Source organism: Ferriphaselus amnicola, from assembly GCF_000974685.2.
Taxonomy (GTDB): Bacteria; Pseudomonadota; Gammaproteobacteria; order Burkholderiales; family Gallionellaceae; genus Ferriphaselus; species Ferriphaselus amnicola.
This window is the reverse complement of record NZ_AP018738.1, coordinates 1,712,650-1,826,002: the sequence shown is the minus strand read 5'-3', so window position 1 is coordinate 1,826,002 and position 113,353 is coordinate 1,712,650. Positions and strand designations below refer to the sequence as shown.

Annotated in this window: 112 protein-coding genes, 3 tRNA genes and 1 other RNA gene (1 of these 116 cut by a window edge); 81 read left to right on the top strand and 35 right to left on the bottom strand. The window is 56.1% G+C overall.

Annotated features, from left to right (window positions below):
* From OYT1_RS09165 to OYT1_RS09125, 9 genes are all read right to left on the bottom strand, one after another.
* Window positions 1–671 carry the start of a bifunctional diguanylate cyclase/phosphodiesterase gene (locus OYT1_RS09165; RefSeq protein ID WP_062626068.1) on the bottom strand. It extends 3,460 nt beyond the left edge of the window, so 671 of the gene's 4,131 nt are visible here — the first part of the coding sequence; the start codon lies at window positions 669–671; its stop codon lies beyond the left edge, outside the window.
* A 5-nt stretch (window positions 672–676) separates the two neighbouring features.
* The gene (locus OYT1_RS09160) at window positions 677–2,281 is read right to left on the bottom strand and encodes a sensor domain-containing protein (RefSeq protein ID WP_062626067.1); all 1,605 of its coding nucleotides are present in this window, start codon (window positions 2,279–2,281) and stop codon (window positions 677–679) included.
* Window positions 2,271–2,678, bottom strand: a complete 408-nt coding sequence (locus OYT1_RS09155) for a PilZ domain-containing protein (RefSeq protein ID WP_062626066.1) — start codon at window positions 2,676–2,678, stop codon at window positions 2,271–2,273. Before OYT1_RS09155 ends, OYT1_RS09160 begins: the two co-directional genes overlap by 11 nt.
* A gap of 272 nt (window positions 2,679–2,950) precedes the next feature.
* Window positions 2,951–4,264, bottom strand: a complete 1,314-nt coding sequence (locus OYT1_RS09150; RefSeq protein ID WP_062626065.1) for an HD domain-containing phosphohydrolase — start codon at window positions 4,262–4,264, stop codon at window positions 2,951–2,953.
* On the bottom strand, window positions 4,261–6,036 hold the full coding sequence (locus OYT1_RS09145; RefSeq protein ID WP_084611933.1) for a PAS domain S-box protein: 1,776 nt from the start codon (window positions 6,034–6,036) through the stop codon (window positions 4,261–4,263). The genes OYT1_RS09150 and OYT1_RS09145 overlap by 4 nt, the downstream gene beginning before the upstream one ends.
* Window positions 6,033–7,457: an ATP-binding protein gene (locus tag OYT1_RS09140; RefSeq protein ID WP_062626064.1), complete on the bottom strand. Its 1,425-nt coding sequence runs from the start codon at window positions 7,455–7,457 to the stop codon at window positions 6,033–6,035. Before OYT1_RS09140 ends, OYT1_RS09145 begins: the two co-directional genes overlap by 4 nt.
* A gap of 13 nt (window positions 7,458–7,470) precedes the next feature.
* Window positions 7,471–8,310, bottom strand: coding sequence for an HDOD domain-containing protein (locus OYT1_RS09135; protein ID WP_062626063.1), 840 nt, complete (start codon window positions 8,308–8,310; stop codon window positions 7,471–7,473).
* Window positions 8,307–9,146, bottom strand: a complete 840-nt coding sequence (locus tag OYT1_RS09130; protein WP_062626391.1) for a response regulator — start codon at window positions 9,144–9,146, stop codon at window positions 8,307–8,309. The genes OYT1_RS09135 and OYT1_RS09130 overlap by 4 nt, the downstream gene beginning before the upstream one ends.
* Window positions 9,147–9,192: 46 nt before the next feature.
* Window positions 9,193–11,064 (bottom strand): diguanylate cyclase, encoded by a 1,872-nt coding sequence (locus OYT1_RS09125; protein WP_084611932.1) that lies wholly within the window; start codon window positions 11,062–11,064, stop codon window positions 9,193–9,195.
* A gap of 415 nt (window positions 11,065–11,479) precedes the next feature.
* Here OYT1_RS09125 and OYT1_RS09120 point away from each other — a divergent pair, with 415 nt between their 5' ends.
* The 12 genes from OYT1_RS09120 (at window position 11,480) to OYT1_RS09065 (ending at window position 25,557) form a co-directional block, all read left to right on the top strand.
* A complete protein-coding gene (locus OYT1_RS09120) occupies window positions 11,480–13,240 on the top strand; it encodes a PAS domain S-box protein (RefSeq protein WP_062626061.1) in 1,761 nt (586 codons plus the stop codon).
* Between the two features lie 14 nt (window positions 13,241–13,254).
* The gene (locus tag OYT1_RS09115) at window positions 13,255–13,860 is read left to right on the top strand and encodes an ANTAR domain-containing response regulator (RefSeq protein WP_062626060.1); all 606 of its coding nucleotides are present in this window, start codon (window positions 13,255–13,257) and stop codon (window positions 13,858–13,860) included.
* Between the two features lie 250 nt (window positions 13,861–14,110).
* Window positions 14,111–15,817, top strand: a complete 1,707-nt coding sequence (locus tag OYT1_RS13995; protein ID WP_062626059.1) for a methyl-accepting chemotaxis protein — start codon at window positions 14,111–14,113, stop codon at window positions 15,815–15,817.
* Window positions 15,818–15,963: 146 nt separating this feature from the next.
* Complete coding sequence (hemA, locus tag OYT1_RS09105; protein ID WP_062626058.1) at window positions 15,964–17,217, top strand: glutamyl-tRNA reductase; 1,254 nt, start codon at window positions 15,964–15,966, stop codon at window positions 17,215–17,217.
* On the top strand, window positions 17,214–18,296 hold the full coding sequence (prfA, locus tag OYT1_RS09100; RefSeq protein WP_062626057.1) for a peptide chain release factor 1: 1,083 nt from the start codon (window positions 17,214–17,216) through the stop codon (window positions 18,294–18,296). Before hemA ends, prfA begins: the two co-directional genes overlap by 4 nt.
* Window positions 18,297–19,154 carry a peptide chain release factor N(5)-glutamine methyltransferase gene (prmC, locus tag OYT1_RS09095; protein WP_062626056.1) on the top strand — a complete coding sequence of 286 codons (858 nt, stop codon included), beginning with the start codon at window positions 18,297–18,299 and terminating at the stop codon, window positions 19,152–19,154.
* Between the two features lie 60 nt (window positions 19,155–19,214).
* Window positions 19,215–19,523 carry a Grx4 family monothiol glutaredoxin gene (gene grxD, locus OYT1_RS09090; RefSeq protein WP_062626055.1) on the top strand — a complete coding sequence of 103 codons (309 nt, stop codon included), beginning with the start codon at window positions 19,215–19,217 and terminating at the stop codon, window positions 19,521–19,523.
* 103 nt (window positions 19,524–19,626) lie between these two features.
* Complete coding sequence (tpiA, locus tag OYT1_RS09085; protein ID WP_062626054.1) at window positions 19,627–20,379, top strand: triose-phosphate isomerase; 753 nt, start codon at window positions 19,627–19,629, stop codon at window positions 20,377–20,379.
* Window positions 20,380–20,396: 17 nt separating this feature from the next.
* Entirely contained in the window at window positions 20,397–20,762 is a 366-nt protein-coding gene (gene secG / locus OYT1_RS09080; RefSeq protein WP_062626053.1) for a preprotein translocase subunit SecG, read from the top strand.
* 9 nt (window positions 20,763–20,771) lie between these two features.
* Window positions 20,772–20,856 (top strand) — tRNA-Leu (locus tag OYT1_RS09075).
* A gap of 198 nt (window positions 20,857–21,054) precedes the next feature.
* Window positions 21,055–23,748 carry an alanine--tRNA ligase gene (alaS, locus tag OYT1_RS09070; protein WP_062626052.1) on the top strand — a complete coding sequence of 898 codons (2,694 nt, stop codon included), beginning with the start codon at window positions 21,055–21,057 and terminating at the stop codon, window positions 23,746–23,748.
* A 27-nt stretch (window positions 23,749–23,775) separates the two neighbouring features.
* The gene (locus OYT1_RS09065) at window positions 23,776–25,557 is read left to right on the top strand and encodes a diguanylate cyclase domain-containing protein (RefSeq protein WP_062626051.1); all 1,782 of its coding nucleotides are present in this window, start codon (window positions 23,776–23,778) and stop codon (window positions 25,555–25,557) included.
* Here the strand turns inward: OYT1_RS09065 and OYT1_RS09060 are convergent.
* A complete protein-coding gene (locus OYT1_RS09060; protein WP_062626050.1) occupies window positions 25,554–26,063 on the bottom strand; it encodes a Smr/MutS family protein in 510 nt (169 codons plus the stop codon). The genes OYT1_RS09065 and OYT1_RS09060 overlap by 4 nt on opposite strands.
* 52 nt (window positions 26,064–26,115) lie before the next feature.
* Window positions 26,116–27,072: a thioredoxin-disulfide reductase gene (gene trxB / locus OYT1_RS09055; RefSeq protein ID WP_062626049.1), complete on the bottom strand. Its 957-nt coding sequence runs from the start codon at window positions 27,070–27,072 to the stop codon at window positions 26,116–26,118.
* An 80-nt stretch (window positions 27,073–27,152) separates the two neighbouring features.
* On the opposite strand from trxB, the gene mltB reads away from it, so the two are divergent.
* Complete coding sequence (gene mltB, locus OYT1_RS09050) at window positions 27,153–28,112, top strand: lytic murein transglycosylase B (RefSeq protein ID WP_062626048.1); 960 nt, start codon at window positions 27,153–27,155, stop codon at window positions 28,110–28,112.
* 10 nt (window positions 28,113–28,122) lie between these two features.
* Here mltB and OYT1_RS09045 read toward each other — a convergent pair whose 3' ends face one another.
* From OYT1_RS09045 to smpB, 4 genes are all read right to left on the bottom strand, one after another.
* Complete coding sequence (locus OYT1_RS09045; protein ID WP_062626047.1) at window positions 28,123–29,091, bottom strand: nucleotidyl cyclase domain-containing protein; 969 nt, start codon at window positions 29,089–29,091, stop codon at window positions 28,123–28,125.
* Window positions 29,092–29,220: 129 nt separating this feature from the next.
* Window positions 29,221–29,730 (bottom strand): peptide-methionine (S)-S-oxide reductase MsrA, encoded by a 510-nt coding sequence (gene msrA / locus OYT1_RS09040; RefSeq protein ID WP_062626046.1) that lies wholly within the window; start codon window positions 29,728–29,730, stop codon window positions 29,221–29,223.
* Window positions 29,731–29,921: 191 nt separating this feature from the next.
* The gene (locus tag OYT1_RS13570) at window positions 29,922–30,410 is read right to left on the bottom strand and encodes a hypothetical protein (RefSeq protein WP_145983698.1); all 489 of its coding nucleotides are present in this window, start codon (window positions 30,408–30,410) and stop codon (window positions 29,922–29,924) included.
* A gap of 133 nt (window positions 30,411–30,543) precedes the next feature.
* A complete protein-coding gene (gene smpB, locus OYT1_RS09030) occupies window positions 30,544–30,993 on the bottom strand; it encodes an SsrA-binding protein SmpB (protein WP_062626044.1) in 450 nt (149 codons plus the stop codon).
* A gap of 75 nt (window positions 30,994–31,068) precedes the next feature.
* Between smpB and OYT1_RS09025 the strand changes: the two genes are divergently transcribed.
* The 10 genes from OYT1_RS09025 to OYT1_RS08980 are packed head-to-tail and all read left to right on the top strand — an operon-like array spanning window position 31,069 to window position 38,397.
* Complete coding sequence (locus tag OYT1_RS09025; protein WP_062626390.1) at window positions 31,069–31,506, top strand: type II toxin-antitoxin system RatA family toxin; 438 nt, start codon at window positions 31,069–31,071, stop codon at window positions 31,504–31,506.
* Complete coding sequence (locus tag OYT1_RS09020; RefSeq protein ID WP_062626043.1) at window positions 31,493–31,810, top strand: RnfH family protein; 318 nt, start codon at window positions 31,493–31,495, stop codon at window positions 31,808–31,810. The genes OYT1_RS09025 and OYT1_RS09020 overlap by 14 nt, the downstream gene beginning before the upstream one ends.
* Before the next feature lie 3 nt (window positions 31,811–31,813).
* On the top strand, window positions 31,814–32,686 hold the full coding sequence (locus tag OYT1_RS09015; protein ID WP_062626042.1) for a 3',5'-nucleoside bisphosphate phosphatase: 873 nt from the start codon (window positions 31,814–31,816) through the stop codon (window positions 32,684–32,686).
* Entirely contained in the window at window positions 32,686–33,315 is a 630-nt protein-coding gene (locus tag OYT1_RS09010; protein WP_062626041.1) for an L-threonylcarbamoyladenylate synthase, read from the top strand. The genes OYT1_RS09015 and OYT1_RS09010 overlap by 1 nt, the downstream gene beginning before the upstream one ends.
* Window positions 33,316–33,317: 2 nt before the next feature.
* A complete protein-coding gene (locus tag OYT1_RS09005) occupies window positions 33,318–33,959 on the top strand; it encodes a site-2 protease family protein (RefSeq protein WP_062626389.1) in 642 nt (213 codons plus the stop codon).
* Between the two features lie 9 nt (window positions 33,960–33,968).
* Window positions 33,969–35,171 (top strand): tryptophan--tRNA ligase, encoded by a 1,203-nt coding sequence (locus OYT1_RS09000; RefSeq protein ID WP_062626040.1) that lies wholly within the window; start codon window positions 33,969–33,971, stop codon window positions 35,169–35,171.
* A 2-nt stretch (window positions 35,172–35,173) separates the two neighbouring features.
* Window positions 35,174–35,977 carry a segregation and condensation protein A gene (locus tag OYT1_RS08995; protein WP_062626039.1) on the top strand — a complete coding sequence of 268 codons (804 nt, stop codon included), beginning with the start codon at window positions 35,174–35,176 and terminating at the stop codon, window positions 35,975–35,977.
* Complete coding sequence (scpB, locus tag OYT1_RS08990) at window positions 35,949–36,506, top strand: SMC-Scp complex subunit ScpB (protein ID WP_062626038.1); 558 nt, start codon at window positions 35,949–35,951, stop codon at window positions 36,504–36,506. Before OYT1_RS08995 ends, scpB begins: the two co-directional genes overlap by 29 nt.
* Window positions 36,503–37,276, top strand: coding sequence for a TrmH family RNA methyltransferase (locus OYT1_RS08985; RefSeq protein WP_062626037.1), 774 nt, complete (start codon window positions 36,503–36,505; stop codon window positions 37,274–37,276). Before scpB ends, OYT1_RS08985 begins: the two co-directional genes overlap by 4 nt.
* Window positions 37,277–37,320: 44 nt before the next feature.
* Window positions 37,321–38,397, top strand: a complete 1,077-nt coding sequence (locus OYT1_RS08980) for a calcium:proton antiporter (protein WP_062626036.1) — start codon at window positions 37,321–37,323, stop codon at window positions 38,395–38,397.
* A gap of 1,028 nt (window positions 38,398–39,425) precedes the next feature.
* On the opposite strand, the gene OYT1_RS08970 is transcribed toward OYT1_RS08980, so the two are convergent.
* The 6 genes from OYT1_RS08970 to ygfZ form a co-directional block, all read right to left on the bottom strand.
* Window positions 39,426–39,812, bottom strand: coding sequence for a rhodanese-like domain-containing protein (locus tag OYT1_RS08970; RefSeq protein WP_062626034.1), 387 nt, complete (start codon window positions 39,810–39,812; stop codon window positions 39,426–39,428).
* A gap of 13 nt (window positions 39,813–39,825) precedes the next feature.
* On the bottom strand, window positions 39,826–40,380 hold the full coding sequence (locus OYT1_RS08965; RefSeq protein WP_062626033.1) for a hypothetical protein: 555 nt from the start codon (window positions 40,378–40,380) through the stop codon (window positions 39,826–39,828).
* Window positions 40,381–40,465: 85 nt separating this feature from the next.
* Window positions 40,466–42,892 carry a DNA topoisomerase IV subunit A gene (gene parC / locus OYT1_RS08960; protein ID WP_084611931.1) on the bottom strand — a complete coding sequence of 809 codons (2,427 nt, stop codon included), beginning with the start codon at window positions 42,890–42,892 and terminating at the stop codon, window positions 40,466–40,468.
* The gene (locus OYT1_RS08955) at window positions 42,885–44,855 is read right to left on the bottom strand and encodes a DNA topoisomerase IV subunit B (protein WP_062626032.1); all 1,971 of its coding nucleotides are present in this window, start codon (window positions 44,853–44,855) and stop codon (window positions 42,885–42,887) included. Before OYT1_RS08955 ends, parC begins: the two co-directional genes overlap by 8 nt.
* Window positions 44,856–45,046: 191 nt before the next feature.
* Window positions 45,047–45,715 (bottom strand): energy-coupling factor ABC transporter permease, encoded by a 669-nt coding sequence (locus OYT1_RS08950; protein WP_062626031.1) that lies wholly within the window; start codon window positions 45,713–45,715, stop codon window positions 45,047–45,049.
* Window positions 45,712–46,737 (bottom strand): CAF17-like 4Fe-4S cluster assembly/insertion protein YgfZ, encoded by a 1,026-nt coding sequence (ygfZ, locus tag OYT1_RS08945; RefSeq protein WP_062626030.1) that lies wholly within the window; start codon window positions 46,735–46,737, stop codon window positions 45,712–45,714. Before ygfZ ends, OYT1_RS08950 begins: the two co-directional genes overlap by 4 nt.
* A gap of 112 nt (window positions 46,738–46,849) precedes the next feature.
* On the opposite strand from ygfZ, the gene OYT1_RS08940 reads away from it, so the two are divergent.
* The 4 genes from OYT1_RS08940 (at window position 46,850) to OYT1_RS08925 (ending at window position 53,516) form a co-directional block, all read left to right on the top strand.
* Window positions 46,850–48,991: an ABC transporter substrate-binding protein gene (locus tag OYT1_RS08940; protein WP_062626029.1), complete on the top strand. Its 2,142-nt coding sequence runs from the start codon at window positions 46,850–46,852 to the stop codon at window positions 48,989–48,991.
* A 27-nt stretch (window positions 48,992–49,018) separates the two neighbouring features.
* An RNA gene (gene rnpB / locus OYT1_RS08935) (RNase P RNA component class A) lies at window positions 49,019–49,375 on the top strand.
* Window positions 49,376–49,458: 83 nt separating this feature from the next.
* Window positions 49,459–53,091: a DNA polymerase III subunit alpha gene (dnaE, locus tag OYT1_RS08930; protein ID WP_062626028.1), complete on the top strand. Its 3,633-nt coding sequence runs from the start codon at window positions 49,459–49,461 to the stop codon at window positions 53,089–53,091.
* Between the two features lie 35 nt (window positions 53,092–53,126).
* The gene (locus tag OYT1_RS08925; RefSeq protein ID WP_172588530.1) at window positions 53,127–53,516 is read left to right on the top strand and encodes a carboxymuconolactone decarboxylase family protein; all 390 of its coding nucleotides are present in this window, start codon (window positions 53,127–53,129) and stop codon (window positions 53,514–53,516) included.
* A gap of 158 nt (window positions 53,517–53,674) precedes the next feature.
* On the opposite strand, the gene flgA is transcribed toward OYT1_RS08925, so the two are convergent.
* A complete protein-coding gene (gene flgA / locus OYT1_RS08920; protein WP_084611930.1) occupies window positions 53,675–54,349 on the bottom strand; it encodes a flagellar basal body P-ring formation chaperone FlgA in 675 nt (224 codons plus the stop codon).
* Between the two features lie 142 nt (window positions 54,350–54,491).
* Between flgA and flgB the strand changes: the two genes are divergently transcribed.
* The 13 genes from flgB (at window position 54,492) to OYT1_RS08855 (ending at window position 67,310) form a co-directional block, all read left to right on the top strand.
* Window positions 54,492–54,899, top strand: a complete 408-nt coding sequence (gene flgB / locus OYT1_RS08915) for a flagellar basal body rod protein FlgB (protein ID WP_062626387.1) — start codon at window positions 54,492–54,494, stop codon at window positions 54,897–54,899.
* 5 nt (window positions 54,900–54,904) lie between these two features.
* The gene (gene flgC / locus OYT1_RS08910; protein WP_062626386.1) at window positions 54,905–55,309 is read left to right on the top strand and encodes a flagellar basal body rod protein FlgC; all 405 of its coding nucleotides are present in this window, start codon (window positions 54,905–54,907) and stop codon (window positions 55,307–55,309) included.
* 21 nt (window positions 55,310–55,330) lie between these two features.
* The gene (locus OYT1_RS08905; protein ID WP_062626025.1) at window positions 55,331–56,023 is read left to right on the top strand and encodes a flagellar hook assembly protein FlgD; all 693 of its coding nucleotides are present in this window, start codon (window positions 55,331–55,333) and stop codon (window positions 56,021–56,023) included.
* 14 nt (window positions 56,024–56,037) lie between these two features.
* A complete protein-coding gene (flgE, locus tag OYT1_RS08900) occupies window positions 56,038–57,312 on the top strand; it encodes a flagellar hook protein FlgE (protein WP_062626024.1) in 1,275 nt (424 codons plus the stop codon).
* Window positions 57,313–57,331: 19 nt separating this feature from the next.
* The gene (gene flgF / locus OYT1_RS08895) at window positions 57,332–58,075 is read left to right on the top strand and encodes a flagellar basal-body rod protein FlgF (protein ID WP_062626023.1); all 744 of its coding nucleotides are present in this window, start codon (window positions 57,332–57,334) and stop codon (window positions 58,073–58,075) included.
* Between the two features lie 30 nt (window positions 58,076–58,105).
* Window positions 58,106–58,888 carry a flagellar basal-body rod protein FlgG gene (flgG, locus tag OYT1_RS08890; RefSeq protein ID WP_062626022.1) on the top strand — a complete coding sequence of 261 codons (783 nt, stop codon included), beginning with the start codon at window positions 58,106–58,108 and terminating at the stop codon, window positions 58,886–58,888.
* A gap of 10 nt (window positions 58,889–58,898) precedes the next feature.
* Window positions 58,899–59,582 (top strand): flagellar basal body L-ring protein FlgH, encoded by a 684-nt coding sequence (locus OYT1_RS08885; RefSeq protein ID WP_088178204.1) that lies wholly within the window; start codon window positions 58,899–58,901, stop codon window positions 59,580–59,582.
* Between the two features lie 13 nt (window positions 59,583–59,595).
* Entirely contained in the window at window positions 59,596–60,693 is a 1,098-nt protein-coding gene (locus tag OYT1_RS08880) for a flagellar basal body P-ring protein FlgI (protein ID WP_062626020.1), read from the top strand.
* Window positions 60,693–61,541, top strand: coding sequence for a flagellar assembly peptidoglycan hydrolase FlgJ (gene flgJ / locus OYT1_RS08875; RefSeq protein ID WP_062626019.1), 849 nt, complete (start codon window positions 60,693–60,695; stop codon window positions 61,539–61,541). Before OYT1_RS08880 ends, flgJ begins: the two co-directional genes overlap by 1 nt.
* 62 nt (window positions 61,542–61,603) lie before the next feature.
* The gene (gene flgK, locus OYT1_RS08870) at window positions 61,604–63,541 is read left to right on the top strand and encodes a flagellar hook-associated protein FlgK (protein WP_062626018.1); all 1,938 of its coding nucleotides are present in this window, start codon (window positions 61,604–61,606) and stop codon (window positions 63,539–63,541) included.
* Window positions 63,542–63,552: 11 nt separating this feature from the next.
* On the top strand, window positions 63,553–64,788 hold the full coding sequence (gene flgL / locus OYT1_RS08865) for a flagellar hook-associated protein FlgL (RefSeq protein ID WP_062626017.1): 1,236 nt from the start codon (window positions 63,553–63,555) through the stop codon (window positions 64,786–64,788).
* Window positions 64,789–64,920: 132 nt separating this feature from the next.
* Window positions 64,921–66,237 carry an enoyl ACP reductase FabMG family protein gene (locus tag OYT1_RS08860; RefSeq protein ID WP_062626016.1) on the top strand — a complete coding sequence of 439 codons (1,317 nt, stop codon included), beginning with the start codon at window positions 64,921–64,923 and terminating at the stop codon, window positions 66,235–66,237.
* An 80-nt stretch (window positions 66,238–66,317) separates the two neighbouring features.
* Window positions 66,318–67,310 (top strand): chorismate transformation enzyme, FkbO/Hyg5 family, encoded by a 993-nt coding sequence (locus OYT1_RS08855; RefSeq protein ID WP_062626015.1) that lies wholly within the window; start codon window positions 66,318–66,320, stop codon window positions 67,308–67,310.
* Window positions 67,311–67,348: 38 nt separating this feature from the next.
* Here the strand turns inward: OYT1_RS08855 and OYT1_RS08850 are convergent.
* Window positions 67,349–67,422: transfer RNA gene (locus OYT1_RS08850), tRNA-Cys, on the bottom strand.
* 57 nt (window positions 67,423–67,479) lie between these two features.
* Window positions 67,480–67,555, bottom strand: a tRNA-Gly gene (locus OYT1_RS08845).
* Between the two features lie 141 nt (window positions 67,556–67,696).
* Between OYT1_RS08845 and OYT1_RS08840 the strand changes: the two genes are divergently transcribed.
* The 6 genes from OYT1_RS08840 (at window position 67,697) to rlmD (ending at window position 72,807) form a co-directional block, all read left to right on the top strand.
* Complete coding sequence (locus tag OYT1_RS08840) at window positions 67,697–69,676, top strand: translocation/assembly module TamB domain-containing protein (protein ID WP_062626014.1); 1,980 nt, start codon at window positions 67,697–67,699, stop codon at window positions 69,674–69,676.
* A gap of 10 nt (window positions 69,677–69,686) precedes the next feature.
* Complete coding sequence (locus OYT1_RS13680; protein WP_172588529.1) at window positions 69,687–69,857, top strand: hypothetical protein; 171 nt, start codon at window positions 69,687–69,689, stop codon at window positions 69,855–69,857.
* Window positions 69,854–70,270, top strand: coding sequence for a YdbL family protein (locus OYT1_RS08835; RefSeq protein WP_062626013.1), 417 nt, complete (start codon window positions 69,854–69,856; stop codon window positions 70,268–70,270). Before OYT1_RS13680 ends, OYT1_RS08835 begins: the two co-directional genes overlap by 4 nt.
* 61 nt (window positions 70,271–70,331) lie before the next feature.
* A complete protein-coding gene (locus OYT1_RS08830; RefSeq protein WP_062626012.1) occupies window positions 70,332–71,108 on the top strand; it encodes a 3'-5' exonuclease in 777 nt (258 codons plus the stop codon).
* Window position 71,109: 1 nt separating this feature from the next.
* Window positions 71,110–71,487: a VanZ family protein gene (locus tag OYT1_RS08825; RefSeq protein WP_062626011.1), complete on the top strand. Its 378-nt coding sequence runs from the start codon at window positions 71,110–71,112 to the stop codon at window positions 71,485–71,487.
* Window positions 71,488–71,493: 6 nt separating this feature from the next.
* Window positions 71,494–72,807 (top strand): 23S rRNA (uracil(1939)-C(5))-methyltransferase RlmD, encoded by a 1,314-nt coding sequence (rlmD, locus tag OYT1_RS08820; RefSeq protein ID WP_062626010.1) that lies wholly within the window; start codon window positions 71,494–71,496, stop codon window positions 72,805–72,807.
* A gap of 43 nt (window positions 72,808–72,850) precedes the next feature.
* On the opposite strand, the gene dksA is transcribed toward rlmD, so the two are convergent.
* From dksA to OYT1_RS08795, 5 genes are all read right to left on the bottom strand, one after another.
* A complete protein-coding gene (dksA, locus tag OYT1_RS08815) occupies window positions 72,851–73,270 on the bottom strand; it encodes an RNA polymerase-binding protein DksA (RefSeq protein ID WP_062626009.1) in 420 nt (139 codons plus the stop codon).
* An 87-nt stretch (window positions 73,271–73,357) separates the two neighbouring features.
* Window positions 73,358–73,861, bottom strand: coding sequence for a dihydrofolate reductase (locus OYT1_RS08810; protein WP_062626008.1), 504 nt, complete (start codon window positions 73,859–73,861; stop codon window positions 73,358–73,360).
* Between the two features lie 19 nt (window positions 73,862–73,880).
* Window positions 73,881–75,137 (bottom strand): transcription termination factor Rho, encoded by a 1,257-nt coding sequence (rho, locus tag OYT1_RS08805; protein ID WP_062626007.1) that lies wholly within the window; start codon window positions 75,135–75,137, stop codon window positions 73,881–73,883.
* A gap of 133 nt (window positions 75,138–75,270) precedes the next feature.
* On the bottom strand, window positions 75,271–75,597 hold the full coding sequence (gene trxA, locus OYT1_RS08800; RefSeq protein WP_062626006.1) for a thioredoxin TrxA: 327 nt from the start codon (window positions 75,595–75,597) through the stop codon (window positions 75,271–75,273).
* Window positions 75,598–75,696: 99 nt separating this feature from the next.
* A complete protein-coding gene (locus OYT1_RS08795; protein ID WP_408608768.1) occupies window positions 75,697–76,281 on the bottom strand; it encodes a Maf family protein in 585 nt (194 codons plus the stop codon).
* 54 nt (window positions 76,282–76,335) lie between these two features.
* On the opposite strand from OYT1_RS08795, the gene OYT1_RS08790 reads away from it, so the two are divergent.
* The 14 genes from OYT1_RS08790 to tadA all read left to right on the top strand — a co-directional run bounded on the left by OYT1_RS08790 (window position 76,336) and on the right by tadA (window position 87,110).
* On the top strand, window positions 76,336–76,824 hold the full coding sequence (locus OYT1_RS08790; protein ID WP_062626004.1) for a YceD family protein: 489 nt from the start codon (window positions 76,336–76,338) through the stop codon (window positions 76,822–76,824).
* A 24-nt stretch (window positions 76,825–76,848) separates the two neighbouring features.
* On the top strand, window positions 76,849–77,028 hold the full coding sequence (gene rpmF, locus OYT1_RS08785; protein WP_062626003.1) for a 50S ribosomal protein L32: 180 nt from the start codon (window positions 76,849–76,851) through the stop codon (window positions 77,026–77,028).
* A gap of 80 nt (window positions 77,029–77,108) precedes the next feature.
* A complete protein-coding gene (gene plsX / locus OYT1_RS08780) occupies window positions 77,109–78,140 on the top strand; it encodes a phosphate acyltransferase PlsX (RefSeq protein WP_062626002.1) in 1,032 nt (343 codons plus the stop codon).
* Window positions 78,140–79,099: a beta-ketoacyl-ACP synthase III gene (locus OYT1_RS08775; protein WP_062626001.1), complete on the top strand. Its 960-nt coding sequence runs from the start codon at window positions 78,140–78,142 to the stop codon at window positions 79,097–79,099. The genes plsX and OYT1_RS08775 overlap by 1 nt, the downstream gene beginning before the upstream one ends.
* A 73-nt stretch (window positions 79,100–79,172) precedes the next feature.
* Window positions 79,173–80,105, top strand: coding sequence for an ACP S-malonyltransferase (fabD, locus tag OYT1_RS08770; protein WP_062626000.1), 933 nt, complete (start codon window positions 79,173–79,175; stop codon window positions 80,103–80,105).
* A gap of 10 nt (window positions 80,106–80,115) precedes the next feature.
* On the top strand, window positions 80,116–80,859 hold the full coding sequence (gene fabG / locus OYT1_RS08765) for a 3-oxoacyl-ACP reductase FabG (RefSeq protein WP_062625999.1): 744 nt from the start codon (window positions 80,116–80,118) through the stop codon (window positions 80,857–80,859).
* A gap of 79 nt (window positions 80,860–80,938) precedes the next feature.
* Window positions 80,939–81,175: an acyl carrier protein gene (gene acpP / locus OYT1_RS08760; protein ID WP_062625998.1), complete on the top strand. Its 237-nt coding sequence runs from the start codon at window positions 80,939–80,941 to the stop codon at window positions 81,173–81,175.
* A 35-nt stretch (window positions 81,176–81,210) separates the two neighbouring features.
* Window positions 81,211–82,443, top strand: a complete 1,233-nt coding sequence (fabF, locus tag OYT1_RS08755) for a beta-ketoacyl-ACP synthase II (protein ID WP_062625997.1) — start codon at window positions 81,211–81,213, stop codon at window positions 82,441–82,443.
* Window positions 82,444–82,451: 8 nt separating this feature from the next.
* Window positions 82,452–83,258, top strand: a complete 807-nt coding sequence (gene pabC / locus OYT1_RS08750; protein WP_062625996.1) for an aminodeoxychorismate lyase — start codon at window positions 82,452–82,454, stop codon at window positions 83,256–83,258.
* Window positions 83,255–84,220: an endolytic transglycosylase MltG gene (mltG, locus tag OYT1_RS08745; RefSeq protein WP_062625995.1), complete on the top strand. Its 966-nt coding sequence runs from the start codon at window positions 83,255–83,257 to the stop codon at window positions 84,218–84,220. The genes pabC and mltG overlap by 4 nt, the downstream gene beginning before the upstream one ends.
* A 13-nt stretch (window positions 84,221–84,233) precedes the next feature.
* Complete coding sequence (gene tmk, locus OYT1_RS08740) at window positions 84,234–84,845, top strand: dTMP kinase (RefSeq protein ID WP_062625994.1); 612 nt, start codon at window positions 84,234–84,236, stop codon at window positions 84,843–84,845.
* Complete coding sequence (holB, locus tag OYT1_RS08735) at window positions 84,842–85,861, top strand: DNA polymerase III subunit delta' (protein WP_062625993.1); 1,020 nt, start codon at window positions 84,842–84,844, stop codon at window positions 85,859–85,861. The genes tmk and holB overlap by 4 nt, the downstream gene beginning before the upstream one ends.
* Window positions 85,861–86,628 carry a TatD family hydrolase gene (locus OYT1_RS08730; protein WP_062625992.1) on the top strand — a complete coding sequence of 256 codons (768 nt, stop codon included), beginning with the start codon at window positions 85,861–85,863 and terminating at the stop codon, window positions 86,626–86,628. The genes holB and OYT1_RS08730 overlap by 1 nt, the downstream gene beginning before the upstream one ends.
* Window positions 86,625–87,110, top strand: coding sequence for a tRNA adenosine(34) deaminase TadA (tadA, locus tag OYT1_RS08725; protein WP_269460704.1), 486 nt, complete (start codon window positions 86,625–86,627; stop codon window positions 87,108–87,110). The genes OYT1_RS08730 and tadA overlap by 4 nt, the downstream gene beginning before the upstream one ends.
* A 16-nt stretch (window positions 87,111–87,126) precedes the next feature.
* Here tadA and OYT1_RS08720 read toward each other — a convergent pair whose 3' ends face one another.
* On the bottom strand, window positions 87,127–88,905 hold the full coding sequence (locus OYT1_RS08720; protein WP_145983696.1) for a diguanylate cyclase domain-containing protein: 1,779 nt from the start codon (window positions 88,903–88,905) through the stop codon (window positions 87,127–87,129).
* Between the two features lie 167 nt (window positions 88,906–89,072).
* Between OYT1_RS08720 and OYT1_RS08715 the strand changes: the two genes are divergently transcribed.
* A complete protein-coding gene (locus tag OYT1_RS08715; RefSeq protein ID WP_062625990.1) occupies window positions 89,073–89,552 on the top strand; it encodes a L,D-transpeptidase in 480 nt (159 codons plus the stop codon).
* An 11-nt stretch (window positions 89,553–89,563) separates the two neighbouring features.
* Window positions 89,564–89,992 (top strand): GNAT family N-acetyltransferase, encoded by a 429-nt coding sequence (locus tag OYT1_RS08710; RefSeq protein WP_062625989.1) that lies wholly within the window; start codon window positions 89,564–89,566, stop codon window positions 89,990–89,992.
* 71 nt (window positions 89,993–90,063) lie between these two features.
* On the opposite strand, the gene OYT1_RS08705 is transcribed toward OYT1_RS08710, so the two are convergent.
* Window positions 90,064–90,861 carry an inositol monophosphatase family protein gene (locus tag OYT1_RS08705; protein WP_062625988.1) on the bottom strand — a complete coding sequence of 266 codons (798 nt, stop codon included), beginning with the start codon at window positions 90,859–90,861 and terminating at the stop codon, window positions 90,064–90,066.
* Window positions 90,862–90,942: 81 nt separating this feature from the next.
* On the opposite strand from OYT1_RS08705, the gene OYT1_RS08700 reads away from it, so the two are divergent.
* From OYT1_RS08700 to OYT1_RS08650, 11 genes are all read left to right on the top strand, one after another.
* On the top strand, window positions 90,943–91,671 hold the full coding sequence (locus OYT1_RS08700) for an RNA methyltransferase (protein WP_331838564.1): 729 nt from the start codon (window positions 90,943–90,945) through the stop codon (window positions 91,669–91,671).
* Complete coding sequence (gene cysE / locus OYT1_RS08695; protein ID WP_062625986.1) at window positions 91,671–92,402, top strand: serine O-acetyltransferase; 732 nt, start codon at window positions 91,671–91,673, stop codon at window positions 92,400–92,402. Before OYT1_RS08700 ends, cysE begins: the two co-directional genes overlap by 1 nt.
* A gap of 81 nt (window positions 92,403–92,483) precedes the next feature.
* Window positions 92,484–92,951 (top strand): Fe-S cluster assembly transcription factor, encoded by a 468-nt coding sequence (locus tag OYT1_RS08690; protein ID WP_062625985.1) that lies wholly within the window; start codon window positions 92,484–92,486, stop codon window positions 92,949–92,951.
* Window positions 92,952–92,963: 12 nt separating this feature from the next.
* Window positions 92,964–94,178 (top strand): IscS subfamily cysteine desulfurase, encoded by a 1,215-nt coding sequence (locus tag OYT1_RS08685; protein ID WP_062625984.1) that lies wholly within the window; start codon window positions 92,964–92,966, stop codon window positions 94,176–94,178.
* Between the two features lie 111 nt (window positions 94,179–94,289).
* Window positions 94,290–94,706: a Fe-S cluster assembly scaffold IscU gene (gene iscU / locus OYT1_RS08680; RefSeq protein WP_062625983.1), complete on the top strand. Its 417-nt coding sequence runs from the start codon at window positions 94,290–94,292 to the stop codon at window positions 94,704–94,706.
* A 10-nt stretch (window positions 94,707–94,716) separates the two neighbouring features.
* Complete coding sequence (gene iscA, locus OYT1_RS08675) at window positions 94,717–95,040, top strand: iron-sulfur cluster assembly protein IscA (protein ID WP_062625982.1); 324 nt, start codon at window positions 94,717–94,719, stop codon at window positions 95,038–95,040.
* Entirely contained in the window at window positions 95,040–95,582 is a 543-nt protein-coding gene (hscB, locus tag OYT1_RS08670; protein ID WP_062625981.1) for a Fe-S protein assembly co-chaperone HscB, read from the top strand. Before iscA ends, hscB begins: the two co-directional genes overlap by 1 nt.
* 91 nt (window positions 95,583–95,673) lie before the next feature.
* Window positions 95,674–97,542 (top strand): Fe-S protein assembly chaperone HscA, encoded by a 1,869-nt coding sequence (gene hscA, locus OYT1_RS08665; protein WP_062625980.1) that lies wholly within the window; start codon window positions 95,674–95,676, stop codon window positions 97,540–97,542.
* Window positions 97,543–97,884, top strand: coding sequence for an ISC system 2Fe-2S type ferredoxin (gene fdx / locus OYT1_RS08660; protein ID WP_062625979.1), 342 nt, complete (start codon window positions 97,543–97,545; stop codon window positions 97,882–97,884). It begins immediately after the preceding gene.
* On the top strand, window positions 97,881–98,075 hold the full coding sequence (gene iscX, locus OYT1_RS08655) for a Fe-S cluster assembly protein IscX (protein ID WP_062625978.1): 195 nt from the start codon (window positions 97,881–97,883) through the stop codon (window positions 98,073–98,075). The genes fdx and iscX overlap by 4 nt, the downstream gene beginning before the upstream one ends.
* A complete protein-coding gene (locus tag OYT1_RS08650) occupies window positions 98,075–98,587 on the top strand; it encodes a disulfide bond formation protein B (RefSeq protein WP_062625977.1) in 513 nt (170 codons plus the stop codon). The genes iscX and OYT1_RS08650 overlap by 1 nt, the downstream gene beginning before the upstream one ends.
* 856 nt (window positions 98,588–99,443) lie before the next feature.
* Here the strand turns inward: OYT1_RS08650 and OYT1_RS08640 are convergent.
* Both OYT1_RS08640 and OYT1_RS08635 read right to left on the bottom strand, forming a co-directional pair.
* Complete coding sequence (locus OYT1_RS08640) at window positions 99,444–99,950, bottom strand: c-type cytochrome (protein WP_062625976.1); 507 nt, start codon at window positions 99,948–99,950, stop codon at window positions 99,444–99,446.
* Between the two features lie 231 nt (window positions 99,951–100,181).
* A complete protein-coding gene (locus OYT1_RS08635; RefSeq protein ID WP_088178198.1) occupies window positions 100,182–100,571 on the bottom strand; it encodes a winged helix-turn-helix transcriptional regulator in 390 nt (129 codons plus the stop codon).
* 93 nt (window positions 100,572–100,664) lie between these two features.
* Between OYT1_RS08635 and OYT1_RS08630 the strand changes: the two genes are divergently transcribed.
* From OYT1_RS08630 to greA, 4 genes are all read left to right on the top strand, one after another.
* Entirely contained in the window at window positions 100,665–101,513 is an 849-nt protein-coding gene (locus OYT1_RS08630; protein ID WP_062625974.1) for an SDR family oxidoreductase, read from the top strand.
* A gap of 169 nt (window positions 101,514–101,682) precedes the next feature.
* A complete protein-coding gene (gene carA / locus OYT1_RS08625) occupies window positions 101,683–102,807 on the top strand; it encodes a glutamine-hydrolyzing carbamoyl-phosphate synthase small subunit (protein WP_197714077.1) in 1,125 nt (374 codons plus the stop codon).
* Complete coding sequence (gene carB, locus OYT1_RS08620; RefSeq protein ID WP_062625972.1) at window positions 102,808–106,029, top strand: carbamoyl-phosphate synthase large subunit; 3,222 nt, start codon at window positions 102,808–102,810, stop codon at window positions 106,027–106,029.
* A 37-nt stretch (window positions 106,030–106,066) separates the two neighbouring features.
* Window positions 106,067–106,543, top strand: a complete 477-nt coding sequence (greA, locus tag OYT1_RS08615; protein ID WP_062625971.1) for a transcription elongation factor GreA — start codon at window positions 106,067–106,069, stop codon at window positions 106,541–106,543.
* Window positions 106,544–106,602: 59 nt separating this feature from the next.
* Here greA and OYT1_RS08610 read toward each other — a convergent pair whose 3' ends face one another.
* Window positions 106,603–106,950, bottom strand: coding sequence for a YhbY family RNA-binding protein (locus OYT1_RS08610; protein WP_062625970.1), 348 nt, complete (start codon window positions 106,948–106,950; stop codon window positions 106,603–106,605).
* Window positions 106,951–106,985: 35 nt separating this feature from the next.
* Here OYT1_RS08610 and rlmE point away from each other — a divergent pair, with 35 nt between their 5' ends.
* From rlmE to glmM, 4 genes are all read left to right on the top strand, one after another.
* On the top strand, window positions 106,986–107,606 hold the full coding sequence (rlmE, locus tag OYT1_RS08605; RefSeq protein WP_062625969.1) for a 23S rRNA (uridine(2552)-2'-O)-methyltransferase RlmE: 621 nt from the start codon (window positions 106,986–106,988) through the stop codon (window positions 107,604–107,606).
* 58 nt (window positions 107,607–107,664) lie between these two features.
* Entirely contained in the window at window positions 107,665–109,572 is a 1,908-nt protein-coding gene (gene ftsH / locus OYT1_RS08600; RefSeq protein WP_062625968.1) for an ATP-dependent zinc metalloprotease FtsH, read from the top strand.
* Window positions 109,573–109,654: 82 nt separating this feature from the next.
* Entirely contained in the window at window positions 109,655–110,473 is an 819-nt protein-coding gene (gene folP, locus OYT1_RS08595; protein WP_062625967.1) for a dihydropteroate synthase, read from the top strand.
* A 14-nt stretch (window positions 110,474–110,487) separates the two neighbouring features.
* Window positions 110,488–111,849, top strand: coding sequence for a phosphoglucosamine mutase (glmM, locus tag OYT1_RS08590; RefSeq protein ID WP_062625966.1), 1,362 nt, complete (start codon window positions 110,488–110,490; stop codon window positions 111,847–111,849).
* Window positions 111,850–111,918: 69 nt separating this feature from the next.
* Here glmM and OYT1_RS08585 read toward each other — a convergent pair whose 3' ends face one another.
* Window positions 111,919–113,274, bottom strand: coding sequence for a DEAD/DEAH box helicase (locus tag OYT1_RS08585; RefSeq protein WP_062625965.1), 1,356 nt, complete (start codon window positions 113,272–113,274; stop codon window positions 111,919–111,921).
* Window positions 113,275–113,353: the final 79 nt, after the last annotated feature.

Here is a 113,353-nt window from a genome sequence, read left to right as displayed (position 1 = left end):
ACGATGGGCAGGGTGAAGAAGGCCAGCGGTCTGACATCGCTGCCCGTGTTGTCGAAGAACACCGCCCAACCTACGAAGGCTGTCACAACGAGCCAAACCAAGAATTCGAGAGCGTGTCGCTGTATCTGTTGCAGACTCTCCCGGTTGATGGATAGCAGCAGCGTTCCTCCCAGCAGCACGCCGACCCAGTCGCCTGACCACCAGGCTAACACCGCCGCAAAGAATGACTCATTGCTGATCATTCCTGCCAAATTAAGCGTCAGCGAACCGCCCACAGCTGAGATGAGCATGCCCACGGCCGCTGCGATCGTCAGCAAGACAATATCCCTCCGGCGCTCAAGGGCTGGATGCAGGCCATAGTATTGCAACCACCATGTGGTCGCAGTGGGGGCAAGGGTATTCGTCACAGCAATGCCTAATGCGAGTGGCCAAGGCGTACCGATAGATAGGTTGACAGCAAAGGCAGAGACAAAGACAGCCGGCCATAGATTTGTGCCTAAGCGAAACAGTGCCGCGACGGCGATGCCTGTGGGTAGCCAGAACAGCGTGATGTTGGAGCCGACATAGGGAATCGACAAGCCTAGCTTGCCGCTAACAAAGTAAGCGAGCGCGACTAGCAACAATTTCCCGAGGTACGTGGGCTGCGAAAGCAGCGTGAGTGTGGGTAGCATGGATCTCAACATTCTAGTTCGTCGGAGTAAAAGCAAATTCGATTACGTCCATGGCGTTTGGAGGCGTACATGGCAATGTCAGCCTTGGTTGTTAGATCATCTGGGGTGGTGGCATCGGCAGGGTAGTGCGCAATGCCGACACTTCCTGAAATCTGGATATTGAGTCCGTTGAAATGGAAGGCTTCCTGTAATGCGTTGTTGATGTTTTTGGCTACGGTTTCGACTCCGGTCGCCTCGGTGATATTGGTGAGGATGATGGTGAATTCATCCCCGCCAAGTCGCGCCACCGTGTCGGTACCGCGCACACAGGCGTTGAGTCGGCGTGCCGACTCGATCAATAATTGATCGCCGATATTGTGGCCGTGGCGATCGTTGACCTCTTTGAATCGATCTAGATCGATGAATAGCAGCGCCAGTGATGTCGTGGCCCGGCGACACTTTTTTATTTCCTGTGTGAGGCGATCGAGAAACAACCTACGATTAGGGAGGTTAGTCACCGAGTCGTAGTTGGCCTGCCGCCACAATAGATCTTCCGCTTGCTTCTTTTCCGTGATGTCTGAAAAGATGGCCACATGACGGTGGACGCTGCCATCCTTGTTAGAAATGATGTTGATGGTTAGCTGCTCGGCGTAGATCTGGCCATCCTTGCGTCGATTCCACAACTCACCTTGCCAATAGTGGTAGCGCGCTAGGCTTTCCCACATATCGCGGTAGAACTCTTTGGACTGCTTGCCCGAGCTTAAAACATTTGGATTTTTACCAACCACCTCTTCGGGTTCATAGCCGCTTATTGTCGTGAAGGCGGGATTAACGCTGACGATTTTGTTGTCTCGGTCAGTAATCACGATCGAGGCGCTACTGGCATTAAACACGGAAGCGGCCAGCTTCAGTTCCTCCTCATGGCGTTTGCGTACGGAAATGTCGCGCACGAATGTGTAGAACATGCCGCCACGGATGCTGGCATAACTGACTCTGGCTTCGATCTCGATCAGATGGCCATCTTTATGCCGATGCTGGGTTTCAAAGAAGTCGCTTCCAGATTCGATGATTCTGCTGATATGCCTTGCGGTCTCTTCTGGCGATTCGGAAGCTTCCAGATCGAAAATGCGCATAGTCAGCAGCTCTTCCCGCGTATAGCCGACCATTTGACAATAGGCTTCATTGACATCAAGTATGCGAGCATCTGTTGCACTCGAGCTCCAAAAGCCGTCGGCAGTGGTCTGGATGATATTGCGGTATTCGATCTCTTTCAGGCTGCGCTCGGTCACATCCCGGCAGATAATCAGCGTAAGCCATCTATCCTCATGCTCGACCATCTTAATGTGCATATCGACAGGGATTCGAGTGCCATCCTTGCGTAAGTGCATCGCACTAGTAGTCCAACCATCCTTCTGGCGCTGAGTGAGCTGTTGTGGCGATGCGGTCTCATCAATGTGTTCCAAGCGCATCGTCAGCAATTCATTGCGGCTATAGCCAGTGTGGTCGCACGCCGCTTGATTGACGGCGATGAAATGTCCTGCGATATCGAGAACGAAGACGGGATCGGCAGCATGCTCAAAGAGCTGGCCGAAGAATCCCGGTGGTAAAGAAGCATACGTGCTATTCGTCATCAGATTTCGATGGTGATCGCTCCGTTGTCACAATATCTGTGAGAATCAAATGTGGGTTTGCCTCCAACAGGGTCGTTAGTCTGGCGATGCCATCACCACAGAATTCGGTGAATGCCACTCTCAGTCGAGAGGTGCTATCGGCAAACGAGCTGGCGTGCAAGACTCTGGCGCGCGTTTTGATGTGCTGGATCTGCGGGGTAGGGGCGAACAGGAAAATGACCACCTCCTCCATCGCTTCCCGCAGCTTTAGATTGCAGAGGATGCTGGCACCTCCCAAAGATAGGTTGCTTGTATCTCCGTGATAAATGTCGCGGATGCGGCCTTGCCCGAACATGATAGCGGTACGATTATTGATTTGGAATCTTGGGTGTTGGCGGCGTTCCAAACTGAGTGTCATAGATACCTCCGATGAATGAGGGCGAGCATTTGCAGCTTGCTTAAGCATGACAAAGTACACGCGCCCCTAACTAGGGCGCGTGGCGTGAACGTGGAATTCGATGGCGTGAAGCGAAGTGCGTACACAAAACCCCCTCTTGGGAAAATAGCAACGGGGGTTGGGTTGCGTACGGTGTGGAAGTTATCAAAGATACCGAGGTGGCGTCAATAGCTTTACTGGATAGGTAGGCGAAACAGTCGTCGAACGGGTCATGGGTAATAGGTTACTTCGTGTTAAGTCCGGTGGACGTTAACGGTGAGCAAGTGTCCGTCCATGTGCTCAAAACTCTTGATTTGCTCAATGAGTTGCTCAGTCAGAACATACTCTTTTGACAGGAGCATCTCGCCACTTCGAGTGATCAAATCGCGTGCAAGTATCATTCCTGGCTTGAGTTGTGCGGAGGATAAAGCCTGTTCGGGGATGGTGTTCGTCGTTGCACGAGCCTTGTCTAATTCAGCTTGGAAGGCACTGACTACGGCGGGATCATAGCGCTTATCTTTGTCGTCCTCGATCAGGAGTGCCGCTTCCGACGGTTTCATCGGTTTGGTGAATCCGACTCCCATCAGCGCTGTGTCGTAATCCTCGGCCATTGCCAGAATGCGTGCGCCGAGCGGAATGGACAGGCCAGACAAGCGATCTGGATACCCAGTGCCGTCGAAGCGTTCACGGTGACTTCGAATGAGTTTTGCCGCACCTTGCAGTTGTTCTAGCGCCATCAGCGCCATCTCGCCCTTGGCTGGGTACTTGGTGACACAGGCGCGCTCATCAGCGGTCAGACTATGGAAGGGGCGGTCGATTAGTCGATCCGGTAGCCCGATCTTGCCAATGTCGAGCAACAAACCGGCGATGAACGTGTCCTGTGCTTCCGCTGCGCTCATGCCCATGTTCTGTGCCAGCGTGCGCGCCAGTTCGGCGACCCGGCGCGAGTGTCCCGATTTGCTGGGGTTGCGCATCTCGATCAGGTTGGAGAACACGCGCACCGAGGTAATGAAGCTCTTCTTCAGTTTTTCATGGGCGGCATTGAGCGACTGCATGGTCTGGTTCAGCTCGTTGGTGCGTGCCACGACCTTAGCTTCCAGATTGGCGTTCAGATCTTTCAGCTCTTCATTCTGTTTGTTCGTTAGCTCTTCAAGTCGCTTCTTTTCACGCTCCAGAACTTTTTGCTGCAAGGCATGCCTGACGATCAACGTGATGTCGTTATCTTCCCAAGGTTTGGAGACGTAGCGGTAGATCTGGCCCTTGTTGATCGCATCGATGGTCGCACCGATCTCGGCGTAGCCGGTCAGCAGGATGCGCACCGTATCAGGCCAGCGTTCGCGGACCTTTTCAAGGAATTGTGCGCCGTTCATCTCCGGCATCCGCATGTCGGACACCACTAGATCGACCGTCTCGCGTTCCATGATCTCCAGACCTTGCGCGCCACCCTCTGCCGTGAAGATGCGATAGCCCAGCGGACGAAATAGCCGCCGCAGGGACGACAGGATGTTCGTCTCGTCATCCACAAACAATACGGTTGCTGGTATTTCTGGCATCTCACTTGCGCTCATCTAACCACCTCATGTGTCGTTCCATTTTCGCTTGTTGCATCTGGGGGCTGCCTGCTCGGCAGTGAGACCCGGAAGGTCGTACCCTTGCCGACTTCACTGCGCACCTCGATCCGTCCGTGATGCTTTTGCAGGATGCCGTAAGCCAGTGATAAGCCCAACCCCGTGCCCTTGCCGATCGGCTTGGTGGTGAAAAAGGGATCAAAAATCTTCTTCAGATGCTCTGGTTTGATACCCTTGCCCGTATCGGCGACTTCCACCCAAACTTCATTGCCTTGTTGGCCGGTGCGAACGGTGATGGTGCCATGCTCTTCGATGGCATGGGCCGCATTCACCAGTAGATTCATGAACACCTGATTCAATTGCGAGGCCAAACACTCCACCTCGGGGATGGTGCCGTATTCCTTGGCCACCTCGGCTTTGTATTTGATCTCGTTGTTGACGATGTTCAAGGTGCTGTCCAGCCCCTGATGCAGATTAGAAATGCCCCACTCGTCGGTGGCATCGACATGCGAGAAGTCTTTCAGGTTCTGTACGATCTTTTTGACGCGGGTGATGCCGTCCTTGGATTCCTCCATCAGCGCGTGCAGATCCTCTTTGAGAAAGGTGATGTCCAGCGCATCTTTGGCAAACTTGAGTTGGGCGCGTACCTCGCCGTCGCTGATAGCTGTTTCGGCTCGCTCATACAGGTCGAGCAGGGCAAAGGTGTCCAGCACATATTTTTCCAATGTGCCTAGGTTGGAATAGACGTAGCCGATGGGGTTGTTGATCTCGTGTGCTACGCCGGCGGCTAGCTGACCAATCGAAGCCATCTTTTCCGATTGCATCAGATGGCTCTGGGCCTCTTCCAGCTCGCGGTTCAGCACTTGCACTGCCGCATAACTCTCGCGTTGCTCCTGATAGGCGATTTTGCGCCACTCGATGTTACGTACAATGGATACCAATACGGCTTTACCGTTGTTTCCTGTCACCAGTTTCAATGCTAGCTCGACTGAAAATCGACTGCCATCCTTGCGCTGGTATTCCGTATCCAGCGTGATGTCCTCATTGCCGTTGGCACGTAAAGTGGTGACCATTTCGCTGTTCGCGAGGAAGGGCATCAGTTGCTCGCTTTGCGGTGCAGGCATCTGCATCAACTCGCTCTTGCTGAAACCGAACCAAGTCTCGGCGCTGTGGTTTAGATAGATCATTCGCAAGGTGTCCGCATCGAAGATGAATAGGGCATCTTGTGAGTGATCGAGCACACTCTTGAAGTAGAATAGTTTGCCCATGATCTGCTTGCGCGCCAGCACGTCAGCTTCCAGTGTGTGTTTGGTCTGCTCCAGCTCGGCGGTTCTTTGTTTGACGCGGATTTCCAGCTCCGCCTTGCTTTGGGCAAGCGCACTTTCAATTTGCTTGAGCTGCGTGATCTCGGTGCGTACCGAAACGTATTGGTAGGGCAGCCCGTTCTCGTCTAGGCTGGGCGTAATGGTGGTCTCGACCCAGTACAGCTCGCCGCTCTTGTTGCGATTGCAGATTTCCCCTTGCCAAGTCTGTCCACTGGCAATGGTCAGCCACATGTCGTCGAAGAACGACGCATTATGTACGCCGGATTTGAGCAGGCGGTGATTCTGCCCGAGTAGCTCCGCCCGCACGTATTGGCTGATCTGGCAGAACTTGTCGTTGACGTAAGTGATCCTTCCGCTTGCATCCGCGATGCTGACGATGGCGTGCTGATCCAGCGCTTGCTTGAACATGCGCAGATCCTGCATGGAGTCTTGCGGTTCATTCATCATTTTGTTGTTGCTAGCACAGCCTGTGGCTGTTTGATCGGGAGTGAGACGCGGAAGGTCGTGCCTTTGCCGATCTCACTGCGTACTTCGATCCGTCCGTGGTGTTTTTGCAGGATGCCGTAGGAGAGCGATAGCCCCAGCCCGGTGCCCTTGCCGATGGGTTTGGTGGTGAAGAACGGATCAAAGATCTTCTGTAAGAGTTCGGGTTTGATGCCCTTGCCAGTATCGGCCACTTCGACCCAAACTTTATCCTCCTGTTGGCCGGTGCGAACGGTGATGGTGCCATGGGCTTCAATGGCATGGGCGGCATTCACCAGCAGATTCATGAATACCTGATTCAGTTGCGAAGACAGGCATTCCACTTCGGGGATGATGCCGTATTCCTTGATTACTTCAGCCTTGTATTTGATCTCGTTGTTGACAATGTTCAGGGTGCTGTCCAGTCCTTGATGGAGGTTGGAGAAATGCCACTCATCGTTGGTATCGACGTGTGAGAAATCCTTCAGGTTCTGCACGATCTTCTTGACGCGGGTGATGCCATCTTTGGACTCAGCCATCAGTGATTGCAGATCTTCTTTGAGGAATTCGAGGTCAAGCTTATCTTTTGCTACGGTTAATTGCGTCCGTAGGGTCGGGTCAGAAATTGCGGTCTCTGCCTGTTCATACAGGTCGAGCAGAGCAAAGGTATCTTGCACGTACTTTTCCAGCGTGCCTAGATTGGAATAGACATAGCCGATGGGGTTGTTGATCTCGTGTGCTACACCCGCCGCCAACTGGCCGATCGAGGCCATCTTGTCCGATTGCATCAGGTGACTTTGAGCTTCTGCTAGTTGCAGGTTAAGCCGGTGCAGACTTTCCAGTCGTCGCTTTTGTTCGATATGTAGTTGAATGTTGGATAGCGCCAAGCTGACCATATCCAGCAGGGTCGAGCCTGCATCGAGGTCAGCTTCTGTGAATGGCGGTTTGTCTCCAGTTCGATTCATGCTGACTGTCGCGCTGATCGAACGATTTACGGAGATGCCACCTATGGAGCTGCCATCGATCTTCAGTGGCCAGCACATCGCTGAGGTGGCTGCAGCGGGACTTCGATTCTCGCGATTGCGCCGAAAGCGCGAATCACTGGATGCGTCACCATTGAGTAAGAGGGGGGTGTTCTCCTTGACGACCCAGCCCAGCACGCCTTCGCCCAAGGGGATTTGTCGTCCGATCACTCCGCTAGGAAGGTCGATTCCCGCAACGATGGTCAGGTGGTTGTTCTTGTGATTCAGCAAAGCGAGGGACCCGCTTTCAGCTTCAAATCCTCCGACGATATGTTGCAACAGCCGTTGATAAACGGAAGAGGTGTCTTCTGTGGCGACGGCATCCTGTCCCAAACGATGCAGGTCATAGATCCAAGTGAGTTGCTTCAATCGTTCCAGAGACATATCCCTCCCTTGCTTAGCTCGATTTTGCTAGGCTAGACGCGGCATCCAGTTGTTCCGGCGGAGGTAGGCAGGCCTCGATGCGCTCCCACGTGATCTGCATCCGGCCACACCATGTGGCGCCCAGTTTTGCCACCAGCTCATCGCCGTTCACTCCGTTTTCCAATAATGCGGCCACATGAACTACACAAACCAAGGGGACGAAGGTCGTCTGTAGCTCCGGCTGTTGCCAGTACCGAGTGACCTGTTCGATCTCCAGTGGGAAGTTCCAGCGCCGAATGATCTCCGCACCGATCTCGGCATGGCCGAAGCCGAGACCCGCCTGCTCTATCTCGATCAAGGGTAGATTCGAGGTCGCTTGCTGTTGTAACAGCGCGGCGAACTGTTCCGGGATGCATAGATCCAGCACCAGTAATCCGATGTCGTAGAACATGCCTGCCGTGAAGGCCATCTTTTGATCTACGCGTAGGCAGCTTGCCAGTGCTTTGGAGTAGGTCGCCACACGGAAGCATCGTTGCCAATAGGCAAGGCGATCGAATGTGCTGTTGGGCGCACCCGCAAAGGTCTTGGCTACACTGGCCGACAATACGAGGGAACGGACGCAGTCGAATCCTAATATCGTAATGGCTTCCTGTATCGAACCGACCTTACGCGGCAAGCCATAGAACGGTGAGTTTGCCACCCGCAACACCTTAGCGCTCAAACCCTGATCTTGAGCGATCTTCTTCGTCAGCGAGGTGGTATCCATATCGGCATCATTGAAGCTGGCGATTACCTCCTGCACGATCAGTGGTAAAGAGGGGAGTTGGTGGAGTTTGGAGAACAACTCCTGTTTGTCGATGGTCGGGGACATCATCTCTCTTTCGATGGGGGCTGGATGCCCGCATCAATGACCAGCAGCACGCCATTCGAGCGTGAGAATTCACCCATCGATCGACACCAGCAACGGGCATCATTTCCCGCGATGTCAAATGTTCTGGCCTCCTCGTCCCGCAGGTGCAACCTTGATGATGCCCAGCTTAATAACGATTCTGGAATGATCGTTGCGGCCATTTCACCGAGCAATGACGAGGTCTCTATGTTCTTAGCAAAGAGCAGGCGAGCCATCTGATTAGCGGCAACGATCATGCCTGTATTGTCGATGCCGAGAGCGGCTACGGGCATGACTTCAAGCATCTCTTGCGAAACTTGGAGTGCTGCGAGGTTATGCACGATCTCGCGTGCCTTGCGCTCTACACGTTGCTCAAGCTCCAGATTGATCTGTTTAAGTGCATTGTTGGCCTGTTGTAGCTCGCGTGCCAATCGCGCATTCTCGATCTTCATTTCGTGGCGCTGGAACGCTTCATCAACATTGGCGCGCAACAGTTCATCTTCCCACGGTTTGGTGAGGAACTTATAGACAGCACCACGATTGATGGCGTCTGTGACCGAATTCAATTCGGTATAGCCGCTCAGTACGACGCGTACGGTATCGGGATAGCGTTCGCGGACTTTGGTCAGAAACTCCGTCCCGGTCATTCCCGGCATGCGCTGGTCGGAAATGATCACACCTACCTTGTGTTGCGCTAATACGGCCAAACCCTCCTGACCGCTGTTGGCGCGCAGGATGCTGTAACCATCGCGGCGCAACAGCCTAACCAGCGAGGAGGTGATGTTTTCATCATCATCGACCAGCAATATCGTACGTTCCATTGCAACTTCCACACCATTCTCCATGACAATTATTGCCTTGAGGACTTCAATACTGATCCGTCCCAGTCCACATCTCTGCCGTGAACATGACGCTCTGATCACGGCCATGCTCTTTGGCATGATAGAGGGCGATATCGGAATACTTCACACACTCCCAGAAACCCTTACCATCCTGCGGGAAGACGGCGAAACCGATAGAAAGCGTTTTCTTGAGCGGCCCTTGCGGGGTCTGGAAGATGTTCTCCTTGAGCGCCAGTCGGATGCGTTCGGCTAGCAACATGCAGCCCTCGGCATCCGTGTCCGGCAGCAGGATCATGAATTCTTCGCCGCCGAAGCGGATGGCTAGATCAGAGGCGCGTATCGCTTTCTTGATGATCTCGGCCAGTCCTTTGATGATTTGATCGCCCACATCGTGTCCGTAGTTGTCATTCACCTGTTTGAAGAAATCCACGTCACACATCAATATCCCCAGATTGCTCTTCTGGCGCAGGATGCTGGCGGTCAGACTGTCGATGTAGTCTTCGATGAAACGACGGTTATACAGTCCGGTCATCGGGTCGCGCATTGCCGTGTTTTTCAGCGATTGCATCAAATGACGCGCTTCGATCACGGGGGCGACCTGATTGAGGTAGAGCTGTGCGGTCTGTTCGATGTCTGCATGTTGCCGACGTTCGTCTTCGGTCAGAACAATCTGTAAGACTCCGCCGACATGCCCGGAAAGCATGACGGGAATACAGATGTGCACCAATTCGCCCATCCCTTTGGCATTGCCGCAAAAACGGTTGCATATCTGCGGAGCGTCCACGCTGGAGACGCAGGCTGCGATGCGCTTGCTGCGGCAGACTTCTGCGTTGACTAGGATCTCGGGATCGCACCATAGCTCACTGGGTTGGGCTAGGCCTTCCACGAACACGGGTTTCAGATTCTTGCCGTTGTTCTCCACCTGATAGTAGGAGAAGTGCTTGAGTCCGAAATGCTGCTTCAGCACCAGATGCAGGCGCGCGTAGATCTCGTCGAGATCCAAGTCGTTCTCCACCGCCAGTTTGAAGCGTGTCGCGCCGACCATCTCATCGACGATGCGCACGGTATGTTCCAGCAGATTGTTGCGGTCACCCTCGCGGCGGGTGTGCTCTCCCAGCGACTGGATACGGCTGGAGATCTTGCCTATGCTTTGCTCCAGCGCAGCCATCAGGGTGTTGGTGTGGAGGGCGATGTCTCCGATCTCATCTTTGCTGGCGGCGCTGATCCGGCCACTGAAGTCGCCGGTCTCGGCATTCTCGACGACTGATTTGAGTTGCTCCACCGTGGCAACCATGGGCTGGAACAGTTTCTTGAGGAAATAGCCCAGACACAGACCGAAAACGATCAGCAGCAGGATGATCGGAGAGATCGCGAGCAGCTCGGTGTGCTGCATGTTGTCAAGCGAGAATCCCAGTGTCACCGCACCATTGATGCTGCCTTCCGGCACATTGTGGCATTGCAAGCAGTTCAGCGAGGTGGTGCTGCTGGCTATGTAGGGAATGGTGATGCGGTAGATGGTGTTGCCTTTTTCCTGGACGAACTGCTCCTCCCATTGCCCAGTGGCCAACACCCGCTTCTCCATATCCAGCCGTGGCTTCTCGCCATCGATGCCGGGGCCGAACTGCTGGATCACCGGCTCGCCGCGCATGACTCGGACATCGACCAAGCCGGGGATGGTGCGCAAGCGTTTGAACAGCGTCTCCCGTTCCGAGATCACACCGGTGCGCATCTGCTCGGTCAGCGAGATGCGCAGCATCTCAGCTGTCATTCGAGCCTGTTCACGTATGGTGTCCTGACTGAAGTAGCTGAATGACTGGATGGTGACAACGGAGAAAAGCACGATCAATACCAATGATGTGCTGACGGTGAACCAGTAGCGTTTTCTTCTGAGTGTCATGCCCTATCCCTGTCGAGTAATGTGCTGAGACGCACCTTCGGTATTGGTTGGGAATAGTTGAGCTGACCTGTTCCGCTGAGGCTCTGCCGCCACGATTAGAGATAAAGTGTGAAGTGGTGAGGCGAACGGATAGCAGTCAGCGCGCCAACTTTCAGTGCAGGTGCGGAATAGCGAATAGCTTGATTGATTATTTCTGCTCAGTGCGTACACAAAACCCCCTTTAGGAAAGAATCAGCAACAGGGGTTGGGTTGCGTACGGGGCGAAATTAGCAAGAAACGGTGATCCAAGTCAAGCCAAAGTTCTTTACTTGGATCAGAATCTGCAAATCAGCTCTTTCGTTGCGGCATAATCTTGGAGGGCAGGATCAATCTAATCACGGGAGCATCTGAGTTGAAGTCAATTACTAATCTAAGGATGTTTACCATAGATGGTGTTTCACAAGTCTTTGATTACTTAGGTGAGGGTCAGCCGAAGTTCGAGGGGGTTTTCCAGTATCTGATGGTGTGCGTACTGATGGGGGTGGCACTTTGGGTGCGCCTGGCAGTTGCGCCGCTCGATGCGGGGCTGCAATACCTGACACTCTTTCCGGCGGTCACGCTGTCCGCCGTTATCTTTGGATTTCGTGCCGGTCTGTTCGCCGTGTTCATTGGGATTTGCATTGCTACATTCATTTTTGTGCCGCCTTATTACACGATTTCGCTGCACTCCGTAGAAGTGGCCTTGTGGTCGAACACGGTATTTCTGGTGGATGGGTTGATCGTGAGTCTAGTTGTGGGGGCTATGCATCGCTATCAGGAGAAGCTGGAGACTGCGGTCAAGAAGTTCGAGCGGGCAGGAGAATATCTTCGGGATAGTCAGGCGGATCTGCATCGTGCTCAGAGTATGGGGAAAATTGGAAACTGGCGTCTGGATGTGCGCCATAATCAGTTGAACTGGTCGGATGAAAATTACAGGATATTTGGCATTCCGGTTGGCAACCCTTTGACTTATGATAATTTCTTGTCGATTGTTCACCCCGATGATCGGGATTATGTTGATCGGATGTGGCAAGCGGCATTGCATGGTGAGCCTTATGACATCGAACATCGTATCATCGTGAATGGCGCGGTTAGGTATGTTCGGGAGAATGCACTGTTGGAGTTCGGTGAGTCGGGGGAGTTGCTCGGTGGATTCGGAACGACTCAGGACATTACTCAGAGTAGGCTGCGGGAGATGGAGTATCAGGGCATCATTCAAACCATCTCAGAAGGCTTCTGGTTCTGTGATACGACGGGTCGAATACTGGAAGTTAACGATAGCTATTGTCGGATGGTTGGTTATACACGCGAAGAGATGCTGAAGATGCGCATCCAAGATATTGAGGCTAGTGAGTCTCCACAAGAGGTTGCCAAGCACATACAACGAATCGTCGAAGTGGGGCATGATCTTTTTGAAACGCGACATCGCCGAAAAAACGGCGAATTGATTGACTTTGAGATCAGTGTCAACCGTTCGGCATCTCGCAATGATGCCATCGTTGTCTTTGCGCGCGACATTACCGATCGAGTCAAACGGAATGAGTTGCGCTTGATTGAGATCAAGCAGCAAAGGGATGTGTTGATACGCGAAGTGCATCATCGGATCAAGAATAACCTGCAGGGTGTGGTGGGACTACTGCGCCAGCATGTATCTGAGCATCCTAATCTGGCTGAAGTCGTGGATGTCATCATCGGTCGCATCTACTCGATTGCCATCATTCACGGACTGCAAGCGCAAGAGATGTCGGAAGAGGTTGGGCTGAGTCCGCTAATGAACTTAATCATCGATGCCTCTGGTACAGCGGTGGAGTATCACGATGATTTGACACATTCGCTCATGTTGAGTCGAGATGAGGCGGTGCCGATAGCGCTGGTGTTGAATGAGTTGTTCACCAATGCGGGCAAACACCGTAGCAAGCAAAGTACTGTTGCGGTGAGATTGGAGGAGAGGGGCAGTCACGTCATCATCACCCTATCCAATTTGTTTGATGCGAGACTCACCGATGAGATCAAGGATGGGCAAGGATTGAGTCTGGTTCGGTCGTTACTGCCACGAAATTCTGCAACTTTGACTATGCGGGAAGCGGAGGGTGTTTTTACGGCAGAGCTTGATCTTGCTCCGCCTGTGGTCATCCATAAGCAATTTGATACCCAATAACAGGGGAACACAGAATGGAAACGACGATTCTAGTGGTTGAGGATGACAGGCTGGTGTTGCATCTGCTGGCTCGAGGCTTGAGTGATGCGGGTTATCAAATTCTGGCTGCCGATTCGGGTGAAATGGCGATGCAGCTTTGCTCTGCCCAGCAGCCGGATTTGGCCTTGCTGGACATTCATCTACCCGGCATTTCCGGCATCGAGTTTGCCCAGTGGCTTAAAAACACATTGGCGGTGCCGTTCCTGTTCCTTTCGGCTTACGATGATTCCGCTACTGTGGCGACAGCTGCCGAACTCGGTGCGCTCGGTTATCTGGTCAAGCCTCTTGATGTGCCGCAGGTGTTGCCCACCATCCGTACTGCACTGCAACGCGCCACAGAGATCAAACAGCTGCATCAGGCCGAACTGAATCTTAAAACGGCATTGCACACCAGTCGCAACATCAGTATGGCAATCGGTTTGTTGATGCAGCGCTTTGGCTCGACCAGTGACGAGACGTTCGATGCTTTGCGAGCCTATTGCCGGAGTAACCGCAAGCGGATGCTCGATGTGGCGGAGCAGGTAGTCGAGCAGCGGCAAGAGGTTGATCTTGCACCTCATCTTAGGAAATCGAAGCCGTAATGCCCATATTTGAATCATTGAATATGCTTGACAGAATTTCCTCATGCCTGCTACTTTGACGGTCATGCGCGACCCAAACCCCGTCGCACGGTTTCAGAAATCAAGTTACGGGGGCGCTGTAAATGTCAGGCATATCTTCATTCGCATCACGAGTCGGCTGTTCGGCTAGCTCGTCACTTCACTCTCGATTCCTCCGCTTTTCAGTGTCACGCGACATCGTCGCGGGCGAAGATTTGTTGGAGTGTGCTCAATGAAACTTTCGATGATCGAACGGTTTTCCCTTGCTGGCAAACTCCGTTTGCTGGAGGCGTCGTCGGTATTGCTATTCTTGGCGATGATGGTCGCGGGCGTGTTGGCGCTCTACAGCACATTGCAGGAGGATCGGATGTCGGTGGATCGACTCAAAAGAACGCTGGACGTGGCGCTGGAAATAGACGGCATGAACACTGCGTTTCTGCTTGAGGTCAAACTGGCCAAGGACGTTTGGCTGCGCGGTGCAGATGTTGCATCACTTGTAAAATATCGCAGCGAATTTATTGCGCAGCAACAAGCTTTCGAGCAGCACACGGCGAATACGCTGGAGGGCATGAATCAGCTGGCCGTTGGTCACCATGATGAGTGGGATGGTTTCGTCATGATGGTTAACAGCATGTTGGATGAGCATCGTTCGGTCAGCAAAAAATACCTTGAGCAGATTGATGCGCACAAGAACTATGCTGACTCAGACTCCCGAGTGCTAGGGATCGATAGGCAATTACTTGGTGAGCTGGTCGAACTGCGTGATGGCTTTGGTAACTTCAGTAAGATGAAATTCGAGCAGAAATATGAGGCGGAGAGCGACACCTTTTACTTGCGGCTGGCTTGGATCGCCGCATGGACGCTGTTGACTTTGTTCATTACGGCTATCTTGGCGAGAGCCATCAACGCATCGGTCAGAAGACAGATCGGTGGCGACCCTAAGGAGGTTGCCGAGATTGTCCGAGAAGTTGCTTCGGGGAACCTTGCGGCGGGTCTGGCTTGCGGTGCGGGTGCTACTGGATTGCTGGCGGATGCGCTGATGATGAGCGAGAACCTACGCAAGACCTTGGTTGACCTACATGCTTCGGCATCGAATCTGACCAACAGCTCGCTTTCTCTATCAAGTTCGACGACCAAAATGAAGGGGGCTGTCGGTGAGCAGAACGCTGCGGTGAATACCATGCAGCAAGCGACTGCCGATTTGAATCTCTGTATTCAGAATATTTCGGCCAATAGTAATGATGCTAGAGATATTGCAGCTAACACTGAAGTGGCCACCGAGCGCAGCGCTCAGATTATTGGGAGGAATGTATCTGAGATGGAGGGCATCGCGAGGTCGGTAGTGCAGGGGTCGAAAGATATTTCTGAACTCAGTAAAAAGATTCAGAGTATCAATGCGGTGGTGAGCGCAATCCGTGAGATTGCCGATCAGACCAACTTATTAGCACTGAATGCAGCCATTGAAGCGGCCAGAGCTGGGGAGCAAGGGCGTGGTTTTGCCGTGGTGGCTGACGAGGTCCGTAAATTGGCGGAGCGTACCGCCTCGGCGACACAGGTCATTCAGACGTTTTCAAATGAAATTCGAGGTGGTGTAGAGCAAGCTATCAAAAATATGAATCAAGTGGCTAACGATGCTACGAGTGGCTCTCTGAATGCGAAACATGCTAATAATGCAATACGTGAGGTGCAGCAGGCATTTCGTGCCGTTGCTCAGCAGGTCGGAAATATTTCTGCCGCACTGGTCGAGCAAAGTCGTATGTCGCAACACTTGGAAAGCAACATTAATCTGGTCGCCCAGATGTCTGCTGAATTTCACTTGGAAGTTACTCATATCGCGGATACGGCTTCTAGTTTTTCCGCGCTAGCGGGAGAGACGATTCATGTGGTCACGGGATTCAGATTGGGAGATGCCCAAGTCGAAGAGGTGACTCTGTTTTAGGCTGGACTGATTTTCTGTGCGGTCATCGGTTGGCTGCTACTGTCAAGGTAATGGTCGGGCTGGGACTTTTCCCGCGTTGTGGCGTTCCTAGCTTAATCCCTCTATAATCGCCGCCCATTAAAATCTTCACCGCGCTTACACGCCCCATGCAACTTTTCGCCTTTGGCATCAACCATCAGACAGCGCCGCTTTCCGTGCGGGAGCAGGTGTCGTTCAATGTGAACGCGGTGGAGGAAGCTTTGCGCAGTATGGTGGATCAAGGCGCGGCGAAGGAAGCGACGATCCTTTCCACTTGCAATCGCACCGAGATCTATTGCAATACCACGGAACCGGCGCGTGCCATCGACTGGATGGCTGAGTTCCATAAGCTGCCACAGCGCGAGATCGAACCTTACCTCTATACCCTGCCGCGGGAGTTGGCGGTGAAGCACGCGTTCCGTGTGGCATCTGGGCTGGATTCGATGGTGTTGGGCGAGCCGCAGATTTTGGGGCAGATGAAGCAAGCGGTGCGTCATGCCGAGCAGGCAGGCACCTTGGGCTTCGTGCTGCACAAGCTGTTCCATCGCACTTTTTCGGTAGCCAAAGATGTGCGTACGCAGACCGAGATCGGTGCGAATCTGATCTCGATGGCGGCGGCGGCGGTCAAGCTGGCCGAGCGCATTTTCCCGTCCATCGAAGGTCAGCGCGTGCTATTCATCGGCGCGGGCGAGATGATCGAGCTGAATGCAGTCCATTTCGCCGCACGCAATCCTGCCCATATCACCGTGGCCAATCGTACGTTGGAGCGCGCCCAAGTGTTGGCGCGGCGCATCAACGGTCACGCCATCACGCTGAACGAGCTGCCTGAACAACTGGCGCAGCATGACATCATCATCACCTGCACTGCCAGCCAGCTGCCGATCCTAGGTAAAGGCATGGTCGAACGCGCGCTCAAGCAGCGCAAGCATCGGCCACTCTTCATCGTCGATTTAGCCGTGCCGCGCGATGTCGAGCAAGAGGTGGCCGAGCTTCGTGATGTGTTCTTGTACACCGTGGATGACTTGGCCGAAGTGGTCAAGGACGGTCAGGATGCACGCCAGGGGGCGGTGAAGGAAGCTGAGGTCATCATCGATTCCGGCGTGGCTGATTTCGTCAACTGGATGGATTCGCGTGAAGTGGTCCCGACTATCCGCGCTTTGCGTGATCACACCGAGCGACATCGCCGCCACGAGTTTGACAAGGCACAGCGTGCGCTGGCCAAGGGCGAAGATCCCATCCGCGTGATCGAACAGATGAGTGCCGCGCTTACCAATAAGTTCCTGCATGCGCCTACGCATGCGCTCAACCACGCTTCTGCCGAACAGCGTGCAGCCTTGCTCGACGCCGTTCACCAGCTTCACCACCTGCACGACCCCGAATGAACGAGAGTATCGCAACCAAACTCCAGCAGCTTTGCGCGCGGCTGGATGAGGTGAATCAGCTATTGAGCAGCGAAGGGGCGACCCGCGACATGGACGGCTTTCGCAAGCTGAACCGAGAGCGTACCGAGCTTGAGCCGGTGGTGATCGCTTATCAGTCGTATCAGGGATGCGAGGCTGATATTGCGGCAGCGCAGGAAATGGCGAGCGATCTTGAGATGCGCGAGTTCGCGGCAGAAGAAGAGCGTGAAGCGCGCGCCCGAATGGATGCGCTGGATCTTGAGTTGCAGAAACTGCTGTTGCCCAAAGATCCAAATGATGAGCGCAACGTGTTCCTCGAAGTGCGCGCTGGTACTGGCGGTGACGAGGCGGCCTTGTTTGCGGGTGACCTGTTCCGCATGTACACCCGTTTTGCCGAACGTAATCGCTGGCAGGTCGAAGTGGTGTCGGAGAGCGAGGGCGAGAAGGGCGGCTTCAAGGAAGTCATCGCGCGTATCGTGGGTTTCGGCGCCTACTCCGTGCTGAAGTTCGAGTCCGGCGCTCATCGTGTGCAGCGTGTGCCTGCCACTGAATCGCAGGGGCGCGTCCACACGTCGGCCTGTACTGTGGCCGTGTTGCCCGAGGCGGACGAGGTGAGCGATGTGGTTCTGAATCCCGCTGATCTGCGTATCGACACCTTCCGCGCTTCCGGCGCGGGTGGTCAGCACATCAACAAAACCGACTCTGCGGTGCGCATCACCCACCTTCCCACCGGCACGGTGGTCGAGTGTCAGGATGGGCGTTCGCAGCATCAGAACAAGGCGCAGGCGCTGCGCGTGCTGGCGGCGCGCATCAAGGACAAGGAAGAGCGCGAGGCGCATAGTAAGTTAGCCGCTGAGCGCAAATCGCTGGTGGGCAGTGGCGACCGCTCCGAGCGCATCCGCACCTACAACTTCCCGCAGGGGCGGGTCACCGATCACCGCATCAACCTCACGCTGTACAAGATGGATGCCATCATGGACGGCGACATTGCTGAACTCACCGGCGCGCTGATGGCTGAACATCAGGCGGAGCAACTGGCGGCGCTGGCTGGCGGCCACTAAATGCGCGACCTTCGGCAGATCCTGTCCGAGGATGTGGCGTTGTTGGTCGGGCAGCTGAAACACGAGCGCTCTGAAGCCAGAATCGAAGTGCAGAGCTTGTTGCAAGCTGTGTTGCAAGTCCATCGAGCCTACCTCTTGGCTCATCCAGAACATTTCCCGAACGCAAATCAGCAGGCTGAATATACCGCCTTGCTTAAACGCCGCTTGGCGGGTGAGCCGATCGCATATCTTCTTGGGGAGCGCGAGTTCTTCGGTCTGACCTTCAAAGTCACGCCTGCGACACTGATCCCAAGACCAGATTCTGAATTGCTGGTGGAGCAGGCGCTGGCGCGGATTCCTGCTGGCGATGATCGCATTCGCGTACTTGATCTTGGTACGGGTACGGGCGCTATCGCGCTTTCAATCGCGCACGCACGACCAGGTGCCACGGTTACTGCCGTCGATGCTTCGGCTGCGGCATTGGAGGTGGCGAAAGAAAACGCACAACGGTTGGGTACGCATAATGTGCGCTTGCTCGATAGCGACTGGTTCTCCGCGCTACAAGGTGAGCGCTTCGACCTGATTGTTTCTAACCCTCCCTATATTGCCGCGGCTGACCTGCATCTTGCCCAAGGCGACTTACGTTTTGAGCCGACAACTGCGTTGGCTTCTGGTGCGGATGGGCTGGATGACATTCGGCGCATTGTAGCGGAAGCGCCGTTGCACTTGAGTCGCGGTGGTTGTTTGCTACTGGAACATGGGTATGATCAAGCCGAACGGGTGAGGGCATTGCTGGTGAACGCCGGTTTTTCCGAGGTGTATTCGGCGCATGATTTGGGGAAAATCGAACGTGTCAGTGGCGGTTGTTGGTCAGCTTGACCGATGCTGACTCCATTCGATACAATCCTGACAAAATAACTCAACATAAGAGGTGGTTTGATGGATATTCAAGAAACGATACGTCAGCAAGTAACAGCCAACTCTGTCGTGCTGTACATGAAAGGCACGCCGCAATTCCCTCAGTGTGGTTTCTCTGCTAACGCCGTGCGCATTTTGCATACCTTGGGCATTAAGGATTTTCTGAGCGTTGATGTATTGCGCGACCCAGAGATACGCGAAGGTATCAAGACGTTTACCAATTGGCCGACCATTCCGCAGCTCTACATCAAGGGTGAGTTCGTTGGCGGCTCAGACATCATGAGCGAGATGTATCAAAGCGGTGAGTTGCGTCAGTTGCTCAACCAATAATTTTCCTCCGCAAGCCCGCCGTCAAGCCGTCGGCGGCATTGACCGGAAACCATTTCGCAGGTAGGATTCGCGCCTTTCGTGCAGTAACTTGGAGAGGGTGCTCATGCGACGCAAATTCGTGGCCGGAAATTGGAAGATGCATGGTTCTATGGTTGAGAATGCAGCCTTACTCAACGCGGTCATTGCGGGGATGAGTCAACTCAACAATGTGGACTGTGCGGTGTGCGTTCCCTATCCGTATTTGGCACAAGCTCAGAATATGCTGACTGGCTCCAATATCATGTGGGGCGCACAGGATGTGCACCAGTTGGAAAAAGGCGCTTACACCGGCGAAGTCTCTGCTGAGATGCTGAAAGATTTCGGTTGCCGTTATGCCATCGTGGGGCACTCCGAACGTCGTGCTATTTACGGCGAGAGCAATCTGATCGTGGCGGGTAAATTTGCTGCTGCGCAGAATGCTAAGTTGGTTCCTATCCTGTGCGTGGGTGAAACGCTGGATGATCGTGAAGCAGGTCATACCGAAAGCGTCGTAGCTGCTCAGTTGGACATCGTGATCGAAATGTGCGGCGTACACGCTTTGCGCAATTGTGTTCTGGCTTACGAGCCGGTGTGGGCGATCGGTACTGGCAAGACAGCATCGCCAGAGCAGGCGCAGGCCGTGCATGCGTTCATCCGCAATCGCGTGGCTGGGCATGATGCCTCGGTCGCTGAGCGATTGATCATCCAGTATGGTGGTAGTGTGAAGCCGTCGAATGCAGTGGAGTTGTTCTCTATGCCAGATATCGACGGTGGACTGATCGGTGGCGCAGCCTTGGTGGCGGAAGACTTCCTCGCGATCTGTCGCGCAGGAAACTAATTGAACTTGGAGTTGATGTGGAATCTTTGATTTGGGTAGTGCATGTCCTGACTGCAGTCGTGCTAATCGGGTTGGTGTTGATGCAACATGGCAAAGGCGCAGACATGGGCGCTGCGTTCGGTTCGGGTTCGGCAGGTAGCTTGTTCGGCTCGACTGGGTCGGCCAACTTTCTGAGCCGCAGCACAGCGATTGCGGCGACCGTATTCTTCATCACTAGCTTGGCGCTGACCTATGTCTATTCGCATCAGACAGCGCAACAAGGTGTGATGGCCAAGCAAGTCGTCGCTCCGGTTGCTCCGAAAGATGCGGGTGCGCAGAGCTTGATCCCAGGCCAAGTGACCGAGGTTCCAGCTGCTCCAGTTCCGGCGCAGCCAGCGAAGTAACAAGTTTTAGCCGATGTGGTGAAATTGGTAGACACGCTATCTTGAGGGGGTAGTGGCGCAAGCCGTAGCAGTTCGAGTCTGCTCATCGGCACCAGTATGGTGCGAAAAGCCTGTGTTTACACAGGCTTTTTTGTTTAATAATCCAAGGGGTTAGCTTGCTATGCAGATGGCAAACTTCTTGTGGCTATGCCTGATTAGGTAATAAAATGCGCGCGCGTGCTTGCAGGAATCAGTCCAGAGCGATTGGGTGGCAGGTAGTCGAGCAAAAGAACGAGTATTCAGAAAGTTGATTATGAAAAGCAGCGAAATCCGCCAGAAATTCTTAGACTTCTTCGCCTCCAAAGGCCACACCATCGTCGCTTCCAGTTCGCTGGTGCCGCACGACGACCCGACCCTGCTGTTCACCAACGCGGGCATGAACCAGTTCAAAGACGTGTTCCTCGGCTTTGACAAGCGCCCCTACACCCGCGCCACCAGTTCGCAGAAATGCGTGCGTGCAGGCGGTAAACACAACGATCTGGAAAACGTCGGCTATACCGCGCGTCACCACACCTTCTTCGAGATGCTGGGCAACTTCAGCTTCGGCGACTACTTCAAGCGCGAAGCCATCCAGTACGCCTGGGAGCTGCTCACCGAGGTCTACAAGCTGCCCAAGGACAAGCTCTACGTCACCGTGTACGCCGAGGACGACGAAGCCTACGACATCTGGACGAAAGAGATGGGCCTCGAAGCTGCCCGCGTGATCCGCATCGGCGACAACAAGGGCGCGCGTTACGCCTCCGACAACTTCTGGATGATGGGCGACACTGGCCCTTGCGGTCCCTGCACCGAGATATTCTACGACCACGGCGCGCATATCCCCGGCGGCCTGCCCGGCACACCGGAAGAGGACGGCGACCGCTACATCGAGATCTGGAACAACGTGTTCATGCAGTTCAACCGCGACGAAGCCGGCGTGATGCACCCGCTGCCCAAGCCTTCGGTGGATACCGGCATGGGCTTGGAGCGTATCTCAGCGGTGTTGCAGCATGTGCATGCCAACTACGAGATCGACCTGTTCCAGGCGCTGATCAAAGCCGCCGCGCGTGAGACATTCTGCTCGCCGAACAACCGAGTAGGCACAAGAACTCTGGATGAGCTTGATAGGGATTGGGCTGTAGTGAGAGAAAACAACTCATTGAAGGTAATTGCCGACCATATCAGATCATGCTCATTTCTCATTGCGGATGGAGTGATTCCTAGCAATGAAGGTCGCGGCTATGTGTTGCGTCGTATTATCCGTCGAGCTATCCGCCATGGATACAAGTTGGGAATGCGTTCTGCTTTCCTCTACTCAATTGTTCCAGATTTGGTTCAGCAGATGGGGACAGCTTATCCAGAATTGGCTGCCTCGCAACAACGAGTAATGGATATTCTTCAGCAGGAAGAAGAGCGTTTCTTCGAAACTATTGGTCATGGAATGGAGATACTGATTGCTGAAATTTTTAGCAATCGGGGCAATGTCGGCGGAAGTCAAAAAATAGAGACATTAGACGGAGAGACCGCTTTTAAGCTGCACGACACCTATGGATTTCCTCTTGACCTGACTGAAAATGTTTGTAGGGAGTATGAGGTTGGAGTGGATGTCGCTGGCTTCAACGCCGCCATGGCGCGCCAAAAAGAACAGGCCCGTGCCGCTGGCAAGTTCAAGATGGCGGCCAACCTCGACTACGACGGCCCGGCCTCTACCTTCCACGGCTACGAGACGCTGGAGCACAAGGGCAACATCCTCGCGTTGTACAAGGACGGCGCGGCGGTGAACGAGTTGAACGAGGGCGACATGGGCGTGGTGGTGCTGGACGACACCCCGTTCTACGCCGAATCCGGCGGTCAGGTCGGCGACCGGGGAGAGTTGCGCAGTGTACACGGCATTTTCGCGGTGGAAGACACGCAGAAGATTCAGGCCACGGTGTTCGGCCATCACGGCGTGGTCAAGACCGGCAAGCTGACGGTCGGCAACGGCGTGAACGCCCGCGTGGACGTAGCGGCGCGCGCCGCGACCGAGCGCAACCACTCCGTGACGCACTTGATGCACAAGACTTTGCGCGAAGTGCTGGGTGGCCATGTGCAGCAGAAGGGTTCGCAGGTCGATCCAGACAAGACCCGCTTCGACTTCGTGCATACCCAGCCAGTGACGGATGCGGAGATTCGCCGCGTGGAAGCCATCGTCAACGCCGAGATATTGGCCAACGCCGCCACCGATGCCAGCGTGATGGGCATCGAAGCGGCGCAGAAGACCGGCGCGATGATGCTATTCGGTGAGAAATACGGCGACGAAGTGCGCGTGCTGTCCATCGGCAGCTCCAAGGAACTGTGCGGCGGTACCCACGTTAAGCGCACCGGCGACATCGGTCTGTTCAAAATTCTGGCCGAAAGCGGCGTGGCGGCAGGCGTGCGGCGTATCGAAGCCGTGACCGGCGCGGGCGCGCTGGCGCTGGTGCAGCAGCAGGAAGACCAGTTGTTCCAAGTTGCTGCTGCGGTGAAGGCGCAGCCTCAAGAAGTCGCCGCTCGCGTTGTCCAGATTCTCGACAACGTGAAGTCGCTGGAAAAGGAACTCGCCGCGCTGAAATCCAAGCTGGCTTCCGCCCAAGGTGACGAGCTGGTTTCACAAGCGCAGGACATCAACGGCGTGAAGGTGCTTGCCGCCAAGTTGGACGGTGTGGATGTCGCCACTTTGCGCGAGACCTTGGATAAGCTCAAGGACAAGTTACACACAGCGGTGATTCTGCTGGCTGCGGTGAACGACGGCAAGGTTAGCCTGATCGCCGGTGTCACCGCCGACGCGACTGCCAAGGTGAAGGCTGGCGAACTGGTCAACTTTGTCGCCCAGCAAGTCGGCGGCAAGGGCGGCGGTCGCCCAGACATGGCGCAGGCTGGGGGCACGCAGCCGGAGCATCTGGCGGCGGCGATCGCCTCAGTTCAGGCTTGGGTCAAAGCCAAACTCTGATGCCGAACCTCATCCCCAAGGTGTAGCGTGACTACCCGACTGTCCATCTTGCTTGTAGCCGTGTCTGATGACGTGGCGCTGCGGCTGGACGGGCGGTTTCGGGAGGAGGGCGTCGAGGTTGCTTTTCGGCGCGCCGATACCGCTGAGGCGCTGGCGGGTGCGCTGTCCGAGCCACTGAACCTGTTGATCGCAGGCATCTCGCCCTTACTCACCATTCGTCTCCTCGCTACCGAGTTGCAGGTGCGCTCCTTGGATGTGCCTATTCTTGTGGTTGCGGAAGCTGCTCGGAATCATGCCCAACTCATGCGCGACGGTGCGCAAGATGTCTTTCTCCCTAGGGATCTTTCGAGGCTGGTGCCGGTGATCCGACGTGAGTTGACGGCGGCGGTGCAGCGCTTGCAACTGAGTGAGCAGGTCGTCATCACCCATTTGCTGCAAGAAGTCGATGAGTTCATCCTCCAGCGTGACGATTTCTCGACGCTGGTCAACCGCATCGCTCAGCGCATCATCGAACTGTTCGACTTCAGGCTGGTGTGGATCGGTCTGAAGGAGGGCGATGGTTCCATCAACGCCATTGCAGTGGCGGGTGCTAAGGACTATCTCAAAGAGATTACGATGCGTTGGGACGACACGCCGCAAGGGCGGGCGACTCCGGGACAAGCGATACGGCGTGGCGCGCCCGTGTCTCTATCCTGGGATGCGCCTGAAGTTTCCCATCTGCGCGAGCGTGCCGAGCATTATGGGTTGCGTAGCAGCCTGTCGCTGCCCTTGGGGGTGAAGGGAGAGGTGATCGGCGTGCTGAATATCTATTCGCCGCACGAGCATGCTTTCGGCGAGGCCGTGATTGCTCGGCTTTCTGCCTTTGCTTCGCGCGTCACCGTAGCGATGTTGGCAGCGCAGGAGCAGCAGGAGTTGCGCTTGCTTGAGTTGGCGATGAGCAACGCCGCGAATGCGATGTTCATCACCCGCAGCGACGGCGTGATCGAGTGGATGAACGAGGCTCTACAGCAATTCAGTGGCTATTCGATGGAGGCTCTGCTGGGGCAAGATCCGCGCATCTTCAGTTCGGGGCAGCAGGACGCTGCTTTCTGGCACGAAATGTGGCAGGCCGTGCTGAGTGGCCAGGTGTGGCGCGGAGACATCGTCAACCAACATCGTGATGGGCACCTCTATACCGTCAACCAGAATGTCTCGCCGTTGTACGATCTCTCGGGAAGATTGACGCATTTTCTGGCGGTGCAGCAGGACATCTCTGAAAAGAAGCGGCTGGAGCAGGAGATTCGCTTCATGGCCTACCACGATGCGCTCACCGGCTTGCCCAATCGCATCCTATTCCAAGATCGAGTTCAGCACGCCATCGTACAGGTGAGGCGTACTCGCAAGATGTTGGCCCTGATGTTCATGGATTTGGACGGTTTCAAAGCGGTGAACGACACGTGCGGTCATGCCAAGGGTGACGCTTTGTTGCGGCAGGTGGCCGAGCGGATGAAGTCTTGTGTTCGTTCTGGTGACACCGTGGCACGTTTGGCGGGTGATGAATTCACGGTTCTGCTGCTGGATGTACAAGATGCAAGTAGTGTTGCCCAGATCGCACAAAAGCTGCTCACTAGCGTCTCGCAACCTTTCGATCTGGGCGATGGGCAAGTGGTCGAAGTGACGCTCAGTATCGGCATCAGCCTGTTTCCCAAAGATGCTAGCGAGGGTGACGCGCTACTCAGCAGTGCCGACCGCGCCATGTATCGCGCTAAGAATACGGGCAAGAATCGCTACGTCTTCTTGTCGCAACTCAACGACAACGAGCCGAATTAACTTTCCGCCCGTTTCAGTAAGACCAACGCCGCACCTCCACCTCCTTGCGCAGCAGCAGGCTCGCACCACGCCAACACGTGCGGGTGCTGGCTCAACCAATGGCGGGTGAGCCGCTTCAGTAGGCCATCACCGCCATCCGGTGCGCGCCCTTTGCCGTGAACGATATTGACGCAGCGGAATTGCGAGCGTCGGGCATCATCGAGGAATTGAGCCAGTAGCTTGCGCGCGCCTTCGCTGGTCAAACCGTGCAGATCAAGCTCATCTTGTAGCGGGAATTGCCCGCGCCTCAGCTTACGCAAAGTCATGCGCGATAGGCCGGAGCGCAGAAACTCATTTTCAGCGAAGTCCTCCGCGCCGTGATCGGACAGAGTGTCGTTGACTGAGAGTGGGGCGGATGTTTGCGGGCGATGCTTGGGGCGAGGCTGGACAGGCGCGATGCGGTCATCGGGCGTCAGTGGAGTGACACCCTGCATGGCTTGCTGGAAGATATCACTCTCTTGGGGCATGGGATGGCGCGTAGAACGTCATTCCAGCGGATGCCGGAATGACGGCGGAACCTTAGGCGTGCTGTGCCAGATATTTGTCCGCGTCCAGCGCGGCCATGCAGCCGGTGGCGGCGGAGGTGCAGGCTTGGCGGTAGATCTGGTCTTGCACATCGCCAGCAGCGAAAACACCGTCGATACTGGTGGCGGTGGCGTTGCCTTTATTGCCGCCCTGCGTGACAAGATAGCCGTTATCCATCGTCAGCTGTCCGGCGAAGATGTCGGTGTTGGGCTTGTGGCCGATGGCGATGAATACGCCGTCAACCGTGATGTCTTGCGTCGCACCGCTTTGCACTTGCTTGAGGCGCGCGCCGGTCACGCCGGAAGCATCGCCCAGCACTTCGTCCAGTGTCTGGTTCAGTTGCAGGGTGATCTTGCCTTCGTTCACCTTCTCCATCAGATGGTCGATCATGATGCGTTCGGCGCGGAACGTGTCGCGGCGGTGGATCAGAGTGACGTGGCTGGCGATGTTGGCCAGATACAGCGCTTCTTCCACGGCGGTGTTGCCGCCGCCGACCACGGCCACGGGCTTGTTGCGGTAGAAGAAACCGTCACAAGTTGCGCAGCCAGAAACGCCGCGCCCCATGAACGCCTCTTCCGACGGCAGACCAAGGTATTGCGCTGATGCGCCGGTGCAGATGATGAGCGCGTCGCAGGTATAAGTTCCGGCATCACCGATCAACTCGAACGGTTTCTGTTGCAGCTTGGCAGTGTGGATGTGGTCGAAAATGATCTGCGTGTTGAAGCGCTCAGCGTGTTGCTGGAAGCGTTGCATCAACTCCGGGCCTTGTACGCCATTCGCATCGGCGGGCCAGTTGTCCACCTCGGTGGTGGTCATCAGTTGGCCGCCTTGAGCCAAGCCGGTGATCAGCACGGGATTCAGATTGGCGCGCGCTGCATACACGGCAGCGGTATAGCCGGCGGGGCCGGAACCGAGGATGACGAGGCGATGGTGTTGGGCGGTTTTTTCCATGATGGATGTGTTCTGTGAGTGCGTTAAGAGGGGCGAAATTTAACAGCGGCGCACTCTTCTGTCGAGATAAAATCGCGGCCATGCGAAACCGATCCCTTGCCTTTCTGATGCTGCTGGCTTTATTGCCGGAAGCCCGCGCCGTGCAGTTGCCAGGGCTGGATGCCTTCATCGACGAGATGGTGCAACGCCACCAGTTTGATCGTGGCGCTTTGGAGTCGGCTTTTGCTCAGGCCAAGCATCGTCAGTCGATCATCAATGCCTTTTCCGGCCCGGCTACACGCAAACCTTGGCCAGAGTATCGTGCCAATTTCGTCGAGTCGCGGCGCATCCGTCGTGGCGTGGCATTTTGGTTGCAGCACCGGGAGGCGCTCGCGCGTGCCGAGCAGCGATACGGCGTACCTGCCGAGATCGTGGTCGCGCTGATCGGGATCGAAACGTATTACGGGCGCGATACGGGGAAGGTTCCCACGCTGGATGCACTGACCACGCTGGCGTTTGATTATCCGCGACGTGCTGATTTCTTTCGAGGTGAGTTGGAGCAATTCCTGTTGTTGTCGCGTGAGCAGGGCTTTGAGTTATCTGAGGTGAAAGGTTCGTATGCGGGCGCGATGGGAATCCCGCAGTTCATGCCCGGCAGCTACCGTCGCTATGCGGTGGATTTCGATCAGGACGGCAAAATGGACCTGCTGGCTGACACAGTGGATGCGATTGGCAGCGTGGCGAACTATCTTGAGCAATACGGCTGGAAACGGGGTGAATCGGTGGCCGTGCGTTCCAGCGAATTTTCGGGGGACGGGGATAAGTCGCCTCGCCTCGTGGCTGAGTGGTCGAACAGCGGGGTCAGTCCACTAGACTCCGTCGCGGTGGAGGCCGCTCAAAATGCAGCCCTGTTGGAGTTTGCTATGGATGATGGCAAGGAATCTTGGCTGACCTTCGCTAACTTTGGCGCCATTACCAAATACAACAACAGCACGTATTACGCCATGTCGGTTTTTCAACTGGCGACAGCGGTCAAGGCGGCGTTCCGCGAGGCGCAATAGTTACCGCAAGCTATGGCTCATCAGCCGGAACGATGGGCTGATCGGCTGGCTCAGTGTGCTTAGGTGTGGCGTGAGAAGGCTGTTTGGGCGGCTTTTGCTTCTTGCTTTCCTTGGCCGGTGGGTGGATGGTTTCCTCTGCGGCGATCAGCCCAGACCAGATGCTTTTGACTTGGTTGATCTGGCTGCTGAGCTCTTTCCGCACATGCTCCGGCTCTTTCAGAATCGGGATCAGCACAAACAATTCATAGATCACGATCAGCAAGATGGCGAACTTGATCAGCGCGAACAGGGTCTCGATCAGGCCAAATACCTTGCCCAGCATGCGGCTGAGCAAGGAGCGCTTAGGCGGCGACCACTCGGTATTCACTTTTGCCGCTTTAGGCCTTTCGGTGGCAGCGATCTCTTGGGGTTTTACCTGTTCCTGAGTGGCGTGTGGTGCGGCAGGGCTGGCCGACCCCCAGCCATAAACATCGTGGTAACGCGCTTGCGAGTCTGCGCGCTTGCCGAGGTGGAAGAACATCTTCGCGTATTTGTGCGACAACGGAAGAATTACATCGTAATAAGCTCTCGATACCGTGATTTGTCCGGGGGATGCGATGCTCATCACTCGTTGTGCGACATTAAGGGCATCACCCACCGCGCACGGATTGTCATGCACATCCGTGGATAATTGGATCGGCCCAAAATTGATCCCCATATGCAGCGGCATGGGAGCGTAAGGTTCAGACTCCACCAGCTCGCCTAGCCTCAGCGCCACGCGTAAGGAATCTTCCGGTTCGACCAGCGCTGTCATGGCAGCGCCGTCGCCCGTATCGACTACCAGCACATCACTGGCAGGCACTTCACTGATGGCTCGCTTCCAGAACGAGACGAATTGCTCTTTCAGCGCTATTTGTTCGAGATTGCTCTGCTGTGAATATCCGACGATGCTCACAAAAAGGACGCCACACATCTTGGTGTTGCCACGATGTGTGCTCATCAAACTTTTTCCTGCTGGAATCTCACTACAATTTCCACGAATTTTCTCTTGCTTGACCGCGCGCGCGAACCTGCCGATTATGTCATGGCAGAATAAGTACGCACAATGTCAACTGGCGATGACGGATGCTCATTCGCCGAGGCGGAAGTGGCGGATAGCGTGGCAGGTATAGCCGTCAGGATGCTTGACCAGATACTTCTGGTGATACTCCTCGGCGCGCCAGAATTCCTTGAACGGCGTGACGGCGGTCACCACTTTCGCACCCCATTCCCCTGACGCATCCACCGTGCGGATCACCTCAGCGGCGGTGGCTTGTTGCTCGGCGCTGGTGGTGAAGATGGCCGAGCGGTATTGCGTACCGAGGTCATTGCCCTGCCGGTTGGCCGTGGTCGGGTTGTGCATGCGGAAGAACTCAAACAGCAGATGGCGGTAAGTTAGCCGCTTGGGATCGAACACGATCTTCAGCGATTCCGCATGGCCGGTGCGGCCTGTCTTCACCTGCTCGTACCGCGCCTGCGGCGTATCGCCACCGGTGTAGCCCACCTCAGTCTCCATCACGCCCGGAATTTGGCGCACCAACTCCTCCATGCCCCAGAAACACCCCCCGGCGAGGTAAGCGGTTTGGTAAGTGCTGGGCATGGTGGTTCCTTTCGTAGCGGCGTAGCCGTTGAGGGTGAAGAGGGAGAGTAGGATTAGGAGGAGGTGGGGCATTGTTTAATCTTATCTTCTACCAGATTAGTATTAACGTGGAGATCAAGGCATTCTGTGTGGCTTCCCGCGCAGATCGCCTCGAAGGCAGGGGCGGGTCAATAGTTGGGCGCGCCCAAGATTTATCGATCGAAATCACGTACTTCATATAGTTTCCAACAGCCGTTGCGCTTGCGAAATTTCAGATCGAACACTATGTCGGCATCTTCGATCCCGAATGTCAGGACAACTTTCGATTTGGTGTCAGAGCTGACATAGACGCGCATGTTTGGATTTTCTTTCAAAAAATCCGAGATCGTTTTGCTCATGCCCCAATGCTCATTTCGTGACCGGATGTGGCTGACGGTTCGTGTTTTTGGCTCTCCAAACTGTTCGATGGTTACCCGTAGTGGCCAGTCGGTTCTTTCTTCGCTGAAGGCCTCTTCATTGGCGTAACGGACAAAAAACTCAAGGAAGTAATGTTCGGAGCACGCAGCTCCATGCGCCCATGCAGGCAGGGAAAAAAGAAGACAAGCAGTGGCTATGCGTGCGGAGACCATTGTCCTAGTGATTATTTGATGGAATGGTCGCCGTGAAGCATCTAACAGCTCTCCTAGTAAAATCTGAATCATACGATCCTAACCTTTTGACTCATCGAGCCATGCTGAGGTCTAACACGGTATCTACGAGTCGCAAAGCAAGTGCTTGGCAAGTGGAGTGCATGTGCCTCCGGTCGCCACACACTGCAAGCGCGACCAGTCTGAACTACTTTCGCTCTTTCTTCATAGCCTGTGCCACTTCGCGTTTCGCATCCCGTTCCCGCTCGGTGTCTCTTTTATCATGTTCCTTCTTGCCTTTGGCCAGCCCGATGTCCAGTTTTACCCGTCCACCCTTGTAGTGCATGTCCAGCGGCATCAGGGTGTAACCGGCGCGCTGTACTTTTCCGCTGAGTTTTTCGATCTCGTTCTTGTGCAGCAGCAGTTTACGGGTGCGGGTGGGGTCGGGGTGGATGTGGGTGGAGGCGGTGGGGAGCGGGCTGATGTGGCAGCCGAACAACCACAGCGCGCCGTCTTTGGCTAGAACATACGCTTCTTTGATCTGCACGCGACCGGCGCGGATGGATTTGACTTCCCAGCCCTCTAGCATGAGGCCCGCTTCGTGGCGGTCTTCGATGAAGAAGTCGTGAAAGGCTTTTTTGTTCTGGATGATGCTCATGGCGGATTGGTGTTCGGTTAGCGGCTGGAAACCCGTATAATTCTACGCAGTTTTGTGAAGGCGGTCGAAGTTACGATGGCGTTGGTCGAAAAATCGGTGTTGGTGCCGTACAGTTGTGCGCAAATGTTCGTGCTGGTGGATGGCGTAGAGCGCTATCCCGAGTTCCTGCCTTGGTGTGGTGGTTCGTCGGTGACTTCGCTGGAAGGTGACGTGGTGCACGCTTCGGTGCAGATCGATTACCACGGTCTCAAGCAGAGTTTCACCACTGAGAATGCACGCGAGGCGCCCTATTCCATTGGCATGACGCTGCAAGATGGGCCGTTCCGCCATCTGGATGGCGGCTGGCGCTTTGTGCCCTTGTCCGATTCTGCCTGCAAAGTCGAATTCCGTCTGCACTATGAGTTTTCTAGCCATATGCTGGAAAAGTTGGTCGGGCCGGTGTTCAGCCATGTTGCCAACAGTTTTGTCGATGCGTTCGTTAAACGCGCGGAGAAAGTCTATGCCGGACTCTAACAAGATCAATATCGAGGTGGTTTACGGATTGCCTCACGAACAGACTTTGCTCAAAGTGCAAGTGCCGTCTGGCACCTCGCTGGGCGAAGGCGTGAAGCTGTCCGGCATCATGGATAAGTATCCCGAGATTGATTTGGATAAGGGCAAGTTCGGCATCTTCGGCAAGCTCTCCAAGACCGACACCGAGCTGCGCGAACAAGACCGCATCGAAATCTATCGACCCTTGCTGGCCGACCCCAAGGAAGTGCGCAAGCGCCGCGCCGAAGAAGGCAAAGTGATGAAAAAGGGCGGCGGCGACGCCTGATCCATGCTCGATTACGACCTGCACTGCCATTCCAATATCTCTGACGGACTGCTGCCCCCTGCCGAAGTGGTGGCGCGCGCGGCGGGTCGCGGTGTGCGCGTGTTGGCTTTGACCGATCACGACGATACCGACGGGCTGGCCGAAGCGCGTATCGCCGCGCTGGAACACGGCATCACCCTCATCAACGGCTGCGAGGTTTCGGTGACTTGGCGCACCCACACCGTCCATGTCGTCGGCCTCAATGTGAATCCTGATCATCCGGCGCTGGCAGCTGGGCTGGCCACGGTGCGCGGTGGTCGCCGTGCGCGTGCCGAACTGATGGCCGAGTCGCTGGCGCGTGCCGGTGTCGGCGGCGTGTTGCAAGGCGCGCTGCGTTACGCGGCCAATCCCAACATGATCGGTCGCACCCATTTCGCCCGTTATCTGGTCGAAGCGGGGCAAGCCAAGGAAGTGAAGAACGTCTTCAAGCGCTTTCTGGTGAAGGGCAAGCCGGGTTACGTGCCGCACCAGTGGGCGACGCTGACCGATGCGGTCGGCTGGATACGCGGTAGTGGCGGGGTGGCGGTGCTGGCGCATCCCGGTCGTTACATGACGGGGCGGCACGGCATGGGCAAGCCGACCATGCGCTCGCTGCTGGGTGAATTCGCCGCGCTGGGTGGTGATGCGCTGGAGGTGGTGACCAGCAGCCACACGCCCGAGCAATATGCCGAGTTCACTCGCTATGCCAGCGAGTTCAATCTGTACGCTTCCTGTGGCTCAGACTTCCACGGCCCCGGTGAAAGCTATTTCGACATCGGGCGTTTGCCCGATCTGCCGCTGGACTGCCGTCCGGTATGGCAGCTGTGGGAGAACCAACCTTTGCAGAAAGTCGCCTGATGTCCCATCTTTTTACGATCCATCCCGACAATCCTAATCTGCGCCTGATCCGTCAGGCCGCCGAGATGCTGCGCGACGGCGCGGTGATCGTCTATCCCACCGATTCCGGTTACGCGCTCGGCTGCCACTTGGACGACAAGGACGCGGTCAATCGCATCCGTCGCATCCGGGGCAAAGATGATAAGCACCTGCTGACGCTGGTGTGCCGCGATCTGTCCGAGCTTTCGACGTATGCCAAGGTGAGCAACACACACTTTCGGCTGATGAAGAACAACACGCCGGGTAGCTTCACCTTTATTCTGGAAGCGACCAAGGAAGTGCCGCGTCGCTTGCAGCACCCCAAGCGCAGCACCGTTGGTGTGCGCATCCCCGATCATCCGGTGGCGCTGGCGCTGCTAGAAGAGTTGAACGAGCCGCTGCTGAGTTCCACGCTGATCCTGCCGGAAGAGCATCATCCGCTGACCGACATCATGGAGATCCGTGAGATTTTGGAATATCAGGTTGATCTGTTCATCGAGGGCGGCATCGTCGGCATCAACCCGACCACGGTGGTGGATATGACCGGAGCTACGCCTAAAGTGTTGCGCACCGGGGCGGGGGATGCCTCCGCCTTTGCGAGCGAGGATTGACCTTGGATCAACTCATCCAGACCATCGTCATCGCGGCCATCCCAGTACTGTTCGCCATCACTTTGCACGAAGCCGCGCACGGCTACGTGGCGCGCCATTTCGGCGACATGACGGCGCATGCGGCTGGACGTATCAGCCTAAATCCGATTCGTCACATCGACCCGGTCGGCACGATTTTGCTGCCGCTGTTGACGCTGGCTGTGGGCGGCATCCTGTTCGGCTGGGCCAAGCCCGTGCCGGTCAATTTCTCTGCTTTGCGCCATCCCAAGAAGGACATGCTGTGGGTCGCGCTGGCAGGGCCAGCTTCCAACTTGCTCATGGCCATAGGCTGGGCCATCGTCGCCAAAGTGTCGTGGGCGTTCCCTGACAGCTATTACGCCGAGCCCATGTTGGAGATGGCGCAGATCGGCATCAAGATCAATGCGGTGCTGATGGTGCTCAACCTGCTGCCCTTGCCGCCGCTGGATGGCGGACGCATCGCTGTGAGCATGTTGCCCTACCGGCAGGCGTTCCAGCTTTCCAAGGTCGAGCCTTACGGCATGATGATCTTGATCGTGCTTGCGGTGACGCCGGTGTTGAGCTGGATACTGTCGCCGCTGTATCGCGGATTTGTGTACGTTTTGAGTCTAATTTTCGGAATCTAAAGGAATATCATGTTTGCTGATCGCGTCTTGTCAGGCATGCGCCCCACCGGCAGCCTGCATCTCGGCCATTACCACGGCGTGTTGAAGAACTGGGTGAAGATGCAGCACGAGATGGAGTGCCTGTTCTTCGTCGCCGACTGGCACGCGCTGACCACGCATTACGACACGCCGCAGGTGATCGAGCAAAGCGTGTGGGACATGGTGATCGACTGGCTAGCGGCGGGCGTCGATCCCGCACATGCGACCTTATTCATCCAGAGCCGCGTGCCGGAGCACGCCGAACTGCATCTGCTGCTCTCCATGATCACCCCGCTGGGCTGGCTGGAACGGATGCCGACTTACAAGGATCAGCAGGAAAAGTTGTCCGGCAAGGACTTGTCCACTTATGGTTTTCTCGGTTATCCGCTGCTGCAAAGCGCGGACATTCTGATCTACCGCGCCACGCAAGTGCCGGTCGGCGAAGACCAAGTGCCGCACATCGAATTCACCCGCGAGATCGCGCGCCGCTTCAACCACATTTACGGACGCGAGATCGGTTTCGAGGAAAAGGCCGAGTCCGCCGTGAAGAAGATGGGAAGCAAGAAAGGCCGTCTGTACAGTGAGTTGCGCACCAAGTATCAGGAGCAGGGCGACGACGAGGCGCTGCTGGCCGCCAAGGCGCTGCTGGATGAACAGCAGAACCTCTCGCACGGCGACCGCGAACGCCTGTTCGGCTACCTCGAAGGCAGCGGCAAGATGATTCTGTCCGAGCCGCAATCCATGCTCACCGCCGCGTCAAGGATGCCGGGGCTGGACGGGCAGAAGATGTCCAAGTCCTACGGCAACACGATCACCATGCGCGAGGACGAAGACAGCGTCAGCAAGAAGATCCGCACCATGCCCACCGACCCGGCACGTATCCGTCGCACCGACCCCGGCACGCCGGAGAAATGTCCGGTCTGGCAATTGCATCAGGTTTACTCCAGCGACGACGTGAAGAACTGGGTGCAGCAAGGCTGCACCAGCGCCGGCATCGGTTGCATCGAATGCAAACAACCGGTGATACAAGGCGTGCTCGACGAGCAACGTCCGATGCGCGAACGCGCTCAGTACTACCTCGACGATCCGACGCTGGTGAAGAACATCATCGCCGACGGTTGCGAGAAGGCCCGAGAGCTGGCGCGTGACACCATGCGCGACGTGCGCGAAGCGATGGGGTTGAGCTACAGCTAGGTATGACGGGGCACGCCCAACTTCCGCTGGCGTCATTCGCCCGTATCCACGGCGAGCCGCTGCTGGAGTTGCCGCAGGATCTGTACATTCCGGCGGATGCTTTAGAGGTGGTGCTGGCGACGTTCCAGGGGCCGATCGACCTTTTGTTGTATCTGATCCGCAAACACAATCTCGACGTGCTCGACATCCCGATGGCTGAGCTGACGCGGCAGTACATGGGCTATGTCGAGTTGATGCAGCAACACAGTCTGGAGTTGGCGTCCGAATACCTGCTGATGGCGGCGCTGCTGATCGAGATCAAGTCGAGTATGTTGCTGCCGCGCCCCAAGCGGGTGAGCGAGGAGGGCGGCGAAGACCCTCGCGCCGAGCTGATGCGGCGGCTGTTGGAATACGAGCAGATCAAGCTGGCGGCGCAGGCGCTGAACGAACTTCCGCAAGCTGGACGCGATTTTGAGTTGGCGCAGGTGTTGATCGAACGTACCGTCGAGGCGCGCTTGCCCGAGGTGAACGTCGAAGACCTACGTCAGGCGTGGATGGGTTTGCTGGTGCGAGCCAAGCAGTTCGCTCATCACAAGGTGCGGCGCGAAGAGTTGTCGGTGCGTGAGCGCATGAGCTACTTGCTGCGGCGTTTGCAACACGGTGGATTCGAGGCTTTCGAGTCCCTGTTCGAAATCAAAGGCGGCATCCCGCAACTGGTGGTGACCTTCATCGCTTTGTTGGAACTGGCCAAAGAGAACTTGCTGGAAATCACTCAATCCGAGACGCTGGGAAAAATCTATGTCCGAGCCTACGTCACTGCCCAATAAGCTACTCTTGGTGCTGGAGGCAGCGCTACTGACGGCGCAGGAATCGCTTTCGATCAACGAGTTGAAGCGCCTATTCGATGCGGCTATCAGTAGCCGCGAACTGGAGCAGATGCTGGCTACACTGGCAGCGAGCTACGCTGGTCGAGGCGTGGAGCTGGTGCAAGTCGCCAGCGGTTGGCGCTTCCGCTCGCGTCCAGAATTGCAGGAATACCTCGACCGGCTCACCCCTGAAAAAGCCCCGCGCTACTCGCGCGCCGTGATGGAAACCCTAGCCATCATCGCCTATCGCCAGCCAGTGACGCGCGGCGACATCGAAGAGATACGCGGCGTGCAAGTTGCCAGCCAGATCATCAAGACACTGGAAGCGCGCGGCTGGATCGAAGTCATCGGCACCCGCGAAGTGCCGGGACGCCCCGAACTACTGGGCACGACGGCGCGACTACTGGACGACCTCAACCTGCGCTCTCTGAGCGAACTGCCGCCATTGGCAGACATGAGCGGCTTGCTCGAAACTGAGGAGGCAAATTGAAACACATCACATCACGCGATAACGCTTTCTACAAGGGTTTGCTCAAGCTGACTGGTAACGCGCGGCAGCGGCGTAAGGCGGGGCAGACTTTGCTTGACGGCGCGCATCTGGTCGCGGCTTACCACGCCTGCGGCGGCAAGCCTCTGCACTTGCTGCATACAGGCGCGGCGCTGCAAAACGAAGAAGTTGCCGAGCTGCTGAGATTGTTCCCTGACGTACCGCAGACCTTGCTGGACGACGCGCTGTTTGCGGAGTTGTCGGAGCTGAAGACGGTGAGCGGACTGTTGGCCTTGGTCGCGTTGCCCGAGGCGGATTTCGCGCCGGAACGCAGTGGCTTTTGCTTGCTGCTGGAAGACATTCAAGATCCCGGAAACTTAGGCTCCATGCTGCGTTCGGCAGCGGCAGCGGGGTGCGATGCAGTATTCTTGTCCAGCGGCTGCGCCGATGCCTGGTCGCCCAAGGTGTTGCGGGCGGCGATGGGAGGCCATTTCGTGCTCAACATCGTTGAGGATGCCGACTTGCTGATGGTCGCCGCACATTTCGGCGGAAGCGTGTTCGCCGCCTCTCTGGCTGGTAAAGTCACGCTGTTCGAGTGCGATCTGCGCGGTCGAGTCGGTTTCGCTATCGGTAACGAAGGGGCAGGGCTGACGGCAGAGTTACAGGCCGTTTGCCAGCCGTTCATCATTCCCATGCCGGGGCAGGTCGAGTCGCTGAACGCCGCATCCGCAGCAGCGATTTGCGTGTTCGAGGCAGTACGGCAGCGTAACTAACTCTTGCGGCTAACACAGCCATCCACTGACTTTTGGTGACATCTATGAAATATCTCAAATCAGAATTCCCCCTCGCCATTGCTTTCGTTGTTCTGGGGCTAGGCTTGATGGCCGAGCACAGTGCGGTCGAACATGGCGGACTAGCGTTGTGGGGGCTGTTGCTGGTGATACTCGCGGCGATCATCGGTGTGGCGTTTCGTATCGCGCATCATGCGGAGGTGCTGGCGCTACGCTTGGGCGAGCCTTATGGCACCTTGATCCTGACGCTGGCCGCCGTGTCGGTGGAGGTGGTGATCCTTGTGGTGTTGCTGCAAGGCGAGCCGAATCCGACCTTGGCGCGCGATACGGTGTTCGCGGCGGTCATGTTCGATATCAACGGCATCCTCGGCTTGGCGGCCATCGTCGGCGGGCTGAAGCATGGCAGCGCCAAATACAACGTGGACTCCGGTAACTCCTTCATCGCGATGCTGATGGTGGCGGTCGGCATCGGCATGTTCATCCCTGATTTCGTGCCGGATGTGCAATGGCAAGCCTATTCAGTATTTTCAATCGCGGTGATGGCGCTGATGTACGCCGGATTCCTGCGGCTGCAAACGGTCGAGCACCGCACCTTCTTCGAGTATTCCAGCGAGACGGAAGAAGAGTCACATGACGAGGCCAATAGCCCGAACCGGCTGCATGTGGCGGTGATGGTCGGCGCTATCGTGTTGGTGGGCTTGCTGTCCGAGGTATTGTCGGTGCTACTGGATGCCGGACTGACCGGCAGCGGTTTGCCCAAGTCGATTCCGGCGGTGCTGGTCGCGCTCATCTCCGCCAGTCCCGAGATACTCACCGCGCTCAAGGCCGCGCAGCAGAATCGGATGCAGACCACAGTCAATATCGCGCTCGGTGCTTCACTCGCCACGGTGCTGCTGACCTTGCCGGTGATCGAAGCCATCGCCTTGTTCAGCGGCGATCGCATCGTCATGGCGCTCACACCCGTTCAGGGCGGCCTGTTGCTGCTCACTTTCCTGACGGTGATGAACAACCTGCACGATGGTGAAACGAACGCCATCGAAGGCATCAGCCACTTTGCCTTATTCGCTGCGTTCATTGCGCTGGTGAGCATGGGGCTGGTCTGAGTCACTTAGCTGGGCAGAATGGAAACGCCCCGAGAATCTCGGGGCGTTAGAGTTTAAGCTACAGCTAGAGGCGGGGTTAAGAAACTGGGGTTCCCTATTTTTTGGGACATGTTCGGGTGCAAGACCAGACCCTGTTGCTTCCCGCCCGATGTGCAGTGCACTTATCGAGTGCACCCTACCTTGCTGGCTGCATTATCCACTGGTCAATCCTAGTAATGCCTCAATATAGGATCGATGGCTTCCAATACTTGAAGGTTCTTTTATAACCTGCCGTGCCACATTTCCAAGCCAATCCTCACGATCCGCATATAACCTTGCATAACTAAGGCCAACTTGTTGATCTATCCGATAAATGGCTTCTAGCGCATCCGCTCGAATATAGTCTGGCTCCTCCCCCTCAGTAATACTCCTAAGAGTAGGAAGCGCAGTGACGTAGCTTCCGTTTCCAAGGAACGCAATTCCGTAGCGACGGCGCGGCATATCTGGACGCATGACGTTACTGATTACCATTGGTACGATCTCCTCTCCCCGCAGAATAAGAGGGTCCATTAGCTCCTCCTCTGAGGCAGTAGCAGAGTAAAAATACTCGAGAATCTGCTCATTACTTTGCCAGGGTCTGGCAGTTACCATCCACAGAGTACCTAACATGATGAACAACAAGAGAGCTACGATAAAAAATACTCGGGATATAGGCGATATGGCCATAACTAATAATTAACCTTAACCTGGATAGGGTCGGAATGAAAAATAGAGACAGGTCTTGCATTCACACATACCTCCCCACTTACCACTTTATCCACTTTGTGCGGTTGCCCAGACTTTCCCAGCGTAACGCGTTGGCGACTTGGGCAGGGACCATTCGGCAATGAAATCCGGGCTCGACGAGGCATGACGATTACCATCTAGTAAGGAGTGATCGCAGTATATCAAGAACTGGAATCCGGTCTGTCTCCCGCAATACGGCTGAGCGGAATGAGAAACGCCCCGAGAGTCTCGGGGCGTTCGTATTTCAGTACAGCTAGGCGGGATTAGCGTACTACGGGCAGGCCAGCTTGTTCCCATGCCATGATTCCGCCATTCACGTTCTTCACTTGGGAGAAGCCCGCTTCGGCCAGTTGCTTGGTGGCTGAAGCTGAGCGACGACCCGAGCGGCACATGACGGCGACCGGCTTGTCCTTGTAGGCGGTGATCTCTTGCATGCGTGAGCCTAACTGGCCGAGCGGGATCAGCACGGCGTTCGGTGCGTGCCCCGAGGCGTATTCGCCAGGCTCACGGACATCCAGCAGCAATGCGCCGTTCTGATTCATTTTTTGGGCTTCCGTTACATCGATCCCGTCAGCCGCCTGAAGTTGCCGCATCAGGAAAAAGACGCCGAGAACGGCGATGATTCCAAGTACAAATCCGTTGCTAGTCATGCCATAGTCCCTCTTAGAAATTGATGCCGAGCTTAGCTTGGATCAACGTATTGTCCGCGCCACGCAGAGTGTTATTCACTAGCTTGTTCTGCGTGCCTTGCCAACGCGCACCCAGACCCAGATTCAGTGCGCCGATGCGATAGTCTAGATCCACACCTGCTTGCAATGCAGCCATGTTGGTGGTCTGCCCTGCCATGTCGGTCTTCACATAACCGATGCCGGGGCCGATGCCGAAGGTCAGGTTGTCGCTCAGATGAGTCGTCCAGCGTGGATTGACTTCGAACGTGGTGATCTTCATGCCGTTCTTGTCGAAGCTGCCCAGCGACACCTTGCTACGAATGATGCCGGTAGGTGGCTGAATTGCGATGCAGTTGAAAGCCAGTTCAGCGCCGACGTAGCTGCCACTGGCTACGTGGCTGGGATTCATATTGCCGCCGACGAGCGAAAGGGTCATCTCGGGTTTGTAGTCGGCATCGCGCACGGGGAAGGCTTTCCACTCGCCCGCCACTGCGGAGCCAGAGGCGACAAGGCCGAAGCCCAAGATGATCGAATAGAGAGAACGCTGCATGGGTGACTCCTGAGGATGAACGGGTGCGCACTGTACCGTCTGCGTCGGCAAGTCACAGTGACTAAAGTCACCCATCCAGCATCGTTCATTTAATAGGCGCAAGCAAACCGATGACTTTGTGTGTGCTTTTGAGCGGTAACGCCTTGCCCATGCGAGCACGCCGACTCAGATAACTCGGCAGCTCTTTTTCGCTGACACGCAGGGCTTTTTCAACGGAGCGACTGAGGGTGATGACGGTGATCTCTCGTGCCTCACAGACCAAAGCCGCGACCAGTTCACTGGCTTCTTCTTGCCCCATCAGAATCACGCCTTTTCCACCGCCAGCCAGCGTCTTCACTTCGGCTAGAGGGAAGACGAGTAGGCGGCCTGTATTCGAGACCGTGATGACTAAAGCACGCTCGCTAGGCTCGAACAGTACAGGCGGCAGTATCTTTTCACTTTCGACCGAGAGGAATTGTTTGCCAGCCTTGTTCCGCCCCAGCATGTCGCCCAAGGTGCAGGTGAAGCCGTAGCCAGCGGACGTGGCGAGTAGCAGGTGTTGCGAGGCCGAACCGCAGATGACTTGCGCGATGCGCGTGTTGGTGTCGATCTCGATGAAGGTGGCCAGCGGCGCACCGTCGCCACGCCCAGTCGGCAACTGGTGAACCGGAATGCTGCACACTCTGCCGTTGCTGGCGATGACGATGCAGTAGTCGGTGGTGCGGCACTCGAAACTGGCGAGCAGTCCATCGCCCTCTTTGAAACTCACCGCCGACAGATCGACCCCGTGCCCCTGACGGGTGCGCGCCCAGTGTTTCTTGGAAATGACGACCGTGACTGGTTCATCCACGACTTGGGCGGTGAGTGCCACGCGCTCGGCTTGTTCGATCAGCGTGCGTCGTGCGTCGCCATGCGTCTTGATGGCATCGTCGATCTCTTTGGCTACGCGCTTGCGCAGGGCGGCATCGGAACCTAACAGCCGCAGCAGTTCCGCGCCTTCGTCACGCAACTGAGCCAGTTCGCGTTCGATCTTGATGCCTTCCATGCGCGCTAACTGGCGCAGACGGATCTCTAGAATGTCTTCAGCTTGCCGCTCGGATAGCTCGAAGCGGGCGATCAGCGCCTGCTTGGGATCGTCCGACTCGCGGATCAGCGCGATCACTTCGTCCAGATTCAGATAGACCGTCATGCGGCCTTCGAGGATGTGGATGCGGTCGTTGACCTGCGCCAGCCTATGCTCGCAACGACGGCGTACCGTCACCAGACGGAACTGCGCCCATTCGCGGATGATCTCGGCCAGCGGCTTCTGCTTGGGGCGACCGTCGATGCCTATCATCACCATGTTGATCTGGAGCGAGCACTCAAGACTGGTGTGTGCCAGCAGCACGGTCATCAGCGCATCGACAGTCTGGCGGCTGGATTTCGGCTCGAACACCAGCCGCACCGCATTGTCCTTGTCAGACTCGTCCACCACGCGATCCAGCACCGAGAGCAGCAGTTGCTTGTTCTGCACCTGCTCTTGCGACAAGGCTTTCTTGTTGGCGCGGATCTTGGGATTGGTCAGCTCCTCGATCTCTTCCATGATCTTTTTGGCCGAGGTGCCATGCGGCAACTCGTACACCGCGACGCGCCAATGGCCGCGTGCCAGTTCCTCGACCTTCCAGCGGGCGCGCATCTTCAGTGAGCCGCGACCGCTGCGGTAGCATTCGCGGATGTCGCTGGCCGACGAAATGATCTGGCCGCCGCCGGGGAGATCGGGGCCCAGTACCGAACTTAGCAATTCCTCGTCAGAGCTATCGGGTTTGCGCACGCACAAGGCCGCTGCCGCGCCGACTTCGCGCAGATTGTGCGAGGGAATCTCGGTCGCCATGCCCACGGCAATGCCGGACGCGCCGTTGAGCAGCACCATTGGCAAACGTGCGGGCAACATGGACGGCTCCATGAAATGGCCGTCGTAGTTGGGCACCATATCCACTGTGCCCATGTCCAGCTCGGCCAGCAGCAGGTCGGCGATGGGCGTGAGGCGGGTCTCGGTGTAGCGCATCGCCGCCGCATTGTCGCCGTCGCGCGAGCCGAAATTGCCTTGTCCATCGACCAAGGGATAGCGCATGGAGAAGCTCTGCGCCAGTCTGACCATGGCATCGTAGGCCGAGGAATCACCGTGCGGGTGGAACTTACCCAGCACTTCGCCGACCACGCGAGCCGATTTGACGTGCTTGCTGTTGTGCGCCAAGCCCATCTCGCGCATCGCATACAGGATGCGGCGCTGCACCGGCTTTTGACCGTCGCAGACATCCGGCAGCGCGCGGCCTTTGACTACCGAAACGGCGTATTCAAGGTAGGCGCGCTCGGCATACATCGCCAACGGCACCGAGTCGCCTTCGGGCAGCGGGGGCAGGGCAGAAAACTGGCGCACGTTGCCCTTGCCTCCGGTGGTTTCCGGCTTGATCTCTTCAGGAATTAGTTCGGGGGTGGCCTCGATCGGTGCGATTTCATCAGACTCGAACAGTTGGCCTTGTGGAATATCAGACATCGCCCGTCACCTCGTTACCGTGGAATTCCAGCCACAAGCGGCGCGAACCGGACTCCTGTTTTGCCATCAACATGCTCATGATCTTCTGCGTCTCGTCGAACGACGCCTGAGTGAGTTCCACACACAATGCGCGCCGGGTGTCCGGGTTCATCGTGGTCTCCCAAAGCTGCTCGGGATTCATCTCGCCCAAACCTTTGAAGCGCGAGATCGACCACGCGCCTTCACGCACTTTTTCCTGTCGCAAGCGATCCTGGATCGAGATCAGTTCGTCTTCGTTCAGCGCATACAGCTTGCGCATCGGCTTCTTGCCTTGAGCGGGAACATCTACGCGGAACAGCGGCGGTTGCGCGAGGAAGATGTGACCGGCTTCGATCAGCTTGGGGAAGTGGCGGAAGAACAGCGTCAGCAGCAGGGTGGAGATGTGCGAGCCGTCCACGTCGGCATCGGCCATGATGTAGATGCCGCGATAGCGGCGACCTGACAAGTCCACGTTGTCGTTCAGATCATGCGGATCGACGCCGATGGCGACCGCGATGTCGTGCACTTCGGCGTTGGCGAACAAACGGTTGCGATCCACTTCCAGCGTGTTCAGCACCTTGCCTCGCAAGGGCAGGATCGCTTGGAATTCCTTGCTGCGTCCTTGCTTGGCCGAGCCGCCAGCGGAATCGCCTTCGACCAAGAACAGCTCATTGCGCTCGGGATTGAATTCGGCGGCATCGGTGAGTTTGCCCGGCAGCACGGCGACGGATGAGCCTTTTTTCTTTTCCACCTTTTGCGCCGATTTCATGCGGCTCTGCGCCTGCTTGATGGACAGCTCGGCGATGCGCTTGCCGTAGTCGATGTGCTCGTTCAGCCACAGCAGCAGCGGGTCGCTGACCATGCTGGACACCAGTTTCAATGCACCGCGCGAGACCAGTTTATCTTTGGTCTGGCCTTGGAAGGACGGATCGAGCACTTTGGCGGAAAGCACTAAGCTGACGCGCGCAAACACGTCATCCGAGGTGAGTTTTACGCCTTTGGGCAACATGCTGTGCAATTCGATGAAACTGCGCACGGCATTGAACACGCCATCGCGCAGGCCAGACTCATGCGTGCCGCCGGACCAGGTGGGAATCAGGTTGACGTAGGATTCGCGAGTGAGCGCGCCTTCCTCCGTCCACGCGAACGCCCAGGCTGCGCCTTCGCCTTCAGCAAAGGCATCGTCGTTGCGGCCGATGTAGCGCTCACCTGCAAAGATCGGTGCCGCGAGTGTTGAGTCCGTGTCCTGTGCGCTCAGCGCTTCGGTGAGGTAGCCGCGCAAACCGTCGGGATAGTTCCATGATTTGGATTCGCCCGACTTTTCAAGTACCAGCGTGACGGTCACGCCGGGTAGCAGCACGGCCTTGGAGCGCAATGCTCGCTCCAGTTGTGCTAGATTGACGGCAGGCGCGTCGAAATATTTGCTGTCAGGCCAAGCACGAACGACGGTGCCGGTCTTGCGCTTGGCGCAGTCAGCGATGCGGGCGAGGGGACGGGTAGCGAGCCCATTTTCAAAGCGCAGCTGATGTTCGCCACCTTCGCGATAGACCTTGACCTCAACGGCGGTGGAGAGGGCGTTGGTCACCGCCACGCCGACGCCATGCAGGCCGCCCGCGAATTTGTACGCGCCACCCGCTTCCTTGTCGAACTTGCCGCCGGAGTGCAAAACGGTGAACGCGACCTCGACTACGGACACACCTTCCTCGGGATGGAGGCCGACTGGGATGCCGCGTCCGTCATCGCTCACCGACACCGAACCATCGGCATGCGCCGTGACAATGATGTTCTTGGCATAGCCCGCGAGTGCCTCGTCACAGGCGTTGTCCACCACTTCGGCGATGATGTGGTTGGGGTTGTCCAGTGTCGTGTACATGCCGGGACGCTGACGGACAGGCTCCAGCCCGCGCAAGACTTTGAATGACGACTCGTCGTATGTTGTGTTCATGCCCTACCTTGCTCGCTTGTGCTGACGAGAAAAACCACCCTGGCGGCGAGTGCCTGACCAGATCAGTCATGGATTTTGAGGATGAATCTGAAACGGTTTGTAATGTTTAGAGTTCGTTTCGTCCTGCCGCGATTTTAACCCGAATAATCCATTAGGACGCGAGTTGATGGCGAGATGCTTTGCGCTACGCGCTACTTGCCGTGCAAATATTCCTTGTCGCTGAAATGCAGCACGCATTGAGGGGCGAAAACGGTGAATGCGGTGGTGAGGATGCCGCAGGTGAAGGCCTCGACCAAGATGATGATGGGCGAGAACACTAGGTAGTTATTCAGTACGTTATCCCAAGTGTAATGGGTGAAAGCCGCGAGTAGGAAGGAGCCGGTCAGTACGATCAGCAGCATGGAGACTCCGCCACAAACGAAGCCGTTGCCGAGTACGAACATGAACAGATTTTTGGGTAGATTGCGCTGGGTGAAGTGCAATACCTGTTCGCTGAAATAGACCGGCAGGGCGATCATCACCAGTCCGTTGAGGCCGAGCGAGAGATAGTCGAAGCCGTTGCGCCAGAAGGTGGCGATCATCACGAGGCTGAGCAGTACGATGGCGACGTGCCTACCGAACAGCAGCATGAGCAGGGTCGCGCCGATCAGGTGGAAATTGAAGCCGGGGCGCACGCCGGCACTCAGTTGCCAGAACAGGAACACCCAGATGGTTAAGCCGATCAGGGCGTGGACGCGCCATTGATTGTCTAGCAGGGCGCTGAAACGCGCGCGCCACAGCGCTTTTCCGAGTAGGGCGGCGAACAGGAAATTCGCCAGCCACAGTAAGTCACTCGGAAAGAGCTGGGCGGGCAGGTTCATTGAAGCGCGTAAGGCAGCGGGAGGAAATCCAGACGCTCGCCTGCGGCGCTGCCCAAGTGCACAGCGTTATGTTCGCGGCTGGCGATGGGCAACACGCCCAGCAGATCGAAGCCGCCGTCGGGGCTAGGCGCAGCGTTCACGACGAGGCCATGCGCGTTCTCGTCGGGACTGTTGCTGAACAGCGTGTCGCCGGGGCGTGGCAAAGTGTCGCCTCCAATGTGTGCCAGATACATGCGGCGCTTGGCTTTGCCCAGATATTGCATGCGCGCCACGATCTCTTGGCCGGGATAGCAGCCCTTCTTGAAATTGACGCCGCCGATGACCTCCATGTTCGCCATCTGCGGGACGAATTGTTCCTGCGTAGCCAAAGTGACGAGGGGGATGCCGGCATGGATGTCCTGCCAGTCCCAGCAAGCTGCGCCGACTGGATGCAGACTCCCGCTCTCGGCGCGCAGCCGCTGCCACCATGCACAGGCTTGATCGGCTGGGCAAATGAGCTGGAAGCGTCGGTCACCTATACGGATGAGCTGAGCAGCATCGCTGGAGGTGGTCGCCAGTGTACTTTCCGGCAATCCCAGTTTTGCCGTAAGCAGTGCATCAGAGATACCGAGAGCGACGAATTCATCGCTGACATCGCTGACCTTGACCTTGCTGCGCAGCACGTACATCGAGAGCTTTTTCTGAACCGGTGCGGTGAGCGCGCGGGAGAGTTGCAAGAAGTAGTCGCCGTCGCGCTGCCAGATCAAAAAGGTCGCCAACATCCGCCCTTTGGCGGTGTTGAAACTGCTGCGCTGCGCCTGCTGAGGACTGACGGTGCGGATGTCGTTGCTGAGCAGACTCTGCAAGAAGGTCTGCGCATCTTCGCCGCTCACTTTGAGCGTACCGAATTGATCCAGTGAGGCGAGGGTATCACCTTCGCGGGTCGCTACGATCTCAGCGCTTGGGTCGCCGAAGTCTTGTGCGGTATGGTCATCGAAACGAGCGCCTTGCTGTTCGAGGAAAAGTCGCCATGCTGAGTTCATGTGGGGTTCTGAATAGTTGACGGAATCAAGGTCAAATCTTAACCCGAAGCTCGTTGCGAGTTGCGGCAATTTGCGCGGCGAGGCATGGGCGTTTCGGATAAACTCTGCCGCCATGAAACGCTTGCTCTGCCTCATTCTTCCCTTGTTACTCATCGCCTGCGACGATGCTGTGTGGAACAACCCCTACCCGGCATCGGATGAGGGAAAGTCGATCTTGTACACGGCTTTTTCCGGCCGTCCCAAGCATTTCGACCCGGTGCAGGCCTATAGCCAGAACGAGTTTGCGGTGATCGAGCAGATCTATTACTCGCCGCTGCAATATCATTTCTTCAAACGCCCTTACGAGTTGGTGCCCCAGTCGGCGAAAGAGATGCCTTTGGTCATGTATCTCGATGCACAACTGCACCCCTTGCCGGAGGATGCTTCGGCCAGCCAAGTTGCCTACACCATCTACGAGATCCATCTGCGGGAGGGCTTGAAATACCAGCCGCATCCGGCTTTGGCTAGAGATGAAGCTGGGCAGCCACGCTATGTGGGGCTGGACGAGAGCGATCTAACGGGTATCCGCAAGCTGACCGATTTCGATGAGACGGGCACCCGCGCTGTAACGGCGGAGGACTACGCTTACCAGATCAAGCGGCTGGCCCATCCTGATTTGCATTCGCCCATTTTCGGTGTGATGGCGGAATACATCGTCGGCATGAAGGAGTACGCCGAGACTTTGAAGGCAGCGCGCAAGCGGCAGCCGGAAGGCTGGATCGACCTGAACGCCTATCCGCTGCGCGGCGTTGAAGTGGTCGATGCCAGCCGCTACCGCATCAAGGTGCGCGGCAAATATCCGCAGTTCGCCTACTGGCTGGCGATGCCGTTCTTCGCGCCCATGCCGTGGGAAGCCGAGCGCTTCTACGCCCAACCGGGGATGCGTGAGCGTAATCTGAGTCTGGACTGGTGGCCGATAGGCAGCGGCCCTTACTACCTGTCGGAAAACGATCCAAATCAGCGCATGGTGTTGACCAAAAATCCAAACTTCAGCGGCGAGTTCTATCCCTCGGAAGGGGAGGACGAAGATCAAGCTGCCGGTTTGCTGGCAGATGCGGGCAAGCCGTTGCCGTTGGTGGACAAGGTGGTGTTCACCCTGGAAAAGGAAACCATTCCGTATTGGAACAAGTTCTTGCAAGGCTGGTATGACTCCTCGGGCATCGGTTCGGATAGCTTCGATCAGGCAGTGCAAGTGAGCGTGGGCGGGGAGGCCAACGTCAGTGAGGAAATGCAGAGGCAGGGTATCACGCTTGCAACCTCGGTCGCCACGTCCACCAGTTACATGGGGTTCAACTGGCTTGATCCGGTCGTGGGCGGGGCGGGCGGCGAACGCTCGCGCAAGCTGCGGTTGGCCATCGCTATCGCGGTCGATTTCGAGGAGTTCATCTCCATCTTCGCCAACGGGCGCGGCATCGCAGCCCAGTCGCCCCTGCCGCCCGGCATCTTCGGTTATTTGGAAGATGAGGCGGGCATCAATCATTACGTCTATGACTGGGTGAACGGCGCGCCACGCCGCAAATCCATCGCTGAGGCCAAGCGCCTGTTGGCCGAAGCGGGCTATCCCGGTGGTGTGAATAAGAAGACGCGTCAACCCTTGGTGATCCATCTCGATTCCACATCCAATGGCGTGGGTGACAAGGCGCGACTGGACTGGCTACGCAAACAGTTTGCCGAGATCAATGTGCAACTGGTGATACGCAGCACGGACTACAACCGCTTCCAGGACAAGGTGCGGCGCGGTGATACGCAGATGTTCTATTACGGCTGGAACGCCGACTATCCGGACCCCGAGAACTTCTTGTTCCTGCTGCATGGCCCCCAGGGCAAGGTGAAGTTTGCGGGCGAGAACGCCGCCAATTACAAGAACCCGCACTACGATGCCTTGTTCGAGCAAATGAAGAACATGGATAACGACGACGAGCGGCAGCGCATCATCAATCAAATGCTGGAGATCCTGCGGCATGATTCGCCTTGGCTGTTTGGCTTTCATCCCAAGGAATACTCGCTACACCACGCCTGGCTGTTCAACAGCAAGCCCAACAACATGGCCAGCAACTATCTCAAATATCTGCGAGTCGATGCGGTTCAGCGCGATCAACAGCGTCGTCGCTGGAATCAACCGATACGTTGGCCATTGTGGTTGGCGGGATTGCTGACGCTGCTAGGCGGATTCTGGCTGTGGCGGATGTTGCGTAACCGGGCGCAGGGGAGTTGACCTTGCCTCTGTGTTAGACTCCGCGCCGAAGCTGGCTAGACAGTCGCTGCGAGCCTTGTGCTCGGAGAGGAAAGTCCGGGCTCCACAGAGCAGAATGCCGGTTAATGGCCGGACGCCGTGAGGCGATGGAAAGTGCAACAGAGAATAGACCGCCGATGAGCTGATTTCGGTCAGAGACAGGTAAGGGTGAAACGGTGGGGTAAGAGCCCACCGCGCTGCCGGTAACGGGAGTGGCACGGTAAACCCCATTCGGAGCAAGATCAAATAGGCTGACTATGACGTTGCTCGCGTCGTCAGCGGGTAGATTGCTTGAGCGTCAGGTAACGAAACGCCTAGAGGAATGACTGTCCACGACAGAACCCGGCTTATCGGCCAGCTTCACCTTACACAGTCTCGGTAGCAGAAACATCGGCGGAATCGATGCCGCCAAATGGTAGAATTCTGCTCAGTCAGAAATCAAGTTCACCATGTCTAAGCCTGCCTTCGTCCACCTCCGTCTCCATAGCGAATATTCGATCATCGATGGCATCGTGCGTCTAGATGTCGAGGAAAAGAAGAAGGACGCGGACGGGAATAGTTACAAGGTACATACCTGCCCACCAGTTGCAGCAGCTCGGGCGGATGGGATGCCTGCGCTGGCGTTGACCGATGTTTCCAATGTGTTCGGCATGGTCAAGTTTTACCAAGCGGCGCGGGGCGCGGGGGTGAAGCCTATCCTCGGCGCGGATGTGTTCATCACCAACGACGCCGATCGCAGCAAACCGCACCGTTTGTTGCTGCTGTGTCAGTCCAATGCGGGCTATTTGCGTTTGTGCCGTTTGCTTACGCGCGCTTTTCTGGAGAATCAGCATCTGGGGCGCGCCGAGTTGCGCCGCGAGTTCTTTCAGGAAGAAGGTACGGAGGGGCTGATCGCTCTGTCGGGTGCTCATCTGGGCGACGTCGGTACGGCATCGCTGAATGGCAACCGGCAGGCGGCGCGCCAGTATGCCGAGGCTTGGGCAGGCTTGTTTCCGCAGCGTTATTACTTGGAAGTGCAGCGCGCAGGTTTTTCGCGCGAAGAAGAGCATATTCGGGCTGCGACGCAGCTTGCGGGCGAGTTGGATCTGCCACTGGTGGCGACGCATCCAGTGCAGTTCATGGAGCAGGATGAATTCAAGGCGCACGAGGCACGTGTGTGCATCGCCGAGGGCTACGTGCTGAACGACAAGCGCCGCGCCAAGGCATTCACCGAGCAGCAGTATTTCAAAACGCAGGCTCAGATGGCCGAGCTGTTCCGCGATCTGCCGGAGGCCTTGGAGAACAGTGTCGAGATCGCCAAACGCTGCAACCTCACGTTGAAACTGGGCAAGCCGCAACTGCCCGCGTTCCCTACGCCGAATGGCGAAAGTCTGGATCAGTTCCTGTACGACGAATCCGAGCGTGGTTTGATGCAGCGCATGGCGCAGCTCTACCCGGATGAGGCCCAGCGCGCAGCGAAATTGCCCGAGTACATGGAGCGTCTGAAGTTCGAGGTGAACACCATCATCACGATGGGATTCCCTGGCTACTTCTTGATCGTGGCGGACTTTATTCGCTGGGCCAAAGCCTATCGCCATGAACGCTTTCCCAATGGCGTGCCAGTGGGGCCGGGGCGGGGTTCCGGTGCGGGCTCGTTGGTGGCGTACTCGCTCGGCATCACGGACCTCGATCCCTTACGTTACGACTTGCTGTTCGAGCGTTTCCTGAATCCCGAGCGGGTCTCCATGCCCGACTTCGACGTGGACTTTTGTCAGGACGGGCGCGAGCTGGTTATCAAATACGTCCGCGACAACTACGGCGCGCAGTGCGTGTCGCAGATCGCCACCTTCGGCACCATGGCGTCTAAGGGCGTGATCCGCGATGTCGGGCGCGTGATGGATTTTCCCTACGGCCTGTGCGACCGCCTGTCCAAGCTCATCCCGGTGGAGGGCGTGAAACCCGTCTCACTCGCTAAAGCACGTGAGCTTGAGCCTGAGATCAATGCCTTGGCCAACGATGAAGAAGGCGTGCCCGAACTGTTGGAACTGGCTGAACGGCTGGAAGATTTGACGCGGAACATCGGGATGCACGCCGGTGGCGTGTTGATCGCGCCCGGTCAGCTCACCGATTTTTGCCCGATCTACACGGCGGATGGCAGCAATCCGGTCAGCCAGCTCGATAAAGACGACGTGGAGGCCATCGGCCTAGTGAAGTTCGACTTCTTGGGCCTGCGTACGCTGACTATCATCGACTGGGCGGTGCGTTACATTAAAGGACTGAGTAGTGAGGTCACAGGACTGAGTAAAACCGAGGGCGGTGCAGATGCTCAGCACTCAGCACTTGGCACTCAGCACTTTTCTATCGAGACGATTCCGCTCGACGATAAACCGACCTACGACAAGATATTCAAGACCGCGAATACCACGGCGGTGTTCCAGTTCGAATCACGGGGCATGAAGGACACGCTGGTGAAGGCGAAGCCGGACTGTCTGGAAGACCTGATTGCACTGAATGCGCTGTACCGCCCCGGCCCGATGGACTTCATCCCGGACTTCATCAACCGTAAGCATGGCCGCGAGAAGGTGATTTATCCGCACCCTTGTTTGGAAAAGGTGTTGTCCACTACCTACGGCATCATGGTGTATCAGGAGCAGGTGATGCAGGCGGCGCAGGTGGCGGCGGGCTACAGTCTTGGCGGCGCGGATATGCTGCGCCGTGCGATGGGTAAGAAGAAAGTCGAGGAGATGGCGAAGGAGCGCGCCAAGTTCGTCGAAGGTGCTGCCAAGAACAATATCGAGGCAGGCCAAGCCAACGAGATCTTCGACGTGATGGAGAAGTTCGCGGGCTACGGCTTCAACAAGTCGCACGCCGCCGCCTATTCGCTGGTCGCCTACCAGACCGCCTACCTGAAGTGTCACCACCCCGCTGCGTTCATGGCTTCGACCATGACCTCGGAAATGGACAACACCGACAAGGTGAGTTTCTTCTATCAGGACTCGCTGCAACAAGGCTTGACCATTCTGCCGCCGGACGTGAACTCATCGAACTATCGCTTCGCGCCGGTCGATGAAAAGACCATCGCCTACGGCCTGGGCGCGATCAAGGGCACGGGGCAGGCGGCTATCGAGAGCATCTCCGCCGTGCGCAAGAACGGCCCATTCACTGATTTGTTCGACTTCTGCCGCCGTGTGGATAAACGCATCGTCAATCGTCGCACTATCGAAGCGCTGATCCGAGGCGGCGCGTTCGATGCGATGAACGACCACCGCCATCAGATGATGGCTTCGCTGGATGCGGCACTGGAAGCCGCCGACCAGCATGCCCGCCATGCCAACCAGAACAGCTTGTTCGGTGATGACGACGGCGCGGACTTGCCGGTGACGATGGCGAACGTCGAGCCGTGGAGTCTGCGAGAAAAGTTGCAGCAGGAAAAGACTGCGCTGGGCTTCTATCTCAGCGGTCATCCCTATCAGGAATACGCCGAAGAGCTGGCTAAATTTGTCAAATTCAAGCTAGCCGATGTCACCCCGCAGATGGCCGGTGCGGGGCGCAGTCACAATAACTACGGCGAAGGCGGTGGCGGCGGTGGGCGGCGCAATCCTGGGGTGCAAGTGGTACTGGCGGGTATCGTGTCCAGCATCCGGATTTTGCAAACCCGGCGTGGGCGCATGGCTGCGGTGACTTTGGATGATGGCAGTGCCCAGCTCGAACTGACGGTGTTCAATGATGTTTATGAAGGCAGTAAGCAGTGGATACGCGAGGACGAGTTGCTGGTGGTACGCGGCAAAGCGGGCTTCGATGAATACTCCGGCGGAATGCGGGTGAGCGGTGAAGAGCTGTTCAACTTCGCCTCAGCACGTTCGGTGTTCGCCAAATGTCTCGATGTCGCCGTAACCGACGCGGCAGGCGTGAGTTCAGCTCGGCTGCAACAACTGCTGATGCCGTACCGCGATGGCTGCTGCCCCGTGCTGTTACATTATCGAAACTCGCAAGCCAGTGTCCAGCTGAAATTGGGCGAGGATTGGAAGGTGACTTTGCATGATGATTTGCTGAATAGTTTGAACGGCGAACTCGGGCGGCAGAATATTCGCATCACCTATTGAGTATGCAGGCTATTGAATTTTCGAATGGAGGCGACATGACTACAACTAAACATACCAAGGGATCAGATAGCGAACGCAAAGTCTTGGAGCATGCCCATCGCGGCATCCAGATGCTGACGGAGTTTCGTCCTAAGCTGATGGGGAAAATACAAGCTTTTATGGCTGAAGCCATGCTCCCAGGGGTGCTTGATAAGAAAGAGAAGGAGCGCATAGCTTTAGGTATGGCGCTTACCCAACAGTGCCATTACTGCATCGGCCTTCACATCCGCGCTTGCAAGCATGCAGGTGTATCGTTGGAAGAGATCATGGAAGTCTGCTCTATCGGCATCATGATGGGAGGCGGTCCTGTCTTGACGCACATGGCGGAAGTCGAGCGTGCGCTAAACGAGTTCTACTTGGATGACGAAGGCGAAGAAGTTAAGTGATCCTGCGAGGGGGCTAAACACGCTTGATAATGGGCTTGAGTGTTCCAAGCCTCCATGTGATGGCAGCTGAAGTCAGCGAATGTGCTGTCGCTGATCTTTAAGTCCGACAGGCTGCCAACAGCGACTTATGGCACACGGGGAGCGAGGTGCAACCCACTTTACGGTTTTACTTCAACTGCGCCATCGGCTCCAGCGGTGCCTCCGATAACTTGACCTGATGCCGTTCTGACCTGAACTGGTTGTCCCTCGGCGGCATTGTTCAGTGCTTTGCCTTCCGAGGTGACGAAAAATCCCTCCATCCTTACCCTCAGCTTTACCATTTGCCCTTGGGTGACACTCCACGGGGCGCGCAGCATATCCTGTTTGAGAATCTGGCCTGATCCTAGGCTGTACTTGAGTATCTTGCCGAGGGCTTGAGCTGGGTCGGTGAGTATGCCCGGCTGGCTGACTTCGCCGCTCTGAGTCGAAATATCCGTCGCCGTTAAGGTTTGGCCCTGTTGCAGCGGGTGGCTGGCGATCAGCATGGTCAGGGTGATCTTGATCTGCACTGGCACGAACAGCGACCAACTATCTTTGCAGCGCACACCGACATTGGTTTTGCCGCTTAGCTGCGTGCCTTGAGGCAGAAATACTTCAAATCCCGGGCAGGCCGGCAACACGATGCGCGGATCGATTCCATCCACCTTGAGGCTGACCTTCCCCGGCATGGCTTGCGTCTGTTCTTGCACGAATTCGCTGACTTTGAGGCGGATCTCGGCGTGACTTTGCACGGGCATCCCGGCCCAGACGGGCAAAGAGAACATCAGGAAGCAGAGAGTGAGCGGAGTTTTCATGGCGCTATTGTGTCCTCAAGTGGTCGCTGGAAACGGGCGAAATGGGGCGGGAATCCATCGTTAATCGAATGATAGTCTGGACTTCGCTGTCGCTAGTATGCACGTCATGGAAAAGGTAGTTAGTTATGCAAGGAGTATGACCATGAGCAGCAGGATAGACCAAGTGATGCAGTTCCACCAGACAGCACTGAGTTTGCGTGCTGCGCGTCAGGAGTTGCTGGCTTCGAATATCGCCAATGCGGATACGCCTAACTACAAGGCTAGAGATATTGACTTCGCTAGTGCCCTGCAAGGCGCGATGGCGGGTCGGACGGGTGGTTTGAGTATGGCAACTACCTCGTCGCGTCATCTAGAAGGTAGCGGGCAAACATCGGCATTGATGGCGGGGCAGGTGAAGTATCGCAATGTGGTTCAGCCCTCTGCTGATGGCAATACCGTAGATATGGATGTGGAGCGGGCTCAATTCGCCGACAACGCGCTGCGCTATGAAGCCAGTGTCAAATTCGCCGGTGACAAGCTCAAGGATGTGTTGACAGCTTTGCAAGGGTGATCGTCATGTCTCTATTCAATATTTTTAACATCGCGGGTTCGGGTATGACTGCTCAGTCGCAGCGCCTGAACGTGGTTGCCAGCAATCTGGCCAATGCCGACAGCACGACCGGACCTGATGGCAAGCCATATCGCGCTAAGCAGGTGGTGTTCAATACTGTGCCTATGGGCAACGAGTCGGGCGCGGGGGTGAAGGTGTCGGCAGTGGTGGAGGATGCTTCGCCAATGAAGGTGGTTTACGACCCTAAACATCCGATGGCGGATGAGAACGGTTACGTCACCCTGCCGAATGTGAATGTGGTGGAGGAGATGGTCAACATGATCTCTGCTTCGCGCTCGTATCAAAACAATGTGGATATGTTGAATACCTCGAAATCCATGCTGCTTAAAACGCTGACCATTGGCGCTTAATCTTTCAGAAAGGATTAGAAAATGATCTCCTCTACCCAAAACAGCAATCCGGCATCGTCGGTTTATGCTTCTTTGAATGCAAAGAACAGTAGTGCCACCTCGGCGACGGGCGATGCAAACTCAGCGGCCAATGTGCAGGATCGTTTTCTGAAGCTGCTGGTGACTCAGATGAAGAATCAGGATCCGCTCAATCCTATGGATAACGCTCAAGTCACATCTCAGATGGCGCAACTGAGTACGGTCAGCGGCATCGACAAGTTGAACACGACCTTGCAAGCGTTGAGTACCAGCATGACATCCGCTCAATCCTTGAGCGCGACCACCATGATTGGTCGCAGTGTGTTGGTTCCGGGCAATCAGATGGAGGTGGCTAGCGGCCAAGGTTTCGGTGGCATCAATCTCACCCAAGCCGCAGACAGTGTGCAACTGACCATCAAGAACTCTGCCGGCGAGGTGGTGCGAACGATGGATCTGGGCGCGCAACAGGCGGGTGTACTTCCGCTCGCTTGGAACGGTCTGACCGATTCTGGCGCACAGGCTCCCGATGGTAAATATCAGATTTCCGCCAAAGCAGTGCTAGCCGGACAGAGTAGTAATCCTGCCATGCTGGCCTTCGGTACGGTGAATGCGGTGACTCAGGGTGCGCAAGGTGCGCAACTTGAAGTGGGGCAGCTAGGCGCGTTCTCGCTGGCTGACATCAAACAAATCATGTAACTAAGGAGACGGTCATGGGCTTTCAACAAGGATTGAGTGGACTGAACGTTTCAGCTAAGCAACTGGACGTGATCGGCAATAACATCGCCAATGCTAATACCGTCGGCTTCAAGATGGGGCAGGCACAATTTGCCGATGTCTATGCGGCATCGCTGAGTGGCGCTGGCGGTAATCAGGTGGGTTTGGGGGCGAGGTTGGCGGCAGTGGCGCAGCAGTTCACTCAGGGCAACATCACTGTTACCAACAGCACGATGGATATGGCGATCAATGGCCAAGGTTTCTATCGTATGGATAACAATGGCGCGATCTCATATTCGCGTAACGGACAATTTCAGATCGACCAGAATGGCTTCATGGTCAATTCCCAAGGAGCCAAGTTGACCGGATTCCAAGTTAATCCTGCCACAGGTGCCATTGTTGCGGCGACACCGTCACCTTTGCAGATCCCCACGGCTAACATGGCGGCCAAGCCATCGGCTAATGTGAATATGGTGGCGAACCTAGATGCTCGTTCGGCGGTGCCGATCACGGCTGCATTCAGTCCCACCGTACCGACTTCCTTCAATAACTCGACGGCGGTGACGACTTACGACAGCTTGGGCAATAGTCACGTTTCTACTCTGTATTTTCAGTTGCAGGCAGTCAACCCCGCCGCCGTTCCCCCAGTTGCGGCTAATACTTGGAATGTGTATGCCACGGTAGATGGCGTACAAGTGCCCGCAGTGGTTGCGCCTGCGGCAGCGACTCCAGTCGGTACGTTGGTATTCAATACCAATGGCACGCTGGCCACCCCAGTAGGTGGCACGATGACGACAGCTCCGTTTTCTTCGGTGGGGGCGACACCCAATCAGACGCTGACATTCAACTTTACCAACTCCACCCAGTTCGGCGCGAATTTCGGGGTCAACTCGCTGACCCAAGACGGCTACGGTTCAGGGCTGTTGAGCGGATTCAGCACCGCTGCTGATGGTACGGTGATGGGGCGCTACTCCAACGGACAAAGCAAAGTGTTGGGGCAAGTGGTATTGGCGAATTTTGCTAATCCGCAAGGCTTAGTGGCATTGGGCGGAAATGGTTGGGCGCAGTCGCCCACCTCGGGTTCGCCGTTGGTCGGCGCACCCGGAACGGCGCAGCTGGGCGCGATCCAGTCGGGGGCGGTGGAAGACTCGAATACCGATTTGACTGGAGAGTTGGTCAACATGATTACGGCTCAGCGGGTGTATCAGGCGAACGCGCAGACCATCAAGACGCAGGATCAGATCTTGCAGACCTTGGTGAACATGCGTTAAACGCTGACAGGAGACTGACATGGATCGCGTGATCTACACTGCAATGACCGGCGCATCGCACACCCTGCATCAGCAGGCTGCGGTGTCGGAGAATCTGGCCAACAGCAGTACGCCAGGGTTTCGTTCAGCATTGAACACGTTTCGTGCCGTACCTCTGCAAGGTCAGGGTTTGCCAACCCGCACGTTCGTGGTGGACTCCACCGCAGGGTCAGATTTCACTTCGGGTGTGTTGCAACCTACCGGACGTGAACTGGATGTGGCGGTCAATGGTAAGGGCTGGCTGGTCGTGCAAATGCCTGATGGTAGCGAAGCCTACACGCGAAATGGCAGTCTCCAATCGACACCGAATGGCATTTTGCAAACGCGTAGCGGCCTGAATGTCATGGGCGAAGGTGGTCCGATCACGCTCCCACCTAACACCGAAGTGAGCATCGCCAAGGATGGCACTCTTACCACGGTGCCTACGGGTAACACGCCGGTTCAAGTTCAGGTGGTCGGTCGTTTGAAACTGGTGAATCCACCTGAAAATCAGATGGTTCGTGGCGAAGATGGTTTGTTTCGCACTCAGGACAAGCAGCCAGCCACTGCTGATGCGGCGGTGACGGTGGTTCCTGGACATTTGGAAAGTAGTAACGTGAACGTGGTCGAAGCGATGGTTAATATGATCTCGCTGGGACGCTCGTTTGAAATGCAGATGAAGGTCTTGCAGAACGCCGATACCAATGCGCGACAGGCAAGTCAGATATTCAATATCAATGGTTGATTTCGATCAACCTGCTGAAAGGAAAGCAAAATGATACGCTCCCTGTGGATTTCCAAGACGGGTCTGGATGCGCAGCAAACTCAGATGGACGTCATCTCCAATAATTTGGCCAACGTCAGCACCAACGGGTTCAAGCGTTCCCGTGCAGTGTTCGAGGACTTGTTGTACCAGACCATCCGTCAGCCGGGTGCGCAATCCTCGCAGCAGACGCAGATTCCTTCCGGTTTACAGATCGGTACGGGTGTTCGCCCTGTGGCAGCAGAACGTATCCATACCCAAGGAAATCTGCAACAAACGGGCAATAGTTTGGATATCGCCATCAACGGACCAGGATTCTTCTCGGTGCTGTTGCCAGACGGCACGACGGGCTACACGCGGGACGGTTCGTTCCAAGCCGACAATCAGGGGCAGATGGTGACGGCTAACGGTTTTGTAGTGCAGCCACCCATTACTATTCCTGCAAATGCGATCACGGTGACGGTAGGGCGCGATGGTGTGGTTTCGGTGACGCAGCCGGGGGTGGCCGCGCCTGTACAAGTCGGGGCATTGCAGCTCACTTCATTCATTAATCCGGCTGGTTTGCAAAGTCAGGGGGAGAATCTGTATGTCGAGACCGCTTCCAGCGGCACTCCCTCGACCAGTGTCCCAGGTCTGAATGGTACGGGCGTACTGAATCAGGGGTATGTCGAAACTTCTAACGTAAATGTGGTCGAAGAGCTGGTGAACATGATTCAGACGCAGCGCGCTTACGAGATCAACTCTAAATCGATTCAGACCTCGGATCAGATGTTGCAACGCCTGACTCAACTGTAAAGGAATGATGATGCGTAATCTGTTCGGGGGATGTGCGGTGTTGGTGGCTTTGGGCTTGGTCGGCTGTGCCGACATCAAGCCCAGCACCAGTATCCATCAGCCGATGACGGCTAGGCCGATGGAGCGCAATCAAATTGCCTACAATGATGGGGCGATCTACCATGCCTCGAACTCTCGTCCCTTGCTTGAGGATCGGCGTGCCCGCATGGTCGGCGACATTCTGACGATCAATATCGTGGAATCGACGTCTGCCTCCGAAAAGTCCAGCGACAATGCGGCGCACAGTAGTACGCTCAACGCCACCACCCCGAGCATCACCCGCAATGCCACTCCTGCCAAGTTGATCTTCAATAGTTTGAGTCTTGGAGGCAATACATCCAACAAGCTGGCGAACTCGGGTGATACTGCGAGCAGCAATGTCTTTACTGGCACGATCACCGTGACAGTGATTGAGGTGCTGCCGAATAATAATCTGCTGGTAAGTGGCGAGAAGCAGGTGGTGGTGAATCAGAACAACGAATTCATTCGCTTCTCTGGGGTGGTCAACCCGAATACGATTACGGGTGCGAATGTGGTGCAATCAAGTCAGGTGGCGGATGCACACTTGGAGTACAAGGGCAGCAAGTACAGCATGGATGCGTCTTCGGCATCTTCATTGTTGGGGCGTTTCTTCCTGTCCATATTGCCATTCTGAGGGAGATGATGGCATGAAGATACTACAAAAAATCCTGTTGATGCTGGCACTGTTGCTGCCCTTGGGGGTCTCTGCTGAGCGGATCAAAGATCTCGCCAGTATTCAGGGTGTGCGGGATAACCAGTTGATTGGCTATGGCTTGGTCGTGGGTTTGGATGGTAGCGGCGATCAAACTACGCAGACACCATTCACCGTTCAGAGTGTGATCAGCATGTTGTCCAACATGGGGGTGAATCTGCCGCCCACGACTACGTTGCAATTGAAAAACGTCGCAGCCGTGACCGTGACTGCGACTCTGCCGCCGTTTGCTCGTCTCGGTCAGACCATTGATGTGACGGTTTCTTCTGTCGGTAATGCCAAGAGCTTGCGTGGTGGCACGCTGGTGATGGCTCCTCTCAAGGGGGCTGACGGTCAGGTCTATGCGATGGCTCAAGGTAGCCTGCTGGTTGGGGGCGCGGGCGCGTCATCGGGGGGCTCAAAGACACAAGTCAATCATCTGAGCGTGGGTATCATCTCCGGCGGTGCAACGGTGGAACGTGCTGTGCCGACCGCATTGGGGCAGGGTGATTCGATCATGCTCAATCTAAACAAGATGGATTTCACTACGGCTTCGCGGATCGCTGAGGCGATCAATCAGAAATTTGGTGCGGACAGTGCGGTCCCTCTGGACGGGCGGACGGTGCAAGTCAGCGCACCCTCAGGTAATGCTCGTGTGGCGTTCGTCTCGCAGATGGAAAATGTCGAGGTTGAGCCGGCAGCTGGGGCGGCTAAAGTCATCATCAATGCACGTACTGGCTCGGTGGTGATGAATCAGACGGTGACTCTGGATGATTGTGCTGTGTCGCACGGTAGCTTGACTGTGGTCATCAAGACCGAGAACACGGTGAGTCAGCCGGGGATGTTGTCAGGAGGAGAGACGGAAAAGGTCGCCAATTCGAACATTGATATCAAGGCAAGTGATGGCAAGATACTTACATTGAAACGCGGCGTGTCGTTGGGTGATGTGGTCAAATCCCTCAATGCCATCGGAGCAACCCCTCAGGATCTGCTGGTGATTCTGCAGGCGATGAAATCTGCCGGAGCGCTGCATGCTGATCTGGAGATCATTTGATGTACACGATGTCTAACATTGGGGGTTTGGCGACCGATGTGCAGAGTCTTGATGCACTGAAGTTACAGGCCAAACAGTCACCGGATGCCGCGCTTAAGAAAGCTGCGCAGCAGTTCGAGGCAGTGTTTATGAACATGATGTTGAAATCCATGCGTGAGGCAACCCCGCAAGAGGGGATGTTTGATAGCGATCAGACGCGTATGTTCACCTCAATGCTCGATCAGCAGCTGTCTCAGGATATGTCTTCACGAGGCGTTGGGTTGGCCGATGTGATGGTTAAACAGCTGAGTCGGAGCATGTCCGGTGCCGGAGTTCAATCTTCGCTGACGCCCTCGGCGATAGGCGCAACGACTAAATCTCAAGTGGCGGTGCCATCGGCGTATAGTCAGAGTGCTCAGCAGGACTTTGTTCAGCGCTTGTTGCCACATGCGGTGCAGGCTAGTCGCACTACGGGCATTCCGCCTCAGTTGATGCTGGGACAGGCTGCGCTGGAAAGTGGTTGGGGTAGGCGTGAGATCAAGATGGCGGATGGAAGTAACAGTTTCAATCTGTTCGGCATCAAGGCAGGGGCGGGCTGGAACGGCAAGGTGGCGGAGGTGATGACCACTGAATATGTGAATGGTGTGCCGGTGAAGCAAATGGAGAAATTTCGTGCATATGATTCGTATGCGGCCTCATTCCAAGATTATGCGCGTATGCTAGGTAGCAATCCTCGTTATAACGGTGTGTTGCAACAGTCTGATGCAGCAGGATTCTCGCAAGCTTTGCAACGATCTGGTTATGCCACTGACCCGCAATATGCGGACAAGCTGACTAAGGTGATCGGCAAGGTCAGCGCTTTGGGATAGTAAAGTTTGCTGGGCTTGGGTCGATATGTCTACCGGAGCTCAAGTTTTAGGGGCACGACATCATGGGAACCTCGATATTCGGAATTGGAGTGACGGCGCTCAATGCGGCGCAGATCGGTATCACCACGACCGAGCACAACATCGCGAATGCCAGCACCCCTGGCTTTAGTCGCCAACAGAGTGTGCAGAGTGCTAACCCGCCTCAATTTAGTGGAGCTGGTTTCATTGGTCGGGGTGTTAATGTCACCACCATCAAGCGCATGTACAGTGATTTCTTGGGTGCTCAGGTGCTACAAGAGCAATCGCAGTCGAATCAGCTCGATACTTACTACAACGAAATTCAGCAGATCAACAACCTGTTGGCGGATGCTTCTGCGGGCTTGGCTCCGGCGATACAGGGTTTTTTCAGCGGCGTTAATACAGTAGCGACGACGCCACAGTCTCAGGCTGGTCGGCAAACCATGCTGAGTAGCGCGCAGACGTTAGTCTCCCGCTTCCAAGCGTTAGGGCAGCGTGTGACGGATATCAATACCGGCCTGAATAGCCAGATCACTACTAGTGTGGCAGCCATCAACGGTTATGCGCAGCAAATCGCTGCGCTGAACGACAACATCGTTTTGGCGCAAGGTACTTCGGGTGGCATGACTGCAAACGATCTACTGGATCAACGTGATCAGCTTATCACTCAACTGAATGTTGAAGTGAAGGCCACTGTCCTTAAGCAGTCAGATGGTAGTTACAACGTTTTTATCGGTAATGGTCAGGCATTGGTGGTCGGGGCAAATCCCTACACACTGCAAACTGCTCAGAATCAACAGGATGCTTCAAGATTAGATGTTGCCTATAGCTCGAATGGGCAGGTGATACGTTTGCCACAAAGTTCGATTCAGGGCGGAAAGCTTGGCGGTTTGATGAGCTTTCGGTCGCAAACATTGGATGCAACGCAGAATTCGCTGGGGCGTTTGGCGATCGGTATGGCAACCAATTTCAATACTCAGCATCAGTTCGGTTTAGATGCCAATGGCGCATTGGGCGGTAATCTTTTTAATGTTCCGGCGCCAGCCGTTGCGCCTTCGACAGTTAACGCCGGTACGGGGGCAGTTGGGGCGACAATCAGTAGCGTTGCAGCGCTTACAACCAGTGATTATCAGTTGATTTTCAATGGGGGCACCAGCTATGGCGTGCTGCGTATGTCCGATAATACACTTACAAACTTTCCTGCAGGCTTGCCGCAAACCGTGGATGGTGTGACCTTTGCGTTGACGGGTGGCACGCCTGTTGCCGGTGATACCTTCTTGATACGCCCTACCGCCAATGGGGCGGGTAACATCAGTCTAGCGATCTCTGATACCAATCTGATTGCGGCAGCATCGCCGATACGCTCGAATGCTGCGCTTGCGAATACTGGCACGGGTGTGATGAGTGCTGCGACAGTTAATGCCACGCCCGTCGTGGCTAATCCAGCACATCCAGCGACTGATCTGAATCTTCAGCAGCCGGTGACGATCACGTTCAATAACCCACCGACCACGTTTAATGTTGCCGGAACAGGTGTCCCTGCGCCGGGCACTAATATCGCTTTTACGGCTGGCTCAGCAATCACCTATAACGGTTGGACGGTACAGATCACTGGTGTGCCGAATGCGGGCGATGTGTTCTCAGTAGGCGCAAACTCATTGTCGAGTGCTGATGGTAGTAATGCTCTGATTTTGGCTGGATTGCAGACGCGGGCGACACTATCCAATAGTACGGCCAGCTATGAAGGTGCATATGCCCAATTGGTTGGTGAGGTGGGTAATAAAACACGGGAACTGAAAGTAACTAGCCAAGCTCAGACCACGCTGGTGAACAATACGATACAACAGCAACAAGCTGTTTCTGGAGTCAATCTGGATGAGGAAGCCGCCAATCTGATGCGCTATCAACGCGCATATCAAGCAGCTGGGCAGGCGATCAAGGTCGCCAATACGATGTTCGATACCTTGTTGGCGTTGAGATAAGAGGTGATGCCATGAGAATCAGTACAAGTTCTATCTACGACAGTAATGTCGCATTGCTGAATCAACAGCAATCAAAGTTGTTTCAGACTCAACAGCAGATTGCCACAGGACGGCGCATGGTTACTCCTGCTGACGATCCGGCATCGGCTGCGCGTGCGCTCGAAGTCGGTCAGTCTGACTCGATGAATACTCAATATGCGACGAACCGAACATCAGCGATTAATACGCTTTCTCTGGTGGATGGTGCCTTGCAAAATGTCAGTTTTCTTTACCAAAGCATGCGCTCTGTAGCTACGGCGGCGGGGAATACCATCCTCTCTAATGCTGAACGCTTGGCGATGGCTAGCGATTTAGAGGGGCAATTGCAGGAGTTGGTCGGGCAAGCCAATAGTACCGATGGTGCGGGCACGTATTTGTTCTCGGGCTTTCAGGGCTCGACGATTCCCTTCGTCAATACTGCAGCTGGGGTCCAATATTTCGGTGATGACGGACAGCGATTGGTACAAGTGAGCTCATCTCGCCAGCTAGCCTCTACCGATCCGGGATCTGATGTCTTTATGCGCGTAAAGAATGGTAATGGTACAGTTTCGTTTACACCTAGCGTAGCGAATACCGGATCTGGAGTTGCTAATGTCGGTCAGGTCATCAATCCGGCTTCCCTTACCGGTGCGAACTATCAAGTCGCATTCACCGTGGCTGCCGGAGTAACGACCTATACTGTTACTAATACCACGGCAGCGCCCCCGACTCAGGTATTGCCTGCATTGCCAGCGACGGGGGCCGCTTACGTCAGTGGGCAGGCTATCACTTTTGATGGTTTGCAGATGAGCATCAGTGGGGCGCCCGCCAATGGTGACACCTTCACAGTCGCGCCTAGTACCAACCAAAGCGCATTTCAGACTATGACTAACCTCATCAATGCACTTAAGCAACCTATCGTTGCAGGCATTCCCAGCACATCGGCGGCAGTCAGTCAGAGTGTGGCTGACGCATTGAGCGGTCTGGATAATGCATTGAACAAAGTGTTGACCGTGCGTGCCTCGGTAGGGGCTCGGATGAATGAGGCTGATTCGCTCAAGGCTAGTGGCGATAGCTTGGCTTTGCAATTCCAGCAGACGCTCTCGCAGTTGCAGGATCTTGATTACAATAAGGCTATGAGTGACCTGAGCCAGCAGCAACTTTCGCTGCAAGCAGCACAGAAATCGTTTGTTCAAGTGTCGGGGTTGTCGCTGTTTAGCTATATGTAATTTGTTTGCTTCACAGCGTAGGGCGCACCGAGTCGTGCGCCCTTTCTATTGCCAGACTGCATGCAGAGCGGCTTAACTTGATACAATCCGCCTCCAGTAACTGAACACAACCACTGATTGGAGATCGTTTCAATGACCGCACTTACACCGCTGAGAAATATTCCACAGGGCAACATCTTTCGCAAGGGTGATGTCTTCGTACTTTTCGGCGAACTGTTTGGCCGAGGATATGCCAATGGCCTGATCAATGAAGCTCGTAATGCTGGCATGACTATTATCGGTATTACCGTTGGTCGGCGTGATGAGAATAACGTACTGCGTGCTTTGACCGATGAAGAGCTTGCAACCGCAGAGGCTAATCTGGGGGGGCGTATCATCAACGTGCCGCTGATGGCAGGTTTTGATCTGGACGCACCGACAGGCGAGCTTACGCCGACGGACCTCATCGCCGACATGACGCTCAAGGGCTGGCAAGACGATAAGCTGGACTGGGCGCATATCGAAAAATGTCGCGCGGTTGGCGTCAACCGGTTCAAGGACTCAGTCGCGCAAGTGATGGGTGAGTTGGAAGGGATGATCGCTGATGGCAGCAACGTCTTTTTCGCCCACACCATGGCTGGTGGTATCCCCAAGGTAAAAGTATTTCTTGCGATCGCTAATCGTATCTATAAGGGGCGTGGAGATCGCTTCATGTCCACTCGGGCGCTGCTTGACAGCGACCTTGGTAAGCTCATCCTCATGAATTTTGACGAGGTTACGGCCAATACTTTCCAGTATCTGATCGAAGGTAGCGCGGCTATTCGTAACCGCTTGGAAGCGACAGGGGGGCAAATTCGCTACACCGCCTATGGCTACCACGGTACCGAGATTCTGCTTGACGGCGAATATCAGTGGCAGACTTACACCAGCTATACCCAAGGGCAGGCCAAGATGCGCCTCGAACGTGTTGCCGAAGCCGCTTGGGCGCAGGGCATCAAGGCCACGGTCTATAACTGTCCTGAGATACGCACCAACTCGTCCGATATCTTTGTGGGTGTCGAGCTTTCGCTTTTCCCGCTGCTCATCGCACTTAAGAAAGAGGGTGGGGGGGCGTGGGCTGACGAGCAATGGCAAGCCTGTCGCGATCTGTTGGAAGAAGGTACTTCGTTGGAAGACCTATTGCAGAAGATCGACGCATACAATGCCAATGACGTGATGAAGTCGTTCCGTAACTATCCTGCGTGGCCGATGGATAACTCTGCTGAGCTGGCGAATCTGATGATCGGCACTTCGGAGGAGATCACCCAGATGCACAAGGATCGGAAAAGTTTGGTGACGGACTTGCTAAGTGCTTTGGTGCTAGAAGGGACCGGTCCATTGATGTTCCACGAAACATCTAATCCAGCAGCTCCGGTGCTGTGGCTGAATCACGATATTATTGCCAAGCAGCTTAACTCGTTGCACGGTTGATTAGCCTATAGCGAGGCAGCTGGCACATCTCAGTGTCGGCATCTCTTAGATAAGTTGAGGCAGTGGACTCGGGTTGTGCGATGAAATTTGGGCTGGACTATTTAACTCCCTTTACGATCAAAGACTATCTCGGTAGGCATGAGGGGCACGTATTGGGAGTGATCGGCTTTGGCTATCCGATTGAGCTACCGGCGACGGCGCGCTCTCCGCTTTGGATCGATATTCCAGTCTTAGATGAAGCGGGCACCAGTTTAGAGGTTTGGGTTAGTAGTGCGCAGGTCAGCTCCTGTGACTATGAGGGTGTCTGCGGGGCGACGGATGGCAATGTCCTTTTTGGTAGCGTGATCTTGCCGCAGAGTTCAGATGAGACCATGCAAATGTTAGCTAAGCAGGCGTATATGCGCATCTTCAGCTTTCTCGATCATCACGCTTATCCTAGTCTGTTGCGAGTCTGGCACTATTTTCCCAAGATCACTGAGGATGAAAATGGTTTGGAGCGCTATCGCGGCTTCAATGTCGGGCGGCATGAGGCTTTCGTCGCTAGTGCGCGTAGTATCAACGAGGAAAGTATTCCGGCTGCAAGCGTGTTGGGAAGTAAGAGTGGCGGGCTTACGGTATATTTCATGGCTGCCAAGCAACCAGGCAAGGCAGTGGAGAATCCGCGTCAAACCAGTGCTTATCACTACCCGCAGCTATTTGGCCCGCGCAGCCCAATTTTTGTGAGAGCTTTGTCTGCGACACTGAGTGGTCAGCAGTGTTTCTTTATCTCAGGTACGGCGAGTATTGTCGGCTATGAGACGGTTCATCAAGGCGATGCTGAAAAGCAGGCTGGTGAGACGTTATTGAATGTGCGCACGCTGTTTCAGCAGATCCCTCTCTACGATGTGACCCATGGGCGTATCTTGCTCAAGGTGTACTTGCGCCATCTGGAGCACTTGGCGATGGTGAAAGCCAAGGTTCGGGAAGAGTTTGGTGATAGAGCGAGCGTGGTTTATTTACATTCGGACATTTGCCGCTCTGATCTGTTGTTAGAGATTGAGGGAGCGTACTTTACAGAGGATGTATCGGTGTGACGCGCTGAGCGGAGGCGTTATCTTGGATATTGAGTTTTTGGAGGTGCGACCCAGAGTCGAACTGGGCTAACCGGATTTGCAATCCGGGGCATAACCGCTTTGCTATCGCACCGCAGAGAGTACTGCTAGAAAAACTTTTGGGAAAGCCGTTAAGCTTTCCCAAGTAATTTGGAGCGGGAAAAGAGACTCGAACTCTCGACCTATACCTTGGCAAGGTATCGCTCTACCAACTGAGCTATTCCCGCGAATCACTCCGTAACAACGAAGTGCGCGCATTATATGGTTTTTCAAAAATGTGTCAAGAAAAAGTGAGGGGATTTTTTTCTGTCCGATTGTTTGACCCATTTCTCGGTTCATGCGTCGGTCATCTTGGGTAAGATGGATCCATGTTTACTTACTTGCGTTGGCTGCTATTCCTGCTTGTCTGGTCGGCTGCCACTTCAGTCGTCCATGCTGCCAGTCTTGCTTTGAGTATCGCCGACATCAGTGCGGACACGTTTTCTGCGCGCGATGTGCGACTCACATTCCCTCTCGGGGGTGGTGCTGATCTCACCTTGGGCGAACTGAGTATTCAGGGGCGGATGTGGCGGAACCTAGGCTTGCACTGTGCCCACTTCGATTTTGATGGCCGAGCATTCGCTTGCCAGCGCGGCAGCTTACCGGGCAAATCAGCGGTATCTGTCGAATTCAACTTCGACCTGCTACATCAGCAGTTGGAACTGTCGCTAAAGGAGGGGGGGGGGAGTTGGCTGGTGACAGCCGAATTCGGCACACCACGCTGGAAAATCGCGATGGACTTGCATCATGCGCAGGCCAAGCGTTTGGCTGACTTTCTGCCTGCCTCCATGCCGCAGCCGAGTCAGGGGAGGCTGGATGGAACGCTCCGAGCTAGTGGTGATGCTGCCGGACTCCGTTCGCTAGAGTCAGATATTCAATTATCCGAAATGGCTTTCAGCGATGCTGCCGGCGTGCATGCCGCCGAGGGATTGGCTGGCAGATTGCAGGTTTATGCTACGAATAGCGGCGGACGTTGGGCGTGGAAGGGCAATTTGGAATGGCAAGGCGGCGAACTGTTCTGGCAACCGCTCTACCTGCGTGGTGGACATCGCTTGCAGGCGGCAGGCACAGTCCACGGGGATCACGTCGAAATCACCCAGGCAACCGCGAATCTGGCCGAAGTTGGAGAGTTCAAGCTGGCTGGCATTTGGAACGAACAAAGCAAGTCGCTGGAAAGCTGTGACCTACAAGGTCAGCAGATTGCATTGGCTCCATTGTTTGCTTCATGGATCAAGCCACTATCGGAAAAGAGTACACTGGCGACGGCTGAGCTATCCGGTCACGCTGACGTGGATTGGCGCTATCGTGCTGGCGCGACCGAGTCATTAAATCTCAATCTATACGATGCTGGCATCGCTGATTCCGAGCACCACTATGGCTTGCGCGGGGTCAATGCTGCGATTCCTTGGCAGGCAAATGCTGAAACGCAGGCGAATATCCGTTGGGTGGGCGGTGAGCTGCTCAAGGTGCCACTGGGAGCGACGCAGCTGACTATTACGATGCGCGGGCTGGAGCTGACGCTCGCTGCCGCAACGTTACCCATCCTAGATGGGGCACTCTCGTTACGAGACTTCCATCTCCACCAAGAAGGCGATGCTTGGCATTGGAGTTTTGCGGGTAATCTGGCGCCGATTTCAATGCAACCATTGAGCGTGGCGCTCGGGTTGCCCGAGATGCACGGTACGTTGTCTGGCATGATCCCCCAAGTGAGCTACGTTGATGGGGTGATGAGGGTGGATGGCGCGCTGCTTTTTCGAGTTTTTGACGGCACCATCGTGGCGAACCAGTTGCAGCTTCACGACGCTTTCGGGCGTGCGCCACGACTGAGTGGCAATCTAGATATGCGTGGCTTGGACTTGGATCTGCTCACTCGTACATTTTCCTTTGGCAACATCCAAGGCAAGCTTGATGTTAGCGTCAACGATCTGGAACTGGCGAATTGGCAGCCAGTGCGTTTCGATGCCAAGGTGGTCAGCAGTCCCGGTAGCTACCGTAAAAAGATCAGCCAGAAGGCGGTGGAGAATATTTCGTCACTCGGTGGCTCCGGAGCAACGGCAGCGTTGCAGCGCAGCTTCCTGCGGGTGTTCGAGAACTTCGGCTACCACGAGATTGGTCTGAGCTGTGTGCTGCGCAATGGCGTGTGCCAGATGGGCGGCGTGGCGAACAGCAAGGATGGCTACGTCATCGTACAGGGCGGAGGCATACCAGCTATCACTGTGATGGGCTACAATCGCGCCGTGGGTTGGGACGAACTGCTGGCGCGCTTGAAGCGCGTGATGCAGGACAATGTGCAGGCAGTAGTCAAATGAAGGAGCTCGAATGAAGAACTGGATCGCGATACCTTTGGCGGGTGCAGTCTTGACCGCCTGCGTCACCATTAACATCTATTTCCCCGCAGCAGCAGCGGAAAAAGCGGCAGACAAGATCATCGACGAAGTTTGGCAAACACAGCGTCCTGCTCAGGACGTGAAGAAGGAGGAGACGAAATGAATCGCTTACTGAAGTATTGCCTAGCTATTCTAGCGTTGTGTTTCTCGGTCACCGCGATGGCGCAAGCCGATCTTGAAGTGAATACGCCCGGCATCGTCGCGCTGAAACAGTCCATGCAGGCTCGCCATGCTCAGTTGGCAGGCTTGTATGCCAGCGGTGCAGTCGGTCTGACGGCAGATGGTCTGATCGCCGTGCACGATGCTAGCGCTGTGCCTTTGGCGCAACGTCAGGCGGTGAATGGCTTGGTTGCTGCCGAGAATCAGGATCGCAATGGTCTGTACGCTGAGATCGCCCGTGCGAACGGGCACCCCGAGTGGCTGGCCGAGATACGCAGCACCTTCGCGCAACGCTGGATCCAACGCGCCCAAGCGGGCTGGTGGGTGCAGAGCGGCGGTGCTTGGTCGAAAAAATAATCCATCCTTGAATTGAATAGACTCGCCTTCCCCTGTTCAGTGGAGGGCGACGGAACCGTACATGACTCCCACCCTAGTGTTTGACATCGAAACCATCCCCGATATCGCGGGCTTGCGCACCCTGTATGAGGTCGATAGTGCTGTCAGTGATACCGAAGTCGCCGAGATGGCATTTCAGATGCGTCGCCAGAGGACGGGCAGCGATTTCTTGCAACATCATTTGCAACGGGTGGTGGCGATCTCCTGCACCTTGCGCGAGGGCGACAGCTTTCGCGTGTGGACGTTGGGCGGCTTGGAGGAGGGCGAAGGCAGCCTGGTCCAGCGCTTCTTCGACGGCATCGAGAAATACACTCCGCAACTGGTGAGCTGGAACGGCGGCGGCTTCGACCTGCCAGTGCTGCACTATCGCGGCCTGATCCACGGAGTACAAAGTCCGCGCTACTGGGATATGGGCGAGGATGACCGCGAGTTCAAGTGGAACAACTACATCAGTCGCTACCACACGCGTCACCTTGATCTGATGGATCTGCTGGCGATGTACACCGGGCGTGCTAACGCGCCGTTGGATGAATTGGCTAAGCTGATCGGCTTCCCCGGCAAGCTGGGTATGGATGGCAGTAAGGTGTGGGAGGCGTATCAGCAAGGTCGTCTCGCCGAGATACGCAACTACTGTGAGACCGATGTGGTGAACACCTGGCTGGTCTATCTGCGCTTTCAGCTGATGCGCGGGCAACTCACCCGCGAACAGTATCAGCGGGAATGTGATTTGGTACGCGCCACGCTAGGCAAGCAGGAGGCGCCGCACTGGCAAGAGTATCTGGCTGCTTGGCCTGTTTGAGATGATGACTATTCGCAAGATTTGGCTAGCCTTGGGCTGGCTGTGGGTGGCGGTTATCTTCTACCTTTCGTTGACACCGCACCCGCCTGAGCCAGTTCATTTCTGGAGCGTGGATAAGTTGGAACACGCACTAGCTTACGCACTACTGATGCTGTGGTTCTGTCAGCTTGAGTATTTGCGGGTGCGGCTGGTCGTGGTGTTCGTTGCGATGGGTGTCGGCATCGAGTTCTTGCAGGGTATGACAGGCTATCGCTACTTCGAGTATGCCGATATGTTGGCGAATAGCGCCGGCGTGTTGCTGGGGTGGTGGCTGGCAGGTCGCTCGGCTGGACGGATTTTATTGTGGATAGAGGCTGCGACAGCGCAGCTAAAACGGTAGGGAATCATGGCGGAAATACATCAGGTAGCGGTTGAGTCGCTCGACTACGAAGGGCGTGGAGTTGCGCGGTACGAAGGAAAAACGATCTTCATCGAAGGTGCCTTGCCGGGCGAGCGCGTGACGTATTCATCCTATCGCAAGAAGCCGAATTTCGAGATGGCGCAGATCGGCCAGATTTTTAAATCATCGTTCATGCGCGTTCAGCCCAAGTGTCAGCACTTCGGTGTGTGTGGTGGCTGCTCGATGCAGCATCAGGACGCGCGTGGCCAAGTTGCGGCCAAGCAGCGCATTCTGGAAGACAATCTGTGGCACATCGGCAAGGTCAAGGCAGAGACTATCTTGCCGCCTATGCACGGGCTGATTTGGGGCTATCGCCAGCGTGCGCGGCTATCGGTGAAGCACGTCATCAAAAAGAACAAGACCATCGTCGGGTTCCACGAAAAACGCAGTAGCTATGTGGCCGATATGACCCACTGCGAAATCTTGCCGCCCAAGATCGGCTACATGCTGACGGACTTGGTGCAGCTGATGGACAGACTTTCTATTCGTGACAAGCTGCCGCAGATTGAGGTGGCTTGCGGCGACAACGTCGATGCGCTGGTGCTGCGCATCCTAGAGCCACTTAGCCGTCAGGATGAAGTCGAACTGCGCGCTTTCGCTGACGAGTTCAAGGTGCAGTTCTGGACGCAGACCAAGGGGCCGGAAACGGTACAGCCGTTCTATCCGCTGGACGCGCCTGCGCTGACTTACACCTTGCCTGAGTTCGGCATCGAGATGCCGTTCGCACCGACTGAGTTCACCCAAGTGAATCACCAGCTTAATCGGGTGATGGTGCATCGCGCTATACGACTGCTGGCACCACAGGCAGGCGAACGCATTGCCGATTTCTTCTGTGGTTTGGGCAATTTCACGCTGCCGATTGCACGCAGCGGCGCTCAGGTGTTGGGTATCGAGGGAAGTGCAGCGCTGGTGAAACGTGCCGCGCAGAATGCTGCGCACAATGGTTTGTCGGCAAATACCGATTTCATGGCGATGAATTTGTTCGAGATGGACGAGGTTGCTTTGGTCAGACTAGGCAAGTTCGACCGTTGGCTGATCGACCCGCCGCGAGATGGAGCCATTGAACTGGTCAAGGCGATCACGCCAGAGACCGCGCCTAAGCGCATCGTCTATGTGAGCTGTAATCCAGCGACGCTGGCGCGTGATGCAGGCCTGCTGGTGCAAAACCATGGCTACAAGTTGAGTGAAGCAGGTGTGATGAATATGTTTCCGCATACCTCGCACGTCGAGTCGATCGCCTTGTTTGTGCGGGAGGATTGATTACAGGCCGCGTTCTGCGGCCTGTCTATTTGATGCGTGCGATTTAGCGCGCCATCTGTTTTTCGCGGATTTCTTCCAGCGTTTTGCAGTCGATACAGAGTGTGGCAGTCGGGCGGGCTTCCAAGCGGCTTAGGCCGATTTCGATGCCACATTTGTCGCAATAGCCGTAGTCGCCCTCGTCGATGCGAATCAGAATCTTGTCGATGTTCTTGATAAGCTTGCGTTCGCGGTCGCGGTTGCGTAGCTCCAAGCTCATGTCAGACTCTTGGCTAGCACGGTCGTTCGGGTCGGCGAACACGGTGGCTTCGTCCTGCATGGTATGCACGGTGCGGTCGATGTCTTGGCTAAGTTCAGTTTTGATGCCGTTCAGCATGGTGCGGAAGTGCTCAAGCTGAGCTGGGCTCATATAGGCTTCACCCTTCTTGGGTTTGTACGGGGCAACAGGCTTGCTGGGTTGAGGCATTTACGTCTCCAGAATCAGGGGAATTTACAAAACGCGCTTTATTAACAGAATCCTCTTTGTGGTGCAAGAAGATTCGCTTTCGTGCCGCTAATTAGTCGGCTTTCTACGGTACGTCACAAAATCGTAGTGCAACGGCTGAGGGGTTTCCTGCGCGCTGCTCCTACGCTCGGTTTCTATCCACTCTGTGCGAGAAAAAGAGGGGAAGTAGGCATCGCCGTCAACGATTTGGTCGATCTCGGTGATGAAGAGTGTCTCGACCAGTGGCAATGCCTGAGCATACAGCTCCGCCCCGCCCACAATGAAGGCAGAGTTATCACCATTGCAGGCGTCGATTGCTTGCTGCAATGAGTGAGCTGCAATACAGCCTTCCGCCGACCATGTGGTATTTCGTGTCACTACAACAGTAGTCCGTCCCGGCAATGCTTTGCCGATCGAATCAAAGGTTTTTCGCCCCATGATGAGGTGATGCCCCATAGTCAGTGCCTTGAAGTGCTTCAGGTCTTCTGGGCAGCGCCAAGGCAGGGTATTATTGATGCCGATGGTGCGGTTCTGCGCCATCGCCACCACGATCGCCAAAGAGGGGCGGTTCATCGCTTCGATCAGGTGCGGATTAACGGCGCATCGAATCGAAGAAGTCGGCGTTGTTCTTGGTCGCCTTGATCTTGTCGAGCAGGAATTCCATCGCGTCCAATTCGTCCATCGGGTAGAGCAGCTTGCGTAGCACCCAGATGCGTTGCAGGATGTCGGCCTTGATCAGTAGCTCTTCCTTGCGGGTTCCGGAACGGTTGACGTTGATCGCTGGGTAGATGCGCTTCTCGGCCATGCGGCGATCCAGATGGATCTCCATGTTGCCGGTACCCTTGAATTCTTCGTAGATCACGTCGTCCATACGGCTGCCGGTATCGACCAGCGCGGTAGCGATGATGGTCAGCGAGCCTCCCTCTTCGATGTTGCGCGCCGCGCCGAAGAAACGCTTGGGTTTTTGCAGCGCATTGGCATCGACGCCGCCGGTCAATACTTTGCCGGAGGAGGGGATGACGGTGTTGTAGGCGCGCGCCAAGCGAGTGATCGAGTCGAGCAGGATGATGACATCTTTTTTGTGTTCGACTAAGCGCTTGGCTTTTTCCAGCACCATTTCAGCGACCTGTACGTGACGGGTGGCGGGCTCGTCGAAAGTGGAGGCGACTACCTCTCCGCGCACGGTTCGGGTCATTTCCGTCACCTCTTCAGGGCGCTCATCGATCAATAGTACGATCAAGGTTGCATCGGGATTGTTCGCCGAAATGGAGTGTGCGATGTGTTGCAGCATCACCGTCTTGCCGGACTTGGGCGAGGCGACCAGCAAGCCGCGCTGTCCCTTGCCGATGGGAGCGACGATGTCGATGATGCGTCCGGTGATGTTCTCCTCGGACTTGATATCACGCTCCAGCTTGAGCGGTTCTCTTGGGAAAAGCGGCGTCAGGTTCTCGAACAGGATCTTGTTTTTGGCGTTCTCTGGCGGTTCGCTATTGACCCGATCGACCTTGACTAGAGCTACGTAACGCTCGCCATCCTTGGGCGTGCGAATCTCGCCTTCGATCGAGTCGCCTGTGTGCAAGTTAAAGCGGCGGATCTGGCTGGGGCTGACATAGATGTCGTCTGGGCCTGCCAGATATGAGGTGTCTGGCGAACGTAGGAATCCGAAGCCGTCCGGCAGCACTTCTAGTGTACCGTCGCCGAAGATGCTTTCGCCCTTCTTGGCTTGGTTCTTCAGCAAGGCGAAGATCAGATCTTGCTTGCGCATACGATTGGCGTTGTCGATGGAGTTGGCGACGGCCATTTCGACGAGTTCAGTGACGTGCTTGGTCTTGAGGTCGGATAAGTGCATGGTGTGGGTATGGATGGAGGCTACTTAGGTTGAAACCGGGGAATGGTGAATCAGACGGGAAGCGCCCGCATTGCCGCTGTTTGTATTGGTTTGGTCGTGCAGCGGGGTGAATGCAGGCGCGAGGTTAAATGGTTCAGATGTGGCTGTCAATGAAAGCAGTGAGTTGCGACTTGGATAAAGCGCCAACCTTGGTGGCTTCGATGTTGCCATTCTTGAATAACATCAATGTGGGGATGCCGCGGATGCCGTATTTCTGAGGCGTGGCTTGGTTTTCGTCCACGTTTAGTTTGGCCACGGCCAGACGGCCGGCGTAATCTTTGGCGACTTCTTCCAGAATCGGGGCGATCATGCGGCAAGGGCCGCACCATTCTGCCCAGTAATCAACTAGTACGGGGATCGGTGATTGCAACACGTCAGCTGCAAAGCTCTGGTCTGTCACATAACTAATGTGCTCACTCATGATTTTTCTCGCTTATTTCTAGGGTTGTTTGGGGTGTTGCTAGATGGAAGTTTCGTAATCAGTTGGCATCCTAACTAAAATCAGGCGGCGTGTGAAGCATTAAAATAGGCTGACGCCCTGATTTTTTAGCATGGAGATTAGCAGGATCAATGGTAGGCCGACCAATGCGTTAGGATCGTCGCCCTCCATGCGTTGGATGAGGGCGATGCCTAGCCCTTCAGACTTGGCGCTGCCGGCGCAGTTGTAGGGTTGCTCTAAGTGTAGGTAGGACTCAATTTCTTCGTCGCTAAGTTGGCGGAAGCTGACGCGATTCTCGGCTACTTCAGTCTGTATCTCGCCGTTGCGGGCATTGAGTAAAGTGAGTGCGGTATAAAAAACGACGGTTTTGCCGCGCATGGCTTGTAACTGGCGTACGGCGTTGTCGTGATTGCCAGGTTTGCCGATCTGCTGGCCATCAAGTAGTGCCACTTGATCGGATCCGATGATCAGGGCATTCGGGAAGCGGCTGGCGACAGCCAGCGCTTTTTCGTGCGACAAGCGGCGCGAAGTTTCGCGGGCAGACTCGCCGAGCAACGGCGTTTCGTCCACATCGGGCGCAGCGGTCTCAAACGGAATGCGCAGGCGCGACAGGAGTTCGCAACGGTAAGGGGAGGTCGAGGCAAGAACAAGCGGCTGAGAATTCAAAATTTTTCCGTGATTTTTGACAGGGGAGGGCGAAATATATATCATGCGCGCCTCATGTTTGCACAGCCTTTCATCGATAGTCTGGAATTTGCCCGTCAAGGCAAGGAGTTACGCGGTGAGTTGCCGGTTTCTGCGTTGTCGCGTCTGCAGGATGTATTGGCTACGCAGGAAGGAAACATCGTTTTTCATCTGCGCGGCTTCCAGAGTAAAGACGAGAAGCTCATGCTGGAGTTGTTGCTGGAAGGTGGTTGTCAGCCCCGCTGCCAGCGTTGCTTAGAAGCGATGACTTTCCCTGTGTTGCTGATGTCGCGTTTGCATTTGGCGGAAGGCGAGCTGGATGAGTTTGCAGATGAGGACGAAGAGTTCGATAGTATCGCTGCGTCACCACAGTTAGATGTGGCAGGATTGATCGAGGATGAATTATTGTTGGCGTTGCCATTCGCCCCGCGCCATGCCGAGGGTGAATGTGAGGCGAATAGTGCGGGATTGAGTCGGCCGGAAGCGAATCCGTTTGCTGTGCTGGCAGGATTGAAGAGTAAGTAGTTTATTTATTTTTAGGAGTACGAAATGGCAGTTCAGCAGAATAAGAAGTCCCCATCCAAGCGTGGGATGCACCGTGCGCATGATTTCCTGACCAGCCCGGCGACAGCGATTGAGCCATCCACTGGTGAAACTCATTTGCGTCACCACATCAGCCCGACAGGTTTCTATCGCGGCAAGAAGGTCGTTAAGACCAAGGGTGATTGATTCCCACCGTTTCGCTGAGCCCGGTCGTTGCGTAGCAGGCCGGGCTTTGTTCTGTCTATTGAATCTGGGAGTGCTGTAAAGTGGGGGTTACCTTAGCGATTGATGCCATGGGTGGTGATCATGGTAGCAAAGTCACCGTACCCGCTGCTGTTCAGTATTTACAGCAGCATCCAGAAGACACCATCATTCTAGTGGGCTTAGAGGTGGAGATTCAGGCTGAACTTCAGGTATTGAATGTCTCGCAGAGTTCACGCCTGATGGTTCATCACGCGACTGAGGTCGTGGGGATGGATGAGTCGCCGCAGCTGGCTTTGCGCAATAAGAAGCAGTCGTCCATGCGCTTGGCGATCAATCTGGTCAAAGAGGCTCAGGCGGGAGCCTGCGTCAGTGCCGGCAATACGGGGGCGCTGATGGCGACCGCTCGTTACGTGTTGAAGACGTTGCCCGGTATTGATCGTCCGGCGATCGCCTCGTTCCTGCCTACGGTCAAGGGCGAGGTTTGCATGCTCGATCTCGGTGCTAATGTTGATTGCAATGCTGAGCACCTGTTGCAGTTTGCCTTGATGGGATCGACCTTAGTCAGTGCCGTCGATCATATCGACAATCCTTCCGTCGGCTTGTTGAACATCGGTAGCGAAGATATCAAGGGCAACGAAGTGGTTAAGCAGGCGGCCAAGCTGTTGCAGGAAAGCGACCTCAATTTCTACGGTAACGTGGAAGGTAACGACATCTTCAAGGGCATTACCCATGTCGTGGTGTGTGATGGGTTCGTCGGCAATGTGGCGCTGAAGACGACCGAAGGTCTGGCTCAGATGCTAGGCAGTTTTCTGCGCGAGGAATTCAATCGCAACGTGTTTACTAAGGCGATGGCAGCGATTGCGATGCCGGTGCTAAAAGCATTCAAGCATCGCGTCGATCATCGTCGTTATAACGGCGCGAGCTTCTTGGGTTTGCGCGGTATTGTGGTGAAGAGCCACGGTTCAGCTGATATTTACGCTTTCCGTTGTGCCATTGAGCGAGCTGCTGAGGAAGTGCGTGGCGGCATGTTGCAGCATATTAGCGAACACGTCGAGAAGTGGCATCTCGCGCGCCAACCAAAAGAGGTGGCCTGATGTATTCAAGGATTATCGGTACCGGTAGTTATTTGCCCGAAAAAGTGCTGACCAACTACGATCTCGAGAAGATCGTAGATACTACGCACGACTGGATTTTCACCCGTAGCGGCATCGCCGAGCGTCATGTGGCTGCCGAACAGGAGCTGACCAGCGATCTGGCGCTACAGGCGAGTCTGCGCGCGATGGAGATGGCGGGCGTCAAGCCTGAAGACATCGATCTCGTCATCGTCGCTACAACCACGCCCGATCAGATTTTTCCGAGCACCGCCTGCATCTTGCAAGACAAGCTAGGCATTCGTACTGGCGGTGCTGCATTCGATATGCAAGCGGTGTGCGGTGGTTTCGTTTTTGCGCTGAATACGGCAGACCTGTATATCCGTGCTGGGCAAGCGCGGACTGCGCTGGTGGTCGGTGCTGAAGCGCTGACCCGTTTGCTTGACTGGAATGATCGCAGTACCTGCGTATTGTTCGGTGACGGGGCGGGAGCAGTCATTCTGCAAGCGTCAGAAACACCGGGCATACTGGGTGCGAAGCTGCATTCCGATGGTCGCCATCGCGGCATGTTGAAGGCCGATGCGCGCATCGGACACGGCAAGATCGAAGGCTCGCCCTTTATGTACATGGATGGTCAGGCGGTGTTCAAATTCGCAGTCAAAGTGCTGGCGGAAGTGGTCGATGAGCTGCTGGCCGACCTTAAGTTGGGCTATGCCGACATTGATTGGTTGGTGCCCCATCAGGCTAATATTCGTATCATCGAAGCCACCGCCAAGAAGCTCGGCCTCAGCATGGACAAGGTCGTGTTGACCGTCGCTCAGCATGGCAATACGTCCGCTGGCTCGATTCCGCTGGCGTTGGACAGCGCCGTTCGTTCCGGCAAGATCAAACCCGGCCAAAAGGTTTTGCTGGAGGCGGTGGGTGGTGGTTTTGTGTGGGGTGCGGTGCTACTGAGCTGGTGAAGTAGCTGCCCGTCGCTGGTTGACGGGCGTGTTTTAACTGACGACTAATGACTACCAACTAACGACTGTTGTTATGACTAAATTCGCTTTCGTATTTCCCGGGCAAGGTTCCCAATCGCGCGGCATGATGAACGGCTACGCCGATTTCGCTGTGGTGCGTGAGACATTCGCTGAAGCTTCCGACGTGCTGGGTCAAGACTTATGGCAACTGGTCGAGGCAGGCGAGGACGCTGAACTGAATTCCACCGTGAACACGCAGCCGTTGATGTTGACGGCGGGCGTTGCCGTCTGGCGCGCTTGGCAGTCTTTGAATGCACCGCAGCCAGCCGTGTTGGCAGGTCACAGTCTGGGTGAGTACACCGCGCTGGTGGCGGGCGGGGCGATCTGCTTCCGTGATGCACTGCCGTTGGTGCGCTATCGTGCCGAGTGTATGCAGCAAGCGGTGCCGGAAGGTGTGGGTGCCATTGCCGCGATTCTTGGGTTGGATGACGACAGCGTGCGCGCTGTCTGTATCGAAGGCGCGCAAGGTGAGGTGCTGGAAGCGGTGAACTTCAATTCCCCGGGGCAGGTGGTGATCGCGGGCAACCGTGCTGCGGTGGAGCGTGGCATGGAGCTGGCTAAGGCTAAGGGCGCGAAACGCGCCATCATGTTGCCGATGAGTGTGCCATCGCATTGCGCGCTTCTCAAGGGTGCGGCTGAGCGTCTTCGTAGTTATCTGGATGGCGTGGCCGTGCAAGCAGCCAGCATTCCCGTGTTGCACAACGCCGATGTCGCCAGCTATAGCCACGCTGCCAGTATCCGCGACGCGCTGGTGCGTCAGTTGTATTCACCGGTGCGCTGGGTCGAGACGGTGCAGGCATTCGGCGGCATGGGCGTGACGATCAACGCCGAGTGCGCACCGGGCAAGGTTTTGGCGGGCTTGAATAAGCGTATCGATACCAATCAACAAGCGTTGGCGCTCAACGACAGCGCCGCAATTCAGGCAGCGTTGGCTGCGCTGGCATAAGGAGACGAAGATGAGTTTGCAAGGACAGGTTGCACTGGTGACTGGCGCATCGCGCGGCATCGGGCAGGCGATCGCTCTGGAGTTGGGGAGGTTGGGTGCCACCGTGGTTGGTACTGCCACCACTGAAAAGGGTGCGGCGGCTATCGGTGAATATCTGGCGGCGGCAGGTGTCAAGGGGGCTGGTATGGCTCTGAACGTGAATGACGTGGCGCAAGTCGAGCACGTGCTGGGTGCGATTCGTTCTCAGTTCGGCGAGATCGGCATCTTGGTCAACAACGCTGGCATCACTCGCGACAACCTGCTGGCGCGGATGTCGGACGAGGAGTGGGACGACATCATCGCCACCAATCTGACCTCGGTGTTCCGCCTGAGTCGTGCTGTACTGCGTGCCATGATGAAGGCTCGTACCGGTCGTATCATCAATATCTCGTCGGTGGTGGGCAGTATGGGCAATGCAGGGCAAGCCAACTACGCCGCTTCCAAGGCGGGGATGGTTGGCTTTTCCAAGTCGTTGGCACGCGAAGTCGGTAGTCGCAATATCACGGTGAACTGCATCGCCCCAGGGTTCATCGATACTGATATGACCCATGGTTTGAGCGAAGAACAGAAAGCTAAATTGGTTGAGAATGTGCCCCTGCGTCGTCTCGGGCAGGTGTCCGACATCGCTGCCGCAGCTGCGTTTCTAGCTGGCTCCGGTGCGGCCTACATCACCGGAGCGACCCTGCACGTCAATGGCGGCATGGTGATGGAATAAGGTAATTTTGGAAAATGCGGTAAGTTTGGTAGAATGCCGCAGCCTTTTTTAGTTGTTAATTTGAGTTAGGGAGAAATACATGTCTAGCATTGAACAGCGCGTTAAGAAGATTGTTGCCGAGCAACTGGGTGTCAACGAGTCTGAAGTCAAAATCGAATCCTCTTTCGTCAATGACTTGGGTGCAGATTCTCTGGATACCGTTGAGTTGGTGATGGCGCTAGAAGAAGAGTTCGAGTGCGAAATCCCGGACGATCAAGCTGAGAAGATCACTACCGTGCAACAGGCTGTTGACTACGTTAACGCTAATCAAAAGTAACAACCTCTCATTCGGTTGCAGGAACGGAGTCTAGTTTGGCAAGACGCAGAGTAGTTATCACTGGCTTGGGAGCGGTTACCCCAGTTGGTATCGGGGTTGCCGAAACTTGGCAAAATATCGTTAACGGCAAGTCCGGCATCAGCCGGATCGAGCACTTCGACCCGACTGCATTCGCTTGTCAGGTGGCGGGTGAGATCAAAAACTTTGATGTCACCCAGTTCCTGCCCGCCAAGGATGCCCGCCGCATGGGCCGTTTCATCCATTTCGGATTGGCGGCTGGCATCGAAGCCTTCAAGGATTCTGGTCTGGAAGTTACCGAGCAGAATGCTGAGCGCATCGGAGTGAACATCGGCTCCGGCATCGGCGGTTTGCCGATGATCGAAGAGACTCACGACGATTACCTCGCAGCCGGTCCGCGCAAGATCTCACCGTTCTTCATTCCCGGCACTATCATCAACATGATCTCCGGCAACCTGTCCATCATGTTTGGACTGAAAGGGCCGAATCTGGCGGTGGTCACGGCGTGTACCACGGGTACGCATTGCATCGGTGAGTCGGCTCGGATGATCGAGTACGGCGATGCTGATGTGATGGTCGCAGGTGGCGCTGAAGCAACGATTTCTGCGTTGGCGGTGGGCGGTTTCGCTTCTGCTCGTGCACTTTCCACCCGCAATGATGATCCGGCTACGGCTTCTCGTCCTTGGGACAAGGGGCGTGATGGTTTCGTCATGGGCGAGGGCGCGGGCGTGCTGGTGTTGGAAGAGTACGAACATGCCAAGGCACGTGGCGCACGTATCTATGCGGAGCTGGCGGGCTACGGAATGAGTGCCGACGCTTACCACATGACTGCACCGAGCACCGATGGGCCAAAGCGCAGCATGTTGAATGCCTTGCGCAATGCTGAGGTCAATCCTGATCAGGTGCAATACGTCAATGCGCACGGCACTTCTACCCCGCTGGGCGACAAGAATGAGACTGAAGCCATTAAACTGGCTTTTGGCGATCACTCCAGCAAGCTGGTGGTGAACTCGACCAAGTCCATGATCGGTCACTTGCTGGGCGGTGCAGGCGGGATTGAATCCTTATTCTGTGCATTGGCCGTGCATCATCAGGTGTCGCCCCCGACCATCAACATCTTCGAGCAAGATCCCGAGTGCGATCTGGACTATTGTGCCAACACCGCTCGCGATATGAAGATCGATGTGGCGGTCAACAACAACTTCGGCTTCGGTGGAACCAACGGCTCGCTGGTGTTCCGCAAGATCTGATCTGACTCATGCTGATCAACGGCCTGCCCGGTGAATCGATCAGCGCAGCCGACCGTGGCCTGATGTATGGCGACGGCGTCTTTCGCACAATGCGCCTGCTCGACAGGCGCATTGTTCATTGGTCGCACCATTATCAAAAACTCCAGCAAGACTGTGCTGCTTTGCTGCTGCCCTGCCCAGACGTGCATCTGCTCGAAGCCGAGATCGAGCAACTCGCTTGGGAGCAGCCGGATGGTGTAGTGCGTCTGACCCTGACACGGGGCGTGGGCAAGCGCGGCTATGCACCGTCTGATGCGCCCATGCCTACACGTATTTTTAGCTTCTCGCCAGCACCGATCTATCCACCTGAATGGGTGGAGCAGGGCGTGCGCTTGCACCTGTGCCAGTTGCGTCTTGCGGCGCAGCCGCGATTGGCAGGGATCAAGCACCTCAACCGGCTGGAGAACGTGCTGGCCGCTGTCGAGTGGAACGATCCTGCCATTGCGGAAGGCCTGTTGCTGGACGGGGCCGGGCACGTCATCGGCGGTGTGCGTAGCAACGTATTCTGCTGGCACAACGATGTGTTGCTTACGCCCGAGTTGTCGCGCTGCGGTGTCGCCGGAGTACAGCGCCAGCGCATCATCGAATGGGCGCTACAAAGCGGTCAGTCTTTGGAAGTACGAGATATGACCTTGGATGAGGTGCTGACAGCGGACGAGGTGCTGGTGTGCAATAGCGTGTTCGGTCTGTGGCCGGTGCGAGAGCTGGTCGGAAAACACTGGTGCGAGTTTCCACTGGCCCGCCGCTTGGCCGCACAATTGGAATTGGCTGCATGAAGCGCATTCTGTTGTTGATCGTTGTTCTGTGCGGCTTGGCGGGCTATTACGTGATGACGCCGCTGACTTTGGTGCAGGCCCCGATCAGCTTCACGCTCAAGCCCGGTAGCAGCCTGAAGTCTGCCGCTCACCAGATGAGCGAGGCGGGTGTGCTACAACTTGAGCTTCCCTTCACTCTGCTGGCGCGCGCACTCGGCAAGGCGCAGCAGCTCAAGGCGGGTAGTTACGAGCTAACTCGGCCGGTGACGCCTTTGCGTTTGTTGGAGATGTTGAGCAACGGCGAAGTCAGCATGGCGCAGCTCAGTGTGATCGAGGGCTGGAGCTTCCGTCAGTTGCGCACGGCGCTGAATGCCAGCCCAGACGTGGTGCACGACAGTGTGAATCTAAGCGAAGCCGAGATACTGCGCCGCATCGGTGCCAGCGAAACGCAGGCTGAAGGCCTGTTCTTTCCTGATACCTATTTGTTCAGCAAGGGCGAGAGCGACCTAGCAGTGTTGAAGCAGGCCTATCAGGCGATGCAGCGCAATCTGAGTGAACAATGGGAAACGCGCGAGCAGGGACTGCCCTTCGATATGCCGTATCAGGCACTGACACTGGCTTCGATTGTTGAGAAGGAAACAGGTGCACCTTCAGACCGAGCCATGATCGCATCGGTGTTCGAGAACCGTTTGCGCATCGGCATGATGCTGCAAACCGATCCCACGGTGATTTATGGGCTGGGCGAACGCTTCGACGGAAATCTGCGCCGGAAAGATTTGCTGGCCGACACTCCGTACAATACCTACACGCGCGGTGGGCTGACACCGACACCGATCTCGCTGCCTGGCGTGGCCGCGTTGCAAGCAGTGCTGCATCCGGCCAAATCGCAGGCACTCTATTTCGTGGCGCGCGGCGATGGTACGTCAGAGTTTTCAGAGACGCTGGAGCAGCACAATCGTGCAGTCAGCCGTTACCAGAAGTAATGATAGGAAGACTATGAGCAACAAAGGAAGGTTCATCACATTTGAAGGCGTGGACGGTGCCGGCAAGAGCACGCATCTGGCGTGGTTCGTCGAGGCCTTGCGTCAGCGTGGCATCGAGGTCGTGCTGACGCGCGAGCCGGGTGGTACGCCGCTAGGTGAGCAGTTGCGTGAGCTGGTATTGCATCAGCCCATGCACATGGATACTGAGGCGATGCTGATGTTCGCTGGGCGAGTCGAGCACATCGAACAGGTCATCAAACCAGCACTGGAACGTGGTGCTTGGGTGGTGTCGGATCGCTTCAGCGATGCCAGTTTTGCCTATCAGGGCGGCGGGCGCGGCATGGACATCACCCGCTTGTCGGCGCTGGAAGACTGGGCGTGTCGCGGTTTTCAGCCAGAACTGACACTATTGTTCGATCTTCCCGTGGAGGTTGCCAAGCTGCGTCTCGCCGATGCGCGTGAGCCTGACAAGTTTGAGCGCGAGCAGTCCGGCTTTTTCCAGCGCGTGCGTGATGCGTATCTGCAACGCGCCCGTCAGCAGCCGCAGCGCTTCGCCATCATCGATGCGGCGCAGTCGCAGGAGCAGGTGCGCGCCCAACTGAAAGCGGTATTCGATCAGCTATGAACGCACTCTACCCTTGGCAAAACAGCGACTGGAAGCGCTTGCAGGAATTACGGCAGCGTTTGCCGCACGCGTTGTTGTTCAAGGGTGGGCAGGGCATCGGCAAGTTCGATCTGGCGCTGAGTTTCGCTTGCTCTTTGCTATGCGAACAGCCGGATGCGCAGGGTCAAGCCTGTCAGCATTGCTCTTCGTGTCACTGGTTTGCGCAGGCCAGTCATCCTGATTTTCGTTTGTTGCGCCCAGAGGCTGCCAGTATCGAGGCGGCTGATGCTGGCGAGGTCGTCGAAAGTGGCTCGGGCAAGAAAGCCTCGAAAATCATTAAGGTAGAGCAACTGCGTGCGCTGGAGGACTTCTTTACCCAGACTGCGCACCAAGGGCGGCATCGCGTGGTGCTGATCTATCCGGCGGAATCCATGCCTACGGCAGCGGCCAACGCGTTGCTCAAAACGTTGGAAGAGCCGGGCAAGGGCCTGATCTTCCTGTTGGTGACGCACAAGCCGCAGCAACTGTTGCCCACCATCCTCAGTCGCTGTCTGTCGTTCGCCGTCACCCAGCCGGACGCCGCATCAGCGCAGCGCTGGCTGGCGGAGCAGGGCGTTGCCCAGCCCGCTGAGATGCTGGCGCAAGCGGGATTCGCGCCGTTGTTGGCGCTGGAGCTGTCGTCACAGGACAAAGGTGCTGTGCGCAGCATCTTGTTGGATGCCTTGGTTCAGCAGAGTGGATTCGACTGGCTGGCGCTGGCAGAAAAGCTGCAACGTACCGAGCTGCCGCAGGTGGTGCACGGGCTGCAACAATGGTGCCACGATCTGGCGAGCATGCGTTTCAGCGACAGCGTGCGTTATCACCTTGCCCATGAAGCGACGCTGCGCAAACTGGCTGCCAAAGTCGAGCCTATCCAGCTGATGAACTTCCAGCGCGATCTACTCACTGCCCGCCGTGAGTCGCATCACCCGCTGAATCCCCGCTTATTCCTTGAGTCGCTGTTTGCGGCCTATCAACACTGTTATCCCACACGCTGATGTTTGCTGATTCCCATTGCCATTTGAATTTCCCTGAATTGCTCGCCAACCTTGATGGCGCTCTTGAGTTGATGCGTCAGAAAGAGGTCGGTCTAGCCTTGTGTGTGGGCGTGAATCTGGAGGATTTCCCACAGGTGCTGGCGCTGGCCGAACAGCATGACAATCTCTATGCCTCGGTGGGTGTGCATCCCGATTACGAGGGCGTGGAAGATCCGGATGTGGCGCGGTTGGTGGCTTTGGCTGCCCATCCGCGCGTGGTCGCCATCGGTGAGACTGGGCTGGATTACTTTCGGCTGACCGGCGATCTGGAGTGGCAGCGTGAACGTTTTCGCACCCACATCCGCGCTGCGCGGGAGATACGCAAGCCGCTCATCATCCATACCCGCGAAGCGGCTGCCGATACGCTGCGCCTGATGGCGGAGGAGCGGGCGCAGGAGGTGGGTGGCGTGCTGCACTGTTTCACTGAGACCCAAGCTGTAGCTCAATCCGCGCTGGACATGGGTTTCCACATCTCTTTCTCCGGCATCGTTACCTTCAAGAACGCCGTGGCGCTGAAGGATGTGGCGAAGAGCGTACCGCTGGATCGTATGCTGATCGAGACCGACGCGCCGTATCTCGCGCCGATGCCGCATCGCGGCAAGCGCAATCAACCTGCTTATGTGCGCCATGTGGCGGAGGAGATCGCTCGCTTGCGCGGCGTGCCGCTAGCCGAGATCGAGGAAGCGACCACGCAGAATTTCCGTCGCTTGTTCGGCATTCCGGCATGAGCGAGCGTATGCCGCGCAGCGCTGAAGAGGCCTACATGCGCGAGGCCCTGGAGCTGGCGCGGCAGGCCGAGGCGCTGGGCGAAGTGCCGGTCGGCGCGGTGGTGGTGAAAGATGGCGAGATTGTGGGACGAGGCTTCAATGCGCCCATCTCACGCCATGATCCTTCCGCTCATGCTGAGATGATGGCGCTGCGCGATGCGGCGCAACGGCTGGGTAATTATCGTCTGCCGGGCTGCGAGTTGTTCGTGACGCTGGAACCGTGTGCCATGTGCAGCGGCGCGATCTTCCACGCTCGCATCGCGCGGGTTGTGTTCGGTGCTCGTGATCTCAAGACCGGGGCAGCCGGCAGTGCGCTCGACCTGTTTGCGGCCACGCAGATCAATCACCACGCCGAGGTGGAAGGTGGGATTCTGGCCGCGGAGTGCGGTGCGGTGTTGAGCGGTTTCTTTGCGGCACGGCGAGCTGCGCAGAAATCGAATTGAGCTTAGGCGGCGCTACTTACTTGTGCATGTCAGGGGTGTAGAACTGGCAGTTGTTGCCACCGTTCCGCTTGGCATAGTACATGGCGAGATCGCTGTGCTTTAGCAATCCTTCCATGTCATCCCCATCTTGAGGGAATATCGAGATGCCCATGCTGGCACTGATAGATAGCTCATGCCCCATGATCTGATACGGTTCGATGAGTGAGTGCAGTAGTTTTTGTGCCAGCATCGCCGCATCTTCGATGTTGGCGATGTCGGCTAACAAAATGATGAATTCGTCGCCACCATGACGCGACACGGTATCGACTTCACGTATGCCGGAGCGCAGTCGCTGCGACACCTCGATCAATAGTAGGTCGCCGACCTTGTGCCCTAAGGTGTCATTGATAGGTTTGAATTTATCCAGATCGACAAAGATGACAGCTGTTTGCATGTTGCTGCGGCGACACCTAGCCAGTATCGCCTTGAAGCGATCTTGCAACAGATATCGATTGGGTAAGCCGGTCAGAGCGTCATGATTGGCCAGATGCGCCATGTGTAGCTCAGTCTTCTTGCGGCCAGTGATGTCCAACCGGATCGAAATGTAGCGCACGATCTTTCCGTCTTGGTCCTTGAGCGGCACGATGCTGGAATCCACCCAGTACAAAGCGCCAGACTTGGTGCGGTTGCAGATCTCGCCGCTCCAAATGTCACCGCGAGCGATGGTTTGCCACATTTCGCTAAAGAAGCTGGAGGGATGGGTGCCAGAGTTCACGATGTTGTGATCTTGGCCAATCAGCTCCTGTTCGCTATAACCGCTAACCTCGCAGAACTTCTGGTTGACCTGAATGATGCGTCCGTCTGGGGTGGCAACCGAAACAATGGCATGTTGGTCGATCGCCTGAAGATAAGCAGAAAGCTCGCTGAAAGCGCGTTCTACATCCTGCTTGGCGAGGAGCAGCTCTTTCGCATCCTGCATCTCTTTTTCCGACCTAAGTAGCTCGCGTTCGACTTCTTGCAGGCTGACCTCTTGCTTCACCAGTCTGCGGCTGAACCAAATGGCTAGGATCAGGCTGGCGAAGAGAATGCCGAAAATCAGTATGCTGGTTCGTTGTACGCGGGCGACGGCCAAGGTTTCGACTTTGCTCAGCGGAATGGTGATGGAAATCGCGCCAAGTAACTGATATTGATGCCATTGCTTGCCGGCTTGAATATGTTGGCTCTTGCGCCGCTCTACGATCTCCGGCTTACTTTCGTAAGCATTGTGACAGGCGATGCACGAAGGCTGTGTCGCCGCATCTGCGCTCAGATAGCGCAAGACCCGCTGTCCTTGTTGTTGTTCGAAGCGCCAAATAGGTTTCCAAGCGATCGGCCCGTCGGGGTTGGCTTTATCCTGTTGCTCGATCTGGGGCCACGCCCAGCGCAGGAAATCGTCACCCAATCCTTGTCCTGCATCCAGATTCCACTTGCTTACGGGCTTGTACTGGAACAGATGAGAGGTGTTCGTGTTGGATGCCTGACCAAGCATCTTCAGGAATTGTGCGGGGATGGGCACGTAGCCCTTCATGTGTGCGTAATCGACGCTAGGACCAAAGCCGTCTTGTCGGAGTTTTTCGGCAACTTCCTTAGCATAGACCGAGCGTGCCGTTGTCGCCTGCACCGTGGCGATCTCAGCGAAAGCGACCGCTTGGTTCTCGATGGTTTCTCTGACCGTGTCCCTGATGACAAAATAAGCAACTATGCTTGTGCACAGAAACACGCCCAGCACGAAGGTGAGCATGGTTTTGTGTCGCGACTTGTTACTGTTCTTTGCCAACTCTCGCCCCTCGAGACGATAAACTGACTTGCATTATACATACTCGGATCAGAGTATCTGCCGCTCTTACGGGCTCTTTAGAAAATCTACTTTCATTTAAAGACGCACTATTGTCGTGGTTGATATACTGCCCACGAAATTATTGCCGAGCAAAAATCCAAGCTCCTATGAAGATCGTTATCCATATTCCTTGTCAACTACTTGAGTTATCTGACGATACCGGAACTCTGCTGCGTCGTTATCCGGTTTCGACTGGGGCGAGCGGCGCGGGCGAAGAGAGCGGCAGTTTTTGCACACCGCGCGGTCGGCACGTCATTCGTGCCAAAGTGGGGGCGGGGCAGCCGGAGAATACGGTGTTCGTGAGGCGGCGGCCAACGGGTGAAATCTACTCACCCGAACTGGGGGCTGCTTATCCGGGTAGAGACTGGATATTGACGCGTATCCTGTGGCTATCGGGTTGCGAATCAGGCTATAACCGGTCGGGCACTTGCGATACCATGCGCCGTTATGTGTATATCCACGGCACGCCTGATGAAACGGAGCTGGGCAAACCCGGTTCGCATGGCTGTGTGCGCATGCGTAATCGAGATTTGATCGAGCTGTTCGAGCAGGTGCCGGTGGGCACCCCCGTCAATATCCTTGCCTGAAAGGAGTCACTATGTGTCCTGCCTTTACTGTTCATCCTGTTTCTTGGCATGATGGCGAGCCATTGTTGCGCGCCGTGCGTGAGTCCGTGTTCATTCGTGAGCAACAGGTGCCGGAAGAATTGGAGTGGGATGGGTTGGATGCCGAGTGCCGCCATATTTTGGCGCTTAGCCACCAAGGCGATGCTATCGGTTGTGCCCGTTTGACACCACAAGCTCAGATCGGACGTATGAGTGTGTTGCCGCAATGGCGGCAGTTGAAAGTCGGGACGGCGATGATCGAAGCGTTGTTAGCTGATGCGCGCGGGCGACGCATGCCAGAGGTCAAGGTTCATGCGCAAGTGCATGCCATTCCGTTCTATCGTCGTTTTGACTTTGTTGAGCACGGCGAAAGATTCATGGATGCGGGGATACCGCATATTGAAATGAGGTTGAAGCTTTAACCCGATGAGGTTGCCCTGAAAGTGACAATGCCCGCAGATGCGGGCATTGTCGTTTGCTGAGGCGCGAACTGTTAAGCTTTCAGCGCATCGGTCAGATGGGGCTGGATGATCTTCAGCATCTGTTCGTGGATCAAAGGGCTGCCCGCACAGATGTGGCCGCTTTTGAGGAAGCTGTCGCCACCGTTCAGATCGCTGACCATGCCGCCTGCTTCAGTGATGAGCAGCGCACCTGCGGCGATGTCCCAAGGCTTCAACCCCGTCTCGAAAAAGCCGTCGAAGCGTCCCGTGGCAGTCCAAGCTAGATCCAACGAGGCGGCGCCGGGGCGGCGCAGGCCGGAACTTTTCTTCATGAATTCACGGAAGATGGCTAGGTAAGCTTCTTCGTGATCGAAGTTGGTGTAAGGGAAGCCGGTACCGATCAGTGCATCAGCCAGTTGGATGCGCTTGCTGACGCGGATGCGGCGGTCGTTCAGGAAAGCGCCGCGACCGCGTGTGGCGGTGAATAGGTCATTCTTGGTCGGGTCATAGATGGCCGCTTGGGTCAGCACGCCGTGGTGCATCAGCGCGATGGAAACTGCGTATTGCTGCACACCATGCAGGAAGTTGGTGGTGCCATCCAGCGGGTCGATGATCCAGACGAAATCCGAGTCACCTTGCGTACCGCTCTCTTCTGCTAGAATCGCATGGCTGGGATAGGCCTCCAGTAAGGTTTCGATGATGGTCTGCTCGGCGGCACGATCCACTTCACTCACGTAATCTGAGTGGGATTTCTTGGTGACGGTCAGATGGTCGATCTTGTCGGCTGCACGGTGGATCAGGTTGCCGGCACGGCGAGCGGCTTTCACCGCAGTATTGAGCATGGGATGCATGTCAGGCTTTCATTCAGCGTTGCGTAAAGGCGCGCATTTTACAGCATATAAGCAGGGTACGTTTTGGATAGAGCGGATTTGTTGAATAATGTACGCGTTGTGCTGAGTCATACCAGCCATCCGGGCAACATCGGCGCGGCAGCGCGGGCGATGAAAACAATGGGATTATCGCGTTTGGTACTCATTAATCCCAAGCAGTTTCCCGATCCACAGGCGGATGCCATGTCGGCGGGCGCGACGGACATCCTTGAGCAAGCGCAGGTTTGCGCTACGTTGGATGAGGCATTGCAAGGCTGTGTGTTGGTGGCGGGCATGTCGGCGCGGGTGCGCGACATTTCGCAGGAAGTGCTGCCACCGCGCGAGGCCGTGGCGCTATTGACAGAGCAAGCGATGACTCAGTCGGTGGCTTTGCTGTTCGGTACAGAGATGTCTGGTCTGACCAACGAAGAGGCGGCGCGCTGTCAGGTGTTGGTGCGCATTCCCTGTAATCCAGACTACAGCTCCTTGAATCTGGCAGCGGCGGTTCAACTGTTGAGTTATGAGATGCGTTTGGCGGCAGGGTTGGGCGATTGCGGGGCGCCGGCGTTACAGCCCGCGCCGGTAGAGCAAGTCGAGCGCCTGTTCGAGCACATGGAAAGTACGTTGGTCGAGATCGGCTTTCTTAATCACAAGCACCCGACCAAGCTGATGCACAAGCTGCGCCGTCTGTATGCTCGGGCACGGCTGGAGCAGGAAGAGATCAATATCCTGCGCGGTATCCTGACGGTGACGCAGGAATACCACGCCAATAAACATAAAGTTACTAAGTGATGTTCAAGGGAATCAAAGAAGATATAGCCAGCGTATTCGATCGCGACCCCGCAGCTCGTAGCACGTTCGAGGTGCTGACTTGCTATCCGGGGTTTCACGCGCGCTTGGTTCATCGTGTCTCGCACCGCTTGTGGCTTGCGAACTTCAAGTGGCTGTCGCGCTTTTTGGCGCATATCGGACGTTGGCTCACCGGCATCGAGATCCATCCGGGCGCGACCATCGGCCGCCGCTTCTTTATCGATCATGGCATGGGGGTGGTGATCGGTGAGACGGCGGAGATCGGCGATGATGTGACGCTGTATCACGGCGTTACCTTGGGTGGTACTTCTTGGAAGGAAGGCAAGCGGCATCCCACGCTGGGCGATGGTGTGGTTGTCGGCGCTGGGGCGAAGATACTTGGGCCGATCCTCATCGGCACGGGAGCTAAAGTCGGTTCCAATGCCGTCGTGGTGAAAGATGTTCCGTCGGGGGCGACGGCAGTGGGTATTCCCGCACGTATATTGGATGAGGCGCGTGACACCGAAAAACACTTCAATCCTTACGGCATCGGCAATGCGCAGAATGATCCCATGACCAAGGCGATCCACGGGTTGTTGGGGCATAGCACTCAGGTCGATCAGCGCATCGAATTCATTTTGGAACAGTTGGAAAAGCTAGGGGTGAAGGTAGAGGAGGAGCGGGCTACCGCCGACAAATTCGACCCTAATTATCTGAATAACATTGTTGACTAAAAAATTAAGGTATTCTATTATTTGCCCCGCTAAGAGCATGGTTTCTACCCCTAAAGTTGACAAGGTAATAGGAGAAGCAAAATGAGACTCACGACCAAAGGACGGTTTGCAGTAACAGCGATGGTCGATCTGGCATCGCGCGGCGGCTATGCCCCAGTGACGTTGGCTGGTATCAGCGAGCGCCAAAAGATTTCGCTGTCCTATTTGGAACAGCTGTTCGGTAAGTTGCGTCGAGCCGGCATCGTAGATAGTGTGCGCGGCCCTGGCGGTGGTTACTGCATGGCACGCCCAGCTTCTGAGGTTACTGTGGCCGAGATCATTACGGCGGTAGATGAGTCTGTCGAGGCTACCCAGTGTGGTGGCGAGGGCGATTGCCGTGATGGTAAGCCGTGCCTGACTCATGATCTCTGGATGGGTTTGAACAAGACCATCTATGATTATCTTGGACAAGTTTATCTTCAACAGTTGGTCCAAAAACACCTCACGGACGGCAACGAAGCCGTGGTTACCTTGACTCGTAACGCCGCTCGTCCGGCTGTGTCGGTCTGAACAGGAGCGTCCATGTCTTTGCAATTTCCGATCTATCTCGACTATTCGGCGACGACGCCAGTCGATCCGCGAGTGGCGGAGAAGATGATCCCTTATCTGGTTGAAAAATTTGGCAATCCGGCCTCGCGTTCCCATGCTTATGGCTGGGAGGCAGAGCAAGCGGTTGAAACTGCACGTGAGCAAGTGGCGGCGCTGGTCAATTGCGACCCGAAAGAGATCGTCTGGACTTCCGGCGCGACTGAATCGAACAATCTTGCCATCAAGGGCGCAGCCAACTTCTACTCTGGCAAAGGCAAGCACCTCATCACCGTCAAGACCGAGCACAAGGCGGTGCTGGATACGGTACGCGAGTTGGAGCGCCAAGGATTTTCAGCGACTTACCTCGATCCAGAAGAGAATGGTTTGATCTCGCTCGATAAGCTGCGGGAGGCGATACGTCCCGACACCGTGCTGGTCTCGGTGATGCTGGTCAATAACGAGATCGGCGTGATCCAAGACATCGTGGCCATCGGCAATCTGTGTCGGGAAAAAGGCATCGTGTTCCATGTGGATGCGGCGCAAGCGACCGGTAAGATGGTGATTGATCTGTCCAAGCTGCCGGTTGAGTTGATGAGTTTCTCGGCACACAAGACTTACGGCCCCAAAGGCATCGGCGCGCTATATGTACGTCGCAAGCCGCGTGTACGTCTGGAAGCGCAAATGCACGGTGGCGGTCACGAGCGTGGATTCCGCTCTGGTACGCTGGCGACGCACCAGATCGTCGGTATGGGCGAAGCGTTTCGCCTTGCGCAGGAAGAAATGGCGACCGAAAACGAGCGCATCCGCATGTTGCGTGACCGTCTGTGGAATGGCTTGTCTAGCATGGAAGAGGTGTTCCTGAATGGCGACATGGAGCAGCGAGTTCCGCACAACCTCAATGTCAGCTTCAACTTTGTCGAAGGTGAATCGCTGATCATGGCGGTGAAGGACATCGCGGTGTCGTCTGGCTCGGCCTGTACCTCGGCTAGTCTGGAGCCATCCTATGTGTTGCGCGCACTCGGGCGTAGCGACGAATTGGCGCATAGCTCCATTAGGTTCTCCATCGGGCGATTTACGACCGTGGAGGAAGTGGATTACGCTGTCGAGCTGTTGAAGAGCAAGATCAGCAAGCTGCGTGATCTCTCCCCGTTGTGGGAAATGTACAAGGACGGCATCGATCTGAACACGGTGCAGTGGGCAGCACATTAATGGCGGGGAAGGGTTAAGGAAGAAGGGGGAAGAGTAAAAGCCGATGCGGTGCACTGGTTTTTCCTTCACCATTCTCCTGTCCTCCTTCTCTGCTCCTGAAAGGAGCATCAAATGGCTTACAGCGAAAAATTACTCGATCACTACGAGAACCCCCGAAACGTCGGTGCGATGAGCAAGGACGACGGTCAGGTGGGGACGGGCATGGTCGGCGCGCCGGCCTGCGGCGATGTGATGAAATTACAGATTCGCGTCAACGATGACGGCGTGATCGAAGATGCGAAGTTCAAGACATATGGCTGCGGCTCGGCCATCGCCTCCAGCTCACTGGTGACCGAATGGGTCAAGGGCAAGACATTGGATCAGGCGATGGAGATCAAGAACACCGCCATTGCTGAAGAGCTGGCGTTGCCGCCGGTGAAGATCCATTGCTCCATTCTGGCCGAAGATGCAATCAAGGCCGCCGTGGCCGACTACCGCGCCAAGCATGGCGCGATGACCGAAACCGATGCCTGTAAGGGCAGCTGCTGAAAGGAAGATCATGTCTGTCTCTTTGACTGAAAGCGCGGCCAAGCACGTGCAGAACTTCATCACCAAACGCGGTAAAGGTGTCGGCCTGCGCTTAGGTGTGAAGACTTCCGGCTGTTCCGGTATGGCCTACAAGCTGGAGTTCGCCGATGAAGTGTCCAGCGATGATTTGACGTTCCAGAGTCATGGCGTGACCCTGCTGGTCGATCCCAAGAGTTTGCCTTACATCAATGGCATGGAGCTGGATTACACCCGCGAGGGGCTGAACGAGGGGTTCAAGTTCAATAACCCCAACGTCAAGGACGAGTGCGGCTGCGGCGAAAGCTTCAAGGTGTAATGACTTCGTTCGATCTGCAGCAAGACTTTTTTCAGCTATTGAGCTTGCCGGCGCGCTTTCAGATCGATAGCGCGCTGCTTGATCAGAACTATCGTGCTTTGCAGGCGCAAGTCCACCCCGACAAGTTCGCCCACCTTTCTGATGCCGAAAAGCGTCTTTCCATGCAGTGGGCGACACAGGTGAACGAGGCTTACCAGACACTGCGCAGCCCGCTCAGCCGAGGTCGCTATCTGTTGAAACTGCGCGGCGTGGATACCCAAGAAGAGACCAACACGGCGATGCCCTTGGACTTTCTGATGGAGCAGATGGAGTGGCGCGAAGCGGTGGAAGAGGCGGCGCGCCAGTCGGATGTGGATGCGCTGGATGCCTTGGAGCGCCGTTTGCAGTCTGATACGCGCAGTTTGCAGCAGCAACTTGCGCTGCAACTGGACGACGAAAACCACTACAATCTCGCCGCCGCAGCCGGGACGGTGCGAAAGCTCAGATTCCTTGAAAAACTGGCGGAAGAAATCGCTTCCGCTTTCGATGAGATAGATAATTGAAAGCAGTCGTGAGGCGTAAGTCATAAGTCGCAAGTATGGGCTCGAAGCCAACTCACGACTTACGCTACACGACTTACGACTGACAACTCGAATGGCACTACTCCAAATCTCCGAACCCGGTCTTTCCACTGCGCCACACCAGCATCGACTGGCGGTGGGCATAGACTTGGGCACCACCAATTCGCTGGTTGCCACGGTGCGTAACGGCATCAGCGTGGTACTGAACGACGATCAGGGCAGGGCGCTGTTGCCGTCAGTGGTGCGCTATCTGGAGGAAGGCAGCGTGCAGGTGGGCGAGTCGGCGCAGGCCGCACAGAACCTTGACCCGGCCAACACCATCGTGTCCGCCAAACGCTTCATGGGACGGGGGTTGAAGGACATCGGCGATGTCAGCGGTTCGCCCTATCGCTTCGTCGATCAGCCGGGCATGGTGCAATTGCGTACTGTGGTTGGAGTGAAGAGTCCGGTGGAGATATCTGCCGAGATTTTGAAACAGTTGCGCGCCCGCGCCGAAGCCTCGCTAGGCGGTGAATTGGTAGGGGCGGTCATCACTGTTCCCGCGTATTTCGATGATGCGCAGCGTCAGGCCACCAAGGATGCGGCTAGGCTGGCCGGGCTGAATGTGCTGCGCTTGCTTAACGAGCCCACCGCTGCGGCGATCGCTTACGGACTGGATAATGCCAGCGAGGGTGTCTATGCCGTGTATGACTTGGGCGGCGGCACCTTCGATATTTCCATCTTGCGTCTGTCGCGCGGCGTGTTCGAGGTGCTGGCCACCAACGGTGATTCGGCGCTGGGCGGCGATGACTTTGACCACCGTATCTATTGCTGGCTGTTGGCGCAGAACAATCTGCCGCCGCTCAATCCGCACGACACGCGCTTGCTGCTAACTCGCGCTCGCGCTGCCAAGGAAGAATTGACTGACGTTGCCGAGACTCGTATCACGGCGGTACTTTCTGGCGGCGAACTGATCGACAACGTGCTGACGCAGGAAGTCTTTCACGACATGAGTCGCAACCTAGTCTCGCGCACGTTACAACCACTGCGTCGCGCTCTGCGCGATGCGCAACTGGCGGTGAATGAAGTTCAGGGCGTGGTGATGGTGGGCGGCGCGACGCGGATGCCGCAGGTACAGCGCGCCGTTGCCGAGTTCTTCGGTCAGACACCGCTGACCAATCTCGACCCAGACAAAGTGGTGGCGCTAGGCGCTGCGATCCAAGCCAACGTCCTAGCGGGTAATCGGGGCGGCGACGAGTGGTTGCTGCTGGACGTGATCCCGTTGTCGCTGGGCATCGAGATCATGGGTGGTCTCACCGAGAAGATCATCCCGCGTAACAGCACCATTCCAACCGCGCGCGCGCAGGAATTCACTACCTACAAAGATGGCCAGACCGCGATGAGCGTTCACGTGGTGCAGGGCGAGCGTGAACTGGTCGATGATTGTCGCTCGCTGGCGCGCTTCGAGCTGCGCGGCATTCCGCCCATGGTGGCAGGAGCAGCACGGATTCGTGTGACTTATCAAGTGGATGCGGATGGCTTGCTTAGCGTTTCTGCACGCGAGATGAGTAAGGGCGTGGAGGCGAACATCACGGTCAAGCCTTCTTACGGTTTGAGCGACGAAGAGATCGCGCGCATGTTGCAGGATTCCAATACCTACGCGACGGACGATATGAAGGCGCGCGCTTTGCGCGAGCAGCGAGTTGAAGCCGAGCAACTGCTGGATGCAGTGCAGAATGCGATCGCGCAAGACGGCGCTGCGCTACTGCAAGCGAGTGAACGTACGCGCATCGAGCAAGGCATGGCGACACTGAGCGCCGTGTTGACGGGCGACGATTTGCCCGCCATCAAACGCGCCGTCGCCCAATTGAATGAACTCACCGTCGCTTTTGCGCAAGCGCGCATGGATAACAATGTCGCCCGTGCCTTGGGTGGCAAAAAGCTGTCTGATCTGGAGATGTAAATGCCGCAAATCATCGTACTTCCACACCCAGAACTTTGCCCGCAAGGTAAGGTGCTTCAGGCTGAAGCGGGCACTGTGCTAATCGAGGTGCTGCTCGATAATCATGTGGACATTGAGCACGCCTGCGAAAAATCCTGCGCGTGCACCACTTGCCACGTCGTCGTTCGTGAAGGTTTCAACTCACTGAATGTGGCGGATGATCTGGAAGAAGATATGCTGGACAAGGCTTGGGGGCTGGAGCCGAACTCGCGGCTGAGCTGTCAGGCTGTGCTGGCCGACCATGATCTCGTTGTCGAGATTCCCAAGTACACCATCAATATGACTAAGGAGGGCCACCGATGAAATGGACCGATGTACGCCAGATCGCCATTGCGCTTGCTGACTCCCGTCCCGATACCGATCCGCGCTATGTGCGCTTCACCGATCTACATAACTGGGTGGTGGAGTTGGAGGGTTTTTCGGATGACCACGGCCGGGGCGGCGAAAAAGTATTGGAAGCCATTCAGTTGGCGTGGATAGACGAGGCGGAATAATGGCAAAAAGACCTGTGAGCAAAAGCAAACGCTATAGCCGAACGCCCTATCTAGTGGGATTTCTGGCGATAGTCGCGATGTACTGCGGCGCGCTGTACCTGCAATACGTGATGCATCAAGACCCCTGCCCCTTGTGTATGGTGCAGCGTGTCATCTTCATCCTGATGGGATTCTTCTTCTTGCTGGCGACCTTGCACAACCCGCAGTCGTCGGGCGCCAAAGCCTACGGCTTCTTGATCGGCCTGCTGGCCTTCACCGGCATCGGTGTCGCCAGTCGCCACATCTGGTTGCAACACCTACCCAAAGACCAAGTGCCTGCCTGCGGCCCCGGCTTGGATTACATGTTGCAGAACTTCCCGATGGCCGATGTGCTGAAGGAACTGCTACACGGCTCTGGCGAGTGTGCGGAAAAAGGCTGGACGCTATTCAATCTCGGCATACCGGAATGGTCATTGCTAGCCTACGTCCTACTGGGAAGCTGGGCGTTGCTGGTGGCGGTGAGGCGCAAATAATCAGCGCTGATTGAGTGGTAAGCGTGTTGAAAATATGGGATGAGCAGCTGTGATCTGACTCTAAGGTATCAAACAGCCGTAATAATCTCTCGGTAAAGAATATGAGTGGAAAAATAGGAAGGGGACTGCATCAAGTACTCTTTGCAGTCGTGGTTGCCCCAGGGTTGCTGCTTATCACAGAGCATTTTGAATCTGGGATAGCTTTTCAGTTTATTGGGGCTGCAATTTGCACTCTTTTTTATCATTGGTTTGTTTTCGTGCGAGCATATAGAAGACGTTACTATGCAATCCAATTGATAGGGATAGCGTTAGGGACATATATCTATTTTTCCCCAGAATACAGGATGTTTATTTCATCTTTATGGTTCGGTCTTCTATTAATTATTTGCTATAACCCATTTATAGAGTTGTTTGTCGCTTTTTCTGATGAGGGTAAGGTGGGGCGCTCTCAATAAGCGAGCAAGGAAGGGGGCAATATAAAATAGAGGCTACAGTTTCTCGGGAATACTCAACATAAGATGCCCACTCTAATCGCCCACCGCCCCTTCTCTGAGCTTCCAGGGCCTTCGGGGTCAGGTCTTGCTATAACGCATTCATCAAGCTAGCTTTTCCTCATGCCAGACCGCTGGACGATTTATGAAACCAGCACCTGCGCTTGCAATAGCTTTTGCCTACCGCCACATGCGGCTATACGATTCAGGAAGTTGTCGATTTTCGGGTTCATTACGCCACGGTGAGTAGGGCGGTAAAGCAGAGGAAATGCGTGCTGCAAGATCTGCCCCAAGGTGTTGCAGGTGGCGCAGAGCCAAGAGGTCTGAGCGCATGCCCCTAGTTTAGAGAGGTCGAGCAGCCGTTCTTACTTGAGTGAGGCGATGAACTCCGCTAACTGGGTGATGTCCGCATCCGAGATGTTGCTACCGCCTTTGGCTGGCATGATGCCGCTCTTCCAGCCGAAATTCCCCCCGCGTTTGATATTGATGGAAATCTTGCTCACCGCATCGGGATCCGTTTTGTATTTGTGGGCAACGGCCTTCCATGCAGGGCCGAGCAGTTTACCTTCGGTCTTGTGGCAGACCGAGCACTTGTAGCTATCCGCGAGCGCCAAGGCTATCGCTTCTGATGCCAACTTGGCCTCGGTGGTGGGGGCGGCAGGCGCAGAAATCTGGGCTGCATGCGCTGAGTCGGCATCGGCTGGCTCGCTGGCCGGTTTGGCGGGTAGTACCGGTTTGGACGGTCTAGGTTTGGGAGACTTTTTGCTGCTGACCGATACCTCCACGTTCGCGTCCGTCTTCACTCCCGTACAGCCGGCCATTCCAAGCACGGCAGCGATGGTTACGATGGCGATGTTCTTGGGGTAAGTCATGGTTATTCCTGAGTGTGGTCAGCGGAGGCTTGGCATGTTAAACGAGTGAAGGCGCGTTGTAGTGGTTATCGCGCTTGGAGTAAGTAGTCCGAAGTGCGGCTTTCTTTCAATATGGCGAAGCAAATAACTGGGGTTTTCCCATGATTCGTTTGAATTTATTTGCCACGTTGGAAGACAGGCGGAGGGTGTGGCTTCTAAAGATTCGCTCGTTTGACTCTCCGTGCAGTTGAGTCACGAACAACGCTTTTGCTGCTGCAGCATAATCTCCGGCAGGTTGACCTCGATCCAGTCGGCCAGCGCTTCCACCTGTTTGCCTATGCCTTCGCCGAGCGGGGTCAGGGTGTACTCCACATGCGGCGGTACCACCGGATGCGCGACGCGGTCGATGAAGCCGTCCCTTTCCAGTTGCTGTAGCGTCTGCGCCAGCATCTTCTCGCTCACCCCGCCGACCTTGCGGCGCAGTTCGCTGAAGCGGTGCGTGCCCTCCATCAGCGCGACCAGTACCAACACGCCCCATTGGCTGGTCACATGTTTCAGGATCTCACGCGAGGGGCATTCCGTGGCTAGGACTTCGCCGCGCCGCATCACTTCGGCGAGTTTTACGATTTGAGTTGTGGGCATGAAACTTACCTTTTTGTGCGTACTTACGAAAGGTAATTGTACTTGATATTCTTCGCCCCCTCATCTTAATCGACCACCAAGAAAGGAAATGCCATGATCGTTGTTACTGGAGCCACAGGCCAATTGGGCCGCCTCGTCATCGCCGCGCTACTGAAGCGTATCCCTGCAACCGACATCGTCGCCGCCGTGCGCAATGAGGACAAGGCCCAGGATATCGCGGCATTGGGCGTGCGGGTGCGTCAGGCCGACTACAGTCAGCCCGCCAGCTGGGATGCAGCATTGCAAGGTGCGGACAAGCTGCTGCTGATCTCGTCCAACGAGATCGGGCAACGCACACAGCAACATCGTAACGTCATCGATGCGGCCCAGCGTGCAGGCGTGAAACTGCTGGCCTATACCAGCGTGCTGCGCGCCGACACTTCCCCGCTCGGACTGGCCGCCGAACACCTGGCCACCGAAACCCTGCTCCGCACCTCCGGCATTCCCTTCGTGCTGCTGCGCAACGGCTGGTACACCGAGAACTACACGGCAGGCATCCCCACTGCGCTATCGCTAGGTTCGGTGTACGGCTGCGCAGGGGGCGGACGCATTGCCTCGGCTGCACGCGCCGATTACGCGGAAGCTGCCGCCGTCGTGCTGACCACCGAAGATCAGGCCGGCAAGACTTACGAACTGGCGGGCGATAGCGCCTACACCCTGAGCGAGTTTGCCGCCGAAGTTTCTCGCCAGAGTGGTAAGGCGATCGGTTATGTCGATCTGCCGGAAGCGGAATACAAAAAAGCGCTGCTGGGTGCTGGTCTGCCGGAGTTCCTCGCCGAACTGCTGGCGAATTCCGACACGGGCGTAGCGCAAGGGGCGCTGTTCGATGGGGGCGGGCAATTAGGCAGGCTCATCGGCAGAGCTACCACGCCATTGGCTGCTATGGTGAAGGCCGCGATGTGAGGAATAGGGCTGGGTGAAATGAGCGGCAGGCGATTTTGCTGCAACATGGCAGTTTCCGCGCTTATCCGTGTTTGATAGAAACCCTCGCTTCCGGTATAATCCGCACCCAGTTCAAAGCGGGATAGCCATAGGTTGGTCCCGCTTCTTTATGTCTTCTTGGGAGTCTCCGGTGCCGCAAACGAACCCTGCCATTCTTGTGCTTGCCGATGGAACGGTGTTTCGCGGTATTTCTATTGGAGCCGAGGGTAGTAGCGTCGGCGAAGTGGTGTTCAATACCTCGATCACCGGCTATCAAGAAATCCTCACCGACCCGTCTTACTGCAAGCAGATTGTCACGCTGACTTATCCGCACATTGGCAATGTCGGCACCAATGCCGAAGATGTCGAGTCTCGTCAGGTGTTCGCCAGCGGTCTGGTGATCCGCGACCTATCCATGGTGGCGAGCAATTTCCGTAGTACGCAATCCTTGTCTGATTACCTCAAGGCCAACAATGTCGTCGCCATCGCCGACATCGACACCCGCAAACTGACGCGTATCCTGCGCAGCAAGGGCGCGCAGAACGGCTGTGTCGCTACCGGCGACAACGTCGAGGCGGCACTGGCGGCGGCACGCGGTTTTGCTGGCTTGGCAGGAATGGACTTGGCGCAAGTTGTTACTGCCGATGCTCCCTACGAATGGAAGCAGCGCGAATGGGCGTTGGGTGTTGGCTATCGTGATGTGGTTGCATCCAAATTCAAGGTTGTAGCCTACGACTTCGGCGTGAAGCGCAACATTTTGCGTATGTTGGCTGAGCGCGGCTGCGACATCACCGTGGTGCCGGCTAAGACTTCCGCCGCTGACGTGCTGGCGATGAATCCAGACGGCGTTTTCCTATCCAATGGCCCCGGCGATCCCGAGCCTTGCGATTACGCGATCGAAGCGGCCAAGGTTTTCATGGATAAGAGCGTGCCGCTGTTCGGTATTTGTTTGGGGCATCAAATCATGGGCTTGGCTACAGGGGCGAAGACCGTGAAGATGAAATTCGGCCATCGTGGCGCGAACCATCCGGTGCAGGATGTGCAGACCAAACAAGTGATGATCACCAGCCAGAACCACGGTTTCGCTGTGGATGCGGCGACGCTGCCAGCCAACGCGCGTGTGACCCATATCTCGTTGTTTGATGGCACGCTGCAAGGTTTCGAGCTGACCGATAAACCCGCATTCTGCTTCCAGGGACATCCTGAAGCCAGTCCCGGTCCGCATGATGTGGATGGGTTGTTCGATCGCTTCGTGGCGATGATGGAGAAGAAGTAAATGCCGAAGCGTACAGATATTAAGAGCATTCTGATCATTGGTGCCGGCCCCATCGTCATCGGGCAGGCGTGCGAATTCGACTATTCCGGTGCGCAAGCCTGCAAGGCGCTGCGCGAAGAGGGTTATCGCGTCATTCTGGTGAACTCGAATCCGGCCACTATCATGACCGATCCGAATATGGCCGATGCGACTTACATCGAGCCGATCACTTGGCAGATCGTTGAAAAGATCATCGCCAAGGAAAAGCCGGATGCGATCCTGCCGACCATGGGCGGACAGACTGCGCTGAACTGCGCGCTGGATCTGGCAAAGCACGGCGTGCTGGAAAAATACAACGTCGAAATGATCGGCGCGTCGCGCGACGCCATCGATATGGCGGAAGACCGCGAGAAGTTCAAGCAGGCGATGACGCGTATCGGGCTGGCTTCGGCGCGTTCGGCGATCGCGCACAGCATGGAAGAGGCGCTGCAAGTGCAGCAGGTGATGGGATTTCCGACCATCATCCGTCCGTCGTTTACCATGGGCGGCAGCGGCGGTGGCATCGCTTACAACCGTGAAGAATTCATGGAGATCTGTGAACGCGGGCTGGAGGCTTCGCCGACCAAGGAATTGTTGATCGAAGAGTCGCTGCTTGGTTGGAAAGAGTATGAGATGGAAGTCGTGCGCGACCGCAACGACAACTGCATCATCATCTGCTCTATCGAAAATCTGGATCCGATGGGCGTGCACACTGGAGATTCCATTACCGTGGCACCAGCGCAGACGCTGACCGACAAGGAATATCAGATCCTGCGCGATGCATCGCTGGCCGTGCTGCGTGAGATCGGCGTGGAAACGGGCGGCTCCAACGTGCAGTTCTCCATCAACCCGGACGACGGGCGCATGGTGGTGATCGAGATGAATCCGCGCGTATCGCGTTCCTCGGCACTGGCATCCAAAGCCACGGGGTTCCCCATCGCCAAGATCGCTGCCAAGCTGGCTGTAGGTTTTACGCTGGACGAGCTGAAGAACGACATCACCGGCGGCGCGACCCCGGCTTCGTTCGAGCCGACCATCGATTACGTCGTCACAAAAATTCCAAGATTTGCCTTTGAGAAATTCCCGCAAGCCAATGATAGGCTGACTACGCAAATGAAGTCGGTAGGCGAGGTGATGGCCATCGGTCGTACCTTCCAAGAGTCGTTCCAGAAAGCTTTGCGCGGTCTAGAAGTTGGTGTGGATGGGCTGGACGAAAAATATAGCGACCTCGATGCGATCACTGCCGAATTGCGCAACCCCGGGCCAGAGCGTATCTGGGCGGTGAGCGATGCGTTCCGCTTTGGTTTGAGCGTGGACGAAGTGTTCGCGCACAGCAAAATCGATCCGTGGTTCTTGGTCCAAATTGAAGACCTCATCAAGCGCGAGGCCGCGCTGGTAGGCCGCACGCTGGAAAGTCTGAACTTTGCCGAGCTGCGCGCATTGAAGCGTGTTGGTTTCGCAGATCGTCGCTTGGCCAAGTTGCTGGGCATCGAGGCAGGCGAAGTGCGTGCGCACCGCGTGGCACTGGGCGTGCGCCCAGTGTTCAAGCGAGTTGATACCTGCGCGGCAGAGTTCTCCACGAATACGGCTTACATGTACTCGACCTACGAGGAAGAGTGCGAGTCGCAGCCGACCAACAACAAAAAGATCATGGTGTTGGGCGGTGGTCCGAATCGCATCGGGCAGGGTATCGAGTTCGATTATTGCTGCGTTCATGCCGCGCTGGCGATGCGCGAGGACGGCTACGAGACCATCATGGTCAACTGCAATCCTGAGACTGTATCCACCGACTACGACACCTCTGACCGCTTGTACTTCGAGCCACTGACACTGGAAGACGTGCTCGAAGTAGTCGATGTCGAGCAGCCCATCGGCGTGATCGTACAGTACGGGGGGCAAACTCCGCTGAAGCTGGCGCACGGCCTGCATGCAGCGGGCGTGCCCATCATCGGCACTACGCCGGACATGATCGACATGGCGGAAGACCGCGCGCGCTTCCAAGCGATGTTGCGTGAGCTGGATCTGAAGCAGCCGCCTAATCGCACGGCCAGTACCGTCGCCGAAGCCATCGCTGGCGCGGCTGACATCGGCTATCCGCTGGTGATGCGGCCTTCTAATGTGCTGGGCGGGCGTGCGATGGAGATCATCCACGCGCAGCCTGACCTCGAACGCTATATGCGCGACGCCGAGGAAATGTCCAAGACTTATCCTGAACGCCTGCCCATTCTGCTGGATCGCTTCCTCAACGACGCGATCGAAGTGGATGTGGATGCGGTGTCTGACGGTCAGCAAGTCATCATCGGCGGCATCATGGAGCACATCGAGCAGGCGGGCGTGCATTCGGGTGACTCAGCGTGTTCGTTGCCGCCGTACTCCTTGTCCGTTGCGATGCAAGACGAACTTCGCCGCCAGACCAAGGCGATGGCGAAGTCGCTCAATGTGGTCGGTCTGATGAATGTGCAGTTCGCCATTCAGGGTGAAACCGTCTATGTGTTGGAAGTGAATCCCCGCGCCTCACGCACTGTGCCTTATGTCTCCAAGGCGACCGGCGTGCCGCTGGCCAAGATCGCCGCGCGCTGCATGGCGGGGCAGACGCTGGCGTCGCAGGGCGTGACTAAAGAGATCATCCCGCCGTATTTCTCGGTGAAGGAGGCGGTGTTCCCCTTCATCAAGTTCCCCGGCGTGGACGTGATCCTCGGCCCAGAAATGAAATCCACCGGCGAAGTGATGGGCGTGGGCGAGACGTTTGCCGAAGCTTTCGTCAAATCGCAACTGGCCGCCAGCGTGAAGCTGCCGTCCTCCGGCAAGGCATTTATCAGCGTGCGCGAGGCAGACAAGCCCGGCGTGGTTGAGGTAGCCCGTTCTTTGGCAGACTTGGGGTTCACGGTGTTGGCGACACGCGGTACGGCGGCGGTAATCACCAAGGCGGGAGTGCCCGTGACTGTGGTGAACAAGGTCGCCGAAGGTCGTCCGCATATCGTCGATATGATCAAGAATGGCGAAGTCAGCTTCATCGTAAATACCGTGGACACCAAACCCTCGGCGATGCGTGACTCGTATTCCATCCGCCACGCTGCGCTGCAAGGTCGCGTGACTTATTACACTACCCTTGCTGGCGCTCGCGCCGCATGTATCGGGATGCAACATCTGACAGACCTCAACGTCTATGATGTGCAGACCCTGCACACCCGTCTAGTCGGCTGACTGGGCGGGTCTTTAATCGAATCTGTAAGGAAGTAGTATGAGCAAGGTTCCATTGACCGTGGTTGGCGCGGAGATGTTGCGTCAAGAGCTGCACAACCTAAAGACGGTAGAACGTCCTTCGGTTATCAACGCCATTTCCGAGGCGCGCGCCCAAGGTGATCTTTCGGAGAACGCAGAATACGATGCAGCCAAGGAGCGGCAAGGTTTTGTCGAGGGGCGGATTCAGGAGCTTGAGTTCAAACTTGGCAGTGCGCAAGTTATCGATCCTAAGACCATCAATGCCGAGGGGCGTGTCGTGTTCGCGGCAACCGTGGTTTTGGAAGACACTAAAAGCGGCGACGAAGTGACTTACCAGATCGTGGGTGACGACGAGGCTGACATCAAGAAGCGCAAGATTTCGATCAGTTCACCGATCGCACGCGCGCTGATCGGCAAGTACGCCGGCGACATCGCCGAAGTGCAAGCGCCAGGCGGCGTGCGCGAGTATGAGGTCGTGGAAGTTCAATACATTTAGTTGGAGCAAGCGTCAAGAATCAAGGGACTTGCTCCCTGTAACTTGCTCCTTGCTGTGTTCTAGCGATTTGCCAGCTGCTTTTTGGTCAGTGGCTTCTTGTCGCGGCGGGGAGCCTTCTTGATCGGCATGGTGGCATCAAGGTTGGGTTTGTAGATCACCAGCATTTTGCCGATCTGCTGCACCGGAGCCGCATCCAGCTGTTCGCAGATTTGTTCCATGATGGCACCCCGTACAGTGCGGTCGTCACCCATGACGCGAACCTTGATCAGTTCATGGCTTTTCAGGGCAGCGGCAGTTTCAGCTAATACTGCTTCGGACAAACCGGCGTTGCCAATGAGAATGACGGGATTGAGCGCATGGGCGCGGGCTTTGAGTTCGAGACGTTGTGCAACGGAAAGACTTAGCATTGAGGAGACTCCTGAAGGGAGTCGCATTCTAAACGATGAAGCGTTCCAAAACCAGCAAGCAGTGGATGTCCGAGCACGTTAACGACCCTTTTGTGCAACTTGCGCAGAAAGAGGGCTATCGTTCGCGTGCTGCATACAAGTTATTGGAGATCGACGAGAAGGATAAGCTCCTCAAGTCTGGCATGGTGGTGGTCGATCTGGGCGCGACGCCCGGAGGTTGGTCGCAGATCGCGGCTCGTAAGGTGGGCGACTCCGGAAAAGTGATCGCACTAGATCTGCTGCCTTTGCATCCCATACATGGTGTCGAATTCATTCAGGGCGATTTTCGCGAGGATGATGTGCTTGCACAGCTGGAAAAATCACTCGGCGGCAAGCAGATCGGCCTTGTAATTTCTGATATGGCACCCAACATCAGCGGCGTGGGCGTGGCCGATCAGGCGCGTGCCATGTATTTATGTGAGTTAGCTCTGGATTTTGCAGTGCAGCATTTGAGACCCGAGGGTAGTTTCCTCATCAAAGTGTTCCAAGGCGCAGGATTTGAGGAGTATTTGAAATTGATGCGTGGCCACTTTTCCAAAGTTGTGTCACGCAAACCTAAAGCCTCGCGCGACCGCAGCAGTGAAGTGTATCTGCTGGGCACGGGAAAACTTGAGTAATCGGACTAGTCGTAGTCTAATGAGCGCCCGGCACAATGTTGGCCGGTAAGGAGCAAACTTGAACAATCTCTTCAAAAGTATCGGTATCTGGATGGTCGTCGCCTTGGTGCTGATGACCGTTTTCAACCAGTTCAATGCGCGTCAGCAATCGTCGGCTCAGGGGCCGATGGATTATTCTGAGTTCATGAAAGAGGTCAATCAAGGCCATATTGCCAAGGTGACCATCGAAGGCCGTACGCTCAAGGCGGTGACTAGTGATGGCAAGCGCCTGACTAGCTATGCTCCGACGGACCTGTGGATGGTGTCGGATCTGCTTAAGAACGGGGTCAAGATCGAAGCCAAGCCCGAGGAAGAGCAATCTTTCCTGATGAGTCTGTTCGTATCTTGGTTCCCTATGCTGTTGCTGATCGGCGTGTGGATCTTCTTCATGCGTCAGATGCAGGGTGGCGGCAAAGGCGGAGCTTTCTCGTTCGGCAAGTCGCGTGCGCGCATGCTCGACGAAGCCAAGGAGCGAGTGACTTTCGCTGATGTGGCGGGGTGTGACGAAGCCAAGGAAGAAGTCTCTGAGTTGGTCGATTTTCTGCGTGATCCGACAAAATTCCAAAACCTAGGCGGACGCATTCCGCGTGGCGTGTTGATGGTGGGCAGCCCCGGTACCGGTAAAACTTTGCTGGCGAAGGCCATCGCAGGCGAAGCCAAAGTGCCATTTTTCTCAATCTCCGGTTCTGATTTCGTCGAGATGTTCGTCGGCGTCGGTGCAGCCCGCGTGCGCGACATGTTCGAGCAGGCCAAGAAACAATCGCCTTGCATCATTTTCATCGACGAGATCGACGCTGTTGGTCGTCAGCGCGGTGCAGGTTTAGGGGGCGGCAATGACGAGCGCGAGCAAACGCTGAACGCCTTGCTGGTGGAGATGGACGGTTTTGAAGGTGCCAGCGGCGTGATTGTGATTGCAGCCACCAATCGCCCCGATGTGCTGGATGCGGCCTTGCTGCGCCCCGGTCGTTTTGACCGTCAAGTGGTCGTGCCGCTGCCCGACATCCGCGGGCGCGAGCAGATTCTGATGGTGCATATGCGTAAAGTGCCGTGTGCGCCTGACGTGAATGCCAATGTCTTGGCGCGCGGTACGCCCGGCATGTCGGGTGCCGACTTGGCAAATCTGGTGAATGAGGCCGCGCTGTTTGCGGCGCGGCGCACCAAACGCTTTGTCGAGATGGATGATTTTGAGGCTGCCAAAGACAAGATATTCATGGGGGCAGAGCGCCGCTCGATGGTGATGCCGGAAGAGGAGCGCCGCAATACGGCCTATCACGAATCCGGTCATGCGGTGGTGGCCAAACTCTTGCCTAAGACTGATCCGGTACACAAGGTTACGATCATTCCTCGTGGTCGTGCTTTGGGCTTGACCATGCAGTTGCCATCGGAAGATCGCTACAGCATGGATAAGGATCGCATCCTTTCCACCATCGCGGTGTTGTTCGGTGGGCGTATCGCTGAAGAGATATTTATGAACCAGATGACGACGGGCGCTTCCAACGATTTCGAGCGAGCAACCGACATGGCGCGCAAGATGGTCACGCAATGGGGGATGTCCGAAGCCTTGGGTACCATGGTTTATGCTGAGAACGACGGCGAGGTGTTCCTTGGTCGTTCGGTCACTACGCACAAGAATATCTCTGAAACCACTATGCAAAAGGTAGATGCAGAGATACGTCGCATCATCGACCAGCAATATGCACTGGCTCGCAGCCTGATCGAGGCGAATCGAGACAAGATGGAAGCGATGACTAAGGCGCTGCTGGAATGGGAAACCATTGATGCCGAGCAGATCAACGACATCATGGCTGGCGAGGCTCCACGTCCGCCTAAACCATCTCAGTCGGCGGCGGCCAATTCACAACCGCCGAAAGACACGCCTCCCGCTGCTCCAGCAGCGACTCCGACAGCTCCGGCTCAGGAAACCTGATCCAGTTTGAGTGCTGAGTATCGAGTGTAGAAATACACCTCGCACTCAGCACTCAGCACTCAGCACTCAGCACTCAGCACTCATGCCTTTGCATTGCGGCCAATTCCAACTTGACCTGTCTCGCCCTTTAGTTATGGGCATCGTCAATGTCACGCCTGATTCGTTTTCAGATGGCGGGCGTGGCGCGGATGCTGCATTGAATCATGCACTGCAACTGCTGGATGAGGGTGCTGACATTCTCGATGTCGGTGGTGAGTCCACTCGTCCCGGTGCCGCCAGCGTCAGTGAGCAGGAGGAGCTTGATCGTGTTTTGCCAGTGCTGGAGGGTTTGCGCGGAGCTCCAGTGCCGCTTTCCATTGATACCAGTAAACCTGCGGTAATGCGGGCAGCACTGGCGGCGGGCGCCAGTATGGTCAACGATGTGAACGCATTTCAAGCGGATGGCGCATTTGAGGCGGTGGTCGCGAGTGATGCGGCTCTGTGCATGCTGCATCGTCAGGGCGATGCCCAGACTATGCAGCAACAGCCGGTTTACGAGGATGTGGTGGCAGAGGTGATGGCATTTCTGCATGGCCGAATCAAGGTTGCGAAACAATTTGGAATTTCTCCAGGACGTATCGTAGCGGATCCTGGATTCGGTTTTGGTAAGACGCTGGAACATAATCTGACCCTGTTGAGGGAGCTTGATACTTTCTCTTGTCTTGGTGTCCCTGTGCTGGCAGGGCTGTCGCGCAAATCCATGATAGGCGTACTCACAGGTAGGGGGGTGGATCAACGTGTGTTCGGTAGTGTGGCCGCAGCGCTGCTTGCGGTTGAGCATGGTGCTCAAATTGTGCGTGTCCATGATGTGAGTGGGACGGTAGATGCACTAAAAGTCTGGCATGCGCTTAGGTATCAGTAGATTTCGAGGGAAGTATGAGTAGAAAATATTTTGGCACGGATGGCGTGCGTGGCAAGGTGGGCGACTTTCCGATCACGCCTGAGTTTGTGATGCGATTAGGTTACGCGGCTGGCAAGGTATTGGGGGAGGCAGACTGGCACTTGAGCAAGGGCGAACGTCCCGCTGTTTTGATCGGCAAAGACACACGTATCTCCGGCTACATGCTGGAGTCGGCACTGCAAGCGGGCTTGATCGCAGCAGGTGTCGATGTCTATCTGGCCGGGCCGGTGCCGACACCCGCCGTGGCCTACCTGACCCGCACTTTGCGCCTGCAAGCGGGCATCGTCATTTCCGCTTCGCACAATCCATTCGACGACAACGGCATCAAGTTCTTTTCTGGTCAGGGTACCAAACTGCCCGATGCGGTAGAGCTGGCGATCGAAGCCGAGCTGGACAATCCGATGCAGACCAAGCATTCCGATGGATTGGGTAAAGCTAAGCGCATCGAAGATGCGGCGGGTCGTTATATCGAGTTCTGCAAGAGTACTTTTCCCAACGACCTAGATCTGCGCGGCCTGAAGATCGTGGTGGATTGTGCCCATGGTGCGGCGTATCACATCGCGCGTCATGTGCTGCATGAGCTAGGCGCGGATGTCGTTGCTATCGGTGTGCAGCCAGATGGCAAGAACATCAATGCGGGTGTCGGAGCAACTGCCCCGGCGGCCTTGTGTAAAACCGTGGTAGAGCAGGGTGCCGACCTCGGTATTGCCTTGGATGGCGACGGTGATCGGCTAGTGATGGCCGATGCTACGGGCACTTTGTATGACGGCGACCAATTACTCTATATCATCGCGCGCCACCGCCAAGTGCAAGGACAACTCAAGGGCGGTGCTGTCGGCACGCTGATGACTAATCTGGCGCTCGAATTGGCGCTCAAAGAGATGGATGTGCCATTCGCCCGCGCCAAGGTCGGCGACCGCTACGTGATGGAGCAGTTGCTGGAACGCGGCTGGCAGATCGGCGGCGAAAATTCTGGCCACATCATTTGTCTGGACAAGCACTCCACGGGTGATGGCATCGTTTCAGCCTTGCAAGTGTTGCACGCGCTACGCGCCAGTGGCGAGTCGCTGGCGCAGGCCGGAGCGGCGCTGACTTTGTATCCTCAAGTGTTGGTGAATGTGCGTGTCGCAAAGAAGCTGGATTTCTCTGCCAACGACCGAGTTAAGGCGAAAGTGGTTGAAGCTGAAGCCGCTTTGGCTGGGCGTGGCCGTGTATTGTTGCGCCCATCGGGTACTGAGCCGTTGTTGCGTGTGATGGTCGAGGGTGAAGATGGCACGTTGGTCAAACACTGGGCCGAGACGATTGCACATGTGGTTCGAGAAGTTGCGGCTGAGTAAGGTATCGTCGGAATTACTGTGAAAAAACAGCCCGCACTGCGGGCTGTTTTAGTTTTTGGAGTCTCGCAATCAACTGCTCCGTCGAAACAGCGCGGGAATCTGAGCTTTCGGTTTGTTGCTTGGTTCTTCTGCTTGCTTGACCGGTGCCGACACGCTGATGCTGGGCTCATATGGCTTGTCGAACCACGCGTCATGGCTGGGCTTCTTGTGGGTTGGAGCGTGGTACTCGCGATGGTGTTCAGGCTGCTCGCTACGCGCAGGGCGGGCGACTCGTACTGGTTGAGCTGGGACGAAACGCTCCTTGTCGATCTCTTTCTTGATGAGCTTTTCGATATCCGCCAAATACTTTTCTTCCTCTGGCGAGACCAGAGAAATCGCCTTGCCTAATGCTCCAGCGCGACCCGTGCGGCCAATGCGATGCACGTAATCTTCGGCGGCGTGCGGAATCTCGTAGTTGATGACCATCGGCAGGCTGTCAATGTCCAGCCCGCGTGCGGCGACATCGGTGGCGATCAGCACGCTGACTTTTCCTGCCTTGAATGCGTCCAGTACCTGAATCCGCTCAGACTGGCTTTTGTCGCCGTGAATGGCATCGGCAGCCAAGCCGTCGCGTTGCAACTGGCGTGCCAAGCGGCTGGCGGTAAGTTTGGTCTTGGTGAACACAATCACTTGAGTCGCGTCACTACCTTGCAGCAGTTGAGTGAGTTGGGCGTGTTTGTCACTAGACTCGACCAGAAACACCTTTTGTGTGATGTTGTCATTCGACGCGTTGCTACGCGCGACTTCGATCAGCGTCGGGTAGATCAAGAAGTCTTGAGAGAGCTTTTTGATTTCATCCGAGAAAGTGGCAGAGAACATCAGGCTTTGCCGAGTTCTGGGAAGTAGGGCGAGGATGCGTTTCAGGTCGGGCATGAAGCCCATATCCAGCATGCGGTCAGCCTCATCCAGAACTAGCATCTGAACCTGATTCAATTGCACGGATTTCTGCTCAAGGTGATCCAGCAAGCGCCCCGGTGTGGCAACTAGCACTTCGACCCCACTTTTTAAATGGGGTGTCTGAGTTTTGATGTCCACCCCACCGAATACGACCAGCGAGCGTAGTTTCGTATGCTTTGCGTAGGCCTTGACGCTTTCTTCCACCTGGATCGCTAATTCGCGCGTAGGTACCAGAATCAAGGCTCGTACTGGGTGACGTGCCGGCGAGGTGCTGGAACTAGCATGAGGCAATAGCTTTTGCAGCATGGGTAAGGCGAACGCCGCCGTTTTTCCTGTGCCAGTCTGCGCTCCCGCCATCAGATCGTTATTCTCCAGCACCAGAGGAATGGCTTGCGCCTGAATGGGGGTCGGCGTGGTGTAGCCAGATTCGGTCAATGCCCGAAGGAGCTCTGGCGCGAGTTTCAGATCAGCGAAACTGATGGTGTTCAATGTGGTGGTCTCTATATGAAAGGTCGATGGAACGGAAAATCCAATGTGTTACGCTACGGTCGCCGATGCGCGCAAGGCA

Excerpts from the sequence above, each read along its gene's own strand:
- OYT1_RS09125 (WP_084611932.1), bottom strand. The coding sequence starts at position 11,064 with ATGACACTCAGAAGAAAACGCTACTGGTTCACCGTCAGCACATCATTG.
- OYT1_RS08705 (WP_062625988.1), bottom strand. The coding sequence starts at position 90,861 with ATGCATCCCATGCTCAATACTGCGGTGAAAGCCGCTCGCCGTGCCGGC.
- OYT1_RS09060 (WP_062626050.1), bottom strand. The coding sequence starts at position 26,063 with ATGCCCCAAGAGAGTGATATCTTCCAGCAAGCCATGCAGGGTGTCACT.
- trxA (WP_062626006.1), bottom strand. The coding sequence starts at position 75,597 with ATGAGTGAGCACATTAGTTATGTGACAGACCAGAGCTTTGCAGCTGAC.
- flgG (WP_062626022.1), top strand. The coding sequence starts at position 58,106 with ATGATACGCTCCCTGTGGATTTCCAAGACGGGTCTGGATGCGCAGCAA.
- holB (WP_062625993.1), top strand. The coding sequence starts at position 84,842 with ATGAACGCACTCTACCCTTGGCAAAACAGCGACTGGAAGCGCTTGCAG.
- OYT1_RS08810 (WP_062626008.1), bottom strand. The coding sequence starts at position 73,861 with ATGAACCGCCCCTCTTTGGCGATCGTGGTGGCGATGGCGCAGAACCGC.
- OYT1_RS08905 (WP_062626025.1), top strand. The coding sequence starts at position 55,331 with ATGATCTCCTCTACCCAAAACAGCAATCCGGCATCGTCGGTTTATGCT.
- fabG (WP_062625999.1), top strand. The coding sequence starts at position 80,116 with ATGAGTTTGCAAGGACAGGTTGCACTGGTGACTGGCGCATCGCGCGGC.
- ygfZ (WP_062626030.1), bottom strand. The coding sequence starts at position 46,737 with ATGAACTCAGCATGGCGACTTTTCCTCGAACAGCAAGGCGCTCGTTTC.
- OYT1_RS09130 (WP_062626391.1), bottom strand. The coding sequence starts at position 9,146 with ATGGAACGTACGATATTGCTGGTCGATGATGATGAAAACATCACCTCC.
- rlmE (WP_062625969.1), top strand. The coding sequence starts at position 106,986 with ATGAAGCGTTCCAAAACCAGCAAGCAGTGGATGTCCGAGCACGTTAAC.
- prfA (WP_062626057.1), top strand. The coding sequence starts at position 17,214 with ATGAACGAGAGTATCGCAACCAAACTCCAGCAGCTTTGCGCGCGGCTG.
- OYT1_RS08995 (WP_062626039.1), top strand. The coding sequence starts at position 35,174 with ATGACGGGGCACGCCCAACTTCCGCTGGCGTCATTCGCCCGTATCCAC.
- tadA (WP_269460704.1), top strand. The coding sequence starts at position 86,625 with ATGAGCGAGCGTATGCCGCGCAGCGCTGAAGAGGCCTACATGCGCGAG.
- OYT1_RS08970 (WP_062626034.1), bottom strand. The coding sequence starts at position 39,812 with ATGACTAGCAACGGATTTGTACTTGGAATCATCGCCGTTCTCGGCGTC.
- flgE (WP_062626024.1), top strand. The coding sequence starts at position 56,038 with ATGGGCTTTCAACAAGGATTGAGTGGACTGAACGTTTCAGCTAAGCAA.
- OYT1_RS09015 (WP_062626042.1), top strand. The coding sequence starts at position 31,814 with ATGCTCGATTACGACCTGCACTGCCATTCCAATATCTCTGACGGACTG.
- OYT1_RS08950 (WP_062626031.1), bottom strand. The coding sequence starts at position 45,715 with ATGAACCTGCCCGCCCAGCTCTTTCCGAGTGACTTACTGTGGCTGGCG.
- OYT1_RS13680 (WP_172588529.1), top strand. The coding sequence starts at position 69,687 with ATGAAGAACTGGATCGCGATACCTTTGGCGGGTGCAGTCTTGACCGCC.
- fdx (WP_062625979.1), top strand. The coding sequence starts at position 97,543 with ATGCCGCAAATCATCGTACTTCCACACCCAGAACTTTGCCCGCAAGGT.
- OYT1_RS09010 (WP_062626041.1), top strand. The coding sequence starts at position 32,686 with ATGTCCCATCTTTTTACGATCCATCCCGACAATCCTAATCTGCGCCTG.
- dnaE (WP_062626028.1), top strand. The coding sequence starts at position 49,459 with ATGTCTAAGCCTGCCTTCGTCCACCTCCGTCTCCATAGCGAATATTCG.
- msrA (WP_062626046.1), bottom strand. The coding sequence starts at position 29,730 with ATGCCCAGCACTTACCAAACCGCTTACCTCGCCGGGGGGTGTTTCTGG.
- OYT1_RS08840 (WP_062626014.1), top strand. The coding sequence starts at position 67,697 with ATGTTTACTTACTTGCGTTGGCTGCTATTCCTGCTTGTCTGGTCGGCT.
- hemA (WP_062626058.1), top strand. The coding sequence starts at position 15,964 with ATGCAACTTTTCGCCTTTGGCATCAACCATCAGACAGCGCCGCTTTCC.
- OYT1_RS08860 (WP_062626016.1), top strand. The coding sequence starts at position 64,921 with ATGACCGCACTTACACCGCTGAGAAATATTCCACAGGGCAACATCTTT.
- OYT1_RS08610 (WP_062625970.1), bottom strand. The coding sequence starts at position 106,950 with ATGCTAAGTCTTTCCGTTGCACAACGTCTCGAACTCAAAGCCCGCGCC.
- grxD (WP_062626055.1), top strand. The coding sequence starts at position 19,215 with ATGGATATTCAAGAAACGATACGTCAGCAAGTAACAGCCAACTCTGTC.
- OYT1_RS08855 (WP_062626015.1), top strand. The coding sequence starts at position 66,318 with ATGAAATTTGGGCTGGACTATTTAACTCCCTTTACGATCAAAGACTAT.
- flgK (WP_062626018.1), top strand. The coding sequence starts at position 61,604 with ATGGGAACCTCGATATTCGGAATTGGAGTGACGGCGCTCAATGCGGCG.
- rlmD (WP_062626010.1), top strand. The coding sequence starts at position 71,494 with ATGGCGGAAATACATCAGGTAGCGGTTGAGTCGCTCGACTACGAAGGG.
- OYT1_RS08715 (WP_062625990.1), top strand. The coding sequence starts at position 89,073 with ATGAAGATCGTTATCCATATTCCTTGTCAACTACTTGAGTTATCTGAC.
- OYT1_RS09160 (WP_062626067.1), bottom strand. The coding sequence starts at position 2,281 with ATGACGAATAGCACGTATGCTTCTTTACCACCGGGATTCTTCGGCCAG.
- acpP (WP_062625998.1), top strand. The coding sequence starts at position 80,939 with ATGTCTAGCATTGAACAGCGCGTTAAGAAGATTGTTGCCGAGCAACTG.
- OYT1_RS13995 (WP_062626059.1), top strand. The coding sequence starts at position 14,111 with ATGAAACTTTCGATGATCGAACGGTTTTCCCTTGCTGGCAAACTCCGT.
- flgC (WP_062626386.1), top strand. The coding sequence starts at position 54,905 with ATGTCTCTATTCAATATTTTTAACATCGCGGGTTCGGGTATGACTGCT.
- OYT1_RS09120 (WP_062626061.1), top strand. The coding sequence starts at position 11,480 with ATGTTTACCATAGATGGTGTTTCACAAGTCTTTGATTACTTAGGTGAG.
- OYT1_RS08630 (WP_062625974.1), top strand. The coding sequence starts at position 100,665 with ATGATCGTTGTTACTGGAGCCACAGGCCAATTGGGCCGCCTCGTCATC.
- trxB (WP_062626049.1), bottom strand. The coding sequence starts at position 27,072 with ATGGAAAAAACCGCCCAACACCATCGCCTCGTCATCCTCGGTTCCGGC.
- OYT1_RS09000 (WP_062626040.1), top strand. The coding sequence starts at position 33,969 with ATGTTTGCTGATCGCGTCTTGTCAGGCATGCGCCCCACCGGCAGCCTG.
- scpB (WP_062626038.1), top strand. The coding sequence starts at position 35,949 with ATGTCCGAGCCTACGTCACTGCCCAATAAGCTACTCTTGGTGCTGGAG.
- OYT1_RS08955 (WP_062626032.1), bottom strand. The coding sequence starts at position 44,855 with ATGAACACAACATACGACGAGTCGTCATTCAAAGTCTTGCGCGGGCTG.
- OYT1_RS09115 (WP_062626060.1), top strand. The coding sequence starts at position 13,255 with ATGGAAACGACGATTCTAGTGGTTGAGGATGACAGGCTGGTGTTGCAT.
- iscU (WP_062625983.1), top strand. The coding sequence starts at position 94,290 with ATGGCTTACAGCGAAAAATTACTCGATCACTACGAGAACCCCCGAAAC.
- parC (WP_084611931.1), bottom strand. The coding sequence starts at position 42,892 with ATGTCTGATATTCCACAAGGCCAACTGTTCGAGTCTGATGAAATCGCA.
- OYT1_RS09150 (WP_062626065.1), bottom strand. The coding sequence starts at position 4,264 with ATGAGCGCAAGTGAGATGCCAGAAATACCAGCAACCGTATTGTTTGTG.
- iscA (WP_062625982.1), top strand. The coding sequence starts at position 94,717 with ATGTCTGTCTCTTTGACTGAAAGCGCGGCCAAGCACGTGCAGAACTTC.
- pabC (WP_062625996.1), top strand. The coding sequence starts at position 82,452 with ATGCTGATCAACGGCCTGCCCGGTGAATCGATCAGCGCAGCCGACCGT.
- OYT1_RS09045 (WP_062626047.1), bottom strand. The coding sequence starts at position 29,091 with ATGAGCACACATCGTGGCAACACCAAGATGTGTGGCGTCCTTTTTGTG.
- cysE (WP_062625986.1), top strand. The coding sequence starts at position 91,671 with ATGTTCAAGGGAATCAAAGAAGATATAGCCAGCGTATTCGATCGCGAC.
- fabD (WP_062626000.1), top strand. The coding sequence starts at position 79,173 with ATGACTAAATTCGCTTTCGTATTTCCCGGGCAAGGTTCCCAATCGCGC.
- smpB (WP_062626044.1), bottom strand. The coding sequence starts at position 30,993 with ATGAGCATCATCCAGAACAAAAAAGCCTTTCACGACTTCTTCATCGAA.
- hscB (WP_062625981.1), top strand. The coding sequence starts at position 95,040 with ATGACTTCGTTCGATCTGCAGCAAGACTTTTTTCAGCTATTGAGCTTG.
- prmC (WP_062626056.1), top strand. The coding sequence starts at position 18,297 with ATGCGCGACCTTCGGCAGATCCTGTCCGAGGATGTGGCGTTGTTGGTC.
- OYT1_RS08880 (WP_062626020.1), top strand. The coding sequence starts at position 59,596 with ATGAAGATACTACAAAAAATCCTGTTGATGCTGGCACTGTTGCTGCCC.
- OYT1_RS08640 (WP_062625976.1), bottom strand. The coding sequence starts at position 99,950 with ATGACTTACCCCAAGAACATCGCCATCGTAACCATCGCTGCCGTGCTT.
- flgA (WP_084611930.1), bottom strand. The coding sequence starts at position 54,349 with ATGAAAACTCCGCTCACTCTCTGCTTCCTGATGTTCTCTTTGCCCGTC.
- rho (WP_062626007.1), bottom strand. The coding sequence starts at position 75,137 with ATGCACTTATCCGACCTCAAGACCAAGCACGTCACTGAACTCGTCGAA.
- OYT1_RS08835 (WP_062626013.1), top strand. The coding sequence starts at position 69,854 with ATGAATCGCTTACTGAAGTATTGCCTAGCTATTCTAGCGTTGTGTTTC.
- flgF (WP_062626023.1), top strand. The coding sequence starts at position 57,332 with ATGGATCGCGTGATCTACACTGCAATGACCGGCGCATCGCACACCCTG.
- OYT1_RS13570 (WP_145983698.1), bottom strand. The coding sequence starts at position 30,410 with ATGATTCAGATTTTACTAGGAGAGCTGTTAGATGCTTCACGGCGACCA.
- rpmF (WP_062626003.1), top strand. The coding sequence starts at position 76,849 with ATGGCAGTTCAGCAGAATAAGAAGTCCCCATCCAAGCGTGGGATGCAC.
- mltG (WP_062625995.1), top strand. The coding sequence starts at position 83,255 with ATGAAGCGCATTCTGTTGTTGATCGTTGTTCTGTGCGGCTTGGCGGGC.
- OYT1_RS08685 (WP_062625984.1), top strand. The coding sequence starts at position 92,964 with ATGTCTTTGCAATTTCCGATCTATCTCGACTATTCGGCGACGACGCCA.
- OYT1_RS08940 (WP_062626029.1), top strand. The coding sequence starts at position 46,850 with ATGAAACGCTTGCTCTGCCTCATTCTTCCCTTGTTACTCATCGCCTGC.
- mltB (WP_062626048.1), top strand. The coding sequence starts at position 27,153 with ATGCGAAACCGATCCCTTGCCTTTCTGATGCTGCTGGCTTTATTGCCG.
- OYT1_RS09140 (WP_062626064.1), bottom strand. The coding sequence starts at position 7,457 with ATGTCTCTGGAACGATTGAAGCAACTCACTTGGATCTATGACCTGCAT.
- glmM (WP_062625966.1), top strand. The coding sequence starts at position 110,488 with ATGAGTAGAAAATATTTTGGCACGGATGGCGTGCGTGGCAAGGTGGGC.
- folP (WP_062625967.1), top strand. The coding sequence starts at position 109,655 with ATGCCTTTGCATTGCGGCCAATTCCAACTTGACCTGTCTCGCCCTTTA.
- iscX (WP_062625978.1), top strand. The coding sequence starts at position 97,881 with ATGAAATGGACCGATGTACGCCAGATCGCCATTGCGCTTGCTGACTCC.
- OYT1_RS08650 (WP_062625977.1), top strand. The coding sequence starts at position 98,075 with ATGGCAAAAAGACCTGTGAGCAAAAGCAAACGCTATAGCCGAACGCCC.
- OYT1_RS09155 (WP_062626066.1), bottom strand. The coding sequence starts at position 2,678 with ATGACACTCAGTTTGGAACGCCGCCAACACCCAAGATTCCAAATCAAT.
- OYT1_RS08885 (WP_088178204.1), top strand. The coding sequence starts at position 58,899 with ATGCGTAATCTGTTCGGGGGATGTGCGGTGTTGGTGGCTTTGGGCTTG.
- OYT1_RS08790 (WP_062626004.1), top strand. The coding sequence starts at position 76,336 with ATGTTTGCACAGCCTTTCATCGATAGTCTGGAATTTGCCCGTCAAGGC.
- OYT1_RS08925 (WP_172588530.1), top strand. The coding sequence starts at position 53,127 with ATGACTACAACTAAACATACCAAGGGATCAGATAGCGAACGCAAAGTC.
- flgJ (WP_062626019.1), top strand. The coding sequence starts at position 60,693 with ATGTACACGATGTCTAACATTGGGGGTTTGGCGACCGATGTGCAGAGT.
- OYT1_RS08825 (WP_062626011.1), top strand. The coding sequence starts at position 71,110 with ATGATGACTATTCGCAAGATTTGGCTAGCCTTGGGCTGGCTGTGGGTG.
- OYT1_RS08965 (WP_062626033.1), bottom strand. The coding sequence starts at position 40,380 with ATGCAGCGTTCTCTCTATTCGATCATCTTGGGCTTCGGCCTTGTCGCC.
- OYT1_RS08635 (WP_088178198.1), bottom strand. The coding sequence starts at position 100,571 with ATGCCCACAACTCAAATCGTAAAACTCGCCGAAGTGATGCGGCGCGGC.
- flgB (WP_062626387.1), top strand. The coding sequence starts at position 54,492 with ATGAGCAGCAGGATAGACCAAGTGATGCAGTTCCACCAGACAGCACTG.
- flgL (WP_062626017.1), top strand. The coding sequence starts at position 63,553 with ATGAGAATCAGTACAAGTTCTATCTACGACAGTAATGTCGCATTGCTG.
- OYT1_RS09145 (WP_084611933.1), bottom strand. The coding sequence starts at position 6,036 with ATGATGAATGAACCGCAAGACTCCATGCAGGATCTGCGCATGTTCAAG.
- tpiA (WP_062626054.1), top strand. The coding sequence starts at position 19,627 with ATGCGACGCAAATTCGTGGCCGGAAATTGGAAGATGCATGGTTCTATG.
- OYT1_RS08980 (WP_062626036.1), top strand. The coding sequence starts at position 37,321 with ATGAAATATCTCAAATCAGAATTCCCCCTCGCCATTGCTTTCGTTGTT.
- OYT1_RS09025 (WP_062626390.1), top strand. The coding sequence starts at position 31,069 with ATGGCGTTGGTCGAAAAATCGGTGTTGGTGCCGTACAGTTGTGCGCAA.
- OYT1_RS09135 (WP_062626063.1), bottom strand. The coding sequence starts at position 8,310 with ATGATGTCCCCGACCATCGACAAACAGGAGTTGTTCTCCAAACTCCAC.
- alaS (WP_062626052.1), top strand. The coding sequence starts at position 21,055 with ATGAAAAGCAGCGAAATCCGCCAGAAATTCTTAGACTTCTTCGCCTCC.
- OYT1_RS08830 (WP_062626012.1), top strand. The coding sequence starts at position 70,332 with ATGACTCCCACCCTAGTGTTTGACATCGAAACCATCCCCGATATCGCG.
- dksA (WP_062626009.1), bottom strand. The coding sequence starts at position 73,270 with ATGCCTCAACCCAGCAAGCCTGTTGCCCCGTACAAACCCAAGAAGGGT.
- OYT1_RS09020 (WP_062626043.1), top strand. The coding sequence starts at position 31,493 with ATGCCGGACTCTAACAAGATCAATATCGAGGTGGTTTACGGATTGCCT.
- tmk (WP_062625994.1), top strand. The coding sequence starts at position 84,234 with ATGAGCAACAAAGGAAGGTTCATCACATTTGAAGGCGTGGACGGTGCC.
- greA (WP_062625971.1), top strand. The coding sequence starts at position 106,067 with ATGAGCAAGGTTCCATTGACCGTGGTTGGCGCGGAGATGTTGCGTCAA.
- OYT1_RS08690 (WP_062625985.1), top strand. The coding sequence starts at position 92,484 with ATGAGACTCACGACCAAAGGACGGTTTGCAGTAACAGCGATGGTCGAT.
- OYT1_RS08730 (WP_062625992.1), top strand. The coding sequence starts at position 85,861 with ATGTTTGCTGATTCCCATTGCCATTTGAATTTCCCTGAATTGCTCGCC.
- OYT1_RS08710 (WP_062625989.1), top strand. The coding sequence starts at position 89,564 with ATGTGTCCTGCCTTTACTGTTCATCCTGTTTCTTGGCATGATGGCGAG.
- carB (WP_062625972.1), top strand. The coding sequence starts at position 102,808 with ATGCCGAAGCGTACAGATATTAAGAGCATTCTGATCATTGGTGCCGGC.
- OYT1_RS08775 (WP_062626001.1), top strand. The coding sequence starts at position 78,140 with ATGTATTCAAGGATTATCGGTACCGGTAGTTATTTGCCCGAAAAAGTG.
- hscA (WP_062625980.1), top strand. The coding sequence starts at position 95,674 with ATGGCACTACTCCAAATCTCCGAACCCGGTCTTTCCACTGCGCCACAC.